This is a genomic window from Xanthomonas sp. BRIP62415 (genome assembly GCF_003993515.1).
Lineage (GTDB): Bacteria > Pseudomonadota > Gammaproteobacteria > Xanthomonadales > Xanthomonadaceae > Xanthomonas > Xanthomonas euroxanthea.
This window is the reverse complement of record NZ_QEZH01000023.1, coordinates 344,070-458,764: the sequence shown is the minus strand read 5'-3', so window position 1 is coordinate 458,764 and position 114,695 is coordinate 344,070. Positions and strand designations below refer to the sequence as shown.

General features: G+C 67.1%; 97 protein-coding genes and 1 pseudogene (2 of these 98 cut by a window edge). 59 read left to right on the top strand and 39 right to left on the bottom strand.

Features of this window, described 5'->3' with window-relative positions; all coding sequences use genetic code 11:
* From EO141_RS09655 to EO141_RS09645, 3 genes and pseudogenes are all read left to right on the top strand, one after another.
* Positions 1 to 1,631 (top strand): annotated as a pseudogene (locus EO141_RS09655) (EAL domain-containing protein) (it extends 663 nt beyond the left edge of the window).
* Positions 1,632 to 1,679: 48 nt separating this feature from the next.
* Positions 1,680 to 2,402, top strand: a complete 723-nt coding sequence (locus EO141_RS09650) for a pseudouridine synthase (RefSeq protein WP_016903964.1) — start codon at positions 1,680 to 1,682, stop codon at positions 2,400 to 2,402.
* A gap of 128 nt (positions 2,403 to 2,530) precedes the next feature.
* A complete protein-coding gene (locus tag EO141_RS09645; protein WP_127169068.1) occupies positions 2,531 to 3,601 on the top strand; it encodes a sensor domain-containing diguanylate cyclase in 1,071 nt (356 codons plus the stop codon).
* 105 nt (positions 3,602 to 3,706) lie between these two features.
* Here EO141_RS09645 and EO141_RS09640 read toward each other — a convergent pair whose 3' ends face one another.
* Together EO141_RS09640 and EO141_RS09635 are read right to left on the bottom strand one after the other, a co-directional pair.
* The gene (locus tag EO141_RS09640) at positions 3,707 to 4,654 is read right to left on the bottom strand and encodes a DMT family transporter (protein ID WP_127169067.1); all 948 of its coding nucleotides are present in this window, start codon (positions 4,652 to 4,654) and stop codon (positions 3,707 to 3,709) included.
* A gap of 37 nt (positions 4,655 to 4,691) precedes the next feature.
* Positions 4,692 to 5,525, bottom strand: a complete 834-nt coding sequence (locus EO141_RS09635) for a DUF72 domain-containing protein (RefSeq protein ID WP_127169066.1) — start codon at positions 5,523 to 5,525, stop codon at positions 4,692 to 4,694.
* Between the two features lie 278 nt (positions 5,526 to 5,803).
* Here EO141_RS09635 and rraA point away from each other — a divergent pair, with 278 nt between their 5' ends.
* The 3 genes from rraA to EO141_RS09620 all read left to right on the top strand — a co-directional run bounded on the left by rraA (position 5,804) and on the right by EO141_RS09620 (position 9,515).
* Positions 5,804 to 6,304 carry a ribonuclease E activity regulator RraA gene (gene rraA / locus EO141_RS09630; RefSeq protein WP_024939752.1) on the top strand — a complete coding sequence of 167 codons (501 nt, stop codon included), beginning with the start codon at positions 5,804 to 5,806 and terminating at the stop codon, positions 6,302 to 6,304.
* Positions 6,305 to 6,326: 22 nt separating this feature from the next.
* Positions 6,327 to 7,919 carry a serine hydrolase gene (locus tag EO141_RS09625; protein WP_127169065.1) on the top strand — a complete coding sequence of 531 codons (1,593 nt, stop codon included), beginning with the start codon at positions 6,327 to 6,329 and terminating at the stop codon, positions 7,917 to 7,919.
* Positions 7,920 to 8,249: 330 nt separating this feature from the next.
* Complete coding sequence (locus EO141_RS09620; RefSeq protein ID WP_102581360.1) at positions 8,250 to 9,515, top strand: cation:proton antiporter; 1,266 nt, start codon at positions 8,250 to 8,252, stop codon at positions 9,513 to 9,515.
* Positions 9,516 to 9,577: 62 nt separating this feature from the next.
* Here EO141_RS09620 and EO141_RS09615 read toward each other — a convergent pair whose 3' ends face one another.
* Both EO141_RS09615 and EO141_RS09610 read right to left on the bottom strand, forming a co-directional pair.
* Complete coding sequence (locus EO141_RS09615; protein ID WP_054591537.1) at positions 9,578 to 10,771, bottom strand: ATP-binding protein; 1,194 nt, start codon at positions 10,769 to 10,771, stop codon at positions 9,578 to 9,580.
* Positions 10,768 to 11,457: a response regulator gene (locus EO141_RS09610; protein ID WP_046343487.1), complete on the bottom strand. Its 690-nt coding sequence runs from the start codon at positions 11,455 to 11,457 to the stop codon at positions 10,768 to 10,770. The genes EO141_RS09615 and EO141_RS09610 overlap by 4 nt, the downstream gene beginning before the upstream one ends.
* Positions 11,458 to 11,575: 118 nt before the next feature.
* Here EO141_RS09610 and EO141_RS09605 point away from each other — a divergent pair, with 118 nt between their 5' ends.
* From EO141_RS09605 to EO141_RS09580, 6 genes are all read left to right on the top strand, one after another.
* Positions 11,576 to 13,018 (top strand): efflux transporter outer membrane subunit, encoded by a 1,443-nt coding sequence (locus tag EO141_RS09605; RefSeq protein WP_241236644.1) that lies wholly within the window; start codon positions 11,576 to 11,578, stop codon positions 13,016 to 13,018.
* Between the two features lie 36 nt (positions 13,019 to 13,054).
* A complete protein-coding gene (locus tag EO141_RS09600; protein WP_326520523.1) occupies positions 13,055 to 13,873 on the top strand; it encodes a MipA/OmpV family protein in 819 nt (272 codons plus the stop codon).
* Positions 13,874 to 13,901: 28 nt separating this feature from the next.
* Positions 13,902 to 15,002 carry an efflux RND transporter periplasmic adaptor subunit gene (locus tag EO141_RS09595; protein WP_241236643.1) on the top strand — a complete coding sequence of 367 codons (1,101 nt, stop codon included), beginning with the start codon at positions 13,902 to 13,904 and terminating at the stop codon, positions 15,000 to 15,002.
* On the top strand, positions 14,999 to 18,070 hold the full coding sequence (locus EO141_RS09590) for an efflux RND transporter permease subunit (protein WP_127169061.1): 3,072 nt from the start codon (positions 14,999 to 15,001) through the stop codon (positions 18,068 to 18,070). Before EO141_RS09595 ends, EO141_RS09590 begins: the two co-directional genes overlap by 4 nt.
* A 210-nt stretch (positions 18,071 to 18,280) precedes the next feature.
* On the top strand, positions 18,281 to 18,877 hold the full coding sequence (locus EO141_RS09585; protein WP_127169060.1) for a plasmid pRiA4b ORF-3 family protein: 597 nt from the start codon (positions 18,281 to 18,283) through the stop codon (positions 18,875 to 18,877).
* 197 nt (positions 18,878 to 19,074) lie between these two features.
* Entirely contained in the window at positions 19,075 to 20,907 is a 1,833-nt protein-coding gene (locus EO141_RS09580; protein WP_127169223.1) for an ABC transporter ATP-binding protein, read from the top strand.
* A gap of 305 nt (positions 20,908 to 21,212) precedes the next feature.
* On the opposite strand, the gene EO141_RS09570 is transcribed toward EO141_RS09580, so the two are convergent.
* Positions 21,213 to 23,018: a DUF885 domain-containing protein gene (locus EO141_RS09570; protein WP_127169058.1), complete on the bottom strand. Its 1,806-nt coding sequence runs from the start codon at positions 23,016 to 23,018 to the stop codon at positions 21,213 to 21,215.
* A 97-nt stretch (positions 23,019 to 23,115) separates the two neighbouring features.
* Between EO141_RS09570 and EO141_RS09565 the strand changes: the two genes are divergently transcribed.
* A complete protein-coding gene (locus tag EO141_RS09565) occupies positions 23,116 to 23,466 on the top strand; it encodes an aldehyde-activating protein (protein ID WP_127169057.1) in 351 nt (116 codons plus the stop codon).
* On the top strand, positions 23,463 to 24,266 hold the full coding sequence (locus tag EO141_RS09560) for a DUF4349 domain-containing protein (RefSeq protein WP_127169056.1): 804 nt from the start codon (positions 23,463 to 23,465) through the stop codon (positions 24,264 to 24,266). The genes EO141_RS09565 and EO141_RS09560 overlap by 4 nt, the downstream gene beginning before the upstream one ends.
* Before the next feature lie 203 nt (positions 24,267 to 24,469).
* Here the strand turns inward: EO141_RS09560 and EO141_RS09555 are convergent, their stop codons facing one another.
* The 3 genes from EO141_RS09555 to EO141_RS09545 form a co-directional block, all read right to left on the bottom strand.
* Positions 24,470 to 24,763, bottom strand: a complete 294-nt coding sequence (locus tag EO141_RS09555; RefSeq protein ID WP_104581898.1) for a hypothetical protein — start codon at positions 24,761 to 24,763, stop codon at positions 24,470 to 24,472.
* 126 nt (positions 24,764 to 24,889) lie between these two features.
* Positions 24,890 to 25,093: a hypothetical protein gene (locus EO141_RS21695; RefSeq protein ID WP_127169222.1), complete on the bottom strand. Its 204-nt coding sequence runs from the start codon at positions 25,091 to 25,093 to the stop codon at positions 24,890 to 24,892.
* Complete coding sequence (locus EO141_RS09545; protein WP_127169055.1) at positions 25,094 to 26,086, bottom strand: LysR substrate-binding domain-containing protein; 993 nt, start codon at positions 26,084 to 26,086, stop codon at positions 25,094 to 25,096. It lies immediately after the preceding gene.
* 170 nt (positions 26,087 to 26,256) lie between these two features.
* Here EO141_RS09545 and EO141_RS09540 point away from each other — a divergent pair, with 170 nt between their 5' ends.
* Positions 26,257 to 27,144 (top strand): DMT family transporter, encoded by an 888-nt coding sequence (locus EO141_RS09540; protein WP_104581901.1) that lies wholly within the window; start codon positions 26,257 to 26,259, stop codon positions 27,142 to 27,144.
* A 53-nt stretch (positions 27,145 to 27,197) separates the two neighbouring features.
* Here the strand turns inward: EO141_RS09540 and EO141_RS09535 are convergent, their stop codons facing one another.
* From EO141_RS09535 to trxA, 3 genes are all read right to left on the bottom strand, one after another.
* Positions 27,198 to 28,103, bottom strand: coding sequence for a peptidylprolyl isomerase (locus EO141_RS09535; protein ID WP_126970966.1), 906 nt, complete (start codon positions 28,101 to 28,103; stop codon positions 27,198 to 27,200).
* 180 nt (positions 28,104 to 28,283) lie between these two features.
* Positions 28,284 to 28,733: a DUF4442 domain-containing protein gene (locus EO141_RS09530; RefSeq protein WP_104582204.1), complete on the bottom strand. Its 450-nt coding sequence runs from the start codon at positions 28,731 to 28,733 to the stop codon at positions 28,284 to 28,286.
* A gap of 120 nt (positions 28,734 to 28,853) precedes the next feature.
* Positions 28,854 to 29,711 (bottom strand): thioredoxin, encoded by an 858-nt coding sequence (trxA, locus tag EO141_RS09525; RefSeq protein ID WP_127169054.1) that lies wholly within the window; start codon positions 29,709 to 29,711, stop codon positions 28,854 to 28,856.
* A 206-nt stretch (positions 29,712 to 29,917) separates the two neighbouring features.
* Here trxA and EO141_RS09520 point away from each other — a divergent pair, with 206 nt between their 5' ends.
* The 7 genes from EO141_RS09520 to EO141_RS09485 all read left to right on the top strand — a co-directional run bounded on the left by EO141_RS09520 (position 29,918) and on the right by EO141_RS09485 (position 37,980).
* Positions 29,918 to 30,529, top strand: a complete 612-nt coding sequence (locus EO141_RS09520) for a DUF998 domain-containing protein (protein ID WP_127169053.1) — start codon at positions 29,918 to 29,920, stop codon at positions 30,527 to 30,529.
* 72 nt (positions 30,530 to 30,601) lie between these two features.
* The gene (leuS, locus tag EO141_RS09515; protein WP_127169052.1) at positions 30,602 to 33,244 is read left to right on the top strand and encodes a leucine--tRNA ligase; all 2,643 of its coding nucleotides are present in this window, start codon (positions 30,602 to 30,604) and stop codon (positions 33,242 to 33,244) included.
* A 413-nt stretch (positions 33,245 to 33,657) separates the two neighbouring features.
* Complete coding sequence (lptE, locus tag EO141_RS09505; RefSeq protein ID WP_104648057.1) at positions 33,658 to 34,299, top strand: LPS assembly lipoprotein LptE; 642 nt, start codon at positions 33,658 to 33,660, stop codon at positions 34,297 to 34,299.
* A gap of 185 nt (positions 34,300 to 34,484) precedes the next feature.
* The gene (gene holA / locus EO141_RS09500) at positions 34,485 to 35,513 is read left to right on the top strand and encodes a DNA polymerase III subunit delta (RefSeq protein WP_127169050.1); all 1,029 of its coding nucleotides are present in this window, start codon (positions 34,485 to 34,487) and stop codon (positions 35,511 to 35,513) included.
* A gap of 179 nt (positions 35,514 to 35,692) precedes the next feature.
* On the top strand, positions 35,693 to 36,376 hold the full coding sequence (nadD, locus tag EO141_RS09495; RefSeq protein WP_241236653.1) for a nicotinate-nucleotide adenylyltransferase: 684 nt from the start codon (positions 35,693 to 35,695) through the stop codon (positions 36,374 to 36,376).
* Between the two features lie 57 nt (positions 36,377 to 36,433).
* Complete coding sequence (rsfS, locus tag EO141_RS09490; protein WP_024939731.1) at positions 36,434 to 36,844, top strand: ribosome silencing factor; 411 nt, start codon at positions 36,434 to 36,436, stop codon at positions 36,842 to 36,844.
* 11 nt (positions 36,845 to 36,855) lie between these two features.
* Positions 36,856 to 37,980: a J domain-containing protein gene (locus EO141_RS09485; RefSeq protein ID WP_127169048.1), complete on the top strand. Its 1,125-nt coding sequence runs from the start codon at positions 36,856 to 36,858 to the stop codon at positions 37,978 to 37,980.
* A 217-nt stretch (positions 37,981 to 38,197) separates the two neighbouring features.
* Here the strand turns inward: EO141_RS09485 and EO141_RS09480 are convergent, their stop codons facing one another.
* Positions 38,198 to 39,739: an alkaline phosphatase PhoX gene (locus tag EO141_RS09480; protein WP_119128493.1), complete on the bottom strand. Its 1,542-nt coding sequence runs from the start codon at positions 39,737 to 39,739 to the stop codon at positions 38,198 to 38,200.
* 121 nt (positions 39,740 to 39,860) lie between these two features.
* On the opposite strand from EO141_RS09480, the gene rlmH reads away from it, so the two are divergent.
* Entirely contained in the window at positions 39,861 to 40,331 is a 471-nt protein-coding gene (gene rlmH / locus EO141_RS09475) for a 23S rRNA (pseudouridine(1915)-N(3))-methyltransferase RlmH (RefSeq protein ID WP_016903756.1), read from the top strand.
* Between the two features lie 194 nt (positions 40,332 to 40,525).
* Here the strand turns inward: rlmH and EO141_RS09470 are convergent, their stop codons facing one another.
* Together EO141_RS09470 and EO141_RS09465 are read right to left on the bottom strand one after the other, a co-directional pair.
* Positions 40,526 to 41,197 (bottom strand): energy transducer TonB, encoded by a 672-nt coding sequence (locus tag EO141_RS09470; protein ID WP_104648053.1) that lies wholly within the window; start codon positions 41,195 to 41,197, stop codon positions 40,526 to 40,528.
* Positions 41,198 to 41,496: 299 nt separating this feature from the next.
* Complete coding sequence (locus tag EO141_RS09465) at positions 41,497 to 42,231, bottom strand: SIMPL domain-containing protein (RefSeq protein WP_104581909.1); 735 nt, start codon at positions 42,229 to 42,231, stop codon at positions 41,497 to 41,499.
* Positions 42,232 to 42,353: 122 nt separating this feature from the next.
* Between EO141_RS09465 and EO141_RS09460 the strand changes: the two genes are divergently transcribed.
* From EO141_RS09460 to EO141_RS09450, 3 genes are all read left to right on the top strand, one after another.
* On the top strand, positions 42,354 to 42,926 hold the full coding sequence (locus tag EO141_RS09460; protein WP_127169047.1) for a Maf-like protein: 573 nt from the start codon (positions 42,354 to 42,356) through the stop codon (positions 42,924 to 42,926).
* Entirely contained in the window at positions 42,926 to 44,425 is a 1,500-nt protein-coding gene (rng, locus tag EO141_RS09455; protein WP_104534149.1) for a ribonuclease G, read from the top strand. Before EO141_RS09460 ends, rng begins: the two co-directional genes overlap by 1 nt.
* Before the next feature lie 143 nt (positions 44,426 to 44,568).
* Positions 44,569 to 48,495 (top strand): YhdP family protein, encoded by a 3,927-nt coding sequence (locus EO141_RS09450; protein ID WP_127169046.1) that lies wholly within the window; start codon positions 44,569 to 44,571, stop codon positions 48,493 to 48,495.
* A 130-nt stretch (positions 48,496 to 48,625) separates the two neighbouring features.
* On the opposite strand, the gene EO141_RS09445 is transcribed toward EO141_RS09450, so the two are convergent.
* Positions 48,626 to 49,381, bottom strand: a complete 756-nt coding sequence (locus EO141_RS09445) for a DUF6065 family protein (RefSeq protein WP_127169045.1) — start codon at positions 49,379 to 49,381, stop codon at positions 48,626 to 48,628.
* A 99-nt stretch (positions 49,382 to 49,480) separates the two neighbouring features.
* Here EO141_RS09445 and tldD point away from each other — a divergent pair, with 99 nt between their 5' ends.
* A complete protein-coding gene (gene tldD / locus EO141_RS09440) occupies positions 49,481 to 50,926 on the top strand; it encodes a metalloprotease TldD (RefSeq protein ID WP_127169044.1) in 1,446 nt (481 codons plus the stop codon).
* A 151-nt stretch (positions 50,927 to 51,077) separates the two neighbouring features.
* Here the strand turns inward: tldD and yjgA are convergent, their stop codons facing one another.
* Positions 51,078 to 51,659 (bottom strand): ribosome biogenesis factor YjgA, encoded by a 582-nt coding sequence (gene yjgA / locus EO141_RS09435; protein WP_127169043.1) that lies wholly within the window; start codon positions 51,657 to 51,659, stop codon positions 51,078 to 51,080.
* A 118-nt stretch (positions 51,660 to 51,777) separates the two neighbouring features.
* On the opposite strand from yjgA, the gene pmbA reads away from it, so the two are divergent.
* Entirely contained in the window at positions 51,778 to 53,145 is a 1,368-nt protein-coding gene (pmbA, locus tag EO141_RS09430; RefSeq protein ID WP_119128500.1) for a metalloprotease PmbA, read from the top strand.
* A gap of 90 nt (positions 53,146 to 53,235) precedes the next feature.
* Positions 53,236 to 53,700 (top strand): DUF4870 domain-containing protein, encoded by a 465-nt coding sequence (locus tag EO141_RS09425; RefSeq protein ID WP_164739140.1) that lies wholly within the window; start codon positions 53,236 to 53,238, stop codon positions 53,698 to 53,700.
* A 70-nt stretch (positions 53,701 to 53,770) separates the two neighbouring features.
* Here the strand turns inward: EO141_RS09425 and EO141_RS09420 are convergent, their stop codons facing one another.
* From EO141_RS09420 to EO141_RS09400, 5 genes are all read right to left on the bottom strand, one after another.
* Positions 53,771 to 54,859: a M35 family metallo-endopeptidase gene (locus EO141_RS09420; protein ID WP_104648046.1), complete on the bottom strand. Its 1,089-nt coding sequence runs from the start codon at positions 54,857 to 54,859 to the stop codon at positions 53,771 to 53,773.
* A 413-nt stretch (positions 54,860 to 55,272) separates the two neighbouring features.
* Positions 55,273 to 56,148 carry a polyprenyl synthetase family protein gene (locus tag EO141_RS09415; RefSeq protein WP_127169042.1) on the bottom strand — a complete coding sequence of 292 codons (876 nt, stop codon included), beginning with the start codon at positions 56,146 to 56,148 and terminating at the stop codon, positions 55,273 to 55,275.
* Entirely contained in the window at positions 56,149 to 56,412 is a 264-nt protein-coding gene (locus tag EO141_RS09410; protein ID WP_104581917.1) for an exodeoxyribonuclease VII small subunit, read from the bottom strand.
* 31 nt (positions 56,413 to 56,443) lie between these two features.
* Positions 56,444 to 57,739: a tRNA lysidine(34) synthetase TilS gene (gene tilS / locus EO141_RS09405; protein WP_127169041.1), complete on the bottom strand. Its 1,296-nt coding sequence runs from the start codon at positions 57,737 to 57,739 to the stop codon at positions 56,444 to 56,446.
* A 91-nt stretch (positions 57,740 to 57,830) separates the two neighbouring features.
* Positions 57,831 to 59,537 (bottom strand): alkaline phosphatase, encoded by a 1,707-nt coding sequence (locus tag EO141_RS09400; protein WP_127169040.1) that lies wholly within the window; start codon positions 59,535 to 59,537, stop codon positions 57,831 to 57,833.
* A gap of 141 nt (positions 59,538 to 59,678) precedes the next feature.
* Between EO141_RS09400 and EO141_RS09395 the strand changes: the two genes are divergently transcribed.
* From EO141_RS09395 to EO141_RS09385, 3 genes are all read left to right on the top strand, one after another.
* Complete coding sequence (locus EO141_RS09395; protein WP_127169039.1) at positions 59,679 to 61,019, top strand: dicarboxylate/amino acid:cation symporter; 1,341 nt, start codon at positions 59,679 to 59,681, stop codon at positions 61,017 to 61,019.
* A gap of 9 nt (positions 61,020 to 61,028) precedes the next feature.
* Positions 61,029 to 61,868, top strand: coding sequence for a class I SAM-dependent methyltransferase (locus tag EO141_RS09390; protein ID WP_164739139.1), 840 nt, complete (start codon positions 61,029 to 61,031; stop codon positions 61,866 to 61,868).
* 101 nt (positions 61,869 to 61,969) lie between these two features.
* Positions 61,970 to 62,461, top strand: coding sequence for an acyl-CoA thioesterase (locus EO141_RS09385; protein ID WP_104648042.1), 492 nt, complete (start codon positions 61,970 to 61,972; stop codon positions 62,459 to 62,461).
* A 221-nt stretch (positions 62,462 to 62,682) separates the two neighbouring features.
* On the opposite strand, the gene EO141_RS09380 is transcribed toward EO141_RS09385, so the two are convergent.
* Complete coding sequence (locus tag EO141_RS09380; RefSeq protein ID WP_104581923.1) at positions 62,683 to 63,432, bottom strand: C40 family peptidase; 750 nt, start codon at positions 63,430 to 63,432, stop codon at positions 62,683 to 62,685.
* A gap of 109 nt (positions 63,433 to 63,541) precedes the next feature.
* The gene (locus EO141_RS09375) at positions 63,542 to 64,150 is read right to left on the bottom strand and encodes a C40 family peptidase (RefSeq protein WP_180707890.1); all 609 of its coding nucleotides are present in this window, start codon (positions 64,148 to 64,150) and stop codon (positions 63,542 to 63,544) included.
* Positions 64,151 to 64,196: 46 nt separating this feature from the next.
* Here EO141_RS09375 and EO141_RS09370 point away from each other — a divergent pair, with 46 nt between their 5' ends.
* The 7 genes from EO141_RS09370 (at position 64,197) to EO141_RS09340 (ending at position 70,206) form a co-directional block, all read left to right on the top strand.
* On the top strand, positions 64,197 to 64,676 hold the full coding sequence (locus EO141_RS09370) for a peptidylprolyl isomerase (protein ID WP_115677565.1): 480 nt from the start codon (positions 64,197 to 64,199) through the stop codon (positions 64,674 to 64,676).
* Entirely contained in the window at positions 64,651 to 64,887 is a 237-nt protein-coding gene (locus EO141_RS09365; RefSeq protein ID WP_127169038.1) for a hypothetical protein, read from the top strand. The genes EO141_RS09370 and EO141_RS09365 overlap by 26 nt, the downstream gene beginning before the upstream one ends.
* On the top strand, positions 64,884 to 66,128 hold the full coding sequence (locus tag EO141_RS09360) for a DUF418 domain-containing protein (RefSeq protein ID WP_127169037.1): 1,245 nt from the start codon (positions 64,884 to 64,886) through the stop codon (positions 66,126 to 66,128). Before EO141_RS09365 ends, EO141_RS09360 begins: the two co-directional genes overlap by 4 nt.
* A gap of 7 nt (positions 66,129 to 66,135) precedes the next feature.
* Entirely contained in the window at positions 66,136 to 67,386 is a 1,251-nt protein-coding gene (locus EO141_RS09355; protein ID WP_127169036.1) for an FAD-dependent oxidoreductase, read from the top strand.
* Entirely contained in the window at positions 67,383 to 68,753 is a 1,371-nt protein-coding gene (gorA, locus tag EO141_RS09350; RefSeq protein WP_119128507.1) for a glutathione-disulfide reductase, read from the top strand. Before EO141_RS09355 ends, gorA begins: the two co-directional genes overlap by 4 nt.
* 306 nt (positions 68,754 to 69,059) lie before the next feature.
* A complete protein-coding gene (locus EO141_RS09345) occupies positions 69,060 to 69,467 on the top strand; it encodes an MGMT family protein (RefSeq protein ID WP_127169035.1) in 408 nt (135 codons plus the stop codon).
* A gap of 40 nt (positions 69,468 to 69,507) precedes the next feature.
* On the top strand, positions 69,508 to 70,206 hold the full coding sequence (locus EO141_RS09340) for a rhomboid family intramembrane serine protease (protein ID WP_127169034.1): 699 nt from the start codon (positions 69,508 to 69,510) through the stop codon (positions 70,204 to 70,206).
* 216 nt (positions 70,207 to 70,422) lie between these two features.
* Here the strand turns inward: EO141_RS09340 and EO141_RS09335 are convergent, their stop codons facing one another.
* The 5 genes from EO141_RS09335 to EO141_RS09315 all read right to left on the bottom strand — a co-directional run bounded on the left by EO141_RS09335 (position 70,423) and on the right by EO141_RS09315 (position 83,852).
* Complete coding sequence (locus EO141_RS09335) at positions 70,423 to 72,435, bottom strand: M13 family metallopeptidase (protein ID WP_119128509.1); 2,013 nt, start codon at positions 72,433 to 72,435, stop codon at positions 70,423 to 70,425.
* Positions 72,436 to 72,608: 173 nt separating this feature from the next.
* Positions 72,609 to 74,708 (bottom strand): M13 family metallopeptidase, encoded by a 2,100-nt coding sequence (locus tag EO141_RS09330; RefSeq protein WP_127169033.1) that lies wholly within the window; start codon positions 74,706 to 74,708, stop codon positions 72,609 to 72,611.
* 377 nt (positions 74,709 to 75,085) lie between these two features.
* Positions 75,086 to 77,197, bottom strand: coding sequence for a M13-type metalloendopeptidase (locus EO141_RS09325; protein ID WP_127169220.1), 2,112 nt, complete (start codon positions 77,195 to 77,197; stop codon positions 75,086 to 75,088).
* Between the two features lie 245 nt (positions 77,198 to 77,442).
* Positions 77,443 to 80,490 (bottom strand): TonB-dependent receptor, encoded by a 3,048-nt coding sequence (locus EO141_RS09320; RefSeq protein WP_127169032.1) that lies wholly within the window; start codon positions 80,488 to 80,490, stop codon positions 77,443 to 77,445.
* Between the two features lie 371 nt (positions 80,491 to 80,861).
* Positions 80,862 to 83,852 carry a TonB-dependent receptor gene (locus EO141_RS09315; RefSeq protein ID WP_127169031.1) on the bottom strand — a complete coding sequence of 997 codons (2,991 nt, stop codon included), beginning with the start codon at positions 83,850 to 83,852 and terminating at the stop codon, positions 80,862 to 80,864.
* Positions 83,853 to 84,188: 336 nt separating this feature from the next.
* On the opposite strand from EO141_RS09315, the gene apbC reads away from it, so the two are divergent.
* Positions 84,189 to 85,040, top strand: coding sequence for an iron-sulfur cluster carrier protein ApbC (gene apbC / locus EO141_RS09310; RefSeq protein ID WP_127169030.1), 852 nt, complete (start codon positions 84,189 to 84,191; stop codon positions 85,038 to 85,040).
* 97 nt (positions 85,041 to 85,137) lie between these two features.
* A complete protein-coding gene (gene dcd, locus EO141_RS09300; protein WP_010366727.1) occupies positions 85,138 to 85,707 on the top strand; it encodes a dCTP deaminase in 570 nt (189 codons plus the stop codon).
* A 21-nt stretch (positions 85,708 to 85,728) separates the two neighbouring features.
* Here dcd and EO141_RS09295 read toward each other — a convergent pair whose 3' ends face one another.
* The 4 genes from EO141_RS09295 to EO141_RS09280 all read right to left on the bottom strand — a co-directional run bounded on the left by EO141_RS09295 (position 85,729) and on the right by EO141_RS09280 (position 87,453).
* A complete protein-coding gene (locus tag EO141_RS09295; protein WP_127169029.1) occupies positions 85,729 to 85,914 on the bottom strand; it encodes a DUF5668 domain-containing protein in 186 nt (61 codons plus the stop codon).
* A 247-nt stretch (positions 85,915 to 86,161) separates the two neighbouring features.
* The gene (locus tag EO141_RS09290; RefSeq protein WP_006452352.1) at positions 86,162 to 86,329 is read right to left on the bottom strand and encodes a DUF5668 domain-containing protein; all 168 of its coding nucleotides are present in this window, start codon (positions 86,327 to 86,329) and stop codon (positions 86,162 to 86,164) included.
* A gap of 27 nt (positions 86,330 to 86,356) precedes the next feature.
* On the bottom strand, positions 86,357 to 86,794 hold the full coding sequence (locus tag EO141_RS09285; RefSeq protein WP_119131284.1) for an HIT family protein: 438 nt from the start codon (positions 86,792 to 86,794) through the stop codon (positions 86,357 to 86,359).
* A complete protein-coding gene (locus EO141_RS09280; protein ID WP_127169028.1) occupies positions 86,791 to 87,453 on the bottom strand; it encodes a dienelactone hydrolase family protein in 663 nt (220 codons plus the stop codon). Before EO141_RS09280 ends, EO141_RS09285 begins: the two co-directional genes overlap by 4 nt.
* A 180-nt stretch (positions 87,454 to 87,633) precedes the next feature.
* On the opposite strand from EO141_RS09280, the gene rimO reads away from it, so the two are divergent.
* Complete coding sequence (gene rimO / locus EO141_RS09275; protein WP_104581936.1) at positions 87,634 to 89,007, top strand: 30S ribosomal protein S12 methylthiotransferase RimO; 1,374 nt, start codon at positions 87,634 to 87,636, stop codon at positions 89,005 to 89,007.
* 125 nt (positions 89,008 to 89,132) lie between these two features.
* On the opposite strand, the gene greB is transcribed toward rimO, so the two are convergent.
* Complete coding sequence (greB, locus tag EO141_RS09270; RefSeq protein ID WP_119128516.1) at positions 89,133 to 89,639, bottom strand: transcription elongation factor GreB; 507 nt, start codon at positions 89,637 to 89,639, stop codon at positions 89,133 to 89,135.
* A 106-nt stretch (positions 89,640 to 89,745) separates the two neighbouring features.
* Between greB and EO141_RS09265 the strand changes: the two genes are divergently transcribed.
* Positions 89,746 to 91,212: a rhomboid family intramembrane serine protease gene (locus tag EO141_RS09265; RefSeq protein WP_164739138.1), complete on the top strand. Its 1,467-nt coding sequence runs from the start codon at positions 89,746 to 89,748 to the stop codon at positions 91,210 to 91,212.
* Between the two features lie 413 nt (positions 91,213 to 91,625).
* Here the strand turns inward: EO141_RS09265 and EO141_RS09255 are convergent, their stop codons facing one another.
* Positions 91,626 to 92,900 (bottom strand): DUF4013 domain-containing protein, encoded by a 1,275-nt coding sequence (locus EO141_RS09255; protein WP_164739137.1) that lies wholly within the window; start codon positions 92,898 to 92,900, stop codon positions 91,626 to 91,628.
* Between the two features lie 364 nt (positions 92,901 to 93,264).
* Between EO141_RS09255 and nudK the strand changes: the two genes are divergently transcribed.
* On the top strand, positions 93,265 to 93,864 hold the full coding sequence (nudK, locus tag EO141_RS09250; protein WP_127169026.1) for a GDP-mannose pyrophosphatase NudK: 600 nt from the start codon (positions 93,265 to 93,267) through the stop codon (positions 93,862 to 93,864).
* Positions 93,865 to 93,927: 63 nt separating this feature from the next.
* Here the strand turns inward: nudK and EO141_RS09245 are convergent, their stop codons facing one another.
* Together EO141_RS09245 and EO141_RS09240 are read right to left on the bottom strand one after the other, a co-directional pair.
* The gene (locus EO141_RS09245; protein WP_241236642.1) at positions 93,928 to 94,449 is read right to left on the bottom strand and encodes a hypothetical protein; all 522 of its coding nucleotides are present in this window, start codon (positions 94,447 to 94,449) and stop codon (positions 93,928 to 93,930) included.
* A gap of 123 nt (positions 94,450 to 94,572) precedes the next feature.
* Complete coding sequence (locus EO141_RS09240) at positions 94,573 to 96,078, bottom strand: helicase HerA-like domain-containing protein (protein ID WP_127169024.1); 1,506 nt, start codon at positions 96,076 to 96,078, stop codon at positions 94,573 to 94,575.
* A 283-nt stretch (positions 96,079 to 96,361) separates the two neighbouring features.
* Between EO141_RS09240 and EO141_RS09230 the strand changes: the two genes are divergently transcribed.
* Complete coding sequence (locus EO141_RS09230; protein ID WP_104581940.1) at positions 96,362 to 97,945, top strand: transglycosylase SLT domain-containing protein; 1,584 nt, start codon at positions 96,362 to 96,364, stop codon at positions 97,943 to 97,945.
* 630 nt (positions 97,946 to 98,575) lie between these two features.
* Here EO141_RS09230 and asd read toward each other — a convergent pair.
* Positions 98,576 to 99,424 (bottom strand): archaetidylserine decarboxylase, encoded by an 849-nt coding sequence (gene asd, locus EO141_RS09225; protein WP_127169022.1) that lies wholly within the window; start codon positions 99,422 to 99,424, stop codon positions 98,576 to 98,578.
* Positions 99,421 to 100,071 (bottom strand): SCO family protein, encoded by a 651-nt coding sequence (locus tag EO141_RS09220; RefSeq protein ID WP_127169021.1) that lies wholly within the window; start codon positions 100,069 to 100,071, stop codon positions 99,421 to 99,423. The genes asd and EO141_RS09220 overlap by 4 nt, the downstream gene beginning before the upstream one ends.
* 80 nt (positions 100,072 to 100,151) lie before the next feature.
* Between EO141_RS09220 and prmB the strand changes: the two genes are divergently transcribed.
* The 9 genes from prmB (at position 100,152) to EO141_RS09175 (ending at position 108,887) form a co-directional block, all read left to right on the top strand.
* A complete protein-coding gene (prmB, locus tag EO141_RS09215) occupies positions 100,152 to 101,078 on the top strand; it encodes a 50S ribosomal protein L3 N(5)-glutamine methyltransferase (protein WP_127169020.1) in 927 nt (308 codons plus the stop codon).
* On the top strand, positions 101,068 to 101,556 hold the full coding sequence (locus EO141_RS09210) for a hypothetical protein (protein ID WP_126943934.1): 489 nt from the start codon (positions 101,068 to 101,070) through the stop codon (positions 101,554 to 101,556). Before prmB ends, EO141_RS09210 begins: the two co-directional genes overlap by 11 nt.
* Positions 101,546 to 102,649, top strand: coding sequence for a chorismate synthase (gene aroC, locus EO141_RS09205; RefSeq protein ID WP_104648025.1), 1,104 nt, complete (start codon positions 101,546 to 101,548; stop codon positions 102,647 to 102,649). Before EO141_RS09210 ends, aroC begins: the two co-directional genes overlap by 11 nt.
* Positions 102,642 to 103,718 carry a D-glycerate dehydrogenase gene (locus tag EO141_RS09200; protein WP_127169019.1) on the top strand — a complete coding sequence of 359 codons (1,077 nt, stop codon included), beginning with the start codon at positions 102,642 to 102,644 and terminating at the stop codon, positions 103,716 to 103,718. Before aroC ends, EO141_RS09200 begins: the two co-directional genes overlap by 8 nt.
* 86 nt (positions 103,719 to 103,804) lie before the next feature.
* Entirely contained in the window at positions 103,805 to 104,830 is a 1,026-nt protein-coding gene (locus EO141_RS09195; RefSeq protein ID WP_016903697.1) for an aspartate-semialdehyde dehydrogenase, read from the top strand.
* Positions 104,831 to 105,051: 221 nt separating this feature from the next.
* Positions 105,052 to 107,013 (top strand): FimV/HubP family polar landmark protein, encoded by a 1,962-nt coding sequence (locus tag EO141_RS09190; RefSeq protein WP_164739136.1) that lies wholly within the window; start codon positions 105,052 to 105,054, stop codon positions 107,011 to 107,013.
* Positions 107,010 to 107,408 (top strand): VOC family protein, encoded by a 399-nt coding sequence (locus tag EO141_RS09185; protein ID WP_127169018.1) that lies wholly within the window; start codon positions 107,010 to 107,012, stop codon positions 107,406 to 107,408. Before EO141_RS09190 ends, EO141_RS09185 begins: the two co-directional genes overlap by 4 nt.
* A gap of 40 nt (positions 107,409 to 107,448) precedes the next feature.
* Positions 107,449 to 108,222, top strand: a complete 774-nt coding sequence (gene truA / locus EO141_RS09180; RefSeq protein ID WP_104581948.1) for a tRNA pseudouridine(38-40) synthase TruA — start codon at positions 107,449 to 107,451, stop codon at positions 108,220 to 108,222.
* The gene (locus EO141_RS09175) at positions 108,219 to 108,887 is read left to right on the top strand and encodes a phosphoribosylanthranilate isomerase (protein ID WP_104581949.1); all 669 of its coding nucleotides are present in this window, start codon (positions 108,219 to 108,221) and stop codon (positions 108,885 to 108,887) included. The genes truA and EO141_RS09175 overlap by 4 nt, the downstream gene beginning before the upstream one ends.
* A 146-nt stretch (positions 108,888 to 109,033) precedes the next feature.
* Here the strand turns inward: EO141_RS09175 and EO141_RS09170 are convergent, their stop codons facing one another.
* Positions 109,034 to 109,954: a LysR family transcriptional regulator gene (locus EO141_RS09170; RefSeq protein WP_127169017.1), complete on the bottom strand. Its 921-nt coding sequence runs from the start codon at positions 109,952 to 109,954 to the stop codon at positions 109,034 to 109,036.
* 106 nt (positions 109,955 to 110,060) lie between these two features.
* On the opposite strand from EO141_RS09170, the gene trpB reads away from it, so the two are divergent.
* From trpB to glmM, 5 genes are all read left to right on the top strand, one after another.
* Positions 110,061 to 111,278: a tryptophan synthase subunit beta gene (gene trpB / locus EO141_RS09165; RefSeq protein WP_104648020.1), complete on the top strand. Its 1,218-nt coding sequence runs from the start codon at positions 110,061 to 110,063 to the stop codon at positions 111,276 to 111,278.
* The gene (locus EO141_RS09160; protein ID WP_127169016.1) at positions 111,278 to 111,487 is read left to right on the top strand and encodes a hypothetical protein; all 210 of its coding nucleotides are present in this window, start codon (positions 111,278 to 111,280) and stop codon (positions 111,485 to 111,487) included. Before trpB ends, EO141_RS09160 begins: the two co-directional genes overlap by 1 nt.
* Before the next feature lie 38 nt (positions 111,488 to 111,525).
* The gene (gene trpA / locus EO141_RS09155; protein WP_104581953.1) at positions 111,526 to 112,332 is read left to right on the top strand and encodes a tryptophan synthase subunit alpha; all 807 of its coding nucleotides are present in this window, start codon (positions 111,526 to 111,528) and stop codon (positions 112,330 to 112,332) included.
* 207 nt (positions 112,333 to 112,539) lie between these two features.
* The gene (accD, locus tag EO141_RS09150; RefSeq protein WP_046343350.1) at positions 112,540 to 113,424 is read left to right on the top strand and encodes an acetyl-CoA carboxylase, carboxyltransferase subunit beta; all 885 of its coding nucleotides are present in this window, start codon (positions 112,540 to 112,542) and stop codon (positions 113,422 to 113,424) included.
* Positions 113,425 to 113,506: 82 nt separating this feature from the next.
* A protein-coding gene (glmM, locus tag EO141_RS09145) for a phosphoglucosamine mutase (RefSeq protein WP_126943955.1) crosses the window boundary here: on the top strand, positions 113,507 to 114,695 show its 5' portion. It continues 161 nt past the right edge of the window; the window shows 1,189 of its 1,350 coding nt (coding positions 1-1,189); its start codon is at positions 113,507 to 113,509; the stop codon falls past the right edge of the window.

The window sequence follows — 114,695 nt, the reverse complement described above, 5'->3', positions numbered from 1 at the left end:
GCGACCTTGCTGCTGGTGCTGACCACCTGCGTGCTGGCGATGCGCCGCATCGGCGATTACCTGCTCTCGCACGAAGGCCGCTTTCGCACCGCGTTCCAACAGGCGGCGCTGGGCATGGTCAAGTTCGACCTGCGCGGCCGCGTGCTCGATGCCAATGCCTCGATGGCCAACATCCTGCGCTACCGGCCCGAAGAGCTGCAGGCCTGCACGCTGGCCGAGGTGATGCATCCGGACGACATCGCGCTGGACAGCCGCGGCCTGGTCGACTGGCCGGCCCTGCTGCAGTCCGGCGAGCGACGCTTCCTGCGCGCCGATGGCGGGGTGATGTGGGGGCGCTGGAGTGCCTCGCTGGTGGAACCCGGCCCGGAAGAGCCGACCCTGGTGCTGGCGGTGATCGAGGATGTCTCGCACGCACACGAGCTGGCCGACGAAGTCGCCTTCCATGCGCGCCACGATGCCCTGACCGGCCTGATCAACCGCCGCGAGATCGAACGCCGGCTGCTGCGCCTGATCGAGCCGCCGCAATCGCCGCAGCTCCGCCATGCGCTGTGCTTCGTCGACCTGGATCACTTCAAGCTGGTCAACGACACCTTCGGGCATGCGGTGGGCGACAAGTTCCTGTGCCACTTCGCCAGCGCATGCACGCGGTGCTGGGTCAGCCATGGAGCCACCAGGGCGGACGGCCGCTGACGCCCGGTTGCAGCTTCGGCGTGGTGGAAATCCGCCAGGGCGCCAGCGACGTCAATGCCTTGATGACCGCCGCCGACCTGGCCTGTTACGCAGCCAAGGAAGAGGGGCGCAACCGGATTCGCTGTTTCGGCGAAAACGATCTGGCGCTGGCGCGGCGCCGCCACGACGGCGGCTGGATCAGCGCGGTGCAGCAGGCCATCGCCGAGGACCGCCTGCTGCTGTATGCGCAGAAGATCCAGGTGTTGCGCGATCCGGGACGCCTGCAGTACGAAGTGCTGGTGCGCATGCGCGCGGGTGACGGGCGGGTGCTGAGTCCGGGCGAATTCCTGCCTGCGGTGGAACGCTACGGCCTGGGGCGCATGGTCGACGTGCATGTGCTGGAAACACTGTGCGCGCAGCTGGCGGCCAATCCGCTGCACCTGGCTAATCTGGATCTGTGCCACGTCAACCTGTCTGCGCAGTCGATCGCGCAAGCGGATTTTCTCGATTTCGTGTGCGCCCTGTTCGAGCGCTATCCGAGCCTGGTGCCCAAGCTGTGCATGGAGATCACCGAGACCGCCGTCATTGGCGATCTGGAGCACGCGCGGCGCTTCGTGCAGAGCGTGCGCGCGCGCGGCTGCCATGTGGCGCTGGACGATTTCGGCAGCGGCCTGGCCTCGTTCGGCTATCTCAAGCAGTTCACCGTGGATGTCCTCAAGATCGATTGCGGCTTCGTACGCAACTACGCACACGACGCGGTGGACCGTGCGGCGGTGCATTCGATCGCGCAGGTGGGCCTGGCGCTGGGCATCGAAGTGGTGGCCGAGGGCGTGGAGTCGGAGGCGGACATTCCCGGACTGCACGAGGCCGGAGTGGGCCAGGTGCAGGGTTTCAGCCTGCATCGTCCATGCCCGCTCGACGAGTTGCTGCACGCCGGGCAGCCGCTGCTGGCGGTGTCCTGATCGCACGTGGGTGCACGCGGGGCGCTGCAAATCGCCGATAATCGGCCGATGACGACCCGACTCAACAAATACATCGCCGAAACCGGCTTCTGCTCCCGCCGCGAGGCCGATCGCCTGATCGGCGAACGCCGGGTCACCGTCAATGGCGTGGCCGCCGGCACCGGTGCGGTGGTGGGCGAGGACGACACCGTGCTGGTGGACGGCCAGCCACTGCGCACGCGCGCCGCCAGCAAGCCCGGTGGGCGCAAGCATGTCTACATCGCGCTCAACAAGCCGGTGGGCATCACCTGCACCACCGAAAGTTCGGTCAAGGGCAACATCGTCGAATTCGTCGGCCACGAGCAGCGCATCTTTCCGGTCGGCCGGCTCGACAAGGAGTCCGAGGGGCTGATCCTGATGACCAGCAACGGCAACATCGTCAACGAGATCCTGCGCGCGGAAAATCGCCACCAGAAGGAATATCTGGTGGCGGTCAACAAGCCGGTCACCGACGAATTCCTGCGTGGCATGGCGCGCGGTGTGCGCATCCACAACGAGACCACGTTGCCGTGCCGCACCGCGCGCATCGCCAAGTTCGGCTTCCGCATCGTGCTGGAGCAGGGCTTGAACCGGCAGATCCGCCTGATGTCTGCCGAATTCGGCTACCGCGTGACCCAGCTGCGCCGTGTGCGCATCGACAACATCAAGCTGGCCGCGCTCAAGCCCGGGCAGTGGCGCAACCTCAGTGATGCGGAATTGCGCGGATTGCTGCCGCAACGCACCGATTGGTGATGGGGCCCGGCGCGATGGGCCGCACATAGCGGCACGGTGCGCCGGCTGCGCATGTGCAGCCCGATGGCCGCGCATGACCGGCTCGGTCATACTTGCGCCGCTGACAGCCAGCTGGGGGAGCAGGCAGCGTGATCAAACCGACATTGCCGGACAACGAAGCCGAACGACTGGCCGCGCTGCGTCAGTACGAGGTGCTGGATTCGCCGCCCGAGCGTGCCTTCGACGACCTCACCATGATCGCGTCCACGTTGTGCCAGACGCAGATGGCGGCGGTGGTGCTGGTGGACGAGCAGCGGCAATGGTTCAAGTCCGCACATGGTGCGCCGCGTAGCGAAGCGTCGCGCGATATCTCGTTCTGCGCGCATGCGATCCTGCGCCCGGACGAAGTGATGATGGTCGACGACACCTTGCTCGACCCGCGCTTCCACGACAATCCGATGGTGACCGGCAGCTCTGCGGTGCGCTTCTATGCCGGCGCGCCGTTGGTGACCAGCGGCGGCATGGCGCTGGGCTCGCTGTGCGTGTTCGACCAGACCCCGGCGCATCTGCGCGAAGAGCAGCGGCAGGCGCTGCAGGCATTGTCGCGGCAGGCCGCACATCTGCTGGAACTGCGCCTGGCCGGCAAGCGCCTGCGCCAGCAACTGCATGAGCGCCAATGGTACGAACAGCAGCTGGCAAGTTACTACGCGCAAATGGATGCGTTGAACGCCGATCTGGTCGAGCAGACCCGCACCGATCCGCTGACCGGCCTGCCCAATCGACGTGCGTTTGCGGCGGCCCTGGGCGTGGCCATGGAACAGACGCGTGCGGCGGGCCAGCCGTTATCGGTGGCGTTGCTGGACGTGGATCACTTCAAGACCGTCAACGACGTGCACGGGCACGATCAGGGCGATGTGGTGCTGCGCGAGCTGTCGGCGTTGCTGCGCGCGCATGTGGCCGGTGCCGGCACCATCGCGCGTTACGGCGGCGAGGAATTCGTGCTGCTGCTGCCCGATGTGGATCTGCTGCAGGCACGCGTGCAGTGCGAGTACCTGCGCCAGAGCGTGGCAGTGATGACGATCGCGCTGCCGGTGACGGTGAGTATCGGCGTGGCCACGCTGCATCCGCAGGAAAGCGCGGACGCGGTGATCAAGCGCGCCGACCAGGCCCTGTATGCGGCCAAGCGGGGCGGGCGCGACCAGGTGGTGGCGTTGGCATAGGTGTGGTTGTGATCGTGGTGATGTGCGGGCGTTGCTGCGTTATCGACAAGGCCGGTCGCGGCCTGGGCCGCTCCTACGACGACGGTTGTTGCTTGTGCGGTGCCGTCAGTCGACGATGTTCTTCGCCTCGGCGGTGCCGAGCAGTTCCGGATGCACGATCGTGCGTCGGCGTTCCAGCACCGGATGCAGGAAGACCGCGCCGAGAATGATCGCCACGCCGAGATAGAACTGCACGGTCAACTCGCGTTGCTCGCCGAGCAGGGCGATCGCCAGCACGATGGCGTAGACCGGTTCGAGATTGGTCACCAGCTGCACCGAGTAGGCGCTGAGATGGCGCAGCGCCACCAGTGCCAGCGCAAACGGCAGCAGCGTGCAGGCCAGCGACAGCACCAGCAGCAGGACGCCGTCGTGCAGGCTGGGGATGATCATCAGGTCGCCATGCAGCGACGGCAGCAACAACGGCATGGCCGGCGCCAGCACGGTCAGGGTCAGCGTGCCGGCGCCAAGCTCAAGTGCGGTGACGGTGAGCGGGTCGGCATGCGCGACCATGCGCTTGTTGAGCGAGCCGAACAGGCCGACGAATACCGCCGAAATTGCGCCGACCACCACGCCGGCACGCATGCCATCCGGCACCCCGCCGACCACCAGCGCCACGCCGGGCAGCACCGCCAGGCCGAACAGCAGTTCGCGCGGGCGGAAGGGGCGTTGCGTCACCCATGGCTCGATCACGGCGGTGAACACCGGCGCCAGTGCAATGCAGGTCGCCGCCACCGAGGCATTGGCCAGCTTGATCGCGCCGTAGAAGGTCAGCCAGTGCAGGGCCACTAGGGCGCCGATGCCGCAATAGCCCAGCACCACGCGTCCGGACAACCCGCGCAGTCCGCGCCACACCCGCGGCAACAGCGCCAGCGCCACCACCACGATCAACATGCGCCACCACACCAACGGCAACGCGGGCAGCGTGATCAGCTTGCCCAGGATCGCGGTGATGCCCCAGAGCAGGACGCAGAAATGGATTTGCAGTTGCGCCTTGCGCAGGTCGGTCGTGGGCATGCGCCATTGTCGCCGAAGACGCGACGCAACGCCCCTGTCAGCGCGCCCCCAACGCCTGCAGCAACGCCATCGCCGCGGCCGGATTGCGCTCCTTGGCGGCACTGATGAAAAACACGAACACCTCGCGCGGGGTGGCTGCGGCGTGCGTCGATGCATCGATATGCGGCAGGTCCGCCACATCGTCGCCGCGCCGCCAGGCCTGGATGCGCTCGGCCCAGCGCGCCAGTGCCGGCGCCGGGTAGCCGGCATGCAGGCGCGCCTGGCTGCGCATCAGCCGCGCATAGACAAAGTCGATGGACAGATCGGCAAAGGACGGATGCTCGTCCGAGTCGGTGAACACCGTGGCCACCCCATGCCGACGCACCAATGCCAGCAGCGCGGCATCCACCGCGTCGTGGTCGCGGATTTCCAGCACATGGCGCAGCACGCGCTTGCCGGCGCGTTTGGGCAGCAACGACAGGAAGGCGTCCAGGTCGTCGGCCTGCAGCCGATGCCCTTGTTCGAACTGCCACACCAGCGGCCCCAGCGTATCGCCGAGCTCGACGATACCGCCGATGAAGTCGTCCACCTGCGCCTGGGTGCCGGCCAGTTTGCGCGACTGGGTGATGCGGCGCGGTGCCTTGGCCGAGAAGACGAACCCGGGCGGCACCTGGTCGCGCCACTTCGCGTAGGTGGCCGGTTTCTGCGTCCCGTAATACGTGCCGTTGATCTCGATGGCGGTGACGTGGCGGCTTGCGTATTCCAGCTCGCGGCGCTGCACCAGCCCTTGCGGATAGAACATCCCCTCCCGCCATGGCGCATACACCCAGCCGCCGATACCGACATGGATGCCATCGAGCGCGGGCGGGGTGGCGGCGAACAGATCGGTCATGACAGATTCCACGTTGGCGTGAGCGCGCGCCTGGCATGTTCGCAGACGCGCAGATGTGGCAAGCCGCCCAGATGATAGCCCCGCCGGCTCCGCAGCAAAGCCGCGGCTGCCAAAACGTTTGCGCACTGCCAGGCAGGCGCGGCCGTTGGCGCGCGGCCGCATGCAGGCGTTGTGTACTCGATGCAGGCACCGCCCGGCCAGCCGGCGGGGCGATCGGCGGCTTACACGGACGCGGCCATGCCGCTACCATCGCAGATCGCCACTTTCGGACCGCAGCGATGACCTGGACCACGCCCGATCTGTGTGACCGCTTTCCCGAGGTGAGCATCGCCGAGCCGCTGTTCCGCTCCTATGGCGGACGTGCGGCATTCTCCGGGCCGATCGTCACCGTGCGCTGTTTCGAGGACAACTCGCGGGTGCGCGAGCTGGCCTCCACGCCTGGCGACGGCCGCGTGCTGGTGGTGGACGGGCAGGGTTCGTTGAAGCACGCGCTGCTGGGCGACCAGATCGCCATGCAGGCGGTCGCCAACGGCTGGGCCGGCGTGTTGATCCACGGCTGCGTGCGCGATGTGGAGATCCTGGCCACGCTGCCGCTGGGCGTGCTGGCGCTGGGCGCCTGCCCGCGCCGCACCGAGCGCCGCGATCTGGGTGATGTGGATGTGCCGGTGAATTTTGCCGGCGTGGCCTTCGTGCCCGGCCATTGGCTGTATGCCGATGGCAACGGCGTGTTGGTGGCACCGCTGCCGCTGTCGCTGGACAGTGCCGGCGGATCGACCTGAGCGAACCAGAGGACGTGCGACAGTGACCGTGAACCGATGGCTGAGTGGAGGCGTGTTGATGCTGGCAAGCTTGGTGACGACGCAGGCGGCCGAGCTTCCCGCCGGCATGCAGCAGTTCGACGCGCAGATGGAACGCGTGCGCAAGCAGTTCGATGTGCCCGGCATTGCGGTGGCCATCGTCAAGGATGGGCAGGTGGTGCTGGAGCGCGGCTACGGCGTGCGCGAGATCGGCAAGCCTGCGCCGGTGCAGCCCGACACGCTGTTTGCGATCGCCTCCAACACCAAGGCGTTCACTGCCGCATCGCTGTCGATCCTGGCCGACGAGGGCAAGCTCTCGCTCGACGACAAGGTCATCGACCACCTGCCGTGGTTCCGCATGTCCGACCCGTACGTCAGCGGCGAGATGCGTGTGCGCGATCTGCTCGCGCACCGCAGCGGCCTGAGCCTGGGCGCGGGCGACCTGTTGTTCTGGCCGACCACCAGCTACAGCACCGACGAAGTGGTGCAGCGCCTGTCCAAGGTGCCACTGAAGGGCGGTTTCCGCGATCGCTACGCCTACGACAATATCCTGTATGCGGTGGCGCAGAAGGTGATCGAGCAGGTCTCCGGGCAGACCTATGCGGCGTTTCTGCAGCAACGCATCTTCGCCCCGGTGGGCATGCGCGGTACGCGCTTCAATGCCGACCATCTGCAACCGGGCGACAACGCGGCCGTGGGCCATGCCAAGTATGACTTCACCGAGCTGCGCACGGTCGCGCCGCTGACTTGGTCCAACAACTCCGGTGCCGGCGGCATCTATTCCAGCGCGCACGACATGGCGTTGTGGATGAAGGTGCAACTGGCCGGCGGCGTCCTGCCCGATGGCACGCCGCTGTTCAGTGCCAAACGGCAGCAGGAGATGTGGTCGATGATCACGCCGATTGCGATTGCCGACCCGGCCGTGCCGGAGCTGGCGGCAGCACGCCCCAATTTTGCCGGCTACGGAGAGGGCTGGAGCCTGAGCGATTACCGCGGCCATCGGCTGGTATGGCACACCGGCGGCTGGCCGGGCATGGTGTCGCGGCTGACGCTGGTGCCCGACCAGCAGCTGGGCGTGGTGGTGCTGACCAATCAGGAGATCGGTGCGGCCTTCAATGCGGTGACCCTGCAGGTGCTGGATGCATTCTTGCAGGTGCCGGCCACCGATTGGACCGCCGCCTATGCCAAGGCGGTGGCCAAGGCCGACGGCGATGCGGACACCAGCTGGAAGAAACATCAGGGCGCACGCGTGGCGCGCTCCACGCCGTCGTTGCCGTTGCGCAGCTATGCGGCGACCTATCGCGACCCGTGGTACGGCGACGTGGTGATCCGTCAGGACGGCAAGCGCCTGCGTCTGCAGTTTTCCAAGACCGCGCAATTGATCGGCACGCTGGAGCATTGGCAACACGACAGCTTCATCGTGCGCTGGGACGATCGCAGCCTGAATGCCGATGCCTTCGTCAATTTCGCGCTGACCCCGGATGGTGCGGTGCGCGAGATGCGGATGGAGGCGATCTCGCCGCTGACCGATTTCAGCTTCGATTTCCAGGACCTGGTGTTGACGCCGGTGGCAGCGGAGCAAACGGGACACAAGTGACACATCACTCGTCCTGCAAGCGGGGCACGGTCACTGCACGGAGCGTCTAGTGGCCGGCGGCCAATGCAGTATCGGTGTGGCGTCCACGCCATCCCCAACCGGTTGCAGGGCTTTCGGGTGTCATCTGCGCCGCAATGCGCGCTGCAGCATGCATTGATCACGGCGCGTGCCGGCTACCGGGCTCGGCGGGCATGCGTCACGTGGTCGGGCCTGCCGATGCAGGCAGGCGTGCCGACGCCCGACGGCGCGTTGGCGCCAGCTGCACGATGCTATCGCCGGCCGGCACGGCTCGTTATGATCCGCGCACTTCTCAGGGATATTGCCCAACGCATGACCACTCCGCAGATGTCGGTGTATTTCTTCTTGCAGGCTGCGGTGATCCTGCTGATCTGTCGTCTGGTGGGATTGCTGGCCAAGCGGGTGGGGCAGCCGCAGGTGGTGGGCGAGATGATTGCCGGCGTGGCGTTGGGTCCGTCGCTGTTCGGCATATTACTGCCGGATGTGCAGGCGGCGCTGTTTCCCAAGCAGACGCTGGACGTGCTGTATGTGCTGGCCCAGTTCGGCGTGGGCCTGTACATGTTCCTGGTCGGCACCGACTTCCGCAGCGATCATTTCCGCGCACGCTATCGCAGTGCGATGAGCGTGTCGCTGGCCGGGATCGCGGTGCCGTTCGCATTGGCCTTTGCGATGTGTCCGTGGCTGATCAACGTGGACGGCTTGTTCTCGGAAAAAGCCAAGTTGATGGAGGCCTCGCTGTTCCTGGGCGCGGCCATCGCGATCACCGCCTTCCCGATGCTGGCGCGCATCATCCACGAGCGCGGGCTGACCAATAGCCCGTTGGGCACGCTGGCACTCACTGCAGGTGCGTTCGACGATGCGGCGGCCTGGTGCATTCTTGCCGTGGTGCTGGCCAGCTTCGGCGGCAGCTGGGGCAGCGCCTATCTGGCCATCGGCGGCGGCGTTGCGTATGCGGCGTTCATGATCTTTGTCGGCCGGCATCTGCTGCGTCGTCTCGAGCGTTACGTGGTGCAGGACCAACCGCTGAGCAATGGCGTATTGGCAGTCATCCTGATGCTGTTCTGCCTCAGCGCCTGGGCGATGGATGCGATCGGCATCCATGCAGTCTTCGGCGGCTTCCTGCTCGGCGTCTGCCTGCCCAGGGGCGCGTTGACCGAGAAGTTGCGCGAGATGATGCAGCCGTTCGTGGTGGTGTTCCTGCTGCCGATGTTTTTCACCTATTCCGGCTTGAAGACGCAACTGAGCGTGTTGCTGCAGCCGCAGATCATGCTGGCCGGCGTGGCGATTCTGGCCGCATCGTTCATCGGCAAGGGACTGGCCTGCTGGGCCGCCGCACGCATCACCGGCGAGAACAACCGCGATGCGATGGCGATCGGCTCGCTGATGAATGCACGCGGTTTGATGGAACTGATCATCATCAACATCGGGTTGCAGGCCGGCGTGATCGAACAAGGCCTGTTCTCGGTGCTGGTGCTGATGGCGATCCTCTCCACGCTGATGGCCACGCCGCTGTTCAACTGGATCATGCGTCGCCATGCCGACGTGACCGCTGCGGTGCCGAGCCTGCAGCAGCGTTGATGCTCGCAGCGGCCTGGCATGCCAGGCAGCCGCAAACGCTGCGGCGCAACCGCGCGAACGCCTCAGCGCGACAACGGCAGTTGCACGCTGGCCAGCAACCCGCCGCCGACGCGATTGCCCAGGATCAAGCGGCCATCGTGCGCCTGGCAGATGGCCGAGGCGATCGCCAGGCCCAGGCCGCTGCCACCGGAATGGCGCGCGCGTGAACTGTCCGCGCGCCAGAAGCGGTCCAGCAGGTGCGGCAGCTGCGCAGGCTCCACGCCGGGGCCGCGGTCGCCGAGCGTGACCAGCACATGCGCACCATCGCGGCGCAGCTCGATATCCAGCACCTTGCCTGCGGCGGCGTAGCGCAGTGCGTTGTCGATCAGGATGGAAAACACCTGGCCCAGGCGATGGCGGTCGGCGCAGACGCGTAGCCCGGAAGGTGCCGGCGCGGTGACCGTCGTCTGCAACGCGCGGATTGTCGGGCCTGCCCATTCCACCCGCTCGGCAATCAGCTCATGCAGATCGAAACTGTCCGGCTCCAGCACCAGCTGGCCGGCACGCGCCAGCGACACCAGATGCAGGTCGCCGATCAGCCGGTTGATCTGTTCCAGCTGGCGATGGACCAGGCGCAGCTGCTCGGGATCGCGCGGGAAGACCTCGTCCAGCATGCCCTGTACGCGGCCCATCGCTGCGTTGAGCGGGGTGCGCAGTTCGTGTGCCAGCATTGCGCTGGACTCGCGCAGTTCGCGTTCGTACTGCTGCAGTTTGCCGCCCATGGCGTTGAAGTCGTCCGCCAGCGCCGTGAGCTCGTCCGGTGCGCCTGCCACCACCTGCGCGCGTGCGCCGAAGTCGCCATCGCTGACCCGATGCGCGGCCCTGGCCACCTGGGAAAATTGCCGCGACAACGGACGCGATGCAAGCAGCCCGCAGACCAGGATCACCGGGATGGAGAGGGCGACCATGGCCCCCAGCGTCCACCAGTCAGGGTTGGCCAGCCCGGGCAGAAAATTTTCCACATCGTAGTACTGCTGCAGCAGTTGCCACAGACGTGCCTCGTTGGCGACCGGCTGTTCGCGCAGTTGTTCGATTTCGGTGCGGGCCGCCGCCGGCAGCTTGCCCAGGATCAGGCTGTCGCGCAGGTTGAAATAGCACCACATGCCGAAGGCGATCACCACCACGGTCACCACTGCCAGTGCGCTCATCCGCACACCCACCCACATCCACAGCGGCGCTTGCCGGCGCCAGGCGTTGAAGCGCCGCAGGGCATTCATTGGAAGCGGTATCCCACCGCGCGCACGGTGACCAGCACGCCGGTGATGCCGTGCACCTCCAGCTTGCGGCGCAGGTTGTGGATGTGCGAATCCACCACCCGTTCCAGTGCATCGCTGTCGGGCAGGCAGGCGTCGAGCAGTTCGCTGCGGGTGAATGCCTTGAACGGCGTCTTGAGCAGGATGGCGAGTAGGTTGAATTCGGTCGGGGTCAGGTCCAGTGCCAGCTGAGCCCCGGCCGGGTCGTGCACGGTGGCCACCACTGCAGCCAGGTCCACACTCAGGCGGCCATGCCGCAGCGGCTCGCCCGGCGCACGCACCGCCACGCTTCGGCGCAGCACTGCATGGACGCGCGCTACCACTTCCTTGGGGCTGTACGGCTTGACCACGTAATCGTCGGCACCATAGCGCAGTGCGCCCAGCTTCTCCGGCTCGTCGCCGATGGCGGTGACCATGATGACCGGCGTATCGCTGGCGCGGCGGATCGCCGACAGCACTTCGATACCGCTGAGCCTGGGCAGCATTACGTCCAGCAGCACCAAATCCGGCGCCCACTGACGATGCAGGTGAATCGCCCGCTCGCCGTCTCCGGCGATGGCAACGTCGAAGCCGTCGCGACGCAGATAGGCGTCCAGGATGCTGGCGCTGTCTGCATCGTCTTCCACCAGCAGAACCTTTTTGCCTGTCATGGCGTGGTGCCCTGTCGTCTCGATCAAATCTGGATAATTCCCGAAAACAACCTGGACGCTGCAGGTCGAGGATGTCGGTCGAGATTGGCTCGTGTGCTCCGACATCATGATTCCACAAATGACCGCGCCTCGTTGTTTCCGCGCCCTGCGTAATGCGGCAATCGCCACGTTGCTGGGCGGCTGTTCATTGACGCCGACTTACCAGCGACCGGCGGTGACCGTGCCGGGCACCTTCGGCAGCCAGCAGGCGGTGGCCGCTGTGGGACCGAGCGAGCCGGTGGGGATCGAGCTGAATCTGCAGGAACGCGCGTTTGTGCAGGCGTTCGCACCGGATCGCGATCTGCGGCCGTTGCTGCAACGCGCGCTTGCGCACAACAGCGACTTCCGTCGCGCCGCCTTGCAGGTGGAGCAGGCACGGGCGCAGTACCGCATCGAGCGCGCCGCGCGCGTGCCAAGCATCGGCGTGGGTGCACAACAGGTGCGGCAGCGCTTCGACGATCCGGCCCTGGACGCGCGCTACGGGCAGGATCTGGTCGTTGCCAACGCCGGCATCGGCAATCTCGAGCTGGACTTCTTCGGCAAGCTGCAGGCCATGTCCGAGGCGGCGCGGCAGCGCTATCTGGCCAGCACCCATGGGCGCGATGCGGCCCGGGGCGCGCTGGTTGCCGAGGTGCTGCGCGCCTACACCACCGAACGCGCAAGCAGCCAGGCGCTGCAGCAGCTGCAAGCAGCCGATGCCGACAGCGCTGCGCTGCTGGCCATCGCACAGCGGCAGTACCGGATTGGGCTGATCGCGCGCGACCAGCGCGATGGCCAGCAGCATCAGGCCGATCAGGCCCATGCTGCGGCCTTGCAGGGCGCCAACGATCACGCTGCGGCATTGCGCGCGCTGCAACTGCTGGTTGGCTACGACAGCTTGCCGGTGCCGGGCGACCTGCAGCGCCTGATTGCCGCAGATACACCCAGCACGGCGTGGCGTGCGCTGGATTCCTCGTTGTTGCTGCAACGCCCGGACATCCAGCAGGCGGAGCTGGAACTGCGCGCGGCAAACGCCGACATCGGCGCAGCACGCGCCGCGTTCTTTCCATCGATCACCCTGAGCAGCAGCGTGGGCACCGCCAGCGATGGCTTGAACGGGCTGTTTTCCGCCGGCCACGGCATGTGGAGCTTCAGCCCGCAATTGAACCTGCCCTTGTTCGACGGCGGCCGCAACCGCGCCAATCTTGCACTGGCGCAGCTGCGCCAGCGCGCCGATGTCGCGGCCTACGAACAGGCGATCCAGTCCGCCTTCCGCGAGGTCGCCGATGCGCTCGACGCGCACGCCACCCTGGCCGACTCCGAACCGCGTGCACGTGCGCAGGCCGAGCGTGAGCAATCGCGCATGACACGGCTCAGCAGGCGCGTGGAGGCAGGCCTGGAAGATCGCACCACGCTGCTGACCGAGCGCCTGCGCGCCACGCAGGTGCAACTGGATTACCTGACCACCGCACGCCAACGCCTGTTGAGCCGGGTTGCCCTGTTTCAGGCGTTCTACGGCGTTTGCCTGCCATCCCTTTCCTGATCGCTGACGGAGATTTTCATGGCCATCCTGTTTTCCATGCAGCTGCCTCGTGACACCACACTGCGTGCCTGGCCGTTCGTTGCCAGCCTGCTGCTGCCATGCCTCGCGCACGCGCAGACCGATCTGACCGGCAGCTCGCGGCTGTTGGGCGACCACACCGATCTCACCGCGGGCGCGGCAGCGGTTGCGGCACCGCGGTATGCCGGCGCCGAGCGCGCGCGCGTGCAGGCCAACCCGGTGCTGGTGGTCCAGCGCGGCATGCTGTTCTTCGACACCGCGCGTGGCGCGGGTCTGCAGTTCCAGAGCGATTCCGGCTTCTATCTGTCGCAGTCGCTGTATTACGACCTGGGCCGCCTGCAACGCGACAACGACTGGCGTCCGGGTTCGCGCGTGCTGGCCGGCATGGGCGATGTACCGGGGTCGGTCACCGCACGCACACTGGTGATGCAGCGGATCACGCCGTACATGAACGTCAACGCGGAAGCCGAATTCGCGCTCAAGCAGGACGCGCGGCGCAACCGCTATCGCGCCGGCGTGGAGTTCACCCTGCTGCATGGCGCCAGCGACACGGTGACGCTGGATCTGGATGTGCATGCCGGCGATCGTCGCTTCAACCAGGCCTACTTCGGGGTCACCGACGCGCAGGCGGCGCGGACGCGCTGGCAGGCCTTCCATACCGGTTCCGGCGTGTATGCCGCCGCGGTGGGCAGCAGCTGGACGCATGCGCTGGGCGATCACTGGGCCACCACCGTGAGCGTGTCCGGCACCCGCTATGCGGACAACGCCACGGACAGCCCGCTGGTTGCACGCCGCAGTTTTGTCGGCGGCACGGTTGCAGTGACCTACAGCCGCTGAGCGGCACATGGCAGGGGATAGCGTGATGATGGATGTTCTTCGCACCATGGTGTGTTGCGGTCTGTTGCTGGTGCTGGCCGGCTGCAGCCGGCCGGATGCGCCGGCGGCCGAGACCCCGCGGGCGGTCAAGCTGGAGCGCTTCGGCTCCGGCCGCGATGGGTGGCTGCAGGTGCCGGCAATGGCGCGTCAGCAACAACGGGCCGAGTTGGCGTTCGAGAGCGGCGGACGCATCGCCGCCGTGCTGGTGGATGTGGGCGACCGCGTAGAGAAAGGGCAGGTGCTGGCACGCCTGGATGCCGAGCCGCTGCAATTGCGCCAGCAGCAGGCCGACGCCAACCTGCGCGCGGCGATGGCGCAGTCCGGCGAGCGGCAGCTGCAACTGCGTCAGCAGCACGCCATGTTCGACGATGGCGCCAGCTCCGCGGCGACGCTGACCGCCGCCCGCGCGGCGGCGGATGCGGCAACCGCGCAACTGCAGGTGGCAAAGGCCGACCTGGCGCTGGCGCGGCGTGCATCGCGTCTTGGTGAGCTGCGCGCACCCTTCGATGGCGCCGTGGTCGCACGCCTGCAGCAACCGCAGGCCGATGTGGGGGCGGGGCAGGCAGTGTTGCAGCTGGAAGGGCAGGCGCATCTGCAATTGCTCGCAAATCTGCCGCCTGTTGCTGCCGCCGGGCTGACGCCTGGGCAGACCGTGCAGGCCACGCTGGCCGACGAGCCTGCGGTGCCGCTGACATTGCGCCTGCGCAGCCTGTCCAGCCGGCTGGAGAACGGTGCCACTGCGCTGGCGATTCTGGAGGTGGTGCGCGCGCCGCACGCGATGCGCAGTGGCGACAGTGTGTTGCTGCAGTTGCCCGCGCAGGCTGCGAGCACGCCCAGCGTGCCGCTGTCTGCGGTACTGCCCAGGCTCAATCGCCAACGGGCCAGCGTGTTCGTGTATCAGCCGGCACAGCGGATCGTGCGCGAGCGCGCAGTCGAGCTCGGGTCGATCGTCGGCGGCCGCATCCAGGTCCGGCGCGGGCTGCAGGCCGGCGACCAGGTGGTCAGCGCAGGCGTGGGCTTCTTGATCGATGGCCAGCCGGTGGCGCCGTTGCAGATGCAGACGCAGCTGAGCGGAGGGCAGGCGCCATGATGCTGACCCGGATGGCGATGAGGTCGAGCCGGCTGACCTTGTTCGCGGCAGTGACGATCCTGCTCGGCGGTATCGTGGCGTTCGTCGGTTTTCCCTCGCAGGAAGAACCCTCGGTCACCGTGCGCGACACCATTGTCTCGGTGGCGTTTCCGGGCATGCCCAGCGAGCAGGTGGAAACCCTGTTGGCGCGCCCCCTCGAAGAGCGCCTGCGCGAACTGGCCGGCATCAAGCGCATCGTGAGCACGGTGCGGCCAGGCAGCGCGATCGTGCAGCTGACCGCTTACGACGATGTGCAGGATCTGCCGGCGTTATGGCAGCGCGTGCGGGCCAAGGCCGCCGAGGCGGGTGCGCAACTGCCTGCGGGCACGCAAGGGCCGTTGGTCGACGATGACTTCGGACGGGTGTCGGTGGCCTCGATCGCAGTCACCGCACCGGGCTATTCGATGAGCGAGATGCGTGGGCCGCTGCGGCGCCTGCGCGAGCAGCTGTATGCCCTGCCTGGCGTGGAGCAGGTGGCGTTGTACGGGCTGCAGGACGAGCGCGTGTATGTGGCATTCGATCGCGCGCGGCTGCTGGCGACCGGACTGAGCCCTGCCAGCGTGATGGTGCAGTTGCGCTCGCAGAATGTGGTGGCCTCCGGCGGGCTGGCGACGGTGTCCGGGCTGGCGATGACGGTTGCGACTTCCGGGGAGATACGCTCGCCTGCGCAGTTGCGGGACCTGTTGCTGACCTTGCCGACACCCAATGCCAATGGCGTGCGCGAAGTGGCGTTGGGCGAGCTGGCGCAGGTACAGGTGATGCCTGCCGATCCGCCGGAAAGCGCTGCCGTCTACCAGGGCCAGCCGGCGGTGGTGGTGTCGGTCTCGATGAAGCCCGGCAGCAATATCGCCGATTTCGGCAAAACGCTGCGCGCCAAGCTGGACCAGACCGCGCAGGAATTGCCCGCAGGTTTTGCGCAGCACGTGGTCACCTTCCAGGCCGACGTGGTCGAGCGCGAGATGGGCAAGATGCACCACGTCATGGGCGAGACCATCGTCATCGTCATGGCGGTGGTGATGCTGTTCCTGGGCTGGCGCACCGGCCTGATCGTCGGCGCGATCGTGCCGTTGACCATCTTCGCCTCGCTAATCGTCATGCGCGTGCTGAGCGTGGAGCTGCAGACGGTGTCGATCGCGGCGATCATCCTGTCGCTCGGCCTGCTGGTGGACAACGGCATTGTCATTGCCGAAGACATCGAACGCCGCCTGGTTGCCGGAGAACAGCGCCGTCAGGCCTGCATCGACGCCGGCCGCTCCCTGGCCACCCCGTTGCTGACCTCATCGTTGGTGATCGTGCTGGCGTTCTCGCCGTTCTTCTTCGGCCAGACCAGCACCAACGAATATCTGCGCTCGCTAGCTACCGTGCTTGGGGTGACCTTGCTGGGCTCGTGGCTGCTCAGCATCACGGTGACGCCGCTGTTGTGCATGTATTTCGCCAAGGCACATGTCGCACACGGCAGCGAACAGGAGCCGTCGCGCTTTTATCGTGGCTACCGCCGCCTCATCGAGCGCGTGCTGATGCACAAGGCGCTGTTTATCGCCGGCATGGTGGCGATGCTGGCGGTGGCGGTCGCGGTGCTGGTGTCGATCCCCTACGACTTTCTGCCCAAGTCCGATCGTCTGCAGTTCCAGATGCCGGTGACCTTGCAGGCAGGCAGCGATACGCGTGAAACCCTGCGCACGGTGCGTGCGCTGAGCCGCTGGTTGGCCGATCGGCGCGCCAACCCGGAGGTGGTGGACAGCATCGGCTATGTCGCCGATGGCGGCCCGCGCATCGTGCTGGGCCTCAATCCCCCGCTGCCGGCGGCCAACATGGCGTACTTCACCGTGAGCGTGCGCCCGGGCACCGATCTCGATGCAGTGATAGCGCGGGCACGTGCGCATGTCCGCAGCCACTTCCCCACCGTGCGCGCTGAGCCGAAGCGGTTTTCGCTGGGCGCGACCGAAGCCGGGATGGCGGTGTATCGCGTGGTCGGCCCCGACGAGACAGTACTGCGCAGCAGCGCCGCTGCGATTGCAAAGGCGCTGCGCGCGTTGCCGGGCACCGTGGATGTGCAGGACGACTGGCAGGCGCGCATTCCGCGCTACGTGGTGCAGGTGGACCAGCTCAGGGCGCGGCGTGCCGGGGTGAGCAGCGAGGACATTGCGCAGGCGCTACAGGCGCGCTACAGCGGCGTGGATGCCTCGTTGTTGCGCGACGATGGCAGCTCGGTGGCCGTGGTGTGGCGTGGCAGTGCGCAGGAACGCGCCGCCGACGGCACACCTGGCGACACCCTGGTGTACCCGCAAGCCGGCGGTGCGCCAGTGCCGCTGGCGGCGGTCGCCACGGTGCTGCACGACAGCGAGCCGTCGGCGATCCAGCGGCGCAACCTGAGCCGTGCGATCACCGTGACCGCACGCAACCCGCAGTTGACCGCGACCGAGATCGTCGAGCGCCTGTCGGTGCCGATGGCCGCGCTCAAGCTGCCACCCGGTTATCGGCTGGAGATCGGTGGCGAGCTCGAGGATTCTGCCGAGGCCAACCAGGCCCTGCTCCAATACATGCCGCACGCACTGGGCGCGATCCTGCTGCTGTTCGTGTGGCAGTTCAACTCGTTCCGCAAGCTGCTGATCGTGATGTCGGCAGTCCCGTTCGTGCTGATCGGTGCGGCACTGGCCCTGGTGATCACCGGCTATCCGTTCGGTTTCATGGCGACCTTCGGCTTGCTGGCGCTGGCCGGCATCATCGTCAACAACGCGGTGCTGCTGCTGGAACGCATCGAGGCCGAGCTTGCCGATGGCCTGCCACGCCGCGAGGCGGTGATCGCCGCAGCGGTCAAGCGGCTGCGCCCGATCGTGATGACCAAGCTCACCTGCATCGTCGGCTTGATTCCGCTGATGCTGTTTGCCGGGCCGCTGTGGACCGGAATGGCCATCACCATGATCGGTGGCCTGGCGCTGGGCACGCTGGTGACGCTGGGCTTGATCCCGATCCTGTATGACCTGTTGTTCGGCCTGCGACTGCCGGCGCGTGCAGCGGGTGTAGCGTAAATCCGGGCGGGCGAGGGCGGCGGCGGAATGATGCTGGCGTGACGGTGGGCGGCATCGTCGATGCGTGATCGCGCGACATGCCGCATATCGCACACCGCACACCGCACACCGCACACCGCACACCGCATGGCGCAGCGCTGACGGAGCTGGGCCATGCAGGCGCGGGCCGCTGCCGCCATACTGGCCACTGAGAGACACGACCAAAACCCGATGACCAAGGCCAAGAAGAAAGCTGCACAGCAGGTGGTACCCGCGCCTGCGCCGGTATATCAGCTGCATGTTTCGCTGGTGGATAGCGCACCGTTGATCTGGCGCCGCGTGCTGGTGGCCGGATCGCTGCGCCTGGCCACGCTGCATCGTGTGTTGCAACCGGTGATGGGCTGGAGCGGCGCGCATCCGTACGAATTCGACCTGGGCGGCGGCCGCTACGGCGAGTCCGGGCTGGATGTGCCGGAGCGGCCACGGCTCAAGCATGCTGCCCGGGTCAGCATCGAAAGCGCGGTGGGCGAGCTGGAGCGGTTCGACTACTTCTACGGTACCGGCGCGGGTTGGCAGCACCGCGTTCAGGTCGAGGCGATCCTGCCGCCGGACGCGAGCCTGCGCGCGGCCCGTTGCGTGGACGGCGCCAATGCCTGCCCGCCGGAGAGCAGCGAAGGAATCGACAGCTACCAGGCCTTGCTGCGGATCATCGCCGACCCAGAGCATGCGCAACATGTGCAGGAGCTGGCCACCCTGGGCGGGCGCTTCGATCCGGGCCATTTCGATCTGGCCGAGGTCAACCGCCTGCTCGCACGTGTCCGCGAGTGAGCGCGACTGACGCCGCATGACCTGCAGTGACGCCCAGGCCATGCATGGCTTGGGCAAGCGAAATCGATCCGGTTGCCTGTTACGCGCATCGCAGCCTGCCGTGCAGGTGATGCTGCATGAGCTCGACGCCAGCGCCACTGCAGCTTGACGCGCGATCAGCTAGCCTGATCTCCCGGTTTTTCCCGAAAGTGTCTGCGATGTTCCGCTGGTTCGAATCCCTGATCGATGTCTTCCCGCCAATCGAGCGGGAAATGCCGCCGCGTAGCGTGTGGCGGTTCTATCTGCATTATCTGCGGCCGTTGTGGCCGATCCTGTTGGCCACGCTGATCGCCGGGCTGCTGCTGGCCCTGGTGGAAGTGGCGATGTTCGACTTCCTCGGGCGCATCGTCGACATGCTGGCCGAGCGGCCGGGAGCGGACTTCTTCCGCCGGCATGCCGGCGAATTGCTCTGGATGGCGGCAATCACGCTGGTGGCGCGCCCGCTGTTCACCGGGCTGCACAACCTGCTGGTCAACCAGGCGATCGTGCCGGGCTTGAGCAACCGCTCGCGCTGGCTGATGCACAACTACGTGGTACGGCAGAGCCTGGGCTTCTTCAACAACGATTTCGCCGGCCGGATCGCCAACCGGGTGATGCAGACCGGGACCTCGCTGCGCGAATCGGCGGTGCAGATGGTCGATGCGCTCTGGTACATCGTGGTCTATACCGGCAGCGCGCTGTGGCTGTTTGCGCAGGCCGACCCCTGGTTGATGCTGCCGCTGCTGATCTGGCTGGTGGTGTATGTCGCGCTGATGGCGTTCTTCGTGCCGCGCATGAAGGCGCGCGCGTGGATCGCGTCGGATGCACGCTCCAAGGCCACCGGGCGCATCGTCGACGGCTACACCAATATCTCCACGCTCAAGCTGTTCGCCCATGCCGGCCGCGAACAGGCCTATGTGCGCGATGCGATCGACGAGCTGGCGGTGAAGCATCGCGGGCAGACGCGCGTGACCACCACGATGGATACCGCCATCGCGGTAGCCAACGGCTTCCTGATCGTGGGCACCTGCGGGCTGGCGTTGTGGCTGTGGAGCCGCGGCCAGATCAGCGTGGGCGCGATCACGCTGGCCACCGGCCTGGTGATCCGCATCCACAACATGTCCGGCTGGATCATGTGGACGGTCAACGGCATCTTCGAAGACATCGGCAGCGTGCAGGACGGCATGCAGACCATCTCGCAGCCGGTGCTGGTGCAGGACGCGGCCGACGCCGTGCCGTTGCAGGTGACGCACGGCCAGGTGCAGTTCGAGCACATCCATTTCCATTACGGCAAGCGCGGCGGGGTGATCGCCGGGCTGGACCTGCAGGTGCGCGCGGGCGAGAAGATCGGCCTGGTCGGGCCGTCGGGCGCGGGCAAGTCGACCCTGGTCAACGTGCTGCTGCGGCTGTACGACCTGGAGCAGGGGCGCATCCTCATCGACGGGCAGGATATCGCCCATGTCACCCAGGAAAGCCTGCGCGGGCAGATCGGCCTGGTCACCCAGGACACTTCGCTCCTGCATCGTTCGATCCGCGACAACCTCCTGTATGGCAGGCCGCAGGCCAGCGACGCTCAGATGCTGGAAGCGGTGCGCAAGGCACGCGCGGAAGGCTTCATCGACACACTGGTCGATGGCGAAGGCCGGCGCGGATTCGATGCCTATGTGGGCGAACGCGGGGTCAAGCTGTCGGGCGGTCAGCGGCAGCGCATCGCCATTGCGCGCGTGCTGCTGAAGGATGCGCCGATCCTGATCCTGGACGAGGCCACCTCGGCGCTGGACTCGGAAGTGGAAGCGGCGATCCAGGACAGCCTGGACGCGTTGATGGGCAACAAGACCGTCATCGCGATTGCGCACCGTCTTTCCACCATCGCGCGCATGGACCGGCTGGTGGTGATGGACGCCGGACGCATCGTCGAGACCGGCACGCATGCGCAACTGATCGCGCAGGGCGGCCTGTATGCACGCCTGTGGGCGCGGCAGACCGGCGGGTTTGTTGCGGCGGATGGGTGAGGTCGCTGTTTAGTGGGCTGCGCAAATTAGTGGGCTGCACAAACGTGCAACCACCGCAGCAACACGCCCCTCTCCTGCCGGGGCGCCAGGACACGGCTTGCGCGCCACTGGCGCGCGTGCCTTGGAGCGCCCGCGCCGCAAGCGCGGGCCGGGGCGCGGAGCGGGGGTTGGGGTGAGGGTACAGGGCGAAGCCACTCGCTGGTTCCGGCCACGCCAGGCTTCGCCCGCACCCTCATCCGCCCCTTTGGGGCCCCTTCTCCCGAGGGGAGAAGGTTCACTTGTTCTCCCCTCGGGAGAAGGATCAATCACTCGATCGGCTGATCCAGCATCAACTCGCGTGCAAAGCGCACCGGCGGGGCGCCGTAGGACAGCATCTGGTCGTGGTACGCCTTCAGGTTGAAGTCCTTGCCCAGCTTGTCCTGCACCGCCTTGCGCGTGTCCAGATGTTCCTGCACGCCGACGAAGTAGGTCGGCAGCTGCGCGGACGACAGCTGCGCTCGCACCCACTTGCCCGCCGCTTCGCTTTCCTGCTGGAAGGTGTCGTGGGTCATCAGGTGCATCGCCTTGTCGCGCTCCCAGCCATCCACATGCACGCCCTGATCGAGGATGGCGTTGGCAATCGTGCGCAGGTAGAACTTGAGCTGCACCAGATGGAACAGCGGGTCGTTATCCAGGTAGCCCTGTTCCTGCATCATGCGTTCGGTGTAGACCGCCCAGCCTTCGGCGAACATGCCCGAGCGCAGCACCGCGCGCAGCGTGGAGGGGAACTTGGCCGAATGCCAGCCTTCCAGGTAATGGCCCGGGGTGCCTTCGTGGATGCTGAGCAGGTGGATCATGCGGCTGTTGTACTCGCGCAGGAACGAATCGACCTGCTTGTCGTTCCAGTCGTCGGGAATCGGCGAGACCGCATAGAAGGTCTTGAGATTCTTGTCGAGCGGGCCGGGCGAATCGCAGTACGCCACCGCCACGCCGCGCTGGAATTCCGGCATCAGGATGATGTCCACCGGCGAATCGGGCAGCGTCATCAGATCCTTCTGGCGCACGAACTCGGTGGACTGCGCCAGTGCGGCCTTGGCCTCGTCCACCACCTTGTCGCGTGCCGGCTTGTCGGCATAGGCCAGTTCCAGCGCCGCCTCGATCGCGGCCTGCTGCTGGTCGTCGTTGGGCGTTTCGGGCAGTGCCGGTGCGCCGGGCTTGTCCTTGAGCACCGTGCGGGCGATGCCGTACATCTCGCTGCGCACGCGCTTGAGCTCGGACTCGGCGCGCTGCTTGATCTCGCCGCGCGACAGCGACGACAGCAGCGCGAATTTCAGCTTCTGATCGTAGAGTTGCGCACCGACGCGGAAATCGCCCTTGGCATTGGGCACCAGCACGGTCTCCAGCCAGGTCTGCTGCTCGGCCACGGCCTTGCGCAGAGCGTCGATGGCGGCCTGCGCGCGGGCCGCTTCGATCGGGCCGAGCTGGCCGATGTTGGGCGCGATGAAGGTGTCGACGATGCTCAGGATGCCCTTGTTCTGCTTGGCCACCGTTTCGGCATGGATCTTCGGCACGCGGGCCGGGTCCAGGTTTTCGCGCGCCTGCGCAAAGATGCCGGGAATCTTCTCCATGCGCTGCGTGGCCGAGGTCAGGCGCTCGGACAGCGGCGCGAAGTCGCGTGCCATCAGGCCATACAGCGCGCTGCCGGCCAGGCCGTTGTAGACCTGCGGGTCCCAGGCCCAGCTCTGCAGCACCTCGCTGTTCCAGATTTCCGATTGCAGCTGGTTGCGCAAGATGGCCGCATCGACCTGGTTCTCGCGCGACAGCTTGGCCACTTCGATGGCATCCAGGTCCGACAGCAATGCCTTGCCGGCATCCAGGCTGCGCTGGCGGCCGGCGCTGCTCAGATCGTCGATCTGCGTGTCGAAGCGGTGATCGCCGGTCTGAGTGGCGGTGACCGGCGACAGCTGCATCCAGGTGTCGAGCGCGCGCTTGGACAGCGCCGCGAAGCGGGCATCCGGCGTCTGCGCATCCTGGGCGCTGGCATCAGGGGTGCCGGCGCGCGGCGATTGGGGCTGTTGCTGGCAGGCGCCGAGGCCGGCGAGCAGGGCGAGGACGAGCAGACGTTGACGCATGGTGGATCCCGATGGAAGCAATCGGCCAGCATAGGCATGTGCGCGCTTGTCCGCATCCGCCATTGGTTTAGAGTGGCCGCTTCCAAGGAGGATCACCATGCACCACGCCGGTAGCTGTCATTGCGGACGCAGCGCGTTCGAGCTGGAAACCGCTGCGCCGATCACCGGGGCGTACCGCGGTAATGGCCCGCTGGGCCGTGGCCATGGCGGCCTGCCGTGGTTCGGCACGCGCAGGCAATCACGCCTGCAGGGCGAGCCCCAGGCGCTGGGGGCCTGGCGCATCGACCGGCAGCAGATCGAGCATCCCCACTGCAGGCAGTGCGGTAGTGCGCCCATCAGCGCGGGGATGCACCCCGGTGCCGGCGAGCCCGCCCTGGCGGTCAAGCTGCGCTGCGTGCCGGAGCTGGCCGCGCCGAGCATGCATGCGGTCGCCGGAGCCAGCCGATGAGGCGCGCGATGCAACGGTATGCGGCCGGGTTGCTGCTGGGCTGGGCGCTGAGCGGATGTTCCAGGCAGTCGGCAGAGCTGGCGGCAGACGGCGGCGCTGCGGCACCGGCACCGCCGGCCGCGCAAGGCAACGCGCTGGCGTATGAGCACGATGTGCGGATCGAGTTGCCGGCCGATCAGATCGGCCAACGCATCGTGGCGGTTCGCACTGCCTGCCAGTCGGCGCAGTTCGGCGACTGCGCGCTGCTGGCGGTCGAGCAGACCGGTGGCCGCGACCCCAGTGGCAGCGTCAGTGTACGTGTGGCGCCCGACGGCATCGAGCCGCTGGTGCAACTGGCCGGCCAGCATGGCGATGTCGCCGCGCGCAGCACGCGCGCCGAGGATCTGGCGCAGCAGATCGCCGACACCGGTCTGGCGCAGGCGCGCCTGCAGAAAGAACACGCACGCCTGCTCGAACTGCAGCAACGCCGCGACCTGGCCGTGACCGATCTGCTGGCCCTGTCCAAGCGGCTGGCCGAGATCGAAGCCGAGGCGCAACAGGCCCAGCAGGACGCCGCGCAGCAGCAACGACGCGTGCGCACCCAGCTGCTGACGCTCAATTTCCGTGGGACCGGGGGCGAGCAGGGCAGGGGCGAAATCGCCGAGGCGGCCGCCGGGTTCGGCCAGGTCTTCGCATCCAGCGTGGCATTCGTGATCCGCGCAGTGGCGGCGTTGCTGCCGGTGGCGGTGGTCGGGCTGATCGTTGGCTGGCTGCTGCTGCAGGCGTGGCGCTGGCGTGCGCGGCGGCGCCGGATGTCCTGATCGGCCGCGCGGCTGGCCGGCGATGCCGCACCAGCCGCGCATGTGTTGGAGACGCGCTTGTTTCAGACAGTGACGCGAGGCGTTGCGCGCTCGCAGGTCACGCGCGGTGACGCCGTTCGTCTGCGATGGTTGCGCAGCGCCTCGGTGCACCATCGCCACACGCCGACTGCGCGCAAGGGCGGCGCAGTCGGTACGACGCCCGCTCAGCCTTCGTCGAATTCGTATTCGACAAACACATCCAGCCGCAGCGCCAGTTCCTGCACGGCGTCGCGCACCTTCTGCGCGGTGGCTTCGTTGCCGGCTTCCACTTCGAATTCGTGGCTGCCCGGACCTTCGTCGTCGGACAGGCCGGCCGAGCTGGAATCGTCGTCGTCCAGGTGCGGCATCAGATCGTCGACTTCTTCCACGTGCTCGATGCCTTCGATGCTCTGCAGCAGGTTGGCGATGGCACGCGCGTCGTCGTCGGTGCCGGTGATACGCATGCGAAGAGTGGGCATGGGAACGTCCTAGGGATTGGGGAGCTAAAGCCTAGGCACCGGCAGGACAAAACGAGGTGATGGTGTACGGCACTCGCGGCCTGCGCTCATTCACATCGAGCGGGTCGGCCGTCTGACGTCGGGCCGCTACCCGACATGCAGCAAAGGCTGGACTGCCGCACGCAACATCGCCGGCAGGATGTAGTGACGATGCAGGCGATGGATCGCAGCCATGTGCAGGTGGCCGAACCGGTTGCGGCAGCTGACCTGCGTGGCCATCGTCAGCGCGATTGCGATCGCGTGCGCGTCCACGCGGCGCAGCGCGGAAGCTGACGCATGCGCCCGCTCCAGTCACTCGTGTGCCGAGGCCTTGCGCGATCGCCGACGCACACGCGGCGCACTCGCCGTCTCGCGCGCCGGCAATGCCACCAGCTCCGCCGGCAGCGCCGGCATCGGGGTGCGCTCGTCCAGGGCCTCGCGCTTGAGCCAGTCAATAAACGCCATTGCCGCAGGTCCAGGCACGCGATGGCTGGGATGCACGATGTAGTAGGCGTAGCGCGCCTTGAGGGTGGGGCCGGGCAGGCGTACCAGCTCGTAGCGCTGCAGATACGGTTGGGCGATGTGCTTGCGTGCCAGGACCGCGCCCAGGCCATAGACCGCCGCGCGCATGGCGTCGGTGCTGTCGTTGAAGGTGTGCATCGGCGGCAGCGTGGTGCCGCGCACCTGCGCGGCACGGAACCAGTCGCGCCATCCCTGTGGCGACATGTCGCTCAGCAGCGGCAATTGTGCGATCTGCGCCGGCGCGCGCAGCGCGGCGACCTCCGGCAGTGACGGCGACGCCACCGGAAACAGTTCGTCGTCCATCAGGTGATGCGAGGTCAATCCGGGCCAAGCGCCCTGGCCGTAGCGGATGCCCAGGTCGGGGCCGCCTTCCTCGAAGCGCGAAAACGCCGCGTCCGACTGCAGGTCCATGCGGATATGCGGGTGCGCGCGACAGAAGCGCGGCAGCCGCGGCAACAGCCAGCAGTACGACAGCGAGCGCAGGGTGGTCACGCGCAACGGGATGGCATCTTCGCGCGGATGCAGGTTGCCGGCCACCGAGGCGATGTCGGCCAGCGCAGCGGTGGCCGCATCGGCCAATTGGCGCCCCTCCGCGGTGAGCTTGACCCCGCGCGGCAAGCGCTGGAACAGGGTCACGCCCAGCAGCGCTTCGAGCTTGCGCACGTGATGGCTGACCGCGCTGGCGGTCAGATGCAGTTCTTCGGCGGCATGCGCGAAGTTCTGGTGGCGCGCGGCGGCGGCGAACACGCCCAGCGCGGGCAACAGGGTGGGGCGCAGGTTCATCGAGGCATGAGTGAGATTTGTGGCTCGCCTCGATACTACGCGCTTGTCGCGCCTGCGGCTGCAACCGATGCTGCAGTACCCCATCGCGATGATCGTGCCATGTCCGTCTGTCTGCCTGATGTTGTCCTCTGCGGTTCCAGCACATCACGGCAGCCTGCGCAGGTGGGGCAATGAGCGCGCAACCGGCGCCGCAGCCGGGCGTTGCCACACGCGAATGGCGCACCCCGCTGGAGCTGGGGTTTCTCGGCATCGTCTGGGGCTGCTCGTTCCTGTTCATGCGCGTGGCCGCACCCAAGTTCGGCACCGTGGCGCTGGTGGAAATCCGCCTGGCGCTCGGGGCGTTGGTGCTGCTGCCGTTCCTGTGGCTGGCGCGGGCGCGGTTCCCGCTGCATCGCTGGCCGATGCTGGCGGCGATCGGCGTGCTCAATTCCGCGTTGCCGTTCCTGCTGTTCGCCTGGGGCGCGCAACATGCGCCGGCCGCGATCGGTGCGATCTGCAATGCGATGACGGTGTTGTTCACCGCCTTGATTGCCTTCCTGTTCTTCGGCGAGAAGATCGGCACGCGGCGCGCACTGGCCTTGCTGGTCGGCTTCATCGGCGTGCTGGTGCTGGCCACCGGCAAGTCGGCCGGGTTGAGCGTGGGCCCGGCGGCCCTGGCGGGTGCCACCGCGTCGCTGCTGTATGGCATCGGCTACAACCTGGTGAAGCGCCACATGGGCGACTTGCCGCCGGCCGCATCGGCCGCGTCCACGCTGGGCTGCAGTGCGCTGCTGCTGGCGCCGCTGGCCTGGTTGCAATGGCCGACCACGCCGGTGCCAGCCGTGGCCTGGGCCTGCGCCACCGCGCTGGGCGTGGTGTGCACCGGGTTGGCGTTCCTGATGTATTACCGCCTGATCCAGCGCATCGGCCCGGCACGCGCCTCCACGGTGACCTACCTGGTACCGGTGTTCGGCGCATTGCTGGCCTGGTCGCTGCTGGGCGAGCCGTTGACCTGGACCATGCTGGTGGCCGCGGTGCTGATCCTCGGCAGCGTCGCCTTCAGCCAGCGCGCCCGCTAAAAACAAGCGCGCCCGCTTTTACCAATCCCCAATCCCGAATCCCCGATCCCGAACTAGCCAGCAGGCGGCGCCCGCACCGGCAACGGCACATTGCACAGATCGATATGCCCGGCCGGGCGCTTGTAGAAATCGTCCCTGCGATTGCGGCGTGCTTCGACCACATCGCGGAAGGTCTGGCTGTCGGTGCGCAGCAACTGCAGTGGCGTGCGTTCGGGCATGGGCACCTCGCTGGCCAGGCGAATGGCACGGATCGGCGAGCGTTGCGCGGGGTCTTCGTAGAAACCCATCGGGTCCGGCCCGCGCGGGATCACGCTGAGCAACTCCATGCCCTTGACCACGCGGCCGACCACGGTGATGTTGCGGTCCAGCTGGCGCGGGGACTGCCCGGTGACCACATACAGCTCGGCGCCGATGCTGCTGTCTTCGTCGTTGTTGCGGCCGGCGCCCAGGGTGCCGTAGCAGTGCGCCAGCCAGGTCTTGCCGCTGGCGCTGTCGCGCCCGACCGGGAAGCCGTCGACAAAGCCCACCTGCGCCGCCCAGCCATCGCTGTCGGGCAGGCGCTGGAAGTCCAGGCCTTGCGAGGCGCGTTCGAATTCGGCCGGCAGGTGCGTCTTGGCCGAGCCCAGCGACCTGGCCTTGGCCGGCGTCTCGCCATCCGGGTCGCCGAACTGCACCACGAAGTTGTCCTGCGAGCGATAGATGCTGAGACCGTCCCAGAAGCGTTCGTGCGCCAGCGTGCGGATGTTGCCCACGTGCGCGGGCGCGAACTGCGGCGCCAGCTCGATGATCACCCGTCCGCCATCCAGTTCCAGGTACAGCGTGCGCTCGGGGTCGAGCACGCGCCATGCGCTGGCCGGCGAGGCGTCCAGGATCTGTTGCGGGCTGCGATAGGCCGCGTTGGCGGCAGCGGGTAACACCAGGGCAAGCAGGCAGGCGGAAGCAACAGTGCGCAGCAGCATGAAGGCAGCCAGTCGGGAAGAAGCCTGATTCTTGACCAATGCGCGCAGGGGCGCAAAGTGCGGGTTCGCAACGCGCGCCATCGGCGACGTATGCGCCGTGAATGCCGGCCGACCCATGCCTGCCCGAAGAAGTCAGTGCCCAGCATGCGCCGGCGCTGCGATCGCGCGCCGGTCTGCCGGTCAGCGCGCCGGCTTGCGTTTGACGTAGAGCTGTTTGCGCACGCGTGCCACCACCTCGCCATCGCGGTTGTGCACGCTGTTTTCGAACCAACGCAGGTACTTCTCGCCAGTGGCGGTGGCATCGCGCAACTCGCCCAGCACGCTATCGTCGATGACGAAATCCGCGCTCACCGTGCCGCGCCCGGGTTTGACGAACTCGATGCTGCCGGCCTTGTCCCACACGTAGTAGTCGCGCCCTAGGTTCTGCATGGTCAGCAGCATCCAGAACGGGTCGGTCATCGCGAACAGGCTGCCGCCGAAATGGGTGCCGACGTAATTGCGATTCCACGGCCGTTGGCGCAACTCGACGCGGGCATGGCGATAGTCGGCCGACAACGCGGTGACGTGGATCCCGGCAAACAGGTACGGCGGCCACAGGTTGATACCGAGCTTGAACAGGGAAGCACGCATGCGGCCAGGGTCCATGGCGGGGCGGACCCGCAGCATACCATTCGCATGCGTATGGAACTTGTGCCGGTGATGGCAGCGCCCGGCCGGCCTGCAGACCGGGCGCCGTGGTGCCGGCGGCGCCTAGAACACCAGCGACGACATCTTGCGGCGGTAGCGGCCGACCAGGTCTTCGTCTTCGATCACCCGGAACGCATCGATCAGGCTACGCCGCGGCAGGTTGTCGTCGAAGCCGCGGTCCTGCCGCAGCATGTCCAGGAACTGCTCCAGCGCGGCTTCGTCATTGCCGTCGAGCAGGTGGCGCACGCCAAGCAGATGGCGCGCGCGCAGGTCGGCGCCGTTGGCGGCAACGGCGGCCTGCAGGGTGTGGGCGTCCGGCGCGTCCTTGAGCACATTGGCAAAGCCCAGCCGCGCCTTGGCGCGCACCGCACGGTCGTCGGTGGCCAGGTTGGCGGGCAGGGCATCGATCAACTGCTCGGCCTCGATGGTGTCGCCGGTCTTCAGCAGCGCCAGCGCCAGATCCAGCTTGAGCTCGTCCTTGTCCGGCTCGGCGGCGATCGCCTCGCGCAGCGCGGCAACCTGGTCCTGCGGTTCGAGCGGGGCCGGCGGCAGGTCTTCCACCACCTGCGCCTCGGCCGGCAGCACGCCGTGCTGGGTGAGGAATTCGCGCACCTGGCCTTCCGGCATCGCACCCGGGAAGCCGTCGACCAGCTCGCCACCCTTGACCAGGAACACCGTCGGCACCGAGCGGATCTGGAACGCGGCGGCGATCTGCTGCTCCTTGTCCACATCGACCTTGGCCAGTTCGAAGGCGCCGTTGTAGTCGGCGGCGAGCTTTTCCAGGATCGGCGTCAACGACTTGCAGGGGCCGCACCAGGTGGCCCAGAAGTCCACCAGTACCGGTGTCGTCAACGATTTCTGCAGGACCTCGGTCTCGAAGGTGTCGGTGGTGGCATCGAATACGTGCGGCTTGTCGGACATGGGCTTCCAGAAGTGATTGCGGCAACAGTGGGAGGTAATGGTGGCAAACCGGGCCGACACAAGGCTGGCGGTGGCCAGGTGGGCCGGCGCGCGGTCGGCCGCCATGCTGCCGGCCGTCATGGCGGCAGGGGTTCACGCCAGGCGCGCCCGGCACGACAATGCCGCGTCCTGGCGGCGCAGCCTGCGCCCGGCGTTGGAGCAAGGCAATGACACGCATCGATGGCACCCAGCGCTACCTGGGCCTGGTCGCGGCAAGCGTATTCGTGCTGGCGGTGGCCGGCTTTGGCGTGGCGCTGCCCGGTTACCTGCAGGCCAGCCATCCGGTGGCCTTACTCGGTGCCAATGGGGTGCCGCATGCGTTGGGCTTCAACCTGCTGGCGTTCGTGCTGGTCGGCGCGCTCGGCATGGCCACCGGGGTCAGCCTGCTGGCGCGCATGCCGGCCAGGTCCAGTTGGAGCCTGCGGGTGGGCGGGCAGTTGATCGTGCTGGCCGGGCTGGCCTTTGTCGGCATGGGTGCGCTGCCGCTGGATCCCACCGATCTGGACGGGCGCGCCAGCCAGGCCCATGCCACGGCCTGGCTGCTGTGGGCGGTGGCCTTCGTGCCCGGCATGCTGTTGCTCGCCGCCGCGCTGCTCAACCAATCCAATACCCGCGTCCTGGCGTGGCTGAGCCTGGCGGCGGGGCTGCTGGTGGCGGTGCTGGCGTTCGGCCCGCCGGGCCTGCTGCGGCAGGCGATCGCCCAGCGCCTGGCGTTCCTGGCCTGGGTCGGCTGGCTGGCCGTGGCGGCCTGGCGCTGGCCGGCCAGAGCCGCCGGCTGAGGCGAGCGTTTGGAGCACCTGCTGCACTGCGGTACCCTGTGCCGCTTTGCACCGCCCGAGCATCCGCTCCCAATGTCCACCGTCGAACCGAACGCCTACGACCCGCAGCAGGTCGAAACCTCCGCCCAGCAGTTCTGGGATGCCACCCGCGCCTTCCAGGTCGACGAAACTTCGGACAAACCGAAGTTCTATTGCCTGTCGATGCTGCCGTACCCGTCCGGTGCGCTGCACATGGGCCATGTGCGCAACTACACCATCTCCGATGTGGTCAGCCGCTACAAGCGCATGACCGGCCACAACGTGCTGCAGCCGATGGGCTGGGATGCGTTCGGATTGCCGGCGGAAAACGCGGCGATCAAGAACAAGACCGCGCCGGCCAAGTGGACCTACGCCAACATCGACCACATGCGCGGCCAGCTCAAGTCGCTGGGCTACGCAATCGACTGGTCGCGCGAGTTCGCCACCTGCACGCCCGAGTACTACGTGCACGAGCAGCGCATGTTCACCCGGCTGATGCGCAAGGGCCTGGCCTACCGGCGCAACGCGGTGGTGAACTGGGACCCGATCGACCAGACCGTGCTGGCCAACGAGCAGGTCATCGACGGCCGCGGCTGGCGCTCCGGCGCGCTGGTGGAAAAACGCGAGATTCCGCAGTGGTTTCTGCGCATCACCGATTACGCGCAGGAACTGCTCGACGGCCTGGACCAGCTGGAGGGCTGGCCGGACTCGGTCAAGACCATGCAGCGCAACTGGATCGGCCGCTCGGAAGGGCTGGAGATCCAGTTCGACGTGCGCGACACCGACGGCACCGCGCTGGATCCGCTGCGCGTGTTCACCACCCGCCCGGACACGCTGATGGGCGTGACCTTCGTGTCGATCGCCGCCGAGCATCCGCTGGCGTTGCATGCGGCCAGGTCCAATCCGGAACTGGCGGCGCTGCTGGAAACGCTCAAGCACGGCGGCGTCTCCGAAGCCGAGCTGGAAACCCAGGAAAAACGCGGCATGGCCACGGGCCTGACCGCGGTGCATCCGATCAGCGGCGAGCAGGTGCCGGTGTGGGTGGCCAACTTCGTGCTGATGGGCTACGGCACCGGCGCGGTGATGGCGGTACCAGGCCACGACCAGCGCGATTTCGAGTTCGCCAACAAGTACGCGCTGCCGATCGTGCAGGTGGTCAAGCTGCGCGAGCCGCGCAACGAAGAAGAGCAAACCTGGGATGCCACCCAGTGGCGCGACTGGTACACCGACAAGAGCCGCCCGCTGGAGCTGATCAATTCGGCCGAGTTCGACGGCCTGGATTTCGGCGGCGCCTTCGAGGCATTGGCCGAGCGCTTCGAGCGCAAGGGCCAGGGCCAGCGTCGGGTCAACTACCGCCTGCGCGACTGGGGCGTGAGCCGCCAGCGCTACTGGGGCTGCCCGATTCCGGTGATCTATTGCGCCAAGTGCGGCGCAGTGCCCGTACCGGAAGACCAGCTGCCGGTGGTGCTGCCGGAGAACGTGGAATTTTCCGGCACCGGGTCGCCGATCAAGACCGACCCGACCTGGCGCCAGACCACCTGCCCGGACTGTGGCGGCCCGGCCGAGCGCGAGACCGACACCTTCGACACCTTCATGGAGTCGAGCTGGTACGTGGCGCGCTACACCAGCCCCAACGCGCGCGACATGGTCGATCGCCGTGCCAACTACTGGATGCCGGCCGACCTGTACGTGGGCGGCATCGAGCACGCGATCCTGCACCTGATGTACTTCCGCTTCTATCACAAGCTCATGCGCGACGCGCGGCTGGTGGACAGCGACGAGCCGGTGACCAACCTGCTCACCCAGGGCATGGTCATCGCCGACACCTTCTACCGCGATGCCGACAACGGCGGCAAGGACTGGATCAATCCGGCCGACGTGGAGATCCAGCGCGACGAGCGCGGCCGCGTCACCGGCGCGGTACTGATCGCCGATGGCCAGCCGGTGCACATCGGCGGCACCGAGAAGATGTCCAAGTCCAAGAACAACGGCGTGGACCCGCAGTCGATGGTGGCCAAGTACGGCGCCGACACCGTACGGCTGTTCTCGATGTTCGCCGCACCGCCGGAGCAGTCGCTGGAATGGAACGAGGCCGGCGTCGATGGCATGGCGCGCTTCATGCGCCGGCTGTGGGTGCAGGTGCACAAGCACGTGGGCGAGGGCGCCGCCGCTGCACTGGACGCCGCCGCGCTGAACGCCGAGCAGAAGGCGATCCGCCGCAAGACCCACGAAACCATCGGCAAGGTGGACGACGACTACGGCCGCCGCCACAGCTTCAACACCGCCATTGCCGCGGTGATGGAACTGTCCAACGCACTGGCCAAGTTCGACGATGCCAGCGCGCAGGGGCGTGCAGTGCGCCAGGAAGCCCTGGAAGCGATGGTGCTGCTGCTCAACCCGATCACCCCGCACGCCAGCCACGCCCTGTGGCAGGTGCTGGGCCGCGACGAGACGCTGCTGGAAGATGTCGCGTTTCCGCAGGTCGATGCCGCCGCGCTGGTGCGCGACGCGCTGATCCTGGCGGTGCAGATCAACGGCAAGCTGCGCGGCACCATCGAGGTCGCTGCCGATGCCGGACGCGAGCAGATCGAAGCGCTGGCCCAGGCCGAGCCGAACGCGGCCAAGTTCCTGGAAGGGCTGAGCGTGCGCAAGATCATCATCGTGCCGGGCAAGATCGTGAATATCGTGGCGGGTTGATCGTCGCTGATCGGCTAGGTCGCCATTGCCGGTTCGGGCAGTGTCCCGGAGCGGCGTGGCGACGCGGTGCGCGGTCGCTGCGGCGTTGTCGGCAACGTGTTGCACTGGCGCGTGCTGTTGCGCGGGTCGGGGTGCTGCAGGGGGTCTGTGCGATTGACTGCACTTGGTGCGTTGCGACGCATGGGTGATGTTTCCGCGATGGTTCCTGGTCCTTCATTTCAGGCGCGCTTGGCGACGTGCAGGCGAGATTGCCGGGGTGGCTTCTGGTCATTCACTGCACCGGCGCGTGGCAACGCGTTTTTCATTCCTGGGCGCGGCGTTTTTTCGCCGCGCCCTCTCAAGCCCCGTTCACGCGGTGTCGGGCAGGCTAGCCGCCTGTTGCCGCCGCCGGGGCGCTCATCCAGACTGTGCCCATGATTCGATTCCCTACTGCCTTCGCTGCGTCCCTCGTGCTCGTCTCGAGCCTCACCGCCTGCGGCTTCCATCTGCGCAACTCGCTGGCGCTGCCGCCGGATACGCCCGCAGTGAAGGTGCAGTCCGCAGTGCAGTACAGCGAGCTGGCCAAGCTGCTGCGGCGTGGCCTCAAGGCTGCCGGCGCCACCCTGGCCGACGAAGATGCCAAGACCGGCTTCGCGCAGGTGCAGGTGTTGTCCGAGCGTTGGGGCGATCTGCCGATCGCCATCGACAGCCAGGGCCGTGCGCAGGAATACAGCCTGCGCTACGCCGCCATCTTCACCGTCACCACCGCCAACGGCTCGGTGCTGGTGCCGCAGCAGGTGATCGAGCTGTCGCGCGACTACGTGTCGCCACCGGTGGACGCCACCGGTACCGCGACCGAGCGCGAGATCCTCGCCGACGAATTGCGCAAGGACATGTCCGCCTCGATCCTGCGCCGTATCGACAGCGTGGTGCGCGCCCGCGTGCAACGTGGCGAGAGCCTGGAAAGCACGCCGAGCGCGCCGCTGCCGCCGGCCGCCACGCCGCCCGTGCAGCCGTCCACGCCGGAATCGAGCGTGCCGGCGTCGCTGCCGCCGGCGTCCTCGTCCAATAACTGAGCAGCCGGTGATCAGCCCGTCCGCGCATCTGCCGGGCAGCCGCGCCCGGTGTCCGGAACTGGCGTGCGCCACGCGCATGTCGCGCTTGCCGCGCGCTGACCATGCCGCGACGGCCGCCGCCGACGCGGTCTTGTCGGTAACGGTCCAGTCGCGCGTGTTCTCGTAGTCATGGAACTTCCGTAGTCATGGAACTTCGTCCAGAACAGCTGGCCGGCCAGTCCAACCAACCGTTGCAGCCGGTGTACCTGATCGCCGGCCCGGAAACCTTGCGGGTGCTGGAAGCGGCCGATGCGGTGCGCGCACGGGCGCGTGCCGAAGGCATCAGCGAGCGCGAAGTCTTCGATGCCGACGGGCGGGAGTTCGACTGGAACCAGCTGGATGCGACCTTCAATGCGCCCAGCCTGTTCAGTCCGCGCCGGCTGGTGGAAGTGCGCCTGCCCAGCGGCAAGCCGGGCAAGGACGGCGCCGAGGTCATCACCCGCTTCTGCGCCAACCCGCCGCCGGATGTGGTGCTGTTGATCACCGCCAACGACTGGAGCAAGGCGCACCAGGGCAAGTGGGCCGATGCGGTCGGCCGCATCGGCACCATTGCGGTGGCCTGGGCGATCAAGCCGCACGAGCTCGCCGACTGGATCGAGCGCCGCCTGCGCAGCCACGGCCTGCGTGCGGACGCTGCCGCCGTGCAGCGCCTGAGCGAGCGGGTGGAAGGCAACCTGCTGGCCGCTGCTCAGGAAATCGACAAGCTGGTGCTGCTGGCCGATGGCAAGGTGCTGGACCTGGAGGCGATGGAATCGCTGGTCGCCGATGCCGCGCGCTACGACGTGTTCCGCCTGGCCGAAACCACGTTTTCCGGGCAACCGGCCGCAGTGATCCGCATGCTGGCCGGCCTGCGCGCCGAAGGCGAGGCGGTGGCCGCACTGATGCCGATCCTGATCAAGGAACTGCTGCGTACCGCGGCCCTGGCCAAAGTGCAGGCCAACGGCGGCAACCTCGCTGCCGAAATGAAGGCGCAGGGCCTGTGGGAATCGCGCCAGGCACCGTTCAAGCGCGCGCTGCAGCGGCATCCCGAGCCACGTCGCTGGGAGCGCTTCGTCGCCGAAGCCTCGCGGGTCGACCGCATGGCCAAGGGCCGCGCCGACGGCGACCCCTGGGTCGGCCTGGAACGCCTGCTGGTGGCCGTGGCCGAAGCCCGCGCGGTGAGATTGCTGGTGTGAACGCCGGCGATGCCGCCCCCGGAGACCGCGCCTGCGTCGAGGATGCGCGACCCGTCTGCCCACGCAGCGCACCCCCCGGCCAGGCCACAGCTGCGGCCACCCCCGGCAGCGCGGCCCACACCTCGCCGCCTACCAACGCCCACCCGGCAGCGCCGAACCCGCGCTCTTCCGATTTCCCAATCCCGATTCCCGACTCCCGGCTCCACCTCTACTACGGCGGCACCTTCGATCCAATCCACCTGGGCCACCTCGCCATCGCCTGCGCCGCGCGCGACGAGCTGGGCGCGCGGGTGCATCTGGTGCCGGCCGCCGACCCACCGCACCGCCCCGCGCCCGGCGCCACCGCTGCGCAGCGCGCCCGCATGCTGGAGCTGGCGCTGGCCGACACGCCCGGGCTGGTGCTGGACACCCGCGAACTGCGCCGCGCCGGCCAGGGGGGCGCGCCGTCCTACACCGTCGATACCTTGCGCGAACTACGCGCCGAACTCGGCCCCACGACACCGATCGCCTGGCTGCTCGGTGCCGATGCCTTCGTCGGGCTGAGCAGCTGGCATCACTGGCAGGCCTTGTTCGAACTGGCGCATTTCGTCGTTGCCGAGCGTCCAGGCGCACCGCTGGATCTGGGCCAGGCCCCGCAGCTTGCCCAGGCGGTGCAGGGCAGGTGGACTGCCAGCGCCAGCGAACTGGGCACTGCCCCGGCCGGCCGCCTGTGGCGGTTGCATCAGCCGTTGCGCGGCGAATCGGCCAGCGCCGTGCGTGCGCGCATCGCCGGCGGCAGCGACTGGCAGGCGCTGGTGCCGGCGTCGGTGGCGGCCTTCATCGTGCACGAAGGCCTGTACCGCGATGCCCCGCCGACTCGCTGAACACGCAGCCGGCCGGACCGGCCTATAATTCACGCCAATTCCATCGAGTTACCCGCTTTGACCACCCAAGCCCAAGTCATCAAGACCTCCATCCCGAATCCGCCGCCGTCCGTGCCGGCCCTGCTGGCCACCGTGCGCGAGGCTGTGGAGGAGCTGAAAGCCAAGGACGTGGTCGAGATCGATGTGCGCGGCAAGTCCAGCGTCTGCGATTACATGGTGGTCGCTTCGGGTACCTCGACCCGCCATGTGAAGTCGATCGCCGAAGAAGTGGTCAAGTTCGCCAAGCGGCTGGACGTGATGCCGCTGGGCGTGGAAGGCGAGCGCGAGGCCGAGTGGGTACTGGTGGACCTGGGCGACGTGGTGGTGCATGTGATGCTGCCGCGCGTGCGCGAGTTCTACGCACTGGAACGTCTGTGGACGGTGGGCGACCAGCGTCCGGACGACGCGGATGCCGATCCCGAAGAGTGAGTGAGCCGGGCATGCCGCGCAATGCCCGACCCCCGACCGATGCGCCTGCCGCGCAGGCGCTGCAACAGCTGCGCAGCCAGGGCGCGCACGCCTCCGGCGCGCCGCTGTCGCCGGCACGCAAGCGCTTCGACCGCCTGCTGCGCGACCTGGAACGGCATCGCGCCGACCTGCAGGCCTGGCACCTCGCACGTTCGCAATGGCGCGAGCGTTACCACACCCAATTGCAGCCCTTGCTCGACCAGCGCCGCGCGGCCGACATTGCGCTGGTCGAAGCGCTCGACCGCGCGCATGCCACGGTCAAGCTGGGCAAGGCCGATCGCGCCCTCCTGTCCGAGTTGCTGTGCGACATCGCCGCCCCGCTGATCGAGGCCGGCCACGAGGCACTACGCCCGATTTACGATCGCCACAGCGCCGTCGGCTACGACCAGGAAGTGGCCGAATCCGATGCGCTGATGAAGCAGATCCTCGGCCAGGCCTACGGACTGGATGCCGACGAGCTGGATGGTATCGAGTCGCCCGAGGAGCTCTACGAGCGCGTCAGCGAGCGTCTGCAGCAGCAGCGCGCGCAACACCAGCAACGCGGTACGCAGCGGCGCAAGCGTGCCGAGAAGCAGGCGGTGGGGGAGAGTGCCGAGCCGCCGCCGGTGCGCGAGCTGTATCGCAAGCTGGCCGGCAATCTGCATCCGGACCGCGCCAGGGACGCCGACGACCACGCCGCGCGCACCATCCTGATGCAGCGGCTCAACGCCGCCTACAAGGCCGGCGATCTGCTGGGCCTGCTCGAACTGCAGGCCGAGATCGGCCTGATGGACGCACGAGGCGTGGACGCGATGAGCGCCGCGCGCCTGCAGGACTACAACCGCGAACTGGACCGGCAGTGCAGGCAGTTGCAGCAGCAGCTGCAGCAGCAATCGGACGAGTTTTGCGCCGAATACGGGCTGGAGCTGGCAGCGCGACCCAAGCCCGAGCGACTGGGCCGGTTGATGGCCCAGCTCAAGCGCGAGCTCGAGGACGAGCTGATGGAGGCGCGCAGGGGCCTGCGCGAGCTGGAAGATCCGCAATCGCTCAAGCGCTGGTTGAAGCTGCAGCGCGCCATGTCCGACGCGCCCGACGCGCCCGACGCGCCCTGGTTCTGATCCCGGTCTTTATGGTGGTTGGCGGCTTGCACACCCGCCATCGCGCGCGCATGCGGCGCGCAGCCTTGGCTGGACACGCTGCCCGCCCTGCAATCGGGACGCGTGCATGCGTGGCGTTGTGCCGGCGGCCGGAGCGACGCTGCCGAACGGGGGCCGGTCCGTTCGGCAGCGCTGGCCGTTGCCCTATGCCTAAGACAGCCAGCTCAGGGCCACAGGCTTACAACGGCCCGCGCTCCCACGGCCCGGTGATCGCCAGCGTGATGCCAGGCGTCTGGATGTTGACGAACAAGGTGCGCGCCAGCGGGTCCCAGCAGGCGCCGCAGAACTCGGTATCGCGGTAATCGCCTTCAGCGATGGTCTTGCCGGCATCGGCGATCTGCTGCGAGGTGAGCTGCACGTTGTTCTTGGCCAGGTAGAACGATTCGCCGCCGCGGGTCAGCCCGAGCAGCCGCGCGCCGGGGCCGTAGTCGTCCGGGCTCTCGCCGCCGTCTTCGCACAGCACCACGCCGCCGCGCGCGCTGACGGTGACGTTGTCCGGGTTGTGCGCGGCCAGCTGATTGCCGCTGACGAACAGTGCACTCAGGCGCTGGGTGAACAGGTCCAGCACCCACACCGCACCATTGCCGTAACCGCGCCGGCCCTGCGCATCCACGCCGGTGCTGGTGTCGACGATGAAGAGTTTGCCGTAGCTGTACCAGATGCCTTCGCCGCGGCTCATGCGTAGCGCCCCGTCTGCCCAGGCCTGCGCAAACGGTCCGCTCAGGGTGTCGTTGGCGCCGATGTCGGCAAAACCGGCGGGCGCGGCGATGCTGTCCAGATCCGGTTCGTCGATATCCACCCATTCCAGCTGGAACTGCTGGCCGATGCTGGCGACGGTGAGGTCGGCGTTGCGACGTCCGCGCACGCGCGCGGCCTGCAGGCGGCCGCCGTTTTCCAGCGAGCCATTCCGCCCACGGCGGTCATTGGGAATGAAGCGATACAGGCCGGCCTTGTTGCGGTCGTCCTCGGTGAGATAGACGATGCCGGTGCGCGGATCGATCGCCACCGCCTCATGGCTGAAGCGGCCCAGTCCGACCAGCGGCCGGCCGGTGGTGCGCTGGCTGTCCGGGTCCACTTCAAACACGTAGCCGTGCTTGCGGCCGGTGCTGGACACCGCATTGGTCTTGATCTCTTCGCAGCTCAGCCAGGTGCCCCATGGCGTCGGGCCGCCGGCGCAGTTGACCAGCGTACCGCCCAGGCTCGGCTCCAGGCTGCCCCAGCCGCGGCGGCCGTAACTCAGGGTGGTGGTGCCGCCGCCGGCCAGCTGGGTGCCGCTGACGAGGCCGGTGTCGTACATCGCCGGTGCGCGGAACGGCGTGGCCGCACCGCGTTCGTGGTTGCGGATCAGCACGTATTCCAGGCCGCGCAGCGGATCGCTGCCCGGGCGCCAGTCCGGCCGACGCAGGCCGACCACGGCCATGCCGTCATGGCGGTCGGGGCAGGGCTGCCCATCGTCCATGCGATCGCCGCTCCAGCCGAACGAGCGGTAGCTGAAACCGCGCGGCAGCTGCAGTAACGGCAGCCCGGTGCTCTGGTCGGCGACCGGCGCGAGCGGGCCATAGCGGCTGGGCACCGGTGCCAGTTGCAGCGGCGGCGAGGCGCTGTTGGCGGCCTGGGCCTGGCGCGATTGCAGCGCGCTCAAACTGCCAAGCGCACCGGCGGCCATCACGGCAGCGCTGCCCTTGAGCACCTGGCGGCGGGCGGGATCGAAAATCGGCATCGAACGACTCCTGCGGGCTGGGTAGTGCGCCGACGCTAGAAGCCCGCTGTAACCGCACCATGACACCGGCGTGATCGCCCCGGTTCCGATGCCCAAGCTGTGACGCGGATATCATGTGGTCATGAAATGCCGACTTATCGCTACCGGCGAGCGTGCACCGGCCTGGGTGGCGCAGGGCTTTGCCGAATACCAGAAACGTCTTTCGCACTGGATGCCGCTGGAGCTGGTGGAGATCGAACCCGGCCTGCGCGGCAAGGGCCGCGACGCGCAACGCGCGATCGACGACGAAGGCCGCCGCGTGCTTGCCGCGTTGCCGAAGAACGCCTACGTGGTCGCGCTCGACATCCCGGGCCGCCCGCTCAGTTCGGAACAGCTGGCCCAGCGCATGGAGCACTGGCGCGGGCAGGGCCGGGATCTGGCGTTCCTGATCGGCGGCCCCGAAGGTCACGCCGCCGAGGTGCTGAAAACCGCCAGCGAAAGCTGGTCGATCGGCCCGCTGACCCTGCCGCACATGCTGGTGCGCCTGATCGTCGCCGAGCAGCTGTACCGCGCTGCGGCGATGCTGGCCAATCATCCCTACCATCGCGCGTAAACGACGTGCCCGTAGGCGCGGCAGGCCGCGGTCACTTGCGTGATTGCCGTGACGAAATCAGTCGCTGGATGGCAGTAGGTCGCGCGTGTTCGCTTCGCGTCCAGGTCTGGTGTGTGGGCCGGTCGCGGCAGTCCGCTACGCAAGGCTCGACGCTGCGGCGCCCGGGTATCCGGGTCGCCGCACGCGATGACGCATCAGTTCAACGAAAAGCTCACCGGCACCAGGCCATACGCCTGCACGGCCTGGCCGTTCTGCATCGCCGGCTGGAAGCGCCAGCTGCGCAGCACCTGGCTGCGTGCGGCCAGGTCCAGTGCACGATGACCGCTGCTGGTCTGCACGCTCACCTCGGCCGGGCGCCCATCGGTGCCGACCAGCACGCGCAGCAGTACCGTGCCCTGCTGCCCGGCACGCAAGGCCGCCACCGGGTAACTGGGCGCCGGCGAGCTCAGGTAGTGCAGCTGGCCTGCCTCGACCGGGCCGCTGGGCGCGGCAATCGCCGGCGCGCTGTCGGTGACCGCGTCCGTGACTGCAGGTAAGGCGACCGCTGCGTCTTCGACCACGGCCGGCTGACTGATCACCGGGGTCGGCACCGGCACCGGGACCGTGGTCGGCAGTGTGTGCGGCACCTTCGGCGTGAACTCCCGCTTGACCTTGATCACCGGCGGTGGTGGCGTCGCGATGGTGACGGGCATGACCCAGCGTTCCTTCGGTGCGGGCGGCTGCGGAACCGCCCGGTACGAGAGCGGAATCAACAACAGCCCGCCGGCCAGCAGATGCAGGGCCACCGCCGTGCTCATCGCCAGGACGCGCGAGCTGTCGATGCCTGTGGATCGGGAAGAAACCTGGGATTGCGTGCGAACCATCATCCACCTCCTCAACGGAACTGCGGAAAGGACCAGCGCGACCCGGACGCACGACACCATCCGGTAGCGTAGGTTTACCGCGCCCTTTGCATGGGCACAAGTGGTTTCGAAGCGCTGGAGGTCGGCTGGCTGATTCGCCCGGTTGCCGCGATCCGCACAGATGAGTCGGCGCCGCAGGCTCGTGCGGTACGAAGGACGGTGGCATCGCAAGGCCAGGTAACGGAACTTGCGGCGTGCCCCAAAAAAAAACTGCCCTCGAGGAGGGCAGTCTTGAAATCACACCGAACGCGATTACGGTCAGGTCAACGACCCAGCTCGAAGGTCACGTCCAGGTTGATCGACAAGGTGCTCTCGCCCGGGGCGACCTGGGTGTCCATCTCGGCCTTGGCCGAGCGCATCGAGGCGGCCATCATCATCGGGCGCACGCCGCCGCCGCTGCGGCCTTCGGAGATGCTGACGATGCGGCGCACCTTCAGGCCCAGCGACTTGGCGTAGGTGTCGGCGCGGGCCTGGGCCTTCTTCAGGGCGGCCACGCGCGCTTCGTCATAGGCGGGCTCGGGCTGGTCGACCGAGAAGCTGGGGCCGTTGATGTCGTTGGCGCCCTGGGCGACCAGTGCGTCCAGGACCTTGCCCAGCCGCGAGATGTCGCGGACCTTGAGGCTGACGGTGTTGCTGGCCTGGTAGCCGTTGATCCTGGGCGCCTCGTTCTCCTTGTAGGTGTACTGCGGGCTGAGGTTGATGCCGGTGGTCTGCACGTCCTTGTCGGCGATGCCGGCGGCCTTGATCGCGGCCATGACCTTGCTCATCTGCTCGGCGTTCTGGCGCATGGCGGCGTTGCCGTCGGCGGCCTGGGTGACCACGCCGGCCGACAGCGTGGCGATGTCCGGGATGCGCTTGGCCTCCGCCTCGGCCGACACGTTGAGCAGGGTGCCATCGTTGGGAATGGTGTAGCTCGGAGTGGTCTGGGCGTGGGCGGTCATGGCGGTTCCGGCAGCGATGGACAGGGCCAGCAACAACGGTTTGAGGGTGGTACGCATGAGATCTCCTGGTCTGTAAGGGAAGCGTGTTGCGGGTTCGATGAACATGTTGTGAGTCGAACGCGACCACTGCCGCCCGGATCGGCAAGCGGGCGAGGAGGAGCAACAGGTATGCTGGACGGATGCTCTATCTCGCCTCCCGGTCGCCGCGCCGACAAGAACTGCTGCAACGCTTGGATGTGCCTTTCCAGACCCTGCAACTGGACGTGCCCGAACTGCGCGCGCCCGACGAATCGCCTGCGCAGTACGTGCAGCGCGTTGCGCTGGACAAGGCGCGTGCCGGCCTGGCGCAGGTGCAGGCCGGCGACCCCGCTGCGATCGTGCTCGGCTCCGATACCGAAGTGGTGCTGGGCGAGCGGGTGTTCGGCAAGCCGGCCGATGTGGACGACGCGATCGCCATGCTGAGCCTGCTGTCCGGGCGTACCCACCAGGTACTCACGGCCGTGGTTCTAGTCTGCGCACAACGCGCGCCGGTGCAGGCCCTGGTGGTGTCGGAGGTGACCTTCGCGCCACTCGATGCCGCGCAGATCGCCGCCTATGTGGCGTGCGGCGAGCCGATGGGCAAGGCCGGCGCGTATGCGATTCAGGGCCGCGCCGAACGTTTCATCAGCCATCTGTCCGGCAGCTATTCCGGCGTGATGGGATTGCCGCTGTTTCACACCTCGCAGTTGCTCACAGCCCTCGGAGCGCATTGATGTCGGAAGAGATCCTGGTCAACGTCACCCCGCGCGAAACCCGCGTCGCGGTGATCGAGAACGGCATGCTGCAGGAGCTGCATATCGAGCGCGGCTGGCGCCGGGGCGTGGTCGGCAACATCTACAAGGGCAAGGTGCAGCGGGTGATGCCGGGCATGCAGGCGGCCTTTGTCGAGCTGGGGCTGGAGCGCGCCGCGTTCCTGCATGCCAACGACGTGGTGCGTCCGGCGCCGGCGCCGGCCAGCGTGGTCGATACCGAGGAAACGCCGATCCCGCCACCGCCGGCGGCCTCGGTGCCGATCGTGGAACTGCTGCGCGACGGCCAGGACATCGTGGTGCAGGTGGTCAAGGACCCGATCGGCACCAAGGGCGCGCGGCTGACCACCCAGATCAGCATCCCCTCGCGCTATCTGGTACTGCTGCCGCAGTCCAAGATCGTCGGGGTGTCGGCGCGGATCGAGGACGAGGCCGAGCGGCTGCGCCTGAAGACCATCGTCAGCGAGGTTTCGGCCCAGCACGGCGGCTTCGGCTACATCATCCGCACCAATGCCGAAGGGCAGCCGGCCGAGGCGCTGGCCGAGGACATCGCCTACCTGTCGCGGGTCTGGAACGTGGTCGAACGACGCGGCCGCGAAGCACCGCCGTGCAGCATCATCTACGAAGACCTGAGCCTGCCGTTGCGTGCGGTGCGCGACCTGATCCGCCGCGACGTGGAAAAGGTCAAGGTCGACTCCAACGAGACCTTCGTGCAGCTGCAGGCCTTCGTGGCCAAGTACATGCCGGTGCTGGCCGAGCGGCTGGAGCTGTACACCGGCGACCGGCCGATCTTCGACCTGTACGGGGTCGAGGACGAGATCGGGCGCGCGTTGAACAAGCAGGTACCGCTGAAGTCCGGCGGTTATCTGGTGATCGACCAGACCGAGGCGATGACCACCATCGACGTCAACACCGGTTCGTTCGTCGGCCAGCGCAATCTCGAGGAAACCGTGTTCCGCACCAACCTGGAAGCCGCGCAGGCGGTGGCGCGGCAGCTGCGGCTGCGCAACCTGGGCGGGATCATCATCATCGACTTCATCGACATGGACGATGCCGAGCATCGCCGCCAGGTGCTGCGCACGCTGGAAAAGGCGCTGGCGCGCGATCATGCCAAGACCACCGTGTACGAATTCTCGCCGCTGGGCCTGGTCGAGATGACCCGCAAGCGCACCGTCGAGAGCCTGGAACGGCAGCTGTCGGAAACCTGCGGCCAGTGCAGCGGGCGCGGCACCATCAAGACCGCCGAGACGGTGACCTACGAGATCTTTCGCGAGATCACCCGCGCGGTACGCCAGTTCGATGCCGCGCGGCTGCTGGTGATCGCCTCGTCGAAGGTGGTCGCCCGCATCACCGACGAAGAGTCGGCCGCGGTGGCCGAGCTGGAGGAATTCCTCGGCAAGAGCATCCGCTTCCAGTCCGACGACCAGTATCTGCAGGAGCAGTTCGATGTGGTGCTGCTGTGAGGCCGGGAATGGGGAGTCGGGAATCGGGATTGGTCAAAGCCGGCTCTGGTAGCGTGGCTTGCTCCGATAATGGCGCTTGACGGCACCGTGCGCGGCTTTGCTTTAACCAATCCCCAATCTCCAATACCCAATCCCCGCCCCTGATGCCCACCCCGCTGCGCCGCCGTCTCCGTCTGTTTCGCCGCTATGCGATCACCGCCACTGCGCTTGCGCTGGTGGCGATCGCGTTGCTGGTGGGTGCGGCCAGCCAGGCCTTGCCGTTGGCCGAGCAGCGGCCGCAGCAGATCGCCGCGTGGCTGAGCCAGCGCGCCGGCCAGCCGATCGGCTTTGATCGCCTGCAGACCGAATGGACCCGGCGCGGTCCGCTGCTGCGGCTGGAAGGCCTGCGGATCGGCCCGCATGGCGAGGTGCGGGTCGGCCAGGCCGAAATCCTGCTGGCGATGTATGCCGGCCTGTTGCCGGGCCACTCGCTGACCGAGGTGCGTCTGCGCGGTCTGGCGCTGACGCTGCAACGTAGCGACGATGGCGTGTGGTCGGTGCAGGGCTTGCCGGCCGGGCGGCGTTCGGACCCGTTGGAAGCGCTGCGTCGCCTCGGCGAGATCCAGGTGGCCGAAGCACGCCTGCGGGTGGCCGCGCCGTCGATCGGCGTGGACACAACGCTGCCGCGCATCGACCTGCGCCTGCGCGTCAACGGCTCGACCGTGAACGTCGGCAGCCACGCCTGGATCGACCTGCAGCGCGCACCGCTGACCACGGTGATCGCATTCGACCGCGACAGCGGCGACGGCAGCGCGTATGCGCAGGCCGACCCGGCCGATCTGGCCGCCTGGGCGGCGTTGCTGCAGTTCGGCGGCATGCACGTGGACGGCGGCGGCGGACGCCTGCAGGCCTGGGCGCAGCTGCGCGCGCGCCGCATCAGCGCGGTCACCGTGAATGCGGATCTGCGGCAGCTGCGCTTGTCCGGTGCGGCGTTGCCCGGGGAGACCGCGCGCCGCACGCTGCTATGGGAGCGGCTGCAGGCGCGCGCACGCTGGCAGACCATCGACGGCGGTTGGCGGCTGGATGCGCCGCTGCTGCGGCTGGGCGCGGCGGCCAGGCTGCAGCGGCTGGACGGGTTGAGCGTTGCCGGCGGGCGGCGTTATGCAGTGGTGGGCAAACAGCTCGATGTTTCCGGCCTGATCGCGGCGGCGGCATTGAGCGAGCAACTGTCGCCTGGCTTGCGGCGCTGGCTGAGCCTGTCCCGACCACAGTTGCGCCTGGCCGATCTGCAGATTGCAGGCGAGCAGGGCGGCGCGGTGCGGGCGCAGGGCCGGATCGAGGAGCTGGGCTTCCTGCCGGTGGGCAGCGCGCCGGGCATCAGCGGCCTGCGTGGCCGGATCGATGGCGACGCGCAGGCGATTGCGCTCGATCCCGCCCCCGATGCCACGCTGCGCTTCGACTGGCCGGCTGGTTTCGGGGTGGTGCACGAGCTGCAGCTGGCCGGCAGCATCGTGGGCTGGCGCGACGGTGCCGGCTGGCAGGTTGCCACGCCGGCGTTGCGCGTACAGGCCAGGGACTACGGCGCCAACGTGCGCGGCGGGCTTTGGTTCCAGAACGATGGCAGCCGCCCGCGCATCCAGCTGGCCACGCAACTGGACGATGTCGCCCTGCCGGTGGCGCGCAAGTTCTGGATCCGCTCCAAGATGAGCAAGGCGGCCATCGACTGGCTGGACACGGCGGTGGCCGGTGGCGTGATCACCGGCGGCACGGGCCTGGTCAGCGGCGATCTGGACGACTGGCCGTTCGACAGCAACGATGGCCGTTTCGAGGCGTTCGGGCAGATCCGCGACGGCGTGATCCCGTTCAATCCGGACTGGCCGGCGATGGAGCAGGTGCAGGCCGACCTGCGCTTCCTCGGCAACGGCTTTTCCCTGCAGGGCAGGGGCGCGCTGGCCGGTGCGCCGATCGCGCGCCTGGAAGCCGGCATTCCCAGCTTCGCCACGTCAGAGCTCTACGTGCGCGCCACCACCCAGGCCGACGCCGCGCAGCTGTTGGGCATGCTGCGCAAGAGCCCGCTGGAGCAGCGCTACGGCGACACCCTGCGCAATCTGGCGGTGTCCGGCCCGGCCGCGGTGAGCTTCGATTTGCTGCGTCCCCTGCGCACCCACGGCACCGGCGGCCACCTGCAGGGCACGGTCGCGCTGCAGGGCGCCAAGCTGGCCGATGCGCGCTGGAACCTGGCCTTCGACCAGGTCAGCGGGCATGCGGAGTACCGCGACACCGGCTTTGCCGCCGAGCGCCTGAGCGTGCAGCACCAGGGCCGCAGCGGCGAGTTGTCCCTGCGCGCCGGTGGCTTCGTGCAGGACCCCGCGCAGGCATTCGAGGCGCGCTTCGGCGCCACCCTGGACGCCAAGGAACTGTTCGATCGCGCGCCGCAGATGGAATGGCTGCGTCCCTACGTGCATGGCAGCGCACCCTGGCAGGTGGGCGTGGACGTACCGCTGCCGACCCCCGGCCAAGCGGACCCGCAGGCGCTGCTGACGCTGCGCTCGGAGCTGGTCGGCACCACCCTGGATCTGCCTGCGCCGCTGGACAAGGCGGCCACGCAGCCGCTGGATACGCAGGTCAAGGTGGCCTTGCCGGTGGGCGATGGCGACATCGACGTGGCCTTCGGCAAGCTGGTCGCGCTCAAGGCCAGCAGCCAGGGCAACCAGACCGGCGTGCGCGTGGTGATGGGCACCGACACGGTCAGCGAGCGTCCGCCGGCCAACGGCCTGGTGGTCACCGGCCGTACCGCCTCGCTGGATGCGATCGACTGGATCAGCCTGGCGCGCGGCAGCAGCGCGCCGGACACGCCGCCGCTGCCGGGCCAGCCGGCAACGCCGAAGACGGACGCGGTGCCGCTGCAGCAGGTAGATGTGCAGGCCGACAGGTTGCTGATGATCGGCGGCGTGTTTCCGCAGACGCGCCTGCGCCTGCGGCCGACCCGCGATGCGGTGGCGGTGACCCTGGACGGCCCGTCGCTGGCCGGCCAGCTCAGCGTGCCCAATGCCGATGGCGCCGCCGTGCAAGGCAAGCTGAGCACGGTGCACTGGCAGCCGGTGGCCGCACCGCCCGAACCGGCCGTGCCCGAGCCGGGCGACCCGCTGGCCGGTGCGTTGCCGGAGCCGGCCCGCCGTGCGGTGGCCGAGTTCGACCCGGTCTCGATCCCGCCGCTGTCGCTGAACATCGACGACCTGCAGGTCGGCAAGATGACCCTGGGCGCGGCCACCCTGCGCAGCAGCCGGTTGACCGACGGCATGCAGGTGGACCAGCTGCAACTGCGCTCCAACGACCAGAACATCGGCCTGACCGGCGCCTGGCGCGGCAAGGGCGATTCCGCCAGCACCCGGCTGTCGGCGCGGGTGGACAGCCGCAATCTCGGCAACCTGCTGCAGAACCTCACCCTGGGCGGCCAGCTGCGCGGCGGCGAAGGCCAGCTGGAGCTCAACGCAGGCTGGCAGGGCTCGCCGACCGGGTTTGCGCTCGGTTCGCTGGATGGCAATCTCAAGATCGAGGTGCGCAACGGCCAGCTGCTGGAGGTGGAGCCCGGCGCCGGCCGCGTGCTCGGCCTGCTCAGCGTGGCGCAGCTGCCGCGCCGGCTGATGTTCGACTTCCGCGATTTCTTCTCCAAGGGGCTGGCCTTCAACAAGCTGGAAGGCCAGGTGCGCTTCGGCGAAGGCTTTGCGCGCACCGATGCGATCCGCATCGAAGGCCCGGCCGCCGACATCGCCATCCGTGGGCAGACCGACCTGCGCGCGCAGACCTTCGACCAGACCGTGGACGTGAACCCCAAGGCCGGCAACCTGCTCACCGTGGTGGGCGCGGTGGCCGGTGGCCCGGTCGGTGCGGCGGTGGGCGCGGCTGCCAATGCGGTGCTCGGCAAACCGCTGGGCGCGATCGGCGCCAAGACCTATCACGTCACCGGGCCGTGGAAGGATCCGCAGGTGGACGTGGTGGAACGCGACGTGCGTGAGCGTGTGCCCGGCAAGCCGCCTGCAACGGGCGCGCCAACGGCGACACCAGGCACGCCCGGTCGGTCGCCCCGCTGACGGGCCCGAATGCGGGCGCGCTGGCGAGTGTCGGTGCCGGTCGTCGCGGGCGCTCAGGCCTTGCCGCAAGTGGATCGAACGCAGCACGCGCGCCAGCGGGCACGTCCCGCGCGCCGACGCAGCGATGTACTCAGTCGAGCGGACTGTCGCCGTCGCTGTCGGCGCGTACGAACATCGGCAGGCGCAGGCGCGAACGGTGGCCCTGCACCGGCGCCTGATCGGCACCGGCGACGCCACGGAAATAGCCGCGTTGCCATTTCTCGCGCGCGGCGGCCGACTGCGCATCCGGCAGTTCCTCCAGAAACTGCGTGCGGCTCTGAGTCCAGTCGGCATGCTGCTGCGCCAGTTGCGGCGCCTCGGACAAGGGTTTCCACTGCGGCTGCACCTGCTCGATCAGCTGGCGCGGCAGCGGGAACAGATGGCAGAACGGCTCGCCGGCCGCAAAGCGCACCTGCCCGGGCCGGGTGAACTTCCAGTTCATGGTGAAGGTGTACGGGCTCCAGTCGGTTTCGACCAGCCCGCTCAGCGCGCCGATGCCGTCCTTGGGCCGGTTCAACGGCCCGGTGACGAACAGATCCATGCCGGTATCGGTACGAAACAGGCAGGGCACGTGGAAGGTCAGCACGCCGTAGCCGAAATGGCTGATCGCCGGTGCCGCGGTGCCTGCGTCGGCACTGATCCGGATCGCGTCCAGGCCATCGCGGCCGTCCCAGCTGGCCTCGAACCCGGCCTGGCACAGCAGCTCCCAGCCATGCGCATTGGCGATCGCCAGCGGCAGGCAGCGGTAGGCATAGCGCTGGTCGGTGGCGTCCATCCAGTCGCGCTCGTGCGGGGCGGGGCGGATGTCCAGCGTATGGCCATCCAGGACGTGGGCAATGAGCTTCATGCGCGGGCGTCGGCGTGGCGATGGGCCCGCGATGATAGCCGCGCGGCATGTTCAGCCGGACGACTTGTCTCCCCGGCGCGCGGGCCCCATCCTGACTGCATGACCGATAACGCTCTCACTCTGGCCGAAACCCGGCTGCTGCTTCCTTCCGGCCTGGACACCGGCCATCTCGACCGAACCTTCGGCGCCCTGCTGGGCCCGGGCATCGACTTCGGCGACCTGTACTTCCAGCATTCGCGACGCGAGAGCTGGAGCGTGGAAGACGGCATCGTCAAGGACGGTGCGCATTCCATCGAACAAGGCGTGGGCGTGCGCGCGATTGCCGGGGAGAAGACCGGCTTCGCCTATTCCGACGATATCCAGCGCGACGCCCTGCTTGAGGCGGCGCAATCGGCGCGCGCGATCTCGCGCGAGGGGGGTGCGCAATCCACCCGTTCACTGGTGCGTGGCAATGGCCGCGCGCTGTACCCGGCCACCGACCCGATCGACGACATGGACAGCGCGACCAAGGTCGAGTTGTTGCGGCGTATCGACCAGTACGTGCGCGCGGCCGACCCGCGCGTCAAGCAGGTGATGGTGAGCCTGTCCGGCGGTGTGGACACGGTGCTGATCGCGCGCAGCGACGGCGTGCTGGCCGCCGACGTGCGCCCGCTGGTGCGCTTGAACGTGCAGGTGATCGTCGAGCACAACGGACGCCGCGAGTCCGGCTACTCCGGCGGCGGCGGCCGTTACGGCTATGCCGACCTGTTCGCCGACGGCCGCCCGGAAGGCTTCGCCCGCGAAGCGCTGCGCCAGGCGCTGGTCAACCTGGAGGCGATTCCCGCGCCGGCCGGCGTGATGCCGGTGGTACTCGGCCCGGGCTGGCCCGGCGTGCTGCTGCACGAGGCGGTGGGGCATGGCCTGGAAGGCGACTTCAATCGCAAGGGCACCAGCGTCTACGCCGGCCGCATCGGCGAGCGCGTGGCTTCGCCGGGCGTGACCATCGTCGATGACGGCACCCTGGACGGCCGGCGCGGCTCGCTCAATATCGACGACGAAGGTACGTCCACCCAGTGCACCACGCTGATCGAGGACGGCGTGCTGGTCGGCTACATGCAGGACACCCACAACGCGCGCCTGATGGGCGTGGCGCCGACCGGCAACGGCCGTCGCGAATCGTTCGCGCACCTGACCATGCCACGCATGACCAACACCTACATGCGCGCCGGCGAGCACGATCCGCAGGAGATGATCCGCTCGGTGAAAAAGGGCATCTACGCGGTCAACTTCGGTGGCGGCCAGGTCGACATCACCAGCGGCAAGTACGTGTTCTCGGCCACCGAGGCCTACCTGATCGAAGACGGCAAGGTCACCGCGCCGGTGAAGGGCGCCACGCTGATCGGCAACGGCCCGGAGACCATGCAGAAGGTGCGCATGATCGGCAATGACCTGGCGCTGGACGAAGGCGTGGGCGTGTGCGGCAAGGACGGGCAGAGCGTGCCGGTCGGCGTCGGCCAGCCGTCGCTATTGATCGACGGCATCACCGTTGGCGGAACGCAGGCCTGAGATGCGGGGATTCGGGATTCGGGATTGGGGATTCGCAACAGCGGGATACGCGGGGCGTGGCGGGTTCCGCTTGGATGGATCCGGGAGCCGGGATTCGGGATTGGCAACGGCCGGGATGGCCGTTGCGGGGGTGGATGGACCGGTCAGGCCCTCATTCGTCGCTTTCCGCCGCCGGTTCGCTGTCTTCCAATCCCGAATCCCCACTCCCCACTCCCTGCTCCTGAGACAACTCGCGCAATACCTGGAACAGCTCGCGGTAGGCACGCGGCGGCTTGTTCTTGGCGCGCTCGTGGATGGCGTTGCGCACCAGTTGACGCAGTTGCTGGCGGTCTGCCGCCGGGTAGGCTTCCAGCAGTTCGGCCAGCGCCACGTCGCCTTCGGCGAGCAGGCGTTCGCGCCAGCGCTCGACGCGGTGGATCGCGGCCACTTCGCGGCGCGCCGTGTCGCTGTTGGCATCCAGCGCATCGCGGATCGCGGCCAGCGTTTCGTCGTCCTCGCGGCGCATGTGCTTGGCCAGAAACGCCAGTTGCCGCTTGTGCGCGATATGCGAGGTGATGCGCTTGCTCTCTTCGATATGCGGGATCAGCGATTCGGGCACCGGCAACTTGGCCAGCTGCGCCGGGGTCAGCGCCACCAGCTTTTCGCCCAGGTCGAAAATTTCCAGCGCCTCGCGCCGCTGCTGGCTACGGCTGGCGCCGCGGAATTCACCGGTTTCTTCATCGCGTCCGCGCATTGCAATCCATCCAGAACAAGAAGTTATTCATCATCAGACAAGCCCGGCCATGGATCGCCGGGCTCTTGCGGAAGGACCCGCAATCAGGTCACTCGCACCATGAGACTAGGATAAAGCATTGAACGCACTCTCCTCCGAAACACCTGTCCACGACGACAGCCTGCAGCGCCTGGACGCGCTCACCGACATCGCCCAGCGCCTGCTTGAGCGCGCGCGTGCGGCCGGCGCCACCCAGGCCGAAGTGAGCTGCAGCGAAGAGCGCGGCCTGGACGTCAATGTGCGCCTGGGCGATGTGGAGACGGTGGAATCCACCCGCGACCGCGGCATCGCGGTCACCGTGTACTTCGGCAAGCGCAAGGGCAGCGCCAGCACTGCCGATCTGCAGGATTCCAGCCTGGAATCGACCGTCGCGCAGGCCTGCGCGATCGCCCGCTACACCGAAGACGACGTTGCCGCCGGCCTGGCCGACCCGGAGCTGATGGCGCGCGACTTCCCCGAGCTGGACAGCTGGCACCCCTGGGCGCTGGACGCCGACACCGCAGTCGACCTGGCGCTGGCCTGCGAGAGCGCCGGACGCGATGCCGACGCGCGGATCAGCAACTCCGATGGCGCCTCGGCCAGCACCGGGCTGAGCCTGTCGGTCTACGCCAACTCGCATGGCTTCGTCGGCCGCGAGCGCGGCACCCATCATTCGATCAGCTGCGCCTTGATCGCCGGCCAGGGCGACGGCATGCAGCGCGATGGCTGGTACAGCAGCGCGCTGGCGCGCGAAGACCTGGAGGCGCCGGAAGCGATCGGCCGCCACGCCGCCGAACGCACCCTGGCGCGGCTGCAGCCACGCTCGCTGCCGACCGGCCAGCTGCCGGTGCTGTTTGCGCCGGAAGTGGCGCGCTCGCTGGTCGGGCACCTGCTCGGCGCGGTCTCCGGCGGCGCGCTGTATCGCCGCGCCAGCTTCCTGCTCGACAGTGTCGGCAGCAAGCTGTTCCCGGACTGGTTCAATATCGAAGAGCTGCCGCACCTGCGGCGCGGCCTGCGCTCGGCCGCCTTCGACGGCGAAGGCGTGGCGACCCGGCGTTCGGCATTGATCAGCGACGGCGTGCTGCAGCGCTATGTGCTGGGCAGCTACTCGGCGCGCAAGCTGGGCCTGCAGACCACCGCCAATGCCGGCGGCGTGCACAACCTGCAGGTCACCGCCAATGCCGGCGATCTGGCGTCGATGATCGCCGGCATGTCGCGCGGCCTGCTGGTCACCGAGCTGATGGGCAACGGGGTCAATCCGGTGACCGGCGACTATTCGCGCGGCGCCGGTGGCTTCTGGATCGAGAACGGCGCGATCGCCTATCCCGTCGACGGGCTGACCATCGCCGGTAATCTGCGCGAGATGTTCGCCGGCATCGAAGCGGTCGGCAACGACGTCGATCCGCGCTCGCACGTCAAGATCGGTTCGGTGTTGCTCAACCGCATGACGGTGGCAGGCGACAGCTGAGCGCGGCTGACCAGGCTGCTGCGCCCCTCACCCGGCGCGCGCGCGTCTTGCCGCCGTGCCTGGCGGCAGCCGGCATGCGCCGCAGAGACCATGTCTTCCCGCACTGGTGGCTGGCTGAATCGTTGCTATAGTCCGCCGCACCACAACCATGCATGGGGAGACATGATGAGCGAATTCGAGTCACACGCCGCACCGCCGCCGCCGCCGATCGGCAGCAGCACGCCGTCGGAGGAGCGCACCCTGGCACTGGCCGCGCATCTGCTCGGCATCCTGACGTCCTTCATCGGCGCACTGGTGATCTGGCTGGTCAGCAAGGACGCCAGCCCGTCCAAGCCGTTCGCCACCGACCAGGCCAAGGAAGCATTGAATTTCCAGATCACCGTGATCATTGCCTATGTGGCTGCGGTGATCCTGACCATCGTGTCGTTCGGCATCCTGTTCTTCGTGCCGACGCTGGTATGGATCGCCAATCTGGTGTTCTGCATCCTGGCCGCGGTCAAGGCCAACAACGGCGAGCATTACCGTTATCCGTTCACGCTGCGCCTGATCAAGTAATCCGGCGCAATGGCAATGCCACAGGCCCGGCAGCGATGCCGGGCCTGTGTCGTTTCAGGCGATGCCGCGATCAGTTCTGCGCCGGGGTGTTCTCGGCGAAGTACTCGTGGCTGTCGGCATTGGTGATCGCCTGGGCCGGGTTGCTGATCGCCAGGTTGCGCGCACCGGACTGGCCATACACGCGGTCCTGGGTGCCGGCCACCGCGGTGAAGTGGCTCATCTCGTGCACCAGCGTACCGGCCTTGGAGTCGGTGCCCTGGGTCGGCGCGCTCCAGAACGCGTTGCAGACGTAGATCTCGTACGGCGCATTGGCGTAGACGTACGCGTAGGCGCTGTCGGTGCAATCGCAGTTGATGGTGATCTGGCCGTTGTTCTGGTCCAGCGCGTTGTCGATGTTGACGAAGTTCGAGCTAACCCGGCTGTAGCGCGAGGCGTTGTAGGCGCCGAACCAGGTGGTGTAGCGCGCGCCGGTGCTGCCGGCATTGAGGTAGTTGCGCGCGTTCTGCGAGTAGGCGCGGGCCGCCGTGACCGCGCTGCCGGCCTGGCTGGTGCGGGTGGTGCTGCAGTTCAGGTAATTGACGCCGTTGACCACGGCGGTGGGACCGATCGCCATCCGGCGCTGCACGCCGCGGTTGACGCCGTCCAGCCACACCGTCAATGGCGCGCTGCCGGCCACCGCGGTCTTGCCATCGGCGGTCTTCAGCAGGCTGCCATCGGCCAGCGAGGCGTACTGCAGCGGCGAGCTGACCCGGATGGTGTAGTTGCCGCTGGTGGACAGGTCGTAGGCGGCAGCCAGGTCGACCACGCCCTGCACGGTCTGGCCCGGCTTGAGGATGGTGAAGTCGGCCGCCTTGGGCAGGCCGCGCTTGACCAGGCGTCCGGTATAGGTCACCGGCGCGCCATCGCGGCTCACTTCCAGGATGCCGTTGTCCAGCGATTGCAGCGGCAGCTGGTATGTCGGTACGCGGGCGATCTGGCTGCCGTTATTGGTGACGGTCACTGCGATCTTGCCCTGGTGTCGCCCGGCCTGATCGGCGACCGGTGCCAGTTCGATGGTCAACGGGACCGGTCCGCGCACGGACTGTGCCTGCGCCGAACCGAGCACGCCAACAACGGCCAACGTACCTGCTGCAAACGATGCGAGAAAAACGTTCTTCACCAGTGACTCTCCATGTGGTCGGGGGATGTCCGCGGACGCGGGCAAGTCAAACTAGGCAGAGCGAGCAGACGCAACAAGAGAACCGATTGATGCTGTTTTTGGCCTGCTGGTGATCATGAAACGACAAAAGCGGACACCGATGGCGACAATTCACCTGAAAATTGCGTGGCCATCCACACTTTTCGGCCAATTTCTGAAAATGCGCGTGTGAAAACGTATGGAAAGAGAATTTACGTTCTGTGACGCAGCACATTGCCTGCGAGGCGGTGCGCGACAAAAACGCACCGTGCGCTGGCGCACGGTGTGCGCAAGGAGCGGTGTGACCGCTTGATCGGCGCCGGTAGTGAGGTGGGACGGGGGGCGGTGCACGTCCACCCGGCGTGCCGGGGAGGGTGGCCAGGCCACCGGTTGTTCTAGTGCGCGCGGTCCACCGCAAACCGGCCCAGCGTCGCCAGCGTGTCGCCGGGCGCGCCGTAGGGTTGCAGGATGTCGTGCATGCGGGTGGCCAGTTCGGCCAGCTTGGCCTTGGCGCCGTCCATCCCGAGCAGGGCGGGATAGGTGGATTTGGCCTGCGCGGCGTCCTTGCCGGCGGTCTTGCCGAGCTGCGCCGAGCTCGATTCCACGTCCAGGATGTCGTCGCGGACCTGGAACGCCAGCCCCAGCGCGTTGGCGAACGCATCCAGGCGCTGCTGATCGCCGGCTGTGGCAGCACCGGTGAGCGCACCCATGCGCACGGCCGCGCGGATCAGCGCGCCGGTCTTGAGTGCGTGCATGCGCTCGAGGTCGCGCAACGATTGCAGCTGGCCGGTGGCATCGATATCCAGCGCCTGGCCGCCGCACATGCCGGCAGCGCCCGCGGCGGTGGCCAGGCTCTGCAGCCAGCCGACCCGCAGTTCCGCACTGACCGGGGCCGCAGCCAGCAGTTCGAACGCACGCGTCTGCAACGCATCGCCGGCCAGGATCGCAGTGGCTTCGTCGAAGGCGATATGCACGGTGGGTTGGCCGCGGCGCAGGGCGTCGTCGTCCATCGCCGGCAAGTCGTCGTGCACCAGCGAGTAGGCATGGATCAGCTCCACCGCCACGGCGGGCGTGTCCAGGCTGTCCTCGTCGGCGCCGAACAGCGCGCCGGTTGCATACACCAGCAACGGGCGCATGCGCTTGCCGCCGCCCAGCACCGCGTGCCGCATCGCCGCGTGCAGTCGTTGCGGCGCCAGCGCCGGAGTGGGCAGGCAGGCTTCCAGCCGGCGTTCGGTACGGCCGATCCAGTGGTCAAACAACGCCGAACTCACTCAGCCGCCGTCCTGCGATGGCGGTTCGAAGGCTTCGGCCAGATCGGGGCGCGCGGGGTCGGTCAGCAAGCGCACGCGCAGTTCGGCCTGTTCCAGTGCCTGCTGGCAGTCGCGGTACAGCCCGATGCCGCGCTCGTAGGCCGTGAGCGATTGCTCCAGGCTCTGGTCGCCGACTTCCATCTTCTGCACCAATTGCTCGAGTTCTTCCAGCGACTGTTCGAAGCGGGCGACCGGGGAGGTTTCATTCAAGGATTTTTTGACCATCGCCAAAGTGTGCGGCGCGCAGGCAGGCGGGTCAATTCGCATTGGCGTGGTCGCGCCAGTGCAAGGACGCGCCGTTGGCCTGCAGCCAGTGGCTCAATGCCGCCGAGAGGATGCGGTCGCCGGCTGCCAGCACCTGGCCGTCGGCCCACAGGATCGGCAGGCGCGCGCGTTGCCAGGGCGGTAGATCCAGCGCCTGCAGCAGGTGCTTGAGCCGATGCGAATGCGCGCGCTGCGGCAATACGATGCGTTCGCCACCCTGGCGTGCGCGCACCAGCAGCGGTTGCGCGAAGCGCAGGCCGGCGGAGCCGTGCAACTGCAGGCAGGCGCCATCCGGCAGTGGCAGCGGGCTTGCGCCATCCCAGCACGCCTGCCATGACGCCGGCCAGGCGGCATGCGGATGCAGCAGGTACAGGCACTGGCGCCAGCGCCGCACCTGCACCTGTTGCCAGGCAAAGCAGGCTTGCCGATCCGGCGCGTCGTCGTCGATCTCCTGCTCCAGTGCGGCCACGCCGTGCGCAGGCAGCGGTGGCGCCTGCGCTGCAGCCACCCAGGCGCGCAGCAGCCGCGGCCGACGTGCGGCCGGCTGTGCACGCAGGATCCGCAGATCCAGCGCGCCGGTGGTGGTCAGCAGGCCGGGCAGTTGCGCGCTGTCCTCCTGCAGCAGCAGGTCGCTGGCATCGGCGCTCAAGCGCGCGCTGCGCGCCAGTGCCTCGGCAGCCTGCGGCCAACGTTGCTGCAGCACGGGCATCAGCTGGGTGCGCAGGAAGTTGCGGTCGTGGCGGGCATCGGCATTGCTGGGGTCTTCGATCCATCGCAGGCCCTGTGCCAGCGCATAGGCCAGCACCGCGGCGCGCGCGTGCTCCAGCAAGGGACGCCACAGCATGCCGTCCGCGAATGGACGCTGCGCGCGCATCGCGGCCAACCCGTCCGGGCCGGAAGCGCGCAATGCGCGCAGCAGGAAGGTTTCGGCCTGATCGTCGCGATGATGCGCCAGGGCCAGCCATTCGCCGGGCGCCAGTGCCTCGGCAAACGCGGCGTGGCGTGCATGGCGTGCCGCCGCTTCCAGGCCCAGGCCGCTGTCGCGCGCGACCTGCACGCGCGCGATCTGCAGGGGGACCTGCAGGGCATCGCACTGGCGCTGGCAGTGCGCGGCCCAGGCATCGGCATCGGCGTGCAGGCCATGATGCACATGCACCGCACGCACCCCCATCTGGCGATAACGCGACGTTGTTGCCAGCAGATGCAGCAGCACGCTCGAATCCATGCCGCCGCTGTAGGCGACCAGGACCGGGCCGGGCGGCGGTGCCGGTGGCAGCAATCCGGTCATCGATGCAGGTGGCTTGCTGCGCCGCTGGATCCAGGTGCGAGCGGCGACGACTGCCTCGCCGCTGCCGCCCGCGCTGCGCGCAGCCGGCGCATCAGCGCTTGGCCGCGGTCTCGAACGTGGCCGACTGCGGCAACGTCACCGGCACGCCGGCGTTGTCGCAGGTGCCGGCCTTGCACAGGCGCTCGCGCAGGCGCGGGGTGGCCTGGACGATGACGTGGTAGATCACGTTCTCCTCCAGCGTGCCGCGGAAGGCCGCGCTGCCCGGGCCGGTGGCCCAGATGCCGACGTCTTCGCCGCCATGGCTTTCGGACTTGGTCGGCACCAGCGATTCCTGCATGTAGCTGGGCGCCTCGGTGTCGACGTGGGTCAGGTCCGGGCGGCCGGCGGCCGGCTCGCTGCTGCTGGGTTCATGCGGGTACTTCTTGGCGCCGGCCGGCTGCGCGTTGCTGGCGCCGGTGTAGCCGGGGCCGTTGGCGTAGCTTAGCGTGGTGTAGGGCTGGCCGGCCAGGTCGGTGGCCAGTTGGGTGCGGTCGCCTTCTTCGCCGCCGGTGCCGCGCACCTTGCCCAGGATCGGGTTGCCGCGCACCGGGTAGCCGACGAAGTTGAGCGTATGCGAATGGTCGGCGGTGACGATGATCAGCGTGTCCGGCGGCGCGGTCTGCACGGCGGCGCGCACCGCATCGGACAGCGACACGGTCTCATCGAGCGCGCGGTAGGCATTGCCGGCGTGGTTGGCGTGATCGATACGGCCGCCTTCGACCATCAGCACGAAGCCGTTCGGGTCGCGCGACAGCGACTGGATCGCGGTGCGGGTCATCTCGGTCAGGCTGGGCTCGCCCTGCGCGGCGCGATTGCGGTCGTGGTCGAACTGCATGTGATCCGGCTCGAACAGGCCCAGCAGCGCGGGCGCGCCGGAGGCCGCCTGCAACTGTTGCTCGTTCCAGACATAGGCGCCCTGCGGGTGCGCCTGTTTCCATTCGGCGACCAGGTCGCGGCCGTCCAGGCGCAGGCCGACCTTGTCGTCGTACTCCGGATCGCGTTCCTGCACGGTCTGGAACTGGCTGCGTCCGCCACCCAGCACCACCTGCGGGCCACGCCCGAAGCGCGCGCTGGAAAGCAACTGCTGGGCGATGTCCTGGCAGCCGGCGGTGCGGGCGGACTCGGGCAGGTCGGTATCGTTTTCCCAGTTGCGGTCCGGCGAATGCGCATAGGTCGCCGCCGGGGTGGCGTGGGTGAGGCGGGTGGTGGTGACGATGCCGGTGGCCATGCCGGCGCTGTCGGCCAGCTGCAGCCAGCTCAGCAGACCCTTGCCCAGGCTGTCGGCGCAGTCGCTGCGGTTGCCGCTGCTGACGCCGATCGCGCCCATATGCGTTTTCACCCCGGTGGTGATCGCGGTCATGGTGCCGGCCGAATCCGGCGTCTGCGAATCGGTGTTGTAGGTCTTGCTGAAGGCGGTGGCCGGGAATTGCTCCCACGACAGCAGGTTCTCCTCGCCCGGCCCGCCCTTGCGCTGGCCATCCAGGATGCGTGCTGCCGCCACCGTGGTCAGGCTCATGCCGTCGCCCAGGAACAGGATCACGTTGCGCGCGCGCCCGGCCATCGCGCCATTGCCGGCCGCGCGCGCCGCGCCCGAGCGATACCACCATTGCGGCGTCTCGCCGGCCGGATGCGCCACCTGCGGCACCTCCACGCGCACGGCGGCAGGCGCGGATGCGCTGGTGCCGGCGCTGGAGGCGCAAGCGGCGACACACACGGTGGTCAGGGCGGCGAGGGCAGGCAGGCGGTAACGCATCGGCATCGAACTCGTGGCTGAATCGGCGCCTATTATGCCGGCATGCCTGGTGTCACACAGATGACACGCCGCTGTTCCAGTCGTGGCCTCGCGGGCGGCGCGGGCCTGGGCTATGGTGCATGCACTCTCCCCCGGATGACTCGACGCATGACATTGGTCTCGGCCTGGTTGCGCATTCCGTTCTGGCAACGCGTGGTGGCCGGCTTCGTGCTCGGCGCGCTGGCCGGCTGGGCCATGGGCCCGGCGGCCGATGTGTGGTTCGGCCCGCTCGGTGACCTGTATGTCACCTTGATCAAGATGATCGCGATCCCGCTGGTGTTCTTCGCGGTGATCAATGCGATCTCCTCGTTGCACGGGCAAAAATCCGTGGCCGCGCTCGGCGGGCGCACCTTCCTGTGGTTCGTCATCACCGCGGCGTTGGCGGTGGGCGTGGGCCTGGCGGTGGGCACGATCATGCAGCCGGGCGCCGGCCATTTCAGCCTGAGCGTGGATTCGGCCTGGAAACCGCGCGATGTCCCCAGCCCGATCAAGGTGCTGCTGGACGTGGTGCCATCCAATCCGTTCTTTGCGCTGACCGGCATCGGCACCAAGACCAATGCGGCCGGCGAAACGGTGCTGGCGGCCGGGCGCGGATCGATCCTGCCGGTGATCTTCTTCGCTGCACTGCTGGGCTTTGCGATGGTCAAGCTCGGCGAGCGCGTGGCCGAGGCGCGCAAGCTCACCGCGCAATTGAGCGACATCATGATCCAGGTCACCCGCTTCGTGCTGGAGATGACCCCGTTGGGCACCTTCGGGCTGATCGCCAGCCTGGTCGGCAGCTACGGTTTCGAGAAGCTGCTGCCGTTCGGCAATTTCGTGCTGGCGCTGTATGTGGCCTGCGCGATCCATATCGTGGTGGTCTACAGCAGCCTGTTGTTGCTGCACGGACTGAATCCGTGGAAGTTCTTCCGCGGCGCCGCGCCGGGCATGCAGGTGGCGTTCGTCAGTTCGTCGAGCTTTGCCGCGATGCCGGTGGCGATGCGCTCGATCACGCATAACCTGGGTGTCAGCAAGGACTATGCTGCATTCGCGGTGCCGCTTGGCGCCAGCATCAAGATGGACGGCTGTGGCGCGATCTTTCCGGCCCTGTGCGCGGTGTTCATTGCGCAGTACACCGGCGTGCCGCTGACCGCAAACCAGTACTTCGTGGTGTTGATTGCCTCGGTGCTCGGCAGCTTCGGCACGGCCGGCGTGCCCGGCACCGCGGTGATCATGGCCACGGTGGTGCTGAGTGCGGCCAACCTGCCGCTGGAAGTGATCGGTTACCTGTACGCCATCGACCGCATCCTCGACATGATGCGCACCATGACCAACGTGACCGGGCAGATGCTGGTGCCGGTGCTGGTGGCCAAGGAGACCGGCCTGCTCGACAAGGCGGTCTACGAGTCGGCATCAACCAACGTGGGGCTGGAAGATCCACTGGCCGATCGCGCTCCGACGCAGCGCTGAGCGCCAGCGATGCGCGCCGGGTCTCCCACGCTGCGCGATCGCCTGCAGCAGGTGCCTGAGCTGCACAGCGTCGACGGCGTGTTCGTGCAGCGGTCGTTGGCCGACGACCCGTTCGAGCAGCAGTATCTGGAGGTTCGGCGCAAGGAAGGCCGGCTCTACACCGATGCACAGGTACGCAGCCTGCCGCGCCCCGGCGGCAAGCTCGGCGCCAGTCTGGAATGGCGGGTGCGTGCGCTGTCCAGCGCGTTGCTGGTCCGGCACCTGCGCGCGCAGGCAGGCGAGGGCGCCATTGCCGAACTGGGCTGCGGCAACGGCTGGCTGTCGCAGTTGCTGGCGCAGTCGCTGCAGCGCGATGTCTGCGGCATCGACGTCAACCGCACCGAACTGGCCCAGGCCGCGCGCGTGTTCGGCCACGACCAGCGCCTGAGTTTCATCGCCGCCGACATCCAGACCCTGGCCCTGCCGCGCGATCTCTTCGACGTCATCGTGATCCCGGCCTGCATCCAGTATTTCGCCGACCCCGCGGCATTGGTCATCCGCCTGCTCGCCCAACTGCGCGACGGCGGCGAGCTGCATATCCTTGACAGCCCGCTGTATGCGGATGCGCACGCCGCCGATGCAAGCGCCGCGCGCAGCCTGCGCTACTTCACCGAGCTGGGTGTTCCGGCGCTGGCCGCGCACTACCACCAGCACACCTACGCCAGCTTCGAGCGATTTGCGGTGCAGCGCCTGTTCGACCCGCGACGCCCGGGCGCGCGCCTGCGGCGGATGCTCAAGTTGCGGCAGCCGCATTTTCCCTGGTTGTGTCTGCGCAAACAGGACAACCTGGACGCGCTACGTCCTGGGTGAAGCAACCGCGCTGCCGGACCATGCATCGGGTGTTTGGTCGTGCGCACTGGCGTCCCACCCGCATGGCACACTGCCAGCTCATCCATTGACGAGGGCGGGCGGTGATTGGCCAACAGCGTGATCTGACATTTCGTTTTCTGGCCGAGCCCAGTGACGTCAATTTCGGCGGCAAGGTGCATGGCGGCGTGGTGATGAAGTGGATCGACCAGGTCGGCTTTGCCGCGGCCAGCGGTTGGAGCGGGCACTACTGCGTCACCGTGGCGGTGGGCGGCATTCGCTTCGTGGCGCCGGTGCGGATCGGCGATCTGGTCGCGGTATCGGCCAAGCTGGTCTACACCGGCCGCACCAGCATGCACTTCGCCATCGACGTGCGGGCACGCAGCCCGATGGGTGGCGACTCGCGGCTATGCACGCATTGCATCATCGTGTTCGTGGCGATGGACCCGGACGGCATCACCCCGGTGGCAGTGCCGTCCTGGCAGCCGGGTACCCCGGAAGACCAGCGCCTGGCCGAATACGCGCTCAAGGTGATGGAGCTGAGCAAGGGCATCGAGGACACCATGGCGCATTACCAGGCCGACACCTCGCGCTAACCTGCGGCGCGCGCTGCGCTGCGCCGTTGGCCCCGCCATGCGCGAGGGCGACAGGCAGCCTGATGCTCGCTGCCTGCCACTTGGCACGGCGATGGATGCCACCCGCTGTCATGCAGCGGCCATGGGGCTGCAGGAATCCCACGCGCGATGACGACGCAGCAAAAAGGCCGCGGGATCGCCGCGGCCTCTGTCATGCAATCGACGCAGTGTCCACCAGTGGGTCAGAGCACCCGACGTGCCTGGATGAACTTCTCGCTCCAATAGCCGCTGGCCAGCGAATCCACCCGCACGTCCTTGCCGCGGCTGGGCGCATGCAGGAACTTGCCATCGCCGACTACCAGACCCACATGGTCGATGCGGCCGCGCCTGCCGAAGAACACCAGATCGCCGGCCTTGAGCGCGTTGGGGTCCTTGATCAATTCTGCGGACTCGTCGCGTGCGATGTCGCGCGAGACGCGCGGCAGGTCGATGCCCAGGGCGGTCTTGAACACATAGCCGACCAGGCCGCTGCAGTCGAACCCTTCGGTGGACTCGCCGCCCCAGACGTACGGGGTGCCCAGCAGGGCCATGGCGCGTTGCAGGATCACCTGGACACGGCTGTCGGCCACGGCGTTCTGCGCGGCGTTGGCCGCACTCTGGGACACGTCGTAGTTGGCCAGCAGGCGGCTGAGGTCACCGGCGAACATCGCCGAACGGTCCATCAGCGGAATGGCGTCGTTGGCGGCCAGATGCGGAAGCAGGGCGGCCAGTGTTGCGGTGGCAGCGGCGTCGGCGCGGCTGCGGGTTGCGGCTTTCTCGGCGGCGACGGTGCTGTCCGGCGGGGCCGTCTGCGGAGCGGATGCGGTGCCGTTGGCGGTCTGTGCCAGGGCGGGAAGGGCTGCGAGCCAAAGAGCGGTGGCGCATAGCAGGCGGAGCGGTTTCCGGGGCGGAAGCGGTGCGGCGCCAGTGATGATCTGTTCGTCGTTCGTCACGCGGGAATCACAATTCTGCTGTCGATGCGGGATGATGCCTTGGTGAAAGAATCGTTACGTTCAAAAAAGGTTAAATTTCCGTTTTATGAAATGTGATGCGCGTCACATATCAGGGTAAAACCCGCTTTGAGCCTGAATAATGGTCACGCCAGTAGGCGCCATCCAGGAAATCCAAGCGGACGGTACCGCCGGTGGTGGGGGCATGCACGAAGCGGCCTTCACCGACATAAATGCCGACGTGGGTCACGTTGCCGCTGGAGCCGAAAAACACCAGATCGCCGGTGGTCAGTTTCTCCTGCGGGATGCGGGGTCCCTGCACCGCGGCCAGTTCACGCGAGGTGCGTGGCAGCGCCAGCGCCAGCACGTCCTTGTAGACATAGGTGACCAGCCCGCTGCAGTCGAAGCCGGTTTCCGGCGTATTTCCGCCAAAGCGGTACGGCGTGCCGACCAGGCCCAGCGCACGCATCAGGATGTTGTTGGCGGCGGCCGGGTTCGACGGCGGCACCTGCGGCCAGACCCGCGGTGCCGGCGGCTTGGTGGCGGCCGGTCGGCGGACCGGCGCCTGTGCGCAACCGCCCAGCAGCACGAGCAGGCCCAGCAACGAACTGGCCGCCACGCGGCGGGCGCGGGCGGCGAAAACTGGCGTGATATGCATGGAGCCGGGATAATGGGCGGTTCGAAAGGTCGCCATGATGGCGGCGCACCCGGCGGCCGACAAGCCGTCCTCCACCGTCTGCCACCGGGCAGCCTATCCAGAGCCAGGCATGAAGATCGAAAAAGACAGCGTCGTCCGCTTCCACTACACCGTTTCCGAGCTCGGCCAGGAGCCGATCGAGAGCTCCAAGGAGCGTGACCCGTTGGCGATCATGATCGGCCACGGCAACATCATTCCGGGCCTGGAAGCGGCCATGATGGACAAGGAGGCCGGCGAGAGCTTCGGCGTGGACGTCAAGGCCACCGAAGCCTATGGCGAATACCGCGAAGGCCTGAGCCAGCGCGTGCCCAAGAAGCACTTCGGCGCCACCAAGCTGGTACCGGGCACCCAGGTGGTGCTGCAGACCAACTTCGGCCCGCGCGCGGTGACGGTGCAGAAGGTCGGCATGAGCGTGGTCGACGTCGATCTCAATCACCCGATGGCGGGCAAGGACCTGCACTTCGACGTGGAGATCATCGAAGTGCGTGAAGCCACCCAGGAAGAGCGCGACCACGGGCATGTGCATGGCGAAGGCGGCCATCACCACTGAGCGCAGCCGTTATACGGTCTGTGAAGCGGGCGGACCGATGCGGGCAATCGGCAACATCGGCATGCACCGCGTGGTGATGCCGATTCGCCCGCGCCGGTCGTGTTCGCCCGGCCAGCGTTCGCTGGATGTGTTTCTGCGGCCCGCCATCTCGGCGGGCTGCTTGCATGGTGCGCGCCACGATCGCCGCGCCGTGCTGTCCGGGCCGCGATGAGCCCGCGCGATCTTCTGCTGCCCGTTGCAACCAGCGAGCGCATGGTGGTGCTGGATGTGCTGCGCGGTTTCGCGCTGCTGGGCATCCTGCTGATGAATGTCGAAGCCTTCGTCGGTCCGCTCGATCTGGCGATCACCGGCGTGGAGCCGCATTGGCATGGTGCCGACCGGGTTGCCGATGCGTTGGTGTACCTGTTCGTGCAGGGCAAGTTCTACACGCTGTTCTCGCTGCTGTTCGGCATGGGGTTTGCGGTGATGGCGCAGCGCGCCGCGCAGGCCGGGCGCGGGTTGTTCGGCCCCTATCTGCGTCGCACCGTTGGGCTGCTGGCGATCGGGCTGGCGCATGCGCTGCTGCTGTGGTCCGGCGATATTCTGGTGACCTACGCCTTGCTCGCCTTGCTGCTGTTGGCCACGCGCGCGGTGCCGACGGTGACGCTGCCGTGGTTTGCCGTGCTGGTCTACTGCTGCGCGCCCGGGTTGATGCTGCTGTACGGCGTCGCGGGCACGTTGACGCAGCTGGACCCGGCATCTGCAGTGGAATGGAAGGCCGCAGTGGCCGACGCAGCGCAACAGGCGGCAGCCAACGTGCAGGCGCAGCGCGCCGCCTTCGGTGGCGGCAGCTATGCGCAGGCCACGCTGCAGCGCTGGCATGACCTGCAGCAGGCAATGACCGGGCTGAGCATCAACGGCCCGGCGATGCTCGGCATGTTCCTGCTGGGCAGCTGGTTCGTGCGCAGCGGTGCAATCGCCGCGCCCGAGCGCTTTCCGCGCCTGTTCCGGGGCTTGCGCTACGGCGCGCTGCCGCTCGGGCTGGGCGTGATGGCGGTGAGCTACGCGCTGGAGCCGTGGATCGATCCGGCGCGCCTGGATCTGCGCCTGTCGGGTGCCTTCGCGCTGGCGCTGATTGCCGGCCCGCTGATGAGCCTGGGCTATGCGGCGTGGGTGGTACGCCTGGCGCCGCGCCTGGCATGGCTGGCGCCCGCCGGACGCATGGCGCTGACCAACTACCTGATGCAGTCGTTGGTGTGCACGTGGATCTTCTACGGTTACGGGCTTGGCTACTTCGAACAGCTGCCGCGCGTATGGCAACTGCCGTTCGCGCTAATGCTGTTTGCGCTGCAGGTGGTGCTGAGCCAGCTGTGGCTGCGCTGGTTCCGCTTCGGGCCGGTGGAATGGCTATGGCGCAGCGTGACCTATCTGCGCGTGCCGCCGATGCGTCGCAGCAGTGCGCGCGTGGGGTAGTGCGCACATGAGCGGCGCGCCTGTCGATGTGGTGGTGGTCGGGGCCGGCGCCATCGGCCTGGCGACTGCGCTGGCCCTGGTCGAGGCGGGGCGGCAGGTGCACGTGCTCGATGCCGGTGCGGTGGGTGCGGCAACCTCGTACGGCAACTGCGGCACCATCACGCCGAGCCATGCGCCGCCGCTGGCAGCGCCGGGCATGATCGCGCAGGCGCTGAAGTGGATGCTGACGCCGGACGCGCCGCTGTATATCCGGCCACGCCTGGATCCGGCGCTGTGGCGCTGGTTGCTGCGGTTTGCGCAGCGCTGCAATACGCGTCACTGGCAGGCCAGCGCGCAGGCGCGCGCGGCGCTGCTGGGCGATGCGCGACACCGCTTCGACGACTGGGTCGAGCGCTATGCGCTGGACTGCGAATTTCGCAGCGATGGGCTGGACTACGTGTTCGGCGATGCGCGCCGCTTTGCGCAGTATCGCCACGAGTGCGGCGTGCTTGCACAGTGGGGCATCCAGGCCGAGATCATCGAGGGCGCCGACTATCTGCGCCAGGCCCCGGCATTTCGCGCAGGCATTGCCGGTGCGATCCATTTCCCCGGCGATGCGCATCTGCGTCCGGAGCGCTACACCGCAGAACTGGCAAGGGTGCTGCGTGCGCGCGGTGCGGTGATCCAGGCGCAGTGCCGCGTCGATGCGGTGGTGCCGGACGCACGCGGCGCGTGCGTGCACACCGAGCGCGGGCGATGGCAGGCGCGTGAGGTGGTGATCGCAACCGGCCCGTGGTCGCCGGTGCTGGCGGCGCAGCTGGGGTTGCGCTTGCCGGTGCAGGCCGGCAAGGGCTATTCGATCACCTATACCGCCCCGGCATTGATGCCGCGCCGCCCGGTGGTGCTGAAGGACCGTTGGGTGTTCGTGGTGCCGTGGCGCGATCGTCTGCGTATCGGCAGCACGATGGAATTCTCCGGACGCGATACCCGCCTCAACCCCACGCGCCTGGCGGCGCTGGAGCGCGCAGCGGCCGATTATCTGCATGCGCCGGCTGGCCCGGCCGTGATCGAGCGCTGGTATGGATGGCGGCCGATGACCTGGGACGACGTGCCGGTGCTGGGGCCGGTGCCGGGGCGTCCTCACGTCTGGCTCGCAGCCGGGCATGGCATGCTCGGCATCAGCATGAGCACTGCAAGCGGACAACTGATGGCCGACCTGATCACGGGCCGCGCACCTGCGCTGGACCCGCATCCTTACCGGGCGGAGCGATTCGCGTGAGTGCCCGATACGACTACGATGTGGTGATCCTGGGCGGCGGCTCCGGTGGATTGGCCGCTGCATTTCGCGCGGCCAGACACGGTGCACGCGTGGCAGTGATGGAGCCGAACGAATTGGGTGGGACCTGCGTCAATCTCGGCTGCGTGCCGAAGAAGGCGATGTGGCTGGCGGCCGATCTGGCCGGCAAGATCGAGCTGGCCGGGGCACTGGGTTTCGATGTGTCGCGACCGACATTGGCCTGGCAGGAACTGGTCACGCACCGGCAGGGCTACATCAACAACATCCACGCCAGTTATCGGCGTCGGCTCAATGAAGATGGCGTGGTAATGATTCCGCAGCGCGGCGTGCTGCAGGATCGCCATACCATCATGGGCGGCGATGGCGTGCCCGTTACCGCCGAGCACATCGTGATCGCCACCGGTGCGCATCCGCTGCGGCCGGACATCGACGGTGCCGAGCACGGTGAGGTGTCCGACGATTTCTTCAATCTCTGCCATGCGCCTGCGCAGGTGGCGATTGTCGGCGGCGGTTATATCGCGGTGGAGATCGCCGGCCTGCTGCAGGCGCTGGGCAGTCGCGTGCATCTGTTCGTGCAGGGCGATCGCTTGCTGGAGCGCTTCGATGCCGAGCTGACCCTGCAACTGGCCGACAACCTGCGGCACCTGGGCGTGCGCCTGCATTTCGGTTTCTCCACCACCGGCCTGGAACGCGATGCACATGGCAAGCTGCGCGTGCACGGCCATCCCGCGCACCCCAGCGAGCAGGGCAACGACGTCTTCGACCAGGTGTTTTTCGCCACCGGCCGACGCGCCAACACAGCGGGGCTGGGTCTGGAAGCGGTCGGCGTGCGCCTGGGCGACAAGGGCGAGGTGGTGGTGGACGAAGGGCAGACCACCAGCGTGCCGAACATCCATGCCATCGGCGATGTCGGCGGCAAGGTCGGGCTGACGCCGGTAGCGATCGCGGCGGGTCGCAAGTTGATGGACCGCCTGTTCGGCAGGCAGCCGGATGCACGCATGGACTACGAAGGCGTGCCGAGCGTGGTGTTCTCGCATCCGCCGCTCGGGCAGGTCGGACTGACCGAGGAGCAGGCGCGCGCGCGGCACGGCAGTGCGGTACGCATCTACCGCAGCAACTTCCGTCCGATGTTGCATGCGCTGGCCGACGCGCCGCAGCGCAGCCTGTTCAAGCTGGTCTGCGTGGGCGAAGAAGAGCGCGTGGTCGGCGTGCACCTGCTGGGCGAAAGCGCCGACGAAATGCTGCAGGGGTTCGCGGTGGCCGTAAAGATGGGCGCGACCAAGCGCGACTTCGACGAGACCGTGGCAATCCATCCCACTTCGTCGGAAGAGATTGTGTTGATGCACTGATGCACTGTGCATCGATGCGGCTGTTGTGGCCGGACCAACGAGGGCATCAGGCCCTTGCCTGATGCCGGTACTGACGTCGGCCCCTGCGTTTCACAACGTGTGGCAGCCCCGCGCAACACCGCACGCTAGTTCTGCACCCGACGTAAGTGCGCTTGACGCAGGCCAGGGCCCTGCGAGCGAACAGATCAAAGCCCCTCTCCCCTCGGGAGAGGGGTTGGGGTGAGGGTCCGGCACAATCGGCGCGTCAATCAACTGCCGATCTGCCGTCCACAGCCGGTCATGCCTCATCGCTGGCATCCTTGCGCGATGTCCAAGCCCCGCAAACCAGTGACGCTTCCCCCTGCCGGCCCACCTGCGCGTGCCGGCTCCCACGGCGCGGCGCCCTCCAGCGAACAGGCGCGACTGCGCATCCTGGCCGCGATTCGCGCAATTCCCTCCGGCCAGGTCGCAGGCTATGGCGAGGTCGCACTGCGCGCCGGCCTGCCCGGGCGGGCGCGGCTGGTGGCCCGCGTGCTCAGCGGCAATGACGATCCGCACCTGCCCTGGCACCGGGTGCTGCGCAGCGATGGCCGGATCGCACTGCCGGACGGCTCGTCCGGCTACCGCGAGCAATGTCGGCGGCTGCGTGCCGAAGGCGTGGCAGTCGAGCAGGGCCGGGTGCGCCGCGCCAGTGCCGCGCAGCGGCTGGATGCCGCCGTGTGGGGACCTTCATAAGCCTGACGTTATGATGGTTGGCATTCCGAAGGATGCCGTCATGCCCCAACTGCCGCCCGTCACCAAAGCGTTGTTGATCGCCAATATTGGCTTGTTCCTGCTGCAATGGGCACTGGGCGACCTGGGCGCCGGCGTGCTGCCCTCCGATGCGGCGCTGTCGTCGCTGATGCTGTGGCCGATCTCCAACGGCTTCGATGCGTTCTCGCCCGGCGCCAGCTTCATGCCGTGGCAGTTGCTGACCTATGCGTTCCTGCATGGCGGCTTCAACCATCTGTTCTTCAACATGCTGGCGCTTTTCATGTTCGGCGCGGCACTGGAGCAGACCTGGGGCCAGAAGCGCTTTTTGACCTACTACCTGGTGTGCGTGGCCGGTGCCGGCGTGTGCCAGTTGCTGATGGCCTGGTTCACCCAGAGCGGGGCGCCGGTGGTAGGTGCGTCGGGCGGTGTGTTCGGCCTGCTGCTGGCCTACGGCATGCTGTTTCCGAATCAGCGGGTGATGCTGCTGTTTCCGCCGATCCCGATGAAGGCGCGCACCTTCGTGATCTTGTTCGGTGCGATCGAGCTGTTCCTGGGCGCAACCGGCTGGCAGCCGGGCGTGGCCCACTTCGCACATCTGGGCGGCATGCTGTTCGGCTGGCTGATGATCCGTTACTGGCGCGGGCAGTCGCCGTTTGGCGGCAGCGGCGGCAGGAAGGGCGGTGGCAAGGGGCGCAAGCCGCCGCTGCGCGTGGTGCGCTGAGGTCCGGCAGCGCATCGCCTCGTAGGAGCGGACCTGGCCGCGACGGTGGTTTACCGGTAAAGCCTTGTCGCGGCCAGGTCCGCTCCTACGACCAGGGTGTTTCAGGCTGGTAGGCAGATCCATAAACGCGAGAGACAAAAAAAGAGCGCGGATTCCGCGCTCTTTTTCATTGCCTGCCACCGTGTGTTGATGGCCAGTGACGTCCTGGCGCCTGAATCAGCGCCAGATCTTCAACTGCTCGGCATCCACGCGCTGCATCGGCTGGCCGGCCTTGCAGCTGAAGGCGGCACCGAATTCCGGCAGGTTGGACAGCGGGCCGTTGGTGCGCCACTGGCCCGGTGCACGGATGTCGGCGCTGGCGCGCTGCACCGCTTCGTTTGGCGACAGCTGCTGGGCCCACAAGCCGGCCCAGGCTGTGAAGAACGCCTGCTTGTCGGCCTCGGTGGCGGCGGGCTGTGCCTTGCTGAAGGCCTGCCAGGCCAGTTCGATACCGGCCAGATCGGCCAGGTTTTCTTCGGCGGTCTGCGCGCCGTTGACCTTGACGTTGGGCACGCCCGGATACGGGTAGGCGCCAAACTGCTCGGCCACCTTGCCGGTCAGCAGGGTCCAGCTGGTCTTTTCGGCCGGCGTCCACCAGCTGCGCAATTCGCCCTTGGCATCCACCAGCGAACCCTTGGCGTCGATGGCACGGGTGATTTCGTGGGCGACCAGCGCGCCGTAGGCGCCGTACTGCGCGGCCGGCGTGCTGCCGGCGGTGAGCACCGGCGGCTGCAGCACGGCGGCAGTGATGATCAGGCGGTTCTGCGCGATGTCGTAGGCCACTGCCGGCTGCTGCGGCAGCACGTCCCAACGACGGTCGGCGTTGCCCTTGCCGATGCGCTTCATCTCCTCGCGGTGGCGCCAGGTCGAGGCGATCAGCATGTTGCCGCCGAAGCTGCCGCGGCCCATCGGCTGCACGGTGTAATCCAGATCGCGACGCGGCGCGCCGACTTCGATCTTCATCGCCGCCAGCTTGGCCTTGGCTTCGGCCACTACCTCACCGTTGCCCCAGCCGGTGCGCTCCAGCGCGGCCAGCTGCGCGTCGCGCATCTGGTCGGCGATGGCTTCGGCCTGGCGGCGCGTGTCGCTGCTCAGATAGCGCGCCACGTATTCGCGGCCGAGCATCGGGCCGGCGGCGATGTTGATCGCGTCCAGCACCTGCTGCCAGCGCTGCGGCGGCAGGGCATCGCCACGCAGCAGACGGCCGCGGAACTGGTACTCGGCATCGTGAAAGCTCTTGGACAGGTACGGAGCCATCGCATCGCCCACGCGCCAGCGCAGATAGGCCTTCCACTGTTCCGGCTTGATGCTGACGATCATGCTGTCGAGTTGCTTGAACATGGCCGGGTCGGCCATCGACACCAGGTCGTCCTTGACGCCCTGCGCTTCCAGGAAGTCGGCCAGGCGCAGGTTCTTGTACTGCTTGGTCAGCTCCTTGGTGGCGATCGGGGCGTAGTTGTTGAACGGGTTGTTGATGCCCTGCACCGACTGCGCGCTGCGTGCCAGCGCGGTCTCGATCTGCAGCACCGAGGCGGCATCGGCGTCGAGCTTGTCGGCGGCGGTGCCGGTGAGCGCCAGGATCTGCTTGACGTAGGCGCGGTAGCGGCCCATCAGCGCCTGGGTGTCGGCATCGGTGCGGGTGTAGAAGGCCGGATCGGGCAGGCCCATGCCGCCCTGCATGAAGTAGCCGATGTGGCGGTCGAGCGCCTTCAGGTCCACGTCCGGGCCGAAGTTGAAGCCGACCGGGATGCCGACCTGGTGCAGTGCGGCGATGGAAGCGGGCACATCCTTGGCCTTCTTGATCGCATCGATGCGCGACAGCAAGGGGGCGATGGGATTGGAGCCGTCTTTTTCCACGGCGGCCTCATCCAGGCCGCTGGCCCAGAAGTCGCCGAGCAGTTTCTGCACGTTGCCCTGCGGCGCCTTCATCGACGCATCCAGCAAGTCGCGTTGCTGCTGCAGCGCGCGCTCGGACAACTGGCCCAGTGCGGTGACGGCACCCGCCTGCGGCATCGGGTTGGCCTTCAGCCAGCCGGCGTTGGCGTAATCGTAGAAGTTGGTGCAGGCCGCCGAGACGGCCGGGGCCTTGGGGGCAGCCTTCTTCTTGCGAGCGGCGTCGGCGTCGGGGGCGGACAGCAGCGTGATCAGGCTGAAGCCAAGAGCGAGGGCAAGCGGACGAATGGTGGGCATCGAGAAGACGGGTGGCCAGATTGAAGTCGGCGGAGTTTAGCAAGGCTGCGTGCTGCGCAGGCATGTGCCCGCTGCCCTTCGTCTCCGCTGCTGGGCGTTTGCGTGAACGCGACAGGCCCGCGTGTGCGGGCCTGTGCGGTCGGTGGTGGGTAGGTGGAAGCGCTTGCAGCCGGTTACCAGATCACCACGCGGTCCTTGTCCGGGCGCACCATCGCATCGCCGGGCTTGCAGGCGAAGGCGTGGGCGAACTGCGGCATGTTGGACGGCGAGGCGTTCGCGCGCAGGTTGTCGGGGGCATGCAGGTTGCTTGCCAGATCGACCAGTTGCTGCTTCTCACGCATCTGCCCGCGCCAGCTGAGCGCAAACCCCAGGAAAAAGCGTTGATCCGGGGTGTAGCCATCGATGGCGGCCGCCCGCTCGGGATGCGCCCGCAATGCCGCCTGTAGCGCGTCGTAGGCGACATTGGTGCCGCCCAGATCGGCGATGTTTTCGCCAAGGGTGAGCTTGCCATTGACGTGCAGGTCGGGGTGGTCGGGCAGTGGAGCGTAGGCATCGAACTGTCGAACCAGGGCATCGGCCCGCTGCTCGAATACCTTGCGATCCTGTGGCGTCCACCAGTTCACGTTGTTGCCCGCACCATCGAACTGGCTGCCCTGGTCGTCGAAGCCGTGCATGGCTTCATGCCCGATCGTTGCACCGATACCGCCGTAGTTGAGGGCATCGTCGGCCTTGGGGTCGAAGAACGGTGGCTGCAGGATGCCTGCCGGGAAGTTGATGGAGTTGGCGCTGGGGTCGTAGTAGGCGTTGACGGTCTGCGGGGTCATCGCCCAACGGGTGCGGTCGGTCGGCTTGCCGATCTGGGCGATGTCGTAGCGATAGTTGAATGTGGCCGCCGCCTGCAGATTGCGGTGGTACGCGCCGGGAACGATCTCCAGCCCGGACCAGTCGCGCCAGGTATCGGGGTAGCCGATCTTCGGCTGGAAGGTTTGCCACTTGGCCAGGGCCTTGGCCTTGGTCTGCGCGCTCATCCAGTCGACGTGTTCGATACGCACCTTGAGCGCAGCGCGAATGTTGTCCACCAGCTCGCTGGCGCGCTGCTTGGCTTCGGGGGTGAACATCCTGGCCACATACAGCTGGCCCAGGCCTTCGCCCATGCTGGTATTGACCCTGCGCAGCACGCGCTTCCAGCGGGGTTCCTGTTCCGGTTGCCCGTGCAGCGTCTTGCCGTAGAACGCAAAGTTGTTGTCGGCGAAGGGCTTGCTGAGGTCGCCGGATGCATCGTCGATGGTATGGAAGCGCAGGTAGGCCTGCCACTGCGCGATCGGAGCGCTGGCGAGCTGGCGGTCGAACTCTGCGAAGAAGCGCGGATGCGACAGCGAGAAGCCGGACCCTGCGTCCACGCCCTGGGCGGCGAAGAAGCGCGTCCAGGAGAAGTGCGGCGTCAGTTTGTCCGCTTCGGCCAGGCTGACGAAGTGATACTGATTCTGCGGTTGACGTGCCTCGACCCGGCTCAACGTAGCAGCCGCCAGGCGCGTTTCCAGCGCAAGCACGTCGTTGGCTTGCGCACGCGCTGGGTCTTTGGCAATGCCGGTGAGTTCGAGCGACTTGGCGATGTAGTCCAGATACGCCGCACGGATGGGCGCGTACTCGGCGGCGCTGTAGTACTCCTTGGTCGGCAAACCCAGGCCGCCCTCGGTGGCGAAGGCGATCTGCATGTCCGCCGTGTGGAAATCGGCGCCGGCACCGAAGTAGAAGACCTGCGCGTCGCCCTCTGCGTAGCGGCCGGTGATGTAATCGGCGACCTGCCTGCCGGAGGTCAGCGCGGCGATGGCTTCCAGTTGCCGACGGATCGGTTGGTCACCCGCAGCCTCGATCGCGGCTTCGTCCATGCCCGACGCATACAGCATGCCGATCTTGCGGGCCACCGGATCGGCCTGTGCGCCTGCGTGCTTGGCTGCGGCTTCAGCGATCTCACGCTGCACGAGTTCGCTTTGTTCAGTCAGGATGTCGCTGACGCCCCAACTGGTGCGATCTGCCGGTATCGGGTTGGCCTTGCGCCATTTTTCGTTGACGAAGTTGTCCAGGTCCTGGCATGCGCTTGTTGTCGGATCCAGTTCGCCGATGTCCAGCGCCGACTTGGATGGGGCGAGGGTCGCCGCAGGCGCCAGCGCGTCCGGCGTCTTCGTGGCGCTGCCGTCGTCGGATGCACGCTTGCAGCCGGCCAGTGCGATCAGCAGGCTGAGGGCGAGTGTGGAGGTCTTGATGGCGGACATGGCGGAAATGGGCAGGAAGGAGCGCCGAGGATAGGCGGGCGCTGCCGTGCCGGCACGCAGGCTTGAGCTTTATTGAGACTTGTTTTGAAGGCGACGAGGGGTGGGGCACCGATGCCCGATGGCATGGCCCGAAAAAGGAACAAGGGTGCGCCGCGGCAGGCCGCCTGAGGGCGTAAATGGCAGGGGGAGACGCAAAAAGACGCGGCTGCGTAAGTTGCGCCACCTGCAGCAAGCCGTGTCCGATGCGCAATGCACGTGTTGAATCCGCCACCTGCAGGCGTAGCGCGCGATCTTGGCGGCATCGCGCTCCACTGTCGCAAAACAAAAGGGCGACGATCTCTCGATCGCCGCCCCCGTTGTTTGCAGCTACCGTGCAATTACCAGATCACCACCTGCTTGTCGCCCTGGCGCACCATCGGATCGCCGGCCTTGCACGAGAACGCGGCGGCAAACGCCGGCATGTTCGACGGGGCGCCGATGGCGCGGAAGTTGGCCGGTGCATGCGGATCGGTCTTCAGGCGCACCACCAGTTCTTCCGGAGTGAAGTTGCGGCGCCACACCGTGGCCCAGTTGAGGAAGAAGCGCTGGTCACGGGTGATGCCGTCGGTCTTGGGATCGTCCTTGCCGGCGGTGGCGGTCTTCATCGCGTCGTAGGCGGTGTTGAGGCCGCCCAGGTCGGCGATGTTTTCGCCCAGGGTCAGGTCGCCCTTGACCTTGTCGCCGGCCGGGGTGCGGTAGCCGTCGAACTGCGCGACCAGCTTGCCGGTGCGCGCCTTGAACGCGTCCAGATCCTTCTGCGTCCACCAGCCCGGATCGGCGATGAAGTTGCCGTCGGCACCGAAGCGGCTGCCCTGGTCGTCGTAGCCGTGGGTCATCTCATGCCCGATCACCGCACCGATGCCGCCGTAGTTCATTTCCTCCGGCGCATTCGGGTCGAAGAACGGCGGCTGCAGGATCGCGGCCGGGAACACGATCTCGTTCTGCAGCGGGTTGTAGTAGGCGTTGACCGTCTGCGGGCTCATCCCCCATTCGGTCTTGTCCACCGGCTTGCCGATCTTGGACAGGTTCCACTTGTAGTTGTACTCGGACGCGGCCATCACGTTGCCCAGGTAGCTGTCGCGGCTGGTGGTCAAGCCGTTCCACTCGCGCCACTTTTCCGGGTAGCCGATCTTGGGCGTGAAGCTCTCCCACTTGGCGATCGCCTTGGTCTTGGTCTCCGGGCTCATCCAGTCCAGCTTTTCGATGCGGGCCTTCAGCGCAGTGCGCAGATTGGTCACCAGGGTTTCCATCTTGGCCTTGGAATCGGCCGGGAAGGCGACCTTGACGTACATCTGGCCCAGCGCTTCGCCGGTCTGGCTGTTGATGGTGGCCAGCACGCGCTTCCAGCGCGGCTTGATTTGCTTCTGTCCGCGCAGGGTCTGGTTGTAGAACGCGAAGTTCTCATCGACGAACGGCTGGCTCAGGAACGGCGAGGCGCCATCGACGGTGTGGAAGCGCAGGTAGGCACGCCAGATCGCCGGATCGGTGTCGGCGATCATCTTGCTCACTTCCTGGTGGAAGGCCGGGATCGCCAGCGAGAACATCTCCGGCGTGGGGACGCCCTGCGACTTGAAGAACTCCGTCCACGACCAGTTGGGCGTCAGCTTGTCGGCATCGGCCGGCGAGATCGGGTTGTAGGCCAGTGACGCATCGCGCGACATCTGGGTGCTGGTCTTGGAGACCTTGGCCAGACGGGTTTCGAACGCGACCACCTGCTTGGCCTGCGCGGCGGCATCGGCCGCGGCCACGCCGGACAGTTCCAGCACCTTGGCCACGTGCGCCTGGTAGGCCTCCAGCTTGGCCTTGTTGGCGGCGCTGGTGTAGTACTCCGGGTCCGGCAGACCCAGGCCACCCTGCATGGCGTAGGCGATGTTCTGGCTGGACTTCTTGAAATCCGCCTCGGCGCCGAAGCCGAACAGCTCGTTGTTGCCCTTGGCCGCGCTGCTGCGCAGATAGTCGACCAGCTTGGCCTGGTCGCTGATGGCGTCGATCGCGGCCAGTTCCGGCTTCAGCGGCTCGATGCCCTGGGCATTGATCTTGGCCTCGTCCATGCCGGTGGACCACAGGTCGCCGACGATCTTTTCCACGCCGGTGGCGCCGGTGTCGGCTGCGGCCTGTTCGACCAGCTGCTGCTGGATCGCATTGGAGCGCTCGTCGAGCATCTCGAACGCGCCCCAGCTGGTGCGATCGCCCGGCACCGGGTTGGCGGCCAAAAACTTGGCGTTGGCGTAGGCATTCAAATCCGTGCAGGCATTGCCGTTGGGGTCCAGATCGGCGGCGGTGAACTGGTTCACGGCCGGCAGCTTGCTCTGGTCCAGGGTCAGCGTCTTGGGCGCCGCAGGCGCAGCGGTTGCCGCAGTTGCGGCGTCGCCGGCCGGGGCCGCCGGCGCAGCGTCGTCGGATTTCTTGCAACCACTGAGCGCGGCTGCCACGGCCAGGGTCAACGTCAATAGATGAGGTGTTCGAATCACAAAGGCTCCAGGAGCAGCAGTCGATTGGGAAGCTCCGTCGCCGGAGCCGTGGCCGGCACTCTACGCCTCGCCAGCCGGATGGCATGGTGTCGAAGGTCATGGGTGCGGCGTGTGTAGAGGGGCGGGAGGCGGGCTCCGACGCAGCTGCAGTAGGGGACGCACTAAAAAAAACGGCCCCTTTCGGGGCCGTGGAGAAGTGCGTGTTCTAGTTCTGAACGCTGCGCTTAAAAGTCATAAGCCGCAGAGAGACGGACGAAGCGCGGTGGGTTGAAGTAGGTGCCCATGCCATAGGTGTTGGACACCGTGTAACGGTCGTCCCCGTACACCGCTTCCGTACGTGTGGCATCGCGGTCGTTGAGTACGTTGAAGACCTGCAGCCCGATGGCGAGCTTGTGATCGGCAAACGACGGACGATAGGTCACGCCCAGATCCAGATTCGTCAGCCAAGGCGTGCGGCCTGCGTCGCCCGGACGAGAAGGAGAACCGGCGCAATAGTGATAAGCCGACTCATAGCCAATCGGATCCTGCTCGCCCTCGCCGAAATAGCCCAGGCACGATTTTGGTGTGCCGGACAACACGCGCACCGTGGCAGATGCCATCCATTCCGGTGTGAACTGATAGGCACCGAATGCCTTGAACTGATGGCGGCGATCATTGGCCAGACTTCCACCTGCGTAGTACATCAGCTCTGCCGAGTCCCAGTCCTGCGTCTTGGAAACGTCAGCCTGTCCCAGATCGGATTTCACCTGGCCTTCGGTGTTGCCGTACAGATGCGACCAGGTGTAATCGACGCGGCCGAACCACTTCTCGTCGAACGGATGTTCCAGAAACAAGTCGACCGACACGTAGTTACGCTTGGCACCGCTGGTGAATCCCCAATCCTCCTGAGACATGCGCACCTGCGTGCGACCTGAGCCGTCGACATTTGCCAGGTTGTAAGTGTTGGTTTCGCCAGGGTTGAACATCACGCAGCCAGGAATGGCAACGGATGAGGAGTCGATACCACCGGCCTCGAGCTTATCTGCTATCCGGCCTGTATCGCAGACGTCATCGATCGCGGTCTGCAGCTTGCGATAGGTCACCTTTGCACCCGAGTTCCACTTCTCGCCAAGCGTCTTCTCAAAGCCCATCAGGAACTCATCCTGGTACTGAGACTTCAAGTCGCTCGGTGCGAACGAATTCGGATCGGGCGTCTGCCCGTATTCGCCATTCGACGAGACCGGGCCCGGGCCCAACGCCCTCAAGCCAGTCGGCTCTCCATTTGCGTCCAGCCCGCTGTAGGCGAAGTATTCATCGGTATAGGTGGAAGCAGATGCACCGCGCACCGCAACGCTATTGGGCAGTGCCAGATAGTAGCGTCCCAGGTTGGCGTACAGCTTCAGCGACGAATCGCCGAAGACGTCCCAGCTCACGCCCAAGCGTGGTGCCCACTGGTCGCCGCTGTCGACATAGGGAGCGCCTGCGCTGTTGAAGTTGGTGAACTTGTCGTTACGGATACCAAGCAACACCAGCCACTTGTCGGTGACTTGCCAGCGATCTTCCAGGTAATACGCCTTCTGCTCGACTGCCATGCTTGTTGTCGTGGTGAAAATGCGGCGCTGCGCGTAGTAGCCATTGCCGCCGGACGGGCCGACACCCAGGCTCGGGCGGATGTCGACCGCAGGGTTGGACTGACGCGCGAACAGCCACTGGTATCCCGGCCCGGTTGTCTGAACGCCTTCATTGGACGCATTGAAGTACATGTTGTCCACGCCGGCGGTCAGGTCGTGGTCACCAAGCCGGTATTCGAGTTCGAGGCGCAGGCTGCGGGTCTTGTTCTGCGGACGATCTGCCTTGGTGCGGTTACTCGCCTGATCGTTGGTGATCGGCGTACCACCGGTCAGCGCAGGATCCTGGTTAGTAACATTCTGCAGGTAAGGAAGATTGGAGACGTACGGATTGCCCTGCAGATTGTCTTGACGGCTACGGCCCCATGTGGCGTTCAAGGTCAGGTCGTCGGTGAGATAGCCGGTGTATTTGAAGATGTCGTACCGGTCCTTGATCTTGTAGGTATCAGCGAACGTGCCGCTGCGACCACCACCGGTTAATGTGTCGTAATCGAAATCGGTGTAATACCCAGCACGACGATCAGTGCTTTCAATACGGGTGTATTCCACAATGTTGCTGTCGTTGATATTCCAGTCAATCTTGCCGTAAAACTTTGGCGCGCTATAGGCATAGTTGTTCCGTCCCAGGACACTTGCCGCGCTGGAGTTGGTGGAAACGCCATCGGTCTTGTCCGACTCGCCCGCCACGAAAACAAACAGCTTGTCTTCGATCAATGGGCCGCCCGCATACGCGCTATAGACCGTGCGAGTCGCTGCGTCGTCCTTGCGGCTGCGATACAGTGTGCCGGGTTGATCCGGATTGGTGTATTCAAATCCATCTGGCAAGGTGTTGTTGGGGAAGCGCACGTTCTCGGGCGAACTTGCGAGCGACTTGGGTTCCCAGACTGCCTGAGCACCGAAATGCCATTCGTTGGTACCGCGCTTGCCGACCTGATTGATCACGCCGCCGGTCGAGCGACCGTAACGCGCGCTGTAGCCGCCGGTGTAGGTCTCCTGCTGGTCGATCGCGCCATACGGCAAGCTCACGCCACCGAGGTTGCTAAGCGGGTTGCTGACGTTGAATCCGTTGATGTAGTAAGCATTTTCAGTGACGCCGGCGCCGCCGAACGAAACGACCGAGCGTGAGCCGTTGTCGAATGCGCCACTGCCCGCCACGGCACCCGGTGCCAGCAAGGCAATTGCTTCCGCGCTACGGCCAAGGGGCAGGATCGCAAGCTGCTGGGAGGTGATCACCGATCGCGAACTGGTCGAGCTGACATCAATCTTCGGTGCATTGGCCGCGGTGACGGTGATCGCGCCCAGCGTGGTTGCATCGGCATTACTGCCAGCGCTTGCGCCAGCGAACGAAACCTCGGTACCCGAACCGACGCGTAGTTGCACGTTCTTGCGCGTATCGACGACCTGATCGCCACGCTTCAAGGTGACGGTGTAGGCGCCGACCGGCAGCGAGCCGAGGTTGTAACGGCCGTTTGCGTCTACGGTGATGGTGCGGCTCAGCCCGGTGTCGCTCTGAACGACAATCGTGCTGCCGGCTTCGGAGGGAGCGCTGCCGTAGATGCTGCCGGTGGTGCTCTGCGCGTAGACCGCGCCATTGGTTAGGCAAGCACTGAGCACGACGGCGAGAGCGGTGCGCTTGATGACTTGGCGACGAAACTGATTGCTCATTCCTGACCTTTCAACTGGGAGTGCGGATAAGGGACGGTCATCGGAGAGTCAGATGGCCTTAACCCGAACGTAATGAATGTCTGCACTGCAGCGCAAGCAATCGACATGATTTGTTAATAAAATATCGTCAATCCGCATCGAAAGTGATTAATTCGGCACAATTCCAGGCTCTGCGACACAGAGAGACAAACAACCTCAACAACATTTTGTAACTAGTAGTTACATTCGATACAGATAAGCCAGGCCTGAAGTTGGGAAGCTGTCGCGGCTGTGGCGAGCAGGCCTACGGCGGTAGGCGTTACGGCCGCGCTCGCCACGTGGCAAGAAGAAACCCCGGCAAGCGGGGCGTCTTTTCAAGCGTTATTCCCGGGTCAGAACCGCACCGTTGTCCCCAGATAGAAGAACCGTCCGACGTTGTCGTACAGCGCAGAGGTGAAGTCCGAGCCAAAGTAGTTACGCGGCGGATCCTTGTCGAAGGCGTTGTCGATGCCGAGGTAGACGTCGATCTTCGAGCCGGGGAACTGATAGCCGAACTGGAGGTTGTGATAGGTGTACGAGCCGTTCCTGATCGGGCTGGCCGAGCCCGGATTGCTGTTGTAGCTTTCCGGTGTCACGCGCAGGTTGCCGTCCACGTAGTTCATGTCCCACGACGCGCGCCATTCGTTCCAGTTGTACTTGGTCTGGAACTGCGCGCGCCAGCGCGGGTCGGTCACGTAGGTCACGTACTCGTCGTACTCGGCCGGAAAGTCCTGGAACACCCATTCGCGCGACTGGATCAAACGGGTGCCGACCAGGCGCAGCACGGTGTTGCCTTCGCCGAGCTGGAAGCGGTAGTCCATTTCCAGATCCACGCCCACACGCCGCGAGCGCGACAGGTTTTCATTGAGCGCCTGCCAGCCGATGATGCTGTGCTCGGGATAGATGCGGCCCTGCGGGTCGGTGAATCCACCCAGCGGGGCGCGCTGCACGAAGCCGCAGAAGCTGTTGTCGATGCCACCTGGATTGTCCACGCAACGCGTGGCATTGGTCTCTGCGGTCACGGTGCCGATCGCGTCCTGCAGGTCGATGCGCCAGTAGTCGATCGACATGCCGAAGCCTTCGAAGAACTCCGGTTGCCACACCAGGCCATAGGACAGGCTGCGCGCACGCTCCGGCTTCAGCTCCGGGTTGCCGCCGCTGACGCCGGGGCGGGTGGAGGTGAAGGTGTCGATCCAGCCCACCGGCACGCCCAGCGCGCTGCAGTTGGCCTGGCGCAATGCCACGTCGCCCGCGGTGCCCGGGCGGTTGGTGTTGGTCGGCAGGTAGTTGCAGGGATCGTTGATGGTCGCGAAGTTCTCGCTCTGCGAGTCGTACAGCTCGCCGATGCTGGGCGCGCGCACTGCCTGTGCCAGCGTGCCGCGCAGACGCAGCGAGGGGATGATGGTCCAGTCCAGGCCGACGTTCCAGGTCTTGGTCGAGCCGATGCTGTCGTAGTCCGAATAGCGGCCTGCCACGTCCAGCGCCAACCGGTCCACGCCCGGCAGGCCGGCGAGCAATGGAATGGTGCTCTCGACGAAGATTTCCTTGACGGTGTACTCGCCACCGCTATTGGGGATGGCGTTGAGGAAGGTCGCGCCCGAGGCCGCCAGCGGATCGGTGATCTCCTCGCTCTGCTCCTTGCGGTACTCCACGCCACCGGCAAACCCGATGTCGCCGGCCGGCAGCGACAGCAGGTTGCTGTTGGCCACCGATGCGCTGAACACGGTCTGCTGGATCTTGGCTTGCGAGCGCGCGGTGGTGTTGAACCACGCCGCTGCTTCCGGGGTCACCGCGCCGTTGCCGAACACACTGAACGGCACGCAGCCTTCGCGCGCCAGGGCCGAATAGGCACGGTTGGTGTGGGGGTTGATCGCGCCCGGATCCAGCGTGGTGCGGCAGACGATGTTGCCGCTAGCATCGCGTGCGGCGTCGATACCGGCTTGCCAGCGCTCATTGATGCGGTTGTTGAGGTTCAGGCGGTCGACCGTGGTCTTGCCGTAGTTGGCAGACACGTCGTAGCTCCAGTTGTCGGTGAAATTGCCTTCGGCGCCGAGCACTGCGCGGTAGGTCTTGCGCTCGATGTTCTCGCCGCGACGGCCGGCATCGACGTTGAAGCGGTTCATCAGGATCTGGGTGGCACCGCGCGCATCCATCAGCGCACCGAGTTCGGGGCTGACATACGGATTCTGGCGACGCACGCGCAGCGAGCTGTCGAATGCCGGCTGGCCGAAGAATTCCGAATCGGTCTCGCTGTACTTGCCCTCGAAGAACAGGCGATGGTTCGCGCTGATCTCGAAGTTGATCATGGTGTTGACGCTCTTGCGATCGAAGCCGGGCTGCAGGTCGGCAACCGCATTCAGATCGACGAAATCGCAATCCACGCACGAGGTATTGCTGACCACCGGGCCGTTGTAGCGATTGCGGCGGAAGCTGCCGTCCTGGTTGAACAGGTAGCGGTTGCCATAGCTGGCCGGGTTGCGGAAATCGAATGTGCCCAGGTTGAAGGTGCCGCCGTAGGACGTGGAATGATTGCCGCCCGGGCCGCTGAGCACATTCTGCGGATTGCGTTCGCTCGGCGGTTGGCTCGGGTCGAACGCGGGGTTCGGAACCGACACCAGATATTCGCGGCCGATGGCGCGGTTGCCGCGACCGAAGCGGTCCTGCTTGCTGTATTCGCCGGACACCGCGATGTTGCCGCGGCCGTCCGCAAAGTCGGTGCCTGCCGAGAAGCTGGCGAAGGAGCGGTTGTAGTTGCCCTCGTCGGCCAGGCCGGTCTGCGCACGCGTCTCGAAACCGGTGAAGTTCTTCTTGAGGATGAAGTTGACCACGCCGGCCACCGCGTCGGCGCCATACACGGCCGAGGCGCCACCGGTGATGACTTCCACGCGTTCGACCCATTCCACCGGAATGGTGTTGACGTCCACCGCGGTCGAGCCCGGGCTCGAACCAACATGGCGGCGGCCGTTGACCAGTACCAATGTGCGGTCCACGCCCATGCCGCGCAGGTCGAGCAGGCCCAGCCCGGCGGTGCCGATGAAGCGGGTGGAGTTGCCCAGCGTGTAGCTCGGTGCCAGCGCGGGCATGCGCGCCATCAGGTCGCTGATGGTGGTCGCGCCGGTGGCGCGGATTTCCTCGGCGCTGATCGCAGTGACCGGCGAGGGCGTGACAAAGCCGGTACGCGCGATGCGCGAGCCGGTGACGGTGACCTTGTCCAGATCGGTGGTGCCGGGCGCGACCCCGCTTTCCGACTGCGCGGCGGCGTGGCCGGCAGAGGCGGCCAGCACGGCAAACAACGCGGTGCTCAAACGATGACGCTGGGTGTGTTGCGGAAGACGACTCGACATGACCTTGCGGATTCCTCGCTGGGATTTGGCGAAACAGTCGCGCTCGCTGAGCGCTGGCTGAATTAGAATTCGAACGTAAAATTCCTTAATCATGTGTCCACATTTGTGAAATTTGTCACTGATCGACACATGCAGGAGTCTTCGGCACGCCTGGCTGCTGACGGCTTGCAACGCGTCTGCCTGTGGCCGGACTGGGTAAACTGACGCACTTTCCAGCGCTGCGGCTGGCGATGCAGCCATCGCTGCGGCGCCAGCACGAGCAATCAGGCAGACAATGACGACGATGGTGCAACGCGCTTCAAGCAAGGCGATCGATTTCTCCCGGAGCGCATGCGCATGACCGGCGAACGCAGAATCCCCGCGCATGCGGTGCAGGGCGCGTTGGCGCCGCATCCGCGGATCCGCAATGTGATCGCGGTCGGCTCCGGCAAGGGTGGGGTGGGCAAATCCACCACGGCGGTGAATCTGGCGCTGGCCCTGCGTCAGCAGGGCGCACGCGTGGGCGTGCTGGACGCGGATATCTATGGGCCGAGCGTGCCGGCGATGCTGGGCCTGAGCGGGCGGCCGGACAGCCCGGACAACAAGTCGATCGAGCCGTTGCGCGCGTTCGGCATCGAGGCGATGTCGATCGGCTTGCTGGTCGACCAGGACACGCCAATGATCTGGCGCGGGCCGATGGCGACCTCGGCGCTGACCCAGCTGTTCAACGACACACTGTGGGACGACCTGGATTACCTGCTGATCGACCTGCCGCCGGGCACCGGCGACATCCAGCTGACCTTGTCGCAGAAGATCCCGGTGGCCGGTGCGGTGATCGTCACCACGCCGCAGGACATCGCCACGCTGGACGCGCGCAAGGCCTTGAAGATGTTCGAAAAGGTCGAGGTGCCGGTGCTTGGCATCGTCGAGAACATGGCGGTGCATACCTGCTCCAGCTGTGGTCACCGCGAGCACTTGTTCGGCGAAGGCGGTGGCGAGCGCATGGCCGCGCAGTACGGTGTGCCCTTGCTCGGGTCGTTGCCATTGGCGATTGCGATCCGCGAGCAGGGCGATGCCGGCCAGCCGATCGTGGTGGCCGCGCCGGAGTCGGCGGCAGCGCGGGCCTATCTGGCTGCCGCCGCGCGGCTGTCCGAGGAGCTGGACAAGCGCCCACGCGCCAGCATCCCGATTTCGGCGTCGTTGCTGTAGTGCGCAGGCCGGCCGCTGGTGCCGGCCGCTTGCTAGAATTCGCTGCCTTTCGCGCGGGCCGCTCGGCCTGCCGCCTTCCGTCTTCAAGGAACACCGCATGAGCATCAAGAGCGACCGCTGGATCAAGCGCATGGCCGAACAGCACGCGATGATCGAGCCGTTCGAGCCCGGGCAGATCAAGCACGATGCCGCCGGCCAGCGCATCGTCAGCTTCGGCACCTCCAGCTACGGGTACGACGTGCGCTGCTCGCGCGAGTTCAAGATCTTCACCAACATCAACTCGACGATCGTCGACCCCAAGCACTTCGATCCGGGCAGCTTTGTCGATATCGAATCGGATGTGTGCATCATCCCGCCGAACAGCTTTGCGCTGGCGCGGACGGTGGAATACTTCCGCATCCCGCGCGACACCCTGGTGGTGTGCCTGGGCAAGAGCACCTATGCGCGTTGCGGCATCATCGTCAACGTGACCCCGCTGGAACCGGAGTGGGAAGGCCACGTCACGCTGGAATTCAGCAACACCACGCCACTGCCGGCGCGCATCTACGCCAACGAAGGCGTGGCGCAGATGCTGTTCTTCCAGTCCGACGAGGTCTGCGAGACCTCGTACAAGGACCGCGGCGGCAAGTACCAGGGCCAGACCGGCGTGACCCTGCCGCGCACCTGATGCCGTGGTGCGGCCGCGCCTTCAGCAGGTGGCGGCCGTCCGCTCGCGGTAGCGCAGCAGGTGGCGCACGCCCGCGGCGATCAGCAACGCCGGCCACCAGGTCGACACCAGGTTGCCCACATCGAGACGGGTCAGCCCGAGGTTGTCCAGCAGAAACAGCGTGCCCAGCGTGATCAGGAACAGGGCAGGGATCAGGCGGTAGTGCATGGTGGCGTCCTCGGTAGGTAGGAGGCCATGCTGCGCGCAATGCGCCTGCCGATCAGGTGCCGGAAGTCAACACGTGCGAATGACAAACGTCATGTCGGCAAAGCCGAGAGGTAGCCAGGGGCACAGACTGGCGAATCAGCGGCCAGACGGCGCCAGCGCGCAATCGGGGCTGTCTCTTGGAAGACACCAAAGCAAACCAGGGAATCAACAGCGCCAAAAGCGCGCTCTTACGATTCCCGATTCCCGGCTATTTGCCGCGCCCAAACAACATCCCCACACCGCAGGCGACCAACGCCGCCGGCCACCAGGTGGCGATCAGCCGGCCAAGACTGACATTGGTCCAGCCCAGGTTGTTGGCCAGGAACAGCAGGCCGACGAGGATCAGGATCAGTGCGGCGACGACATTGGATTTCATGCGGGAAGGTGGTTGTGGGGCGGGCGCCTATCGTAGCCGCTGCGCCCATGCAGCGACACGCTGCTGCAGCGTATCGGGGTCGAAGCGCTGCGCGCTGCCGCTGCCCCAGACCGGGCCGGGCCAGGCCGCATCGCCCGGATGCCGGCCGACCAGGTGCACATGCAACTGCTGCACGATGTTGCCCAGCGCGCCGATATTGAGCTTGGCGACCCCGGGCTCGACCCGCAGCAGCTGCGAGAGCTGATTGATCTCGGCCAGCAACAGGCGCTGCTGGCCGCCGTCCAGATCGATCCACTCGCTGGCATCGGCCACCCGCGGCACCAGCAGCAGCCACGGGAAGCGGCTGTCGTCCATCAGCCGCACCTGCGACAGCGGTCCGTCGGCGACGAACACGCTGTCGGCGGCCAGCCGCGCATCGGGCTGGAAGCCGCTCGCCTCGGACATGCCTGCTGCAACCTCGCTCATCCCAGATGCGCTTCGAAGAAGCCCAGGGTGCGCTGCAGCGCGCGCTCGGCGCTGTCGGCGTCGTAGTGGTTCGGGTCGATGCTGCGGTTGAAGGCGTGGCCGGTTGGGTACACGAAGGTCTCCATCTGCGGCAGCTTCTCGCGGTGGGCCTGGATCGCCTCGGGCGGAATGCTGCTGTCCTGCTCACCGAAGTGGAACATCACCGGTGCGGCCGGAGTTTCGTCCAGCAACTGGGTGTTGCGGCCGCCGTAATAGCTCACCGAGGGCAGCCCCAGGCGGATCGCCGACAGCAGCGCCACCGAGCCGCCCCAGCAATAGCCCACGGTGCCGACCTTGCCGGCGCGGCTGAGCAGGGTGGCAGCGGATTTGACCACCTCCACCGCGCGCTCCAGGCCGACCGCATTGGCCAGTGCCAGGCCGCGCTGCAGGCTCTCCTGGTCGTAGGGCAGTTGCACGTCCTTCTCTTCCAGGTCGAAGAAGGCCGGCGCCAGCACTTCGTAGCCGCGCGCGGCGTAGTCGTCGGCCACCGCGCGGATATGTTCGTTGACGCCGAAGATTTCCTGGATCACCACCAGGCCGCCGCGCGGGCTGGAGGTCGGGGTGGCGTGCCAGGCGGCGACCTGGCCGTCGGGGGTGTCGAGCGTGGTCCAGTGACCCATGGGAACTCCTGCTGCGGTAAGGGGGAAGGCGCGCATTATCGACCGGATCGGCGGCGCTGCAGGTGAGGGACTCGCTAAGATGAGATTGCTTGCCCGGCGCGCGGTTCAGAGCGCTGCCCGCGCGCCGCTATAATTGCTCCACTCAGGCCCCAGGCCGCTCCGTTCCCAGGCTCCTGCTCCATGTCCCAGCTGAACCCCAAAGTCGGCTTCGTCAGCCTTGGCTGCCCGAAGGCGCTCGTCGACTCCGAACGCATCCTCACCCAGCTGCGCGTGGAGGGCTACGACATCGTGCCCAGCTACGACGCTGCCGACGTGGTGGTGGTCAACACCTGCGGTTTCATCGATTCGGCGGTGACCGAGTCGCTGGACGCGATCGGCGAGGCGATGAACGCCAACGGCAAGGTGATCGTCACCGGCTGCCTGGGCAAGCGCCCGGAACAGATCCGCGAGGCCTACCCGCAGGTGCTGGCGGTGTCCGGCCCGCAGGACTACCAGAGCGTGATGGAGGCGGTGCATGCGGCACTGCCGCCGCGCCACGACCCGTTCGTCGATCTGGTGCCCGACTACGGCATCAAGCTGACCCCGCGCCATTACGCGTATCTGAAGATTTCCGAAGGCTGCAACCACCGCTGCAGCTTCTGCATCATCCCGTCCATGCGCGGCGACCTGGCCTCGCGGCCTGTGGATGAGGTCCTGCGCGAAGCCGAGCGGCTGGTGCGCGGCGGGGTCAAGGAATTGCTGGTGGTCTCGCAGGACACCTCGGCCTATGGCGTGGATCTGAAGTATGCCGAGCGCCCGTGGCGCGACCGCATGTACCAGACCCGCATGAAGGCGCTGTGCGAAGGCTTGTCGGAACTGGGCGTGTGGACGCGCCTGCATTACGTGTATCCGTACCCGCACGTGGACGATGTGATTCCGCTGATGGCCGAAGGCAAGCTGCTGCCGTATCTGGACATCCCGTTCCAGCACGCCAGCCCGCGCATCCTCAAGCTGATGAAGCGCCCGGGCGCGGTGGAAAAAACCCTCGAGCGCGTGCAGCGCTGGAAGGCGATGTGCCCGGAGATCACGGTGCGCTCCACCTTCATCGTCGGTTTTCCCGGCGAGACCGATGCCGAATTCGAATCGCTGCTCGACTTCCTGGATCAGGCCCAGCTGGACCGCGTCGGTGCGTTCGCCTATTCCCCGGTGGAAGGCGCCAGCGCCAACGCGCTGCCGGATCAGGTGCCGGAAGAGCTCAAGCAGGAGCGCCTGGCGCGCTTCATGGCCCGGCAGGCGGAGATATCTGCCGCGCGGCTGGAGGCGAAGATCGGCAGCGTGCAGCAATGCCTGGTCGACCTGATCGAAGACGATATCGCGGTGGCGCGCTCGCGCGCGGACGCACCGGAGATCGATGGCCTGGTACATATCCAGAACGGCGGCGAGCGCGGCTTGAAGGTGGGCGACCTGGTCGATGTGGAAATCACCGACAGTGACGAGCACGATCTGTTCGGCGATGCATTGCCGGCCAATGTCGCAATCCAGCAGGGACGTCCGTTGAATCTGCAGATGGTGTAACTGGGCGCTGGTCCTTGCACATCTGTCCGTAGGAGCGCACTTGTGCGCGATGGGGCCTTATCGATAACGCCCCATCGCGCACAAGTGTGCTCCTACACGCAGGTCAGCAGAGTGCGATCACTCGCCTACTGAGTGGCGTAATCCACCGACACCACCACGAAGCTGTGCTTGCCCGACGGCAACTGCGCTTCGAACTCGTCGTCCACGCGTTTTTTCAGCAGCGCGCGTGCCAAGGGCGAGTCGATGCTGATCCAGCCGCGTCCGGCGTCGGTTTCGTCAGGGCCGACGATGCGGTAGCGCAGCAGCTCGCCGCTGTCGGCATCTTCCAGCTCCACCTGCGCCCCGAAGAACACTGCCTGCGGGTCGGTGGGGGCGGTATCCACCACGCGCAGCGCTTCCAGCCGTTTGCTCAGATAACGCACGCGGCGGTCGATCTCGCCCAGCTGTTTCTTGCGATAGGTGTACTCGGCGTTCTCCGAGCGGTCGCCCTCGGCCGCGGCGGCGGCCAGCGCACGCACCACTTCCGGCCGACGCACGCGCCAGAGCTCTTCCAGCTCGGCCTTGAGCCGGGCATGGCCGTCGGGCGTGATCAGTGCGGTGCTTTTTTCGGCGGGCGGGCGCCAGCGGCTCATGGGCGGTGTATCCGACAGCGGGACCGCGATGCTAGCGCGCATGGCCGGCTTGCGCATCTGCCGTCGCACGGCGAAGCTTTGCGCTCTCTCGGACACGGACGTTGTCATGCTGTTGATGCCGCTGCACAAACCCTGGTCGCGCCAGAACATTCCCTGGGTGACGCTGCTGCTGGTGTTGGTCAATGTGGTGGTCTACCTGGGCTATCAACGCAAGGACGACGCGCTGGTCGAAAACGCGGTGCGCTACTACGTCGAGTCCGGCCTCGGTGCACTGGAGGCGCAAGCCCACGAGCGCTATCTGCAGCAGACCGACGACACCAAGTTGCGCGCTGCGCGCCGGGCCAGGCTGGACAGCGTGCCGGCGCGCCAACGCCTTGCGTATCTGGCGCACCTGACGATGCACGACGTGGCCTTCGCACAGGCGTTGCGCAGCGGCGCATTGTTCGAGGACCAGGCGCGCTTGAGCGAATGGCGCACATTGCGCGCCCCCTACGATGCACGCCTGTCCAGGGTGTTCACGCTGCGGCATCTGCAGCGCAGCTCCGAGTGGTCTCCCGCGAGGATGCTGACGGCCACCTTCCTGCATGGCAGCTTCGATCATTTGCTGGGCAACATGCTGTTTCTGCTGGCGCTGGGCACCTTGCTGGAAGGGGCGATCGGCAGCGGCTGGTTCCTGCTGCTGTATCTGCTCGGCGGCTTTGGCGCCAGCGCGGCCAGCCTGTGGTGGCGCTGGGGAGCGCCGGGCGGTGGCCTGGGCGCCTCCGGTGCGATCGCCGCCTTGATGGGCGCGTTCTGCGTGGTCTGGGGCCGGCGCAAGGTGCGCTTCTTCTACTGGTTCTTCGTGGTATTCGACTACGTGCGCGGTCCGGCGATCCTGCTGCTGCCGCTGTGGCTGGGTTGGGAGCTGTACAGCCTGTTCTGGAACGACAACGGCGACGTCGCCTTCGAGGCGCATGCCGGTGGCCTGATCAGTGGCGCGTTGCTCGGTGTCGCGTTGGTGCTACTGCGGCGCACGCGTGAGTCCTTTATGGAGGAGAACGAGGCAGTGCTGGTGGACGATCGCTGGGAGCGCGCGCAGCGACATCTGGGACGCATGGAAAACGCGGAAGCCGAGCGCCTGCTGGCGGAGCTTGCCAGCGAGCAGCCGCATCGTCTGGACGTGGCGCTCGCGCGCTACCGCACCGCGCGCAATGCCGGTCGCAGCCAGGACAGCGTGCGGCATGCGCAGACGCTATTGCAGCTGCACACCCATCACGCCGAACAGACGCGCAGCCAGCTGACGGTGGCTGCCGAACTGAGCAAGGCCGGGATCGACTACGCGCCATCGGCCCGCATGGCGCTGATCGCCACCTGCCTGCGCAATGGACTGCTGGCCGATGCCGAACGTCTGTTGAAGGAGGTTGGGCTGGATGTGCCGCGCGATGAGCTGGCGCAGCACTGGTTCGTGCTGGCCTTGCGACACGGCGAGTTGCAGGACGGCGCGCAGCGTACGCGCTTGCTGCGTCAGCTGCTGGAGCAGTTCCCCGAGCAGGCACAGGCCAGCAAGGCGCGCTTTTTGCTCGAAAACGGATGAGTGGTTTCTGCGCGATCCGTGTTGCCAACGCAAGCGGTGAGGGCACCGCGCGCTCGACTCACCGAGCTTTTGACCTGGCATTTGACTGCACTTGGAAGACACTGCTACGCGAGGTCCGGGTTGCTGTTGTGTCTTCTGCCTCGAGCAGAATTATCTAGCGCGGATGGATGAGTTACAGAGCGGTGGATCTGCAGCCTGGCTGCAGGGCCCTTACCCGCCCACCATCGCAGGACACGCCGCAAGTACGTCCATGTAGGCTCTTGCGCGGCATCCATGCCGCGTAAGGTCCCGCGACGGTGGGCGGGCAAGGACCTGTCGAGATGGTCGGTCTGTAGGGCTGCGAGCAGTACACGTCGCGCGACGGACCGATGGTGGAGCATCTGATCTGCGCCTTAAAAAGCTTTGTTGGCTGCTCAGGCTGGTTGAATCGCCACCGCTTTCAGCACGGCTTCCAGCTTCGCGCGCAGTGCATCATCGTCGCAGTGAGTCAGTGCGTCTTGCAGTACCTCGCGCGCCTGCTCGTCGCGGCCGAACCGTTCGGCCAGCAGCAGGCCCGCGTCCAGTGACCAGGCCGGCATCATCCGATCGCGCGGCCATGCGGCGATGGCCGCAAGCAGTCCATCGGTCGCCAGCTGGAACTGCCCGGCCATCTTCGCGCGCTCGGCCAGCAAGGTAGCTTGCTCAGGCGTCAGCGGGGTGAACGTGGAGTCGCCATCCAGCGCTTCGCGCTGCAACCCGAGCGCGCGACGCTCCTGTCTTTCCTGCAGCAGACGATTGATGTACTGGCGGGTGTGCTCGCGCAGTTCGTCGTTGCGACGGTGTTGACGCAGCAGGCGCTGATACAGCTCGTGCACCGCCAGGCTCACCGCACGCGAACGCACCGCCGCGCGCAGTGTCTGGAATGCTTCCTCGGAATGGCCATCGCGCACGTACTGTTCTGCTTCGTCGAGCAGGCGCTGATCCGGGTCTTCGCGCTCGGACGCCGCGCCGCCGCTGGGAACGTAGCCCAGTTCTTCGTGGTACTGGTACACCAGATAACCCATCAGGTGGAAGCTGGCGAACAGGCTCCAGATCGAGGCAATCACGATCGTCGCCTCGCGCACGATCGGCGGCAGAGACTTCACCGCGATGAAGATCGCTGCGGTAGCGCTGCCCTGGATCACGTACAGCAAACCGTATGCGGCCAGATACGGCCAGCCGATGCGCAGAGCCATGTCGATCGACACGGCCGGGTTGAGGGCGCGGCGCAGGCTGCCGTCGATGGCCAGCGCAATCATCATGCCCGGCAGCAGCAACTGCACCACCAGGTACGCGATGGTCAGGCCGGGCTTGCCCGCCAGCACGCCTGCCGCACCGATGACGATGCCCAGCGCAAACGCCAGCAGGATCAGCCGCAGCACCGCGCTGTCGAAGCTGTTGTAGCCCAGCCGCGGAGCATCGGCTTGCCCGTCGGCGGTATGGCGCAGGATGTCGAAGGCATAGGTGTAGGTGGCCATGCCCAGCACGCCGGCAACCACCAGTTTCAGGATGCCCGGCAGCACCAGCAGCGCGCTGCACAGCGTCAGTGCAATCAATGCGTACAGCGCCGAGCCGCGCAGCGGATAGCTGGCGATGGCAGGAATGCGGGTCCAGAAGGGTGCCGGCGCGGTCTGCGCGGCCACCTTGCGTGCGCGAAAACGGTCTTCCATGACGCTCCCCAGGCGTGTGATGTGAACGGATTGTGCGGTGGCGCGTGCCGTCGCGCAATTGGGGCAGGGCGAATCAACTGAGTCTGGAATGGCCATTGCTTGGCGGCATGTCGCCGGCACGGTCTGGATATTTGCTGGCCCGGCCGGGCTGGTGTCAGCGCCGGCATTGCGTCGGGGCGTGTCAGGTCTCCGATGGCATGATGCGTGTATCGACGGGCCGCCGATGCACTATGTGCGTCATTGCCTGACGCGCCGGCTGAGCGGTAGGTAACATGGTGGCCCGCCGCAATCCTTGCGGCCCGTACGAGCGACCGGGCGCGCCGCGTCCCGGCACTGCCATCGCTCGCATCACCAGGAGTGTCGCTTGAATCCATCCGCCACCGGCAACCCGCAGGTCCGCATTCGCAGCATCGATGTGCTCTCGGACAATTGGTACGTGCTGCGCAAGGTCACGTTCGATTTTCAGCGCAAGGACGGCCGCTGGCAGACCCTGTCGCGCGAGGCCTACGATCGTGGCAATGGCGCCACCATCCTGCTGTATAGCCGTGCCAGGCAGACGGTGATGCTCACCCGCCAGTTCCGCTTGCCGACGCTGCTCAACGGCAATGCCGACGGCATGCTGATCGAAGCCTGCGCCGGGTTGCTGGATCAGGACGATGCGCTGACCTGCATCCGCAAGGAAACCGAAGAGGAAACCGGCTACCGGATCGACAGCGTGCGCAAGGTGTTCGAGGCGTTCATGAGCCCGGGCTCGGTAACCGAGCGTCTGTATTTCTTTGTCGGCGAATACTTCGACGGCGACAAGGTCGGCGAGGGCGGCGGGCTCGAAGAAGACGGCGAGGAGATCGAGGTGCTGGAGCTGTCCCTCGACTCCGCGCTGGCGATGGTCGCTACCGGCGAGATCGCCGATGCCAAGACCATCATGTTGCTGCAATACGCCAAGTTGCATGGCGTGCTGGGCTAACGTATCGCGCGGCGACCAGCATGTAAGTCAGCCAGTTCCGCGCGTTGGCACCTGGGCTCGTGCTTAACGGACGCGTCTCAACACCTTGTCGCGGTGTTCTGGTGGACTGCCGCTATGGCGGTTATGGCCGTCTTGAGCTAACGACAAGACGGCTTGCTGTCCATTCGGACCGGTTTCCTGGTTGATCCGAAATCCATACATGTTCGGGTCGAGCGAGAGATCGGAGACGTCGTCGCGCGAGAGAATCAGGCACTCGTCGCCCATTTGATCGAGCCACCAAGGCCCGCGCTCGGTAGTGCTTGCTGTGCCGCGTTGCGTCTTGGGTGCGATACATGTCGTCTTCAAAATATAGTGCCGGCTTTGCTTGTTTCCTTTGATGGCTTCAAGCCAAAGTTCTGCGCGGACGGCCTGGCACTGCGTGTTGTTTGGGTGCAGCTTGCCGACATAGTGGCCAGCGAGCAGGTGCTGCCTGCTCGCTGGCCACGCGGTGGGTGGGTCGACTTGATGTGCCTTCTGCTCAGCGATCACTGATCCGGTGCTGGAAAGCAAGAAGAGTGACGTGATGGCAGCTGCGTATCCTTGCATCTTGCGGGTCTCCCGACTGTGCGGATGTAGCGTTGCAAGAGCCTGCTTGCATGTGACCTCTGGCTGGTAACGCCTGGTGGCAAGCAATCAGGCAATCGCCCAACCACGGTTGTGTCACTGCGATCAGCGCTTCCCGCCAAAGATGCTGCCGAAGATACCGCGCACGATTTGCTGGCCGATCCTGTTGCCGATCGTACGCGAGGTCTGCTTGGCCATCGTTTCGAGCATGCCCTGGCGGCGGCTGGTGCCGAACACCGCGTCCTTGACCGCCTTGCCGAAGCCGCTGTCTTGCGCCTCGTCCTGTTCGCGCGTGCGCGCCGGCGGTGCGGCGTTATGTTCGGCGACCTGCTCGACGCGGCGCGCCAGCAGCTCGGCGGCCGATTCACGGTTGATCGCGGTGTCGTAGCGGGTGCCGACCGGGCTGGCAGCGCGCACCTGCGCGCGCTCGGTCTCGCTGATGGCACCCATGCGGCAGCGTGGCGGGGCGATCAAGGTCTGCTGCACCGGCGCCGGCACGCCCTTGCCTTGCAGTGGCGACACCAGTGCCTCGCCGGTGCCCAGGCTGGAGATCGCCGTGGCCACATCGAGTTTGGGATTGGCCACGAAGGTCTGCGCCGCGGCCCTGACCGCCTTCTGATCGCGCGGGGTGAACGCGCGCAAGGCATGCTGCACGCGATTACCCAGTTGGCCAAGGATGGTGTCCGGAATGTCGTCGGGAAACTGCGAGCAGACATACACGCCCACGCCCTTGGAGCGGATCAGCCGAACGACCTGCTCGATCCGCTGCACCAGTGCCGCCGGCGCGTCGTCAAACAGCAGATGCGCTTCGTCGAACACGAACACCAGCTTGGGTTGTTCCAGATCGCCCACCTCGGGCAAACGTTCGAACAGCTCCGACAACAGCCACAGCAGGAAGGTGGAATACAGCTTCGGCTTGAGGACCAGTTGGTTGGCCGCCAGGATGCCGATCACGCCGCGGCCGTCCGGCGCCACGCGCATCAGGTCGGCCAGTTCCAGCGCCGGCTCGCCGAAGAAGTGCTCGCCACCGTCCTGCGCCAGGCGCAGCAGGGCACGCTGGATCGCCGCCACCGACTGGCTGGAGACCAGGCCATAGCTGGTGGACAGTTCCTTGCGCTCCTGGACCATCAGTGCGAGCAGTGCGCGCAGGTCGTCCAGGTCCAGCAACAGCAGGCCACGGTCATCGGCCAGCTTGAACACGATGTCGAGCACGCCGGACTGGGTATCGTTGAGTTCCAGGATGCGCGCCAGCAGGGTAGGGCCCATCTCACTGACGGTGGTGCGCACCGGATGCCCGAGCTGGCCGTACAGGTCCCAGAACACCACCGGGCTGGCGGCCGGCGCGTAATCGGCGATGCCGATATCCGTGGCGCGCTGCAGCACGCCGGCGGCGCCGTCGCCGGCCATCGCCAGGCCGGCGACATCACCTTTCACATCGGCCAGGAACACCGGTACGCCCAGGCGCGAGAAGCCTTCGGCCAGGGTCATCAGGGTCACGGTCTTGCCGGTGCCGGTGGCGCCGGCCACCAGCCCGTGGCGGTTACCGAAGCGTCCTTCCAGCACGACCGGGATGTCGTCGGTGACGCCTTTGCCGAGCAGGAACGAGGCCATTGCGCAGGTCCGGTGGGAAAAGCAGGATTCTAGCGGGCAACGTGGCTGGCCAAATCGCGCGGGGGCGACCCCGCACTTTGGTCGGCCGGTCCGCTGCCAATCGCCAGCAGGCAGTTCGACGCCGCCGCCGGTTTGCCAGCCGCTGACCGCCAGTGCCCGCGGGCATTCCACGCGCCGGGCGCAACGGCCAAGCTAACGGCCCACTGACCCTGCCGCCTCCACCGCCTTGCCCCGGTGTTGCCCCGGCGGCTACCCTGCCTGCCTTTCCGCTGTACTGCCTACGATGCCGCTCGCTCATTTTGGTTTGCGCCCATGGCCGGTTCTGGTCGTGGTGGCGCTGATGTCTGTCGTCCCCGCTGCCCACGCCATTTCCAAACGCGACACGGAGAAGGCGGCCGTGCTCGATGCCCGCATGGCCGCCGCCGAAAAGCGTTATCGCGATGCGCTGGTGCTGGTGAACAACTCCGACCCCAAGGGCACTGCCGAAGGCGATGCCGCGCTGGAGGACATGGAAGACGTCATCGACGCCTGCATCAAGCAGCGCGGCTGCCTGGTCGCCAATCAGCTGGCCACCTACAAGCGCCTGCTGAAGGCGCGCGCCGATGCCGAGGCCCCGGCCGCCGAGGATCCGGAAGACGACGACACGCTGCTGCAGGCCGACCCGGACCACCTCGGCCCGGCGGCCAACGGCGTGCCCGAGGCGGCGCGTGCGGCCACGTTGCTCAACGACCAGCGCCACGATTTCGACAAGATGGTGCAGTACAACCCCGCGGTGCAGGCCGGCATCCGCCGCTGGCTCACCGACATGCGCCCGGCGCTGCTGACCAGCTACGAGAACTACAGCAACCTGCGTGGGGTGATGTGGCCGGAATGGCAGAAACGCGGCCTGCCCGAGGCGCTGCTGTTCGGCATCATGGCCAAGGAATCCAACGGCAAGGTGCACGCGAGCTCGCGCGCCGGTGCGGCTGGGTTGATGCAGTTCATGCCCGCCACCGGGCGTCGCTTCGGGCTGGGCCCGGACGGCACCGGCTTCGACACGCGCTTTGATGCACGCAGCGCCGCCGAAGCCAGCGCCGCCTACCTCAACGAGCGCATGGCCGGGCTCAACCGCAACATCGAACTGGCGCTGGCCGCCTACAACGGGGGCGAGGGCCGCGCCGCGCGCGTGTTCACGCAGAGTGGCGGGCGCGGGTTCTGGGAGCAGGACGTCTACAACCAGTTCCCGGCCGAAACCAAGGACTACGTGCCGATGGTGATCGCGGCGGCCTGGATCTTCCTGCACCCGCGCCAGTACGGCGTGGACTTCGCCAAGCTCGACGCGCAGCCGGCCACGCTGAAGCTGGCCAAGTCCACCACCATCTACGAGCTCACCATCTGCCTGGGCAGCATGGGCACGCGCGACGGCTACATGCGCGCATTGCGCAACCTCAACCCGCGCTACGAATCCGATGGCTGGATTCCGGCCGGCACCGTCATCAACGCCACCAACCGCATCGCCAGCCTGTACACGCGCTATTGCGTCAGCGGCCCGCGCGCGGACCTGGCGCGCACGCTGATCACCGCCGACCTCAACAGCGCGATCGTGCGCAGCAGCGGCGCTCCGGAGTACGTGCCGAGCGTGGCGGTGGGCGATGTCAGCCCGATGGCCGGCGTGCCGACCACCGTGGCCACCGGCCAGCCGGCGATCGCCAAGCCCAAGGCCAGGCAGGCGCGCAGCTACACCATCGCCAGGGGCGACACGCTCGGCCGCGTCGCGCAGAAATACCAGTGCGAAATCAAGGAACTGGCCAAGGCCAATGGCCTGAAGGCGCCGTCGTACGCGCTCAAGCCGGGGCAGAGCATCAAGCTGGCCGGCTGCGATCGCTGACCAGCGCGTGCAGTCCCACGCCGGTTAGAACACGGCCAGCCGCATTAGCGAGCTGCGCTGGGCGGACGACCCGTAAGAGCGGTCGTCGCCCCCGTAGGAGCGGACCCGGCCGCGACGAGGCAGTCCCGGTAGCTTCATCGGCGCAGGCAAGGCAGTTCCGAATCGGAGGCCGGAGTCAGGAAGGCGCAAGCGCCCCCAGTCTCGCTGCGAATGCCACGTCGCGGTCGGGCCCGCTCCTACAACCGCATCGTTCTTGTTGGGAGTCGGATTGGACATCGGTCTTGTGGCGAGCGAGCCTGAGTGCGATGCCGCTGTCATGGTTGCGTTTCGCCGCGGACAAGTGTGCCTGTTCGGAACAGGCCGTCGAACTGAGCAGCGGGATCATTGACCAGTCGGGCCTACCGCATCGGGCCACTGCGCCGGGCTGCGCCGTTGTAGGAGCGGACCTGGCCGCGACGAAGCGGTCCGGGTAGTTCCAACGCAGGCGAGGACGCTCTACATCGAAAGCTGGGAGTGCGACATGCGCCTGCGCAGTGAACGTCGTCGAGAAGGCTCTGTCGCGGTCAGGCCCGCTCCTGCAGCGGCGTCGTCGTCTCCGCCGATTGCCGTGGCAATCGGCGCACCTTGCGATCAGCCCACCTGGCGACGTGCGAGCGCTTGCCCCAGGCGAACCGCCGTCTCTGCAGCAAGTCCGCCTTCGAGCTTGGCGACACCTGGCGGCAGCAGCACGATCACGGTCGAGCCGTAGTTGAAGCGCGCCATCTCCGCAAACCGCTCCAGCACGATGCCCTTGCCGCGATAGTCCTTGCGCGTGATGCGGTCGCCATAGCGCGGGATCTCCACGCCACTCCACACCGTTTCCACGCCCGACACCAGCAGCGCACCCACCATCACCGAGGCCATCGGGCCGAAGTCGGTGTCGAAGTGGCAGACCAGACGCTCGTTGCGCGCGAACAGCCGCGGCACATTGCGCACCGCATCCGGTCCCACGCTGAACAGGCGGCCGGGCACATGCACGGTTTCGCGCAGGGTGCCGGTCCACGGCATATGCACGCGGTGGTAGTCCTTGGGCGAGAGATAGACGGTGGCAAACAGGCCATCGGTGAACGGCTGCGCGGCTTCGGCGTCGCCGAGCAATTCGGCGGCAGTGAACGACTGCCCCTTGGCCTGGAAGATGCGGCCGTTTTCGATCGGGCCGAGCTGGCTGATGCGGCCGTCGGCAGGCATCAGCAGCGCCGCAGGGTCGGCATCGGGCACGCGTGCGGCCGGCTTCAACGCGCGGGTGAAGAACGCATTGAAGGTGGGATAGGCGCGCGGGTCCGGCTCCAGTGCTTCGCTCAGGTCCACGCCGAACTTGCGCGTGACCGTGTCGATCAACCATTGCTTGGTGGATGGCGTGTCGGAATAGGCCAGCGCGCGCGCCAGCGAGGACAGCAACCGGTGCGGCAGCACGTAGGTCAGGGAAGTGACGAGACTCACGGAGCGGTTACCTTGGTCAGTTGCTGGAGGTCGGCGGCGATCGCCTTGGGGTCGAGCGGGGGACGGATCAGCCCGGCCAGGCGGCCCTGCGGGTCGAGCACGGCGATGCCGGCCGAGTGGTCCATGCTGTAGTCGTTGGGATTTTCCGCAAAGCCCTTGCCCGGCACCTTCTGGAACACGAAGCCCAGCGCGGTGGCAAAGCGCTGCAGCGCCGGTACGTCGGCGGTGGCGGCCAGGGTGTCCTTGTGGAAGGCATGCGCGTAGTCGCCCAGGCGTGCCGGTGGATCGCGCTGCGGGTCCACCGACACGAACAGCACGCGCGGGCGCAGGCCGTCGGGGATGGGTTCCCATTGCTGCTGCGCCACCGCCAGATCGGTCAGCGTGGTCGGGCAGACATCCGGGCAGAAGGTGAAACCCAAAAACACCAGCGTCCAATGTCCCTTCAGCTCGCCGGGCACCAGCTGGGTGCCGTCGGACTGGCGCAGGCTGAACTGCGGCAGGGTGCGTGGCTGCGGATAGAAGGTGATGGTCCGGGTGGGCGGCCACGGCGAGCTGGGCGCGGCGCCGAGGAACTTCTGGCCCAGCAACAGCCCCAGGCCGGCGGCCAGCGCCACCAGCAGCACGATGCCGGTATTGCGATTGAACATGGCGGTTTCCAGTGCAACGGACGCTCATGATACCGATCCGACCTCTATAATCGGGGGCCGATTCCTCTTTAGTTGTTGCCATGACTGCCGCCGCGGCCGACGAACTGCACACCATCATCGACCTGATCCGCTACGGCACCAGCCGTTTCAATGCAGCCGGTCTGACTTTCGGCCATAGCTACGACAATGCGCTGGACGAGGCCACCCAGCTGGTCCTGCACAGCCTGCACCTGCCGCACGATCTGGGCCCGGCGTATGGCCAGGCGCGCCTGCTGCGTTCGGAAAAGGAGCAGGTGCTGGGCCTGTTCGAGCGCCGCATCAACGAGCGCGTGCCGGCGGCGTACCTGACCGGCGAGGCCTGGTTCGCCGGGCTCAGTTTCAAGAGCGATGCGCGCGCGCTGGTGCCGCGTTCGCCGATCGCCGAGTTGATCGAAGTCGGCTTCGAACCCTGGCTGGGCGGCCGCGAAGTCACCCGCGCGCTGGATCTGTGCACCGGGTCGGGCTGTCTCGCCATCGCCATGGGCCACTACAACCCGCAGTGGGACGTGGACGGCGTGGACATCAGCGACGACGCGCTGGCGTTGGCCGCCGAAAACAAGGTGCGCCTGCATGCCGACAACGTCACCCTGCTCAAGTCGGACCTGTTCGCCGGGCTGGGCGGCCGCCAGTACGACCTGATCGTCACCAACCCGCCGTATGTCACCAACGACGAAACCGACGCGCTGCCGCAGGAGTATTCCTACGAGCCGGAGCTGGGGTTGCGCGCGGGCGACGATGGCCTGGATCTGGTGCTGAAGATCCTGCGCGATGCGCCGCAGCACCTCAGCGAGGACGGTCTGCTGATCTGCGAGGTCGGCGAGTCCGAGCAGCATCTGATCAAGCTGCTGCCGGAAGTGGATCTGGCCTGGGTCGAGTTCAAGGTCGGGCAGATGGGCATCTTCGCGGTCGAATGCCGCGAGCTGATCGCGCACGGCGCGCGCATCGCCGAGCTGGCCAGTGCGCGCTGAGTCGTCCACAACGCGGCCGCAGCTGGGCGATCTGCTGTTGCTGCTGCCGGTGTCCATCTTCGGCGTCGGCATTCCGCTCGGTTTGATCGACGTGGTGTACCGCCTGTTCGACCCGATGTACGGCGGTCCCTGGCAACAGCGCTGGTTGAGCGCGGCGGCGGAGATCGGTTTTGGCCTGATGGCGTTTTTCGGCCTGGTCTCGGCCTGGATCGTGGTGGTCAGTCCGGATGCGGCATTGCGCGCGCATCGGCGCCGCACGCTGGTCGTGGCACTGGGCCTGCTGGTCGGCGTCGGCGTTGCGCTGTACCTGCTCGCCGATTGGCTGCTCGGTGGGCGTCACGGGCTGGATGTGTTCACGCTGGTGTTCAGCGGCCTGTTCGCGGTGGCGCCGATGCTGGTGGCGGTACGTCATCTGCCGCGCCTGCTGCGCGCCACGCCACCTGCTGCAATGTTGAGAGGATGCCGTCATGGGCAGTAACAGTTTCGGTCGCCTGTTGACGGTCACCACCTTCGGCGAGTCGCATGGGCCGGCGATCGGCTGCGTGGTTGACGGTTGCCCGCCGGGCCTTGAGATCGCGCCGGAAGACTTCACCCACGATCTGCAGCGGCGTGCCTCCGGCAAGAGCCGGCACACCTCCGCACGCCGCGAAGCCGACGATATCGAGATCCTGTCCGGCGTCTACGAAGGCCGCACCACCGGCACGCCGATCGGCCTGCTGATCCGCAATACCGATCAGCGCAGCAAGGACTACAGCAACATCGCCCAGCAGTTTCGTCCCGGGCACGCGGACTACAGCTATTGGCAGAAGTACGGCATCCGCGATCCGCGCGGCGGTGGGCGCTCGTCCGCGCGCGAGACCACCATGCGCGTGGCCGCCGGGGTGATCGCCAAGAAGTGGCTCAGGCAGCGCTACGGCGTGCTGGTGCGCGGATTTCTATCGCAGCTGGGCGAGATCCGCCCGACCGGTTTCGACTGGAATGCGGTCGAGGACAATCCGTTCTTCTGGCCGCATGCCGAGCAGGTGCCGGAGCTGGAAACCTACATGGACGCGCTGCGCAAGTCCGGCGATTCGGTCGGTGCGCGCGTGGACGTGGTGGCCGGCGGCGTGCCGGCGGGCTGGGGCGAGCCGATCTACGGCAAGCTCGATGCCGAACTGGCCGCCGCCCTGATGAGCATCAACGCGGTCAAGGGCGTGGAGATCGGCGACGGCTTCGCCAGCGCCGCGCAGAAGGGCACCGAGCACCGCGACCTGATCACCCCGGAAGGCTTCCTCAGCAATCATGCCGGCGGCATCCTGGGCGGCATTTCCACCGGCCAGGCGATCACCGCCTCGATGGTGCTCAAGCCAACCTCCAGCCTGCGCCTGCCCGGCGCGACCGTGGATGCGGATGGCGCGGTGGTCGATGTGATCACCACCGGCCGCCACGACCCTTGCGTCGGCATCCGCGCCACCCCGATCGCCGAGGCGATGATGGCATTGGTGCTGATGGATCAGGCCTTGCGTCATCGCGCCCAGTGCGGCGATGTCGGCGAGGTGGCGCCACGTATTCCTGGTCAGGTCGATGTCTGAAACAACGCGCCCCAAGGTGTGGGTCAGCCAGCCGCTGTTCGACGATGTCGTCGCGCAGCTGGGCGAGCATTTCGAGCTGACCACCACCGAGCGCGTCAGCGCGTATTCGCCGGCCGAGCTGGCCGCGCGGCTGGCATCGCTGGACGGTGCCTTGATCACCCTCAACGAGCGTGTCGGCGCGGCGGAAATCGGCTCCGCGCCGCGGCTGCGTGCGATCGCCAATGTCGGGGTGGGCTACAACAACCTGGATCTGGACGCACTCAGTGCAGCCGGCATCCTGGCCAGCAACACGCCCGATGTACTGACCGAGACCACGGCCGATCTCGGCTTTGCAGTCCTGATGGCCACCGCGCGCCGCATCACCGAAGCCGAGCGCTGGTTGCGCGACGGGCAGTGGGGGCAGTGGTCGTTCAAGACCATGCTCGGCGCCGATATCCACGGCAGCACGCTGGGCATCCTGGGCATGGGCCGGATCGGGCAGGGCATCGCCCGCCGTGGCGCGCACGGCTTTGGCATGCGCGTGCTGTATCACAACCGCAGCCAGCTGCCGGCCGCCACCGAACAGGCGCTCGGCGCGCGGTACGTGGACTTCGACACGCTGCTGGCGCAGTCCGATCACCTGGTCCTGGTGCTGCCGTACACAAAGGAGTCGCACCACATCATCGATGCCGCCGCGCTGGGCAAGATGCGCGCGAGCGCCACGCTGGTGAACATCGCGCGCGGTGGCCTGGTCGATGAAATCGCGCTGGCCGATGCGCTCGCCAATGGGCGCCTGGCCGCTGCCGGCCTGGATGTCTATGAAGGCGAACCTGCGGTCCGTCCCGAACTGCTGGCCCTGCACAACGTCGTGCTCACCCCGCATATCGGCAGCGCCAGCCTGGCCACGCGCCGCGCGATGGTGCAGCTGGCGGTGGACAACCTGATTGCCGCGCTGGGCAAGGGCCCCAATGCCGGCCATCCGCCGAGCGCGCTGAATGCCGATGCGGTGGCCGCTGCCAAACAGGCCGGCGAGCGCGATGGCGAAGCGACCAACACCGGCGCCGGCAAAACCACCACGACCAAACGATAGGGAACCTCCGCGGCCAGCTTTGGAGGTTCCCCGAACCCACTGCGCAAGCGCGTTCCCCTCTTTCCCCATTCGATAAAGACAATCTCATGAGCAACGAAAACCGTCGTTTCAACGTCGCGGTCGTGGGCGCCACCGGCGCTGTCGGCGAGACCATGCTGAGCATCCTGGCCGAGCGCAACTTCCCGGTCGCCACCCTGTACGCGCTGGCCTCGGCGCGCTCGGCCGGCGGGCAGGTCGAGTTCAATGGCGGCAAGGTCGATGTGCTGGATCTGGCCGACTTCGACCCCACCGGCGTGGACATCGCGCTGTTTTCCGCGGGCGGCAGCGTGTCCAAGGAGTACGGCCCCAAGTTCGCCGCCGCCGGCGCGGTGGTGATCGATAATTCCTCCGCGTTCCGTTACGACGACGACGTGCCGCTGGTGGTCTCGGAGGTCAATCCCGAAGCGCTGAAGCAGCGCCCGCGCGGCATCGTCGCCAACCCCAATTGCTCGACCATGCAGATGCTGGTCGCGCTCGGCCCGATCCACCGCAAGTACGGCATCGAGCGCATCAATGTGGCGACCTACCAGTCGGTCTCCGGCGGCGGGCGTTCGGCGATGGAAGAGCTGGGCAAGCAGACCAGCGAGCTGCTGAGCTTCCAGCAGATCGACCCGCAGCGTTTCCCGGTGCAGATCGCCTTCAACCTGATTCCGCACATCGACGATTTCCAGGACAACGGCTACACCAAGGAAGAGATGAAGCTGGTCTGGGAGACGCGCAAGATCCTGGGCGATGACTCCATCCAGGTGAACCCCACCGCCGTGCGCGTGCCGGTGTTCTACGGGCACTCCGAAGCGGTGGCGATCGAAACCCGCGACAAGATCACCGTCGATGATGCGCGCGCGCTGCTGTCCGCATCGCCCGGCGTGGAAGTGGTGGACGAGCGCAAGCCTGGCGGCTACCCGACGCCGGTCACGCACGCGTCCGGCAAGGACGCGGTGTTCGTCGGCCGCATCCGTGAGGACCTGTCGCATCCGCGCGGCCTGAACCTGTGGATCGTCTCGGACAACATCCGCAAGGGCGCCGCCCTCAACGCCGTGCAGCTGGCCGAGCTGGTCGCGCAGGAAGGCTGACCACGGGTAGCCGTAGGAGCGCGCTGGCGCGCGATGAAGCTGTCCCGGTGAAGCCTCATCGCGCACAAGTGCGCTCCTGCCAACGCGCTGCCGATGGCCTGCTGCATGGATGTCGCATCGCGGTATCGCCACGGCATGCGCGCTCTGCGCGGGGGGGCGCCGACTTTTTCGCCCATGCAGCGGCTATATTGATGCCCATGAAACATAGGGGCGGGGGCGCGATGCGTCCGATACAAGGGGTAGGTGCGCTGCTGCTGATGGCCTGCAGCGGCGCTGCGATGGCGTTGGGCCTGGGCGATATCCGGGTGCTGTCCCGGCCGGGGCAGCCATTGGTGGCCGAGATTCCGGTCATCTCCAACGAGCCGGGCGAACTCGACAACGCACGCGTGGCGCTGGCATCGGCCACCACGTTTGCACGGGTCGGCCTGGAGCGCCCGCAGGGCCTGGTCAGCAACCTGCAGTTCCAGTTCGCGCAGGACGCGCGCGGGCGTGCGGTGATCCGCGTGACCAGCAGCCAGGCAGTGGACCAGCCGGCGATCAACTTCCTGATCGAGGTGGAGTGGGGCCAGGGCCGGCTGGTGCGCGAGTATTCCGCACTGGTCGATGCGCCCAATACCGCGGCTGCGATCGCCGGGCCTGCCATCGAGGCGCCGCGCGCCGGGGCCAGCAATGCCATCGCACGTGAGCCGGCCGCCGCGCCCGCAGCCGTTGCCGGACACGCCGGGCAGGCTGCCGACGCAGTGGCGCCCGGCACGCGTTCCGGCACGCGCGTAGCCGCGCCGGCGCCGGCCGGCGATGCGCTGCCGGCGGTGCGCTCGGGCCAGACCTTGTCCGAAATCGCTGCCGCCGTGGCCCGTTCCAACGGGCATTCGCTCGACCAGACCATGCTGGCGTTGCTGCGCACCAACCCGGATGCCTTCATCGACGGCAACATCAATCGCTTGAAGCAGGGTGCGGTGCTGCGCACCCCGCAGGAAGATGCGCTGGCGCAGGTCGGCGCTGCCGAAGCGGCAGTGATGGTGCGCGAGCAGGCCGCGCAGTGGCGACAGGCGCGCGCGGCGGTTCCACAGCCGGCCGAGGCCGGCGCCACTGCTGCAACGCCGGCACCTGCCGCAGCTGTTGCGACGTCGGCAGGTGCCGGCGCGCGGCTCGAGATCGCCCCGGCAGTGGCGAGTCAGACCAACACCGCCGGCGCCACGTCCGGCACCAGTGCCGAAGGCGAGGGCGACATGGCGGCCAACCAACAGTTGCAACAGGCCAGGGAAGACATCGCCACCCGCGATGCGGAATTGCAGGATCTGCGCACCCGCGTGGCCGATCTGGAAAAGCTCAAGCAGCAACAGCAAGCCTTGATCGCAATGAAGGACACCGACCTGGCGGCCGCGCAGAAGCGCTTGTCCGAAACGCCGGCCGCGGCACAGCAGGGTGGCGGTTTTCCACTGTGGTTGATTGGCGGGCTGGTGTTGATCGTCGCGGCGGTCGTCGCCTGGCTGGCGGCACGTCGGCGCAAACCCTCGCCGCTGCCGCCGTTGCCGCAGCGTCAGTTCGACATCGTGCCTGCCGGCGCCACGGCGCTACAGGACGATGCACAGGCCACCGTGCCCAGCGAGCACGATGTGCTGCATGAAACCGAATTCGAGCAGGCCGACCTGCGCGAAGACGAGCGCGCCTACCAGGCGCAACAGCCGCTGTCCGATGTGTTGCGTCGCGAACCGCTGCTGTCCGAGCCTGTCGCAGCGCCGCCGGTGGTTGCCAGCGAGGATTGGCGCTCGCTGCGTGCGACGCCGCCAGCGCCTCCGGTGGTGCAGCCGGAGTTCGTTGCGCCTGAGGAACCGGTGCCGGAGCAGGTGAGGTCCGCGCCTGCGGAGCTTCCGTACGGCCAGCCGCAGGACGTAGACGCCACGCGCGCCGGCAGCGATCGCGCGCCGGGCGTGCCGCTTGCCTCGGTCGCCACGCAGGACAGCCCGGAGATCGACCCGGTGCCTATCGCCCCGGCCGCTGCGCCCAGCGCGGTGAGCACCAGGGGGTTCGTCTCTGCAGGCCGCGATCGTCTGGAACTGGCCGTGGCCTACATGGATCTCGGCGACACGGACACCGCGCGTGGCTTGTTGCTGGAGGTGGCTGCAACCGGCGATGAGGCCACCCGCGCCGAAGCCGCCGAACTGCTGGAGCGGCTGGCATGAGCCCGGCGCTGGACAGCCTGGCCGCCGCACAGGCCGCCGCACGCGAGCGCCGCATCGATTACGTGGAATTTGCCTCGCTCGATCTGGATGCCAGCCGCGCGTTTTTCGAAACCGTGTTCGGCTGGCAGTTTCAGGCCTATGGTCCGGATTATCTGGCCTTCAATGACGGTCGTCTGGACGGTGGTTTCTATCGCGCCACTGCGGCAGCGTCGGCAGATGCGGGTCCGCTGATCGTGCTGTATGCCGACGCGCTGGAGCCCATGGGCGAGCGCGTACGCGCTGCCGGTGGCGAGATCGTCAAGCCGGTGTTCGGTTTTCCCGGCGGCAGCCGGTTTCATTTCCGCGAGCCGGGCGGTAACACGCTGGCGGTGTGGTCCGAGTGCGCCGTCGGCTAGTCCGCGCACGCTCCATCGATTCGATAACAGGCAGGTTCCGATGCGTTACGCGCTGGGCGTGGAGTACGACGGCAGCGAGTTCCAGGGCTGGCAGCAGTTGGGTGAGCAGGGTGGGCCGAGCGTGCAGGCCAGCCTGCAGGCGGCGCTGTCCTCGGTGGCCGATGCCCCGGTGCAGGTGGTATGCGCAGGCCGCACCGATGCCGGCGTGCATGGCGAGTGCCAGGTGGTGCATTTCGACAGCGATGCGCACCGCGCGCCGCGTGGCTGGATGCTGGGCACCACCGCGCGCCTGCCGCCCTCGATCGCGGTGCGCTGGTGCGTACCGGCGGCCGCCGACTTCCACGCGCGGTTTTCCGCGCGCGCACGCCGTTACCGGTATCGCCTGCTCAACCGGCAGATACGCCCGGCGCTGTATCGCCAGACCTTGAGCTGGGAACGCCGCCCGCTGGATGCCGATGCCATGCACGCGGCCGCGCAGGCGTTATTGGGCGAGAACGACTTCAGCGCATTCCGCAGCGTGCAATGCCAGGCCTTGCACGCACGCCGCAACCTGCAGGCCATCAGCGTGCAACGCATCGGCGAGGTGGTGGAGGTGCAGGTCCAGGCCAATGCATTCCTTCATCACATGGTGCGGAATATTGTTGGCTCGCTGATCCTGATCGGAACCGGGGAACAACCGGGCGACTGGATCGCGACGTTGCTGGCCGGTCGCGACCGCACGGTGGCCGGGCCGACAGCGCCGCCACAAGGTCTGGTCTTCATCGGGCCGTTGTATCCCGCAGAGTGGCATCTGCCCGCTGAGGTAACCCAATGAATCGATCGCTGTACCGCACCCGTATCAAGTTCTGTGGCATGACCCGCGCCGGTGATATTCGACTGGCCGGCGAGCTGGGTGTGGACGCGGTGGGGTTCATTTTTGCGCATGGCAGCCCGCGCCGCGTGGCGCCGGCCGAGGCGCGCGCAATGCGCCAGGCCACCGCGCCGATGGTCGATGTGGTGGCCTTGTTCCGAAACAATTCCAAGGAAGAAGTGCGCGAAGTGGTGCGTACCGTGCGCCCGACCTTGCTGCAATTTCATGGCGAGGAAGACGACGCGTTCTGCCGCAGCTTCAACCTGCCGTATCTCAAGGCCATACCGATGGGCAGCACCGGCATGAACGGCGAGGACGCCAACGCGCGGACATTGCAGCTCGCCTATCCCAATACCGCCGGTTTCCTGTTCGACAGCCATGCGCCCGGCGCCGGTGGCGGTACCGGCAAGACCTTCGATTGGTCGCGGCTGCCGACCGGCCTGCATCGCCCGTTTCTGCTGGCGGGCGGCATCACCGCCGACAACGTGTTCGATGCGATCGTGGCGACGCTGCCGTGGGGCGTGGACGTGTCCAGCGGCGTGGAGCTGGCGCCGGGGATCAAGGACGGCCACATGATGCGCAAGTTCGTCGAAGAAGTGCGCCGGGCCGATTGTCACGAGATGGGGTGAGTTGGGGGGGCGGGAATCGGGAATCGGGATTGGGGAATCGGAGCGGGCAGTCTGCTTCGTTGTTTTGATTGCTCTTGAGGTCTTCGATTTCCCGGTGATTGCTTGGCCCCCTTGTTTCGTCGATCGGGGCGATTTGAGAGTTCCGATTAGGCGCTTGCGGCATCCGTGGTGCGCTGCTGATCTTCTGAAAGTGCGCTACGCAACCAGCCGGCGAGCTGTTCGATGCGCTGATCGGGGTTGCGCCTTGCGGCGCACAGCACCCAGCGGCCGCGCGTCGGCGTAAAGCCCCAGGGCGCCAGCAGGCGCCCGGCGGCCAGGTCCGCGGCAACCAGCGGTTGCGGTGCGATCGCCACGCCCAGGCCGGCCGCGGCCGCCTCCAGCAGATAGACCAGATGTTCGAATTCGGTGCCGAAGCCCAGCGCCTCGGGTGCCAGGCCGTGGCGTTGCGCCCATTCCGGCCAGGCCTGCGGGCGCGAGCGGGTGTGCAGCAAGGCGTGGTCGAGCAGGGCGGTCGCCGCGCTGCTATCGAGCCGGGTGGCCGATGCCAGCTGCGGGCTCAGCACCGGGCCGATCCACTCCACGCCCAGCTCGTGCACCTGCCACTCGCCTGGCCACGGCGGGGTGTCCAGCAGCAAGGCCGCATCCAGGCCATCCAGGTCCGGACCGGGGGCCTGTTCGCTGGCCGACAAGTGCAGGCGCAGCTGCGGCAGATCCCGCTGCAGCCGGCCCAGCCGCGGGATGACCCAGCGCGCGAGCAGGCTGCCGGAGCAGCCCAGCACGAGCGGCGCCTCGCTGGTGGGGCGCCGCAACGCTGCCCAGGTGTCGCCGATCAGCGCAAAGCCTTCGCCGGTGGCATCGCGCAACCTGGCGCCGGCAGGCGTGAGCACCAGGCCGCGGCCCTGGCGGGTGAACAGCGCCGTGCCCAGCGCCTGTTCCAGCGAGCGCACGTGCCGGCTGATGGCGCCATGGGTCACGTGCAGCTCCTGCGCGGCCCGGCTGACGCTCTGCAGACGTGCGGCGGATTCGAACGCGCGCAGCGCTGCCAGCGGCGGAAGCAGTGTGCTCATATGTGAGTCCAGATCACAGGTTGCGGCAATCTTATCGATTTATCGCACGCCGTGGCTGCGCTACAGTAATGCCTCATGTACGACCGCATCGCTGCAGAGGATTCCCATGTCGGCCCAGCCCATCAGTGACTTTTACGCCTATCCGGACGCTGCCGGCCACTTCGGCAAGTTCGGTGGCCGGTTTGTCGCCGAGACCTTGATCGGCCCCTTGCAGGAGCTGTCTGCCGCCTACGACCAGGCGCGCCAGGATCCGGCCTTCATTGCCGAATACGACAAGGATCTCAAGCACTACGTCGGCCGGCCCAGCCCGATCTATCACGCCGAGCGCCTGAGCCGTGAAGTGGGCGGCGCGCAGATCCTGCTCAAGCGCGAAGACCTCAACCACACCGGCGCGCACAAGATCAACAACACCATCGGCCAGGCCTTGCTGGCCAGCCGCATGGGCAAGACCCGCATCATTGCCGAGACCGGCGCCGGCCAGCATGGCGTGGCCAGCGCCACGGTGGCCGCGCGGCTGGGCCTGGAATGCGTGGTCTACATGGGTGCCACCGACATCGAGCGGCAGAAGATCAACGTCTACCGCATGAAGTTGCTCGGTGCGACCGTGATACCGGTGACCTCCGGCTCGGCCACGCTCAAGGACGCGCTCAACGAAGCGATGCGCGACTGGGTCACCAACGTGCAGGACACCTTCTACATCATCGGCACCGTGGCCGGTCCGGATCCGTATCCGCGCATGGTGCGCGACTTCAACGCGATTGTCGGCCGTGAAGCGCGCGCGCAGATGCTGGAAGATTTCGGCCGCCTGCCGGATGCGCTCAGCGCCTGCGTCGGCGGCGGCAGCAATGCGATCGGCCTGTTCCATGCCTTTCTCAACGACCCAGGTGTCAAGATCTACGGCGCCGAAGCGGCCGGCGACGGCATCGCCAGCGGCCGTCATGCGGCGTCGATCGCGGCCGGGCGCCCCGGCGTCCTGCACGGCAATCGCACCTATGTGATCTGCGACGACGACGGCCAGATCACCGAAACCCATTCGATTTCTGCCGGCCTGGATTACCCGGGCGTGGGCCCGGAGCATTCGTTCCTGTCCGACAGCGGGCGTGCGGTCTACCAGGGCATCACCGACGACGAAGCGATGGCCGCCTTCCATCTGCTGGCGCATACCGAAGGCATCCTGGCCGCACTCGAATCCAGCCATGCAGTGGCGCAGTCGATCAAGCTCGCGCGCGAGATGCCCAAGGATGCGCTGATCCTGTGCAACCTGTCCGGCAGGGGCGACAAGGACGTGCACACCATCGCCGCACGCGAAGGCGTGCAGGTCTGATGCCGCTGCGGCGCGTCACCGTGACCGCGCTAGCCGACCAGCGAGGCGAACAGGACCTGCTGTTCGCCTGGCTCGACCGCTGGGCGCCGCAGATCCGCACGTGTTCGGAAAACAGCGGCTGCGGCTGCTGCCCGGACAGTTTCGACCTTGAGGTCGAGGCCCAGGCATTGACCGAATTGCCGGCCACGATGTACCAGGACATCCATTGAGGCGGTCGCACCGCCTCTAACAATTGCAAGGTCTTTCAATGCGTCGTATCGACGAAACCTTCCAGCGTCTGCGTGCCGATGGCCGCAAGGCGCTCATCCCCTTCATCACCGCCGGCGATCCGTCGCTGGAAGCCACCGTGCCGGTGATGCATGCGCTGGTGCGCGCCGGTGCCGATGTCATCGAACTCGGCGTGCCGTTTTCCGACCCGATGGCCGACGGCCCCACCATCCAGCGCAGCTCCGAGCGCGCGCTGGGCCGTGGTGCCGGCCTGGCCTATGTGCTGGAAGCGGTGCACGAGTTCCGCCGTGAGGACGCCACCACGCCGGTGGTGCTGATGGGCTACCTCAACCCGATCGAGATCCACGGCACCCGGCGCTTCGCCGAAGCCGCCGTCGCTGCCGGCGTGGATGGCCTGCTCCTTGTCGATCTGCCGCCCGAAGAGGCGGACGAGACCCGCGCGATCTTCACCGAGGTCGGCCTGGCGCTGATTGCACTGGCGTCGCCGACCACCAGCGAGCAGCGCCTGGACATGCTGTGCAGCAGCGCCCAGGGCTATCTGTACTACGTCAGCTTCGCTGGCGTCACCGGCGCCTCGAACCTGCTCGACACCCATGCCGCCAGCGACCGCCTGCGCCAGCTGCGCCGCCGTGCCGGCGCCCCGGTGGTGGCCGGTTTCGGCATCAAGGACGCCGCCAGCGCCGCCGCCATGGCCGTCGACGCCGACGGCGTGGTGGTCGGCAGCGCGCTGGTCGCCGCGCTGGCCGAAGCCACCGATGTCCGCAGTGCCCGCGAACGCGCCGAGGCTTTCCTGGCCCCGCTGCGGCAGGCGCTCGACCAGGCCTGACACCACAGCCTCTCTGCGCCTTCGGGCGGGAAGGGCACAGCTGGCGCGCCACCGGCACGCCAGCCTTGGAGCGGCCGCGCGGCAAGCGCGGGCCGGGCCACCCGGGCCCGCATTTAGCCTGCGCGCTACCTCGGCTTTCCCGCAGCGCGTTAGACTGTCGCCCCTCTGCGGCCCACATGGCCGCCCTGCATGGATTGTCATACACGCATGAGCTGGCTCAGCAAATTGATGCCCTCCGGCATCCGCACCGAGAACACCCCGGCCAAGAAGCGCAGCGTCCCCGAGGGGCTGTGGGAGAAGTGCAGCAACTGCGGCAGCGCGCTGTACGGCCCCGAGCTCGAGGAGAACCTCGAGGTGTGTCCGAAGTGCGACCACCACATGGCGATCCGCGCGCGTGCGCGCCTGAACTCGCTGTTCGATCCCGACACCGCGACCACCGAGATCGCCGCCCAGCTGGGCCCGGTCGACGTGCTCAAGTTCAAGGACCAGAAGCGCTATGGCGAGCGCATCAAGGCCAGCCAGAAGAGCAGCGGCGAGTACGACGCGCTGATCGCCATGCGCGGCACGCTCAAGGGCAACCCGCTGGTCGCCGCCGCATTCGACTTCGCCTTCATGGGCGGCTCGATGGGCTCGGTGGTCGGCGAGCGCTTCGCGCGTGCGGCCGAAGTGGCGCTGGAAGTCGGCTGCCCGTTCGTGTGCTTCTCCGCCAGCGGCGGCGCGCGCATGCAGGAAGGCCTGTTCTCGCTGATGCAGATGGCCAAGACCTCCGCCGCACTCGGGCGCCTGCGGGAAGCCGGCCTGCCGTACATCTCGGTGCTGACCCATCCCACCACCGGTGGCGTGTCGGCCTCGTTTGCGATGCTGGGCGACATCAATATTGCCGAGCCGCATGCGTTGATCGGCTTCGCCGGCCCGCGCGTGATCGAGCAGACCGTGCGCGAGACCTTGCCGGAAGGCTTCCAGCGGTCGGAGTTCCTGCTCGACCACGGTGCCATCGACCAGATCTGCGACCGCCGCGACATGCGCGACCGCATCGCCGATCTGACCGCGATGATGATGCGTCAGCCGCATCCGCAGGACGCGGCCGCATGAGGCCAGTGGCCGCGCGCTGGCGCGACACCGTCGCACGCGCCGCTGCGCGTGCGTCCACCCGTAGGCAGGAACACCGCAACGCATGAGCAGTCGCAAGTATTTTGGAACCGACGGCATCCGTGGCCGGGTCGGGCAGGGCGTGATCTCGGCCGATTTCGTGCTGCGGCTGGGCAATGCGCTCGGTCGGGTGCTGACCCAGGGCCGCAGCAAGCGTCCGCTGGTGCTGATCGGCAAGGACACGCGGATTTCCGGTTACATGTTCGAAGCCGCATTGGAAGCCGGCCTGGTCGCCGCCGGCGCCGACGTGCAGCTGATCGGCCCGATGCCGACCCCGGCCATCGCCTTTCTGACCAACACGCTGCGCGCCGATGCCGGCGTGGTGATCAGCGCCTCGCACAATCCGCATTACGACAACGGCATCAAGTTCTTCTCCGCCGAAGGCGAGAAGCTCGACGACGCCACCGAAGCGGCGATCGAGGCCGCGCTGGACGAGCCGTTCCACACCGTGGAGTCGGAGCGCCTGGGCAAGGCGATCCGCACCCGCGATGCGATCGGCCGTTACATCGAATTCTGCAAGGCCAGCGTGGCGCGCGGGTTCACCCTGCACGGCCTGAAGATGGTGCTGGACTGCGCGCACGGGGCGACCTATCACATTGCGCCGATGCTGTTCCGCGAGCTGGGTGCGGACGTGGTCGTCATCGGTGCCGCACCGGACGGGCTCAATATCAATGCCGGTGTCGGCTCCACCCATATCGACAACCTCGCCGCCAAGGTACGCGAGAGCGGTGCGCAACTTGGTATCGCCTTCGACGGTGATGGCGATCGCGTGCTGATGGCCGACGACCAGGGCAACCCGGTCGATGGCGACGACCTGCTCTACGTGCTCGCGCGCTCCTGGCAGGCCAGCGGCCGGCTCACCGGCACCGTGGTCGGCACGCTGATGACCAACTACGGCCTGGAACAGGCGCTGGCTGCACGGAACATCCCGTTCCAGCGCGCCAAGGTCGGCGACCGCTATGTGCACCAGGCGCTGGTCGAAGGCGGCGGCACGCTGGGTGGCGAAACCTCCGGCCATCTGCTGTGCCTGGATCGCGCCACCACCGGCGATGGCATCGTCAGTGCGCTGCAGGTGCTCGAGGCCCTTGGCCGCGATGGGCAGAACCTGCGCCAGGCCCTGAGCAGCCTGAGCAAGGTGCCGCAGAAGACCGTCAACGTGCGGCTGGATGGCGGTGCGGCCAAGGCGATCGTGGAGGCCGCCGGCGTTCAGCAGG

Bases quoted from the DNA above. Each gene is read 5' to 3' on its own strand.
- EO141_RS09190 (WP_164739136.1), top strand. From the start codon at position 105,052: ATGCGTCCGATACAAGGGGTAGGTGCGCTGCTGCTGATGGCCTGCAGC.
- EO141_RS09400 (WP_127169040.1), bottom strand. From the start codon at position 59,537: ATGCCGATGCGTTACCGCCTGCCTGCCCTCGCCGCCCTGACCACCGTG.
- aroC (WP_104648025.1), top strand. From the start codon at position 101,546: ATGGGCAGTAACAGTTTCGGTCGCCTGTTGACGGTCACCACCTTCGGC.
- EO141_RS09355 (WP_127169036.1), top strand. From the start codon at position 66,136: ATGAGCGGCGCGCCTGTCGATGTGGTGGTGGTCGGGGCCGGCGCCATC.
- EO141_RS09245 (WP_241236642.1), bottom strand. From the start codon at position 94,449: ATGCAAGGATACGCAGCTGCCATCACGTCACTCTTCTTGCTTTCCAGC.
- EO141_RS09160 (WP_127169016.1), top strand. From the start codon at position 111,278: ATGCCGCTGCGGCGCGTCACCGTGACCGCGCTAGCCGACCAGCGAGGC.
- EO141_RS09565 (WP_127169057.1), top strand. From the start codon at position 23,116: ATGCACCACGCCGGTAGCTGTCATTGCGGACGCAGCGCGTTCGAGCTG.
- EO141_RS09450 (WP_127169046.1), top strand. From the start codon at position 44,569: ATGCCCACCCCGCTGCGCCGCCGTCTCCGTCTGTTTCGCCGCTATGCG.
- EO141_RS09175 (WP_104581949.1), top strand. From the start codon at position 108,219: ATGAATCGATCGCTGTACCGCACCCGTATCAAGTTCTGTGGCATGACC.
- EO141_RS09445 (WP_127169045.1), bottom strand. From the start codon at position 49,381: ATGAAGCTCATTGCCCACGTCCTGGATGGCCATACGCTGGACATCCGC.
- EO141_RS09335 (WP_119128509.1), bottom strand. From the start codon at position 72,435: ATGCCCACCATTCGTCCGCTTGCCCTCGCTCTTGGCTTCAGCCTGATC.
- EO141_RS09265 (WP_164739138.1), top strand. From the start codon at position 89,746: ATGCTGTTGATGCCGCTGCACAAACCCTGGTCGCGCCAGAACATTCCC.
- EO141_RS09605 (WP_241236644.1), top strand. From the start codon at position 11,576: ATGACCGCGCCTCGTTGTTTCCGCGCCCTGCGTAATGCGGCAATCGCC.
- EO141_RS09185 (WP_127169018.1), top strand. From the start codon at position 107,010: ATGAGCCCGGCGCTGGACAGCCTGGCCGCCGCACAGGCCGCCGCACGC.
- EO141_RS09255 (WP_164739137.1), bottom strand. From the start codon at position 92,900: ATGGAAGACCGTTTTCGCGCACGCAAGGTGGCCGCGCAGACCGCGCCG.
- trxA (WP_127169054.1), bottom strand. From the start codon at position 29,711: ATGTCCGACAAGCCGCACGTATTCGATGCCACCACCGACACCTTCGAG.
- EO141_RS09230 (WP_104581940.1), top strand. From the start codon at position 96,362: ATGCCGCTCGCTCATTTTGGTTTGCGCCCATGGCCGGTTCTGGTCGTG.
- EO141_RS09595 (WP_241236643.1), top strand. From the start codon at position 13,902: ATGGATGTTCTTCGCACCATGGTGTGTTGCGGTCTGTTGCTGGTGCTG.
- EO141_RS09590 (WP_127169061.1), top strand. From the start codon at position 14,999: ATGATGCTGACCCGGATGGCGATGAGGTCGAGCCGGCTGACCTTGTTC.
- trpB (WP_104648020.1), top strand. From the start codon at position 110,061: ATGTCGGCCCAGCCCATCAGTGACTTTTACGCCTATCCGGACGCTGCC.
- truA (WP_104581948.1), top strand. From the start codon at position 107,449: ATGCGTTACGCGCTGGGCGTGGAGTACGACGGCAGCGAGTTCCAGGGC.
- rraA (WP_024939752.1), top strand. From the start codon at position 5,804: ATGACCTGGACCACGCCCGATCTGTGTGACCGCTTTCCCGAGGTGAGC.
- EO141_RS09600 (WP_326520523.1), top strand. From the start codon at position 13,055: ATGCAGCTGCCTCGTGACACCACACTGCGTGCCTGGCCGTTCGTTGCC.
- dcd (WP_010366727.1), top strand. From the start codon at position 85,138: ATGAGCATCAAGAGCGACCGCTGGATCAAGCGCATGGCCGAACAGCAC.
- EO141_RS09635 (WP_127169066.1), bottom strand. From the start codon at position 5,525: ATGACCGATCTGTTCGCCGCCACCCCGCCCGCGCTCGATGGCATCCAT.
- EO141_RS09560 (WP_127169056.1), top strand. From the start codon at position 23,463: ATGAGGCGCGCGATGCAACGGTATGCGGCCGGGTTGCTGCTGGGCTGG.
- EO141_RS09220 (WP_127169021.1), bottom strand. From the start codon at position 100,071: ATGTTCAATCGCAATACCGGCATCGTGCTGCTGGTGGCGCTGGCCGCC.
- EO141_RS09195 (WP_016903697.1), top strand. From the start codon at position 103,805: ATGAGCAACGAAAACCGTCGTTTCAACGTCGCGGTCGTGGGCGCCACC.
- yjgA (WP_127169043.1), bottom strand. From the start codon at position 51,659: ATGCGCGGACGCGATGAAGAAACCGGTGAATTCCGCGGCGCCAGCCGT.
- prmB (WP_127169020.1), top strand. From the start codon at position 100,152: ATGACTGCCGCCGCGGCCGACGAACTGCACACCATCATCGACCTGATC.
- trpA (WP_104581953.1), top strand. From the start codon at position 111,526: ATGCGTCGTATCGACGAAACCTTCCAGCGTCTGCGTGCCGATGGCCGC.
- tilS (WP_127169041.1), bottom strand. From the start codon at position 57,739: ATGACCGGATTGCTGCCACCGGCACCGCCGCCCGGCCCGGTCCTGGTC.
- EO141_RS09480 (WP_119128493.1), bottom strand. From the start codon at position 39,739: ATGCCGATTTTCGATCCCGCCCGCCGCCAGGTGCTCAAGGGCAGCGCT.
- EO141_RS09555 (WP_104581898.1), bottom strand. From the start codon at position 24,763: ATGCCCACTCTTCGCATGCGTATCACCGGCACCGACGACGACGCGCGT.
- leuS (WP_127169052.1), top strand. From the start codon at position 30,602: ATGTCCACCGTCGAACCGAACGCCTACGACCCGCAGCAGGTCGAAACC.
- EO141_RS09520 (WP_127169053.1), top strand. From the start codon at position 29,918: ATGACACGCATCGATGGCACCCAGCGCTACCTGGGCCTGGTCGCGGCA.
- lptE (WP_104648057.1), top strand. From the start codon at position 33,658: ATGATTCGATTCCCTACTGCCTTCGCTGCGTCCCTCGTGCTCGTCTCG.
- tldD (WP_127169044.1), top strand. From the start codon at position 49,481: ATGACCGATAACGCTCTCACTCTGGCCGAAACCCGGCTGCTGCTTCCT.
- EO141_RS09545 (WP_127169055.1), bottom strand. From the start codon at position 26,086: ATGAACCTGCGCCCCACCCTGTTGCCCGCGCTGGGCGTGTTCGCCGCC.
- EO141_RS09425 (WP_164739140.1), top strand. From the start codon at position 53,236: ATGTCTTCCCGCACTGGTGGCTGGCTGAATCGTTGCTATAGTCCGCCG.
- EO141_RS09580 (WP_127169223.1), top strand. From the start codon at position 19,075: ATGTTCCGCTGGTTCGAATCCCTGATCGATGTCTTCCCGCCAATCGAG.
- rlmH (WP_016903756.1), top strand. From the start codon at position 39,861: ATGAAATGCCGACTTATCGCTACCGGCGAGCGTGCACCGGCCTGGGTG.
- EO141_RS09470 (WP_104648053.1), bottom strand. From the start codon at position 41,197: ATGATGGTTCGCACGCAATCCCAGGTTTCTTCCCGATCCACAGGCATC.
- EO141_RS09610 (WP_046343487.1), bottom strand. From the start codon at position 11,457: ATGACAGGCAAAAAGGTTCTGCTGGTGGAAGACGATGCAGACAGCGCC.
- EO141_RS09315 (WP_127169031.1), bottom strand. From the start codon at position 83,852: ATGTCGAGTCGTCTTCCGCAACACACCCAGCGTCATCGTTTGAGCACC.
- apbC (WP_127169030.1), top strand. From the start codon at position 84,189: ATGACCGGCGAACGCAGAATCCCCGCGCATGCGGTGCAGGGCGCGTTG.
- EO141_RS09200 (WP_127169019.1), top strand. From the start codon at position 102,642: ATGTCTGAAACAACGCGCCCCAAGGTGTGGGTCAGCCAGCCGCTGTTC.
- greB (WP_119128516.1), bottom strand. From the start codon at position 89,639: ATGAGCCGCTGGCGCCCGCCCGCCGAAAAAAGCACCGCACTGATCACG.
- EO141_RS09240 (WP_127169024.1), bottom strand. From the start codon at position 96,078: ATGGCCTCGTTCCTGCTCGGCAAAGGCGTCACCGACGACATCCCGGTC.
- EO141_RS09650 (WP_016903964.1), top strand. From the start codon at position 1,680: ATGACGACCCGACTCAACAAATACATCGCCGAAACCGGCTTCTGCTCC.
- EO141_RS09345 (WP_127169035.1), top strand. From the start codon at position 69,060: ATGTCCAAGCCCCGCAAACCAGTGACGCTTCCCCCTGCCGGCCCACCT.
- EO141_RS09330 (WP_127169033.1), bottom strand. From the start codon at position 74,708: ATGTCCGCCATCAAGACCTCCACACTCGCCCTCAGCCTGCTGATCGCA.
- EO141_RS09570 (WP_127169058.1), bottom strand. From the start codon at position 23,018: ATGCGTCAACGTCTGCTCGTCCTCGCCCTGCTCGCCGGCCTCGGCGCC.
- EO141_RS09460 (WP_127169047.1), top strand. From the start codon at position 42,354: ATGCTCTATCTCGCCTCCCGGTCGCCGCGCCGACAAGAACTGCTGCAA.
- EO141_RS09530 (WP_104582204.1), bottom strand. From the start codon at position 28,733: ATGCGTGCTTCCCTGTTCAAGCTCGGTATCAACCTGTGGCCGCCGTAC.
- EO141_RS09170 (WP_127169017.1), bottom strand. From the start codon at position 109,954: ATGAGCACACTGCTTCCGCCGCTGGCAGCGCTGCGCGCGTTCGAATCC.
- EO141_RS09360 (WP_127169037.1), top strand. From the start codon at position 64,884: ATGAGCCCGCGCGATCTTCTGCTGCCCGTTGCAACCAGCGAGCGCATG.
- EO141_RS09620 (WP_102581360.1), top strand. From the start codon at position 8,250: ATGACCACTCCGCAGATGTCGGTGTATTTCTTCTTGCAGGCTGCGGTG.
- EO141_RS09540 (WP_104581901.1), top strand. From the start codon at position 26,257: ATGAGCGCGCAACCGGCGCCGCAGCCGGGCGTTGCCACACGCGAATGG.
- EO141_RS09320 (WP_127169032.1), bottom strand. From the start codon at position 80,490: ATGAGCAATCAGTTTCGTCGCCAAGTCATCAAGCGCACCGCTCTCGCC.
- EO141_RS09585 (WP_127169060.1), top strand. From the start codon at position 18,281: ATGACCAAGGCCAAGAAGAAAGCTGCACAGCAGGTGGTACCCGCGCCT.
- EO141_RS09340 (WP_127169034.1), top strand. From the start codon at position 69,508: ATGCCCCAACTGCCGCCCGTCACCAAAGCGTTGTTGATCGCCAATATT.
- EO141_RS09395 (WP_127169039.1), top strand. From the start codon at position 59,679: ATGACATTGGTCTCGGCCTGGTTGCGCATTCCGTTCTGGCAACGCGTG.
- EO141_RS09615 (WP_054591537.1), bottom strand. From the start codon at position 10,771: ATGAATGCCCTGCGGCGCTTCAACGCCTGGCGCCGGCAAGCGCCGCTG.
- EO141_RS09285 (WP_119131284.1), bottom strand. From the start codon at position 86,794: ATGAGCGAGGTTGCAGCAGGCATGTCCGAGGCGAGCGGCTTCCAGCCC.
- rng (WP_104534149.1), top strand. From the start codon at position 42,926: ATGTCGGAAGAGATCCTGGTCAACGTCACCCCGCGCGAAACCCGCGTC.
- EO141_RS09370 (WP_115677565.1), top strand. From the start codon at position 64,197: ATGAAGATCGAAAAAGACAGCGTCGTCCGCTTCCACTACACCGTTTCC.
- holA (WP_127169050.1), top strand. From the start codon at position 34,485: ATGGAACTTCGTCCAGAACAGCTGGCCGGCCAGTCCAACCAACCGTTG.
- accD (WP_046343350.1), top strand. From the start codon at position 112,540: ATGAGCTGGCTCAGCAAATTGATGCCCTCCGGCATCCGCACCGAGAAC.
- EO141_RS09640 (WP_127169067.1), bottom strand. From the start codon at position 4,654: ATGCCCACGACCGACCTGCGCAAGGCGCAACTGCAAATCCATTTCTGC.
- rimO (WP_104581936.1), top strand. From the start codon at position 87,634: ATGTCCCAGCTGAACCCCAAAGTCGGCTTCGTCAGCCTTGGCTGCCCG.
- EO141_RS09410 (WP_104581917.1), bottom strand. From the start codon at position 56,412: ATGGTCAAAAAATCCTTGAATGAAACCTCCCCGGTCGCCCGCTTCGAA.
- EO141_RS09485 (WP_127169048.1), top strand. From the start codon at position 36,856: ATGCCGCGCAATGCCCGACCCCCGACCGATGCGCCTGCCGCGCAGGCG.
- EO141_RS09535 (WP_126970966.1), bottom strand. From the start codon at position 28,103: ATGCTGCTGCGCACTGTTGCTTCCGCCTGCCTGCTTGCCCTGGTGTTA.
- EO141_RS09280 (WP_127169028.1), bottom strand. From the start codon at position 87,453: ATGGGTCACTGGACCACGCTCGACACCCCCGACGGCCAGGTCGCCGCC.
- EO141_RS09465 (WP_104581909.1), bottom strand. From the start codon at position 42,231: ATGCGTACCACCCTCAAACCGTTGTTGCTGGCCCTGTCCATCGCTGCC.
- EO141_RS09365 (WP_127169038.1), top strand. From the start codon at position 64,651: ATGGCGAAGGCGGCCATCACCACTGAGCGCAGCCGTTATACGGTCTGT.
- EO141_RS09295 (WP_127169029.1), bottom strand. From the start codon at position 85,914: ATGCACTACCGCCTGATCCCTGCCCTGTTCCTGATCACGCTGGGCACG.
- EO141_RS09290 (WP_006452352.1), bottom strand. From the start codon at position 86,329: ATGAAATCCAATGTCGTCGCCGCACTGATCCTGATCCTCGTCGGCCTG.
- EO141_RS09390 (WP_164739139.1), top strand. From the start codon at position 61,029: ATGCGCGCCGGGTCTCCCACGCTGCGCGATCGCCTGCAGCAGGTGCCT.